Here is a 115,343-nt window from a genome sequence, read left to right on the forward strand (position 1 = left end):
GATACGAACCTTTTTTATTCAGATTTCGGCGGGCAATGTCGTTTCTGACGAGCCATTGACTAATGCCTATTAGTGTGATGGTGAGTACAATGCCGTAGCCTTTGTGGTATAAAAAAATGCTGACCAAAAATCCGCCCAACCACCCAAATAGTTCCCAGCGGTCGCGTTGGGAAACGGGTAAAAAACGTGTGAGATTGAGGCGCTCACCCACAATGGTAAAGACAAAAAAGGCCATCCATGCCGCAAATGCCATGGCAAAGGAGGCGGTAAGATAAAGAGCTAAATGTCCTAAAAACTGAAAAATAGCACCTGCCATTAATAGGGCATCGCCCGTAAAACGATATTGCTGGTAGGTCTGAACTGAAAGTATGAAATAACCGATACTTCCTATAACTAATGCACCATATCCTGCTGAAGGAGATATGTGCAATAATAAAGCTAAACTGCTCACAAAAATGGCTGGAACAATCCACCAAATTTTATTTTTTAACATCGCGACACGTTCGGTGGCAATCAAAGTTCCCAGAAAACTACCCACCATCAGTGCGCCGTGTTGAGCGGTGGCTACAGGTTCAAAAACGGCAAAATTCCATCCTAACCGCAGCCACCCTGCATACACACCCAGCAAAAGTGAGAACATGGCAAAAGGAAGAATGAAATAGATAGGCTTGACTTTCATAAGTAAGGCTTTGTTGTGTTGGCGAGTCTGACCGTAGGTCAGAATTATTTATACTCTTGAAAACTCTAATGTCTTAAAATCTTGCTTGCTTTTACGAGGCTGTGACATCAACTGCGCAATCACGCGGCCGAGTTTGCTTTCCCCCGTTTCAAGTTTGAGTTCGGTGATAGTTTTATAAAATTGTACGCTGCCGTCTTGCAGGTACAGCACATCGGTAGCGAGTTCGTCTAAGTCAGACATCACGTGGGACGTAATCAAAATAAGTTTTCTTTTTTGGTGTTCTTTCTGAATTTTTTCTTTTAGAATTTCACTCGATAGCGGGTCTAAACCAGCCGTAGGTTCGTCCAAAATCAATACAGATGGATTAAACAAAAACGCCAACGCTGCACTCACTTTTTGTTTGGTGCCACCCGATAATGTTCCTAATGGCTTTTCAAAAAATCCTTTTAACTGAAATGTTTCTACCAAATCTTCGTCCAGTTGCGTAGTGGCATTTTTGCGGACATCAATCATCATTTCAAACAACTGCCTGATTTTCAAATTGGCGGGGTAATGCCCAATTTGGGGCATATAACCAATCTGAGAACGATAGGCGTGTTGTTTTTCAATGGGTTGATTATCAAATAATACCGTTCCGCTGTCGGGCACGACCATCCCGAGCAGGGTTTTGATAAAGGTCGTTTTTCCCGAACCATTTGGCCCGATGACCGCTACTACCCGTCCTGTATCGAGCCGCACACTGACCTCGCGGAGTACGTTAAGTTTACCAAAAGATTTTGAAATAGCTTCTGCGCGAATCATGGGTTTGTAGTTTTAATGGTTTCAGCAATGGTTTTTCATCTTTCATTCCCTCGGGAGTGAGGGTAGGAATAATCTTTTCGATGCGGTCGAGGAGTGAAACGGTAAAACTCCTGAGCAACATCATGGCTTGAGGAATGCGCTCAATGACGGTGGCGTACAGGCTTACTGGGCGAAAAGGCACATCGCCAATGCCGTCGCGGTTGAGGTCGTAGCCCTCGTATTTATCCCAATAGTTGTGCGAAACGTGGTTCAAAATAACGTCTCCGTTGGTGGCTACGTCAAAAGTGTTTCCTAGAAAGTTGCTGTATGTGAGCGAATTGTCGTCGCAGTTGGCCTGAACGCGGAGGGCATAACCGTTTTCGGTAAATTGATTTTTAGTAAATACCGATCTACTACACCCTTCCATATATACGCCGACGGTGTTAGTTTTGAAAATATTTTGTTCGATGTGGCTGTCTGAAATGTCTTTGAGCAAAAGCCCGTAGGCTGCTCCCCCCCAATTTTCCTCAAAAACGTTGTGTTTCATGGTCACAAACTTGGTGTACATCACGGCTACTCCTGCGCCGTTTTTGTGAAAATGATTGTAGAAATAGCCGTTGTTGTGCGAAAACATAAAATGAAGCCCATAACGGATATTGCCTTGACTATCATTGTGTTGGATGATAGAGTTGGTCACGAACTCAAAGTAAATGCCATCGCGGTGGCCTTGGGTATGGTTGCGTTGAATAAGTATGCTATCGCATTTCCACGCGTGGATGCCGTTGCCTGTATTTTGTTCTTCTTTGGGGTTACCTTGGATGTCGTTGCCTTGCACCAAACAATGGTCAGAGGCTGATAAATAAATCCCGAAATAACAGTTACGAATACGGTTATTTACAATCTGAACGTTGCTTGATTCCAGCACTTTGATGGCCGCCCAGTCAATCATACTGGTCATACCCACATTTCTAAATTCAATTCCTTGGATGGTAACATCGCTTGATTTGACGGTGAAAATCTCATTTTTAAATTGAATATCCAAAATAGGATAATGCTGCCCAATCAGGGTTAAGGGTTTGTCAATGATGATGTTCCTGACTCGGTATAATCCTTTCTGAATCAGAAGCGTATCGTAGGAATTGGCTTGAATAATGACTTGTTTGAGCGAGTTGTTTGGGCTGATTTCCCACGTTTTAGCCTGCATAGGCAAAGAAAAGACGAAAAAAATGGCCCACAGATGTAACGGATTGAACAGATTAAAAGGGATTAAATCCGTGATTATCTGTTTCATCCGTCCAATCCGTGTTCTATAATTAGCGAAATTGTTCATCTTAAAAGTTGTCAAAAACCTCTTTCCACGTAAGTAATTTTGCTTCTGAAAATGTAGCTTTTACGGCCTCAGCAGATGCTTTGCCTGAGAAAGCCGCTACGTCGCCCCGCATCGGACTGCGCAACTCACGACTGCTGACAAAAATAGCCGTGCGGGCATCAATCAACTCTCCTGGATTATTGAAATCATTGACAACGATAAACGACAAGGATGATTCAGGTAATTTGTTGATTTTTAGGTATTTTACGAGACAACTTAGGTCGTCGAACTTAAATGCTTTGCCTTTGTCTGTCACAATTTCAGCCGCAAATTTTTTGTCCATAATGGTCATTTTACAGAACACACAGGCGTCTTGTCCGTAACGGATGGGCTCGGGCTGTTGGGCGCAGCTTTGGAGGCTTACAATTGTACCCAACAAAAACACCACCAAGGCGGGCGAAACGTTGCTTTTAGGCGTTAAACTGGATTTTGGCTGGCAAAAATAGGTCTCGCAGGCCACCAAAATAATAACGGTAATGCCTACGGCCACAAATACCCAGCCTCCCACATCAGGAATGGAGTACGCCCCAAAATTGAGCAATTCTTTGTAACCCAATAGCGGCGGCTGGTACGACATACCTGGTACTTTAATAGCGGCATCTGGACTCAGATTATGGCCGTATTCGTAGCCCCAGCTCCAAAAATCATATAAGGCAGCGACGCCAGCTAAAATGAGCAGTACCAAGTAACTGATGAGCATTTTGCGGCTTTTAAGAAAGGCGGTTAACAGTCCAAAAACAATATAAAAAGCTACGATGTAAGAAAGAAACTTAAATTCAGGAAACATTTCTTCCTTGATGTGCGCCATGCCAATGTAGTGGTTGAGGCCGTTGATGATTTCGACTTGACCCGAAAGTTTGTCGAGCCAGATTTGCATCGAAAGTCCTTCGGGGTATTGTGGTGCCCACAGGTCAATGCGCCAAAGTGGGAGAAAATAGGTAGCAATGAGCGACAATGACGCCACATACAAACTACCAATGGTAAACGGACGGAGGGGTTTCATAAAAATAGTTTTTGAAAACCGACAGAGGGGAGCAAACGAGGTGCTTGCCCCCTTGTCAGTAGTGGAAACCTTATTTCATTGCCACTTTAGGTGTATTCAATTTGGGTTTTGCACTTGCTGTTTTCTTTTCAGCTTCAGCGGTTGGGGTTTTGCCCGTATGCCAAGTAAGTGGTACGTTACTACCCGCTGGAGATACCCGTACATAGCCTTGCATTTCTTGGTGAAGTGCCGAACAGAAATCGGTGCAATACATTGGAGTCACGCCGACTTTGGTGGGCTTCCAACGAAGGGTAGAAGTTTCGCCTGGCATGATGAGAATTTCGGCATTTTGTGCGCCACGTACCGCAAATCCGTGCGGAACGTCCCAGTCTTGTTCGAGGTTGGTGACGTGGAAGAATACTTCATCACCCATTTTCACTCCTTCAATGTTGTCAGGGGTAAAGTGTGAACGAATCGACGTCATATAGACGTGTACTTCGTTGCCCTTTCGTACTATTTTGGTCTCTTTTTCGCCTTTGGCTACGTAAGGGTGGAAGTTTTCTTCCAATTTGAATATTTTTTTGGTATTTTTTGCAACCAATGACGCTGGAATAGCTTCGGCGTAGTGGGGTTCTCCAATGGTTGGGAAGTCGAGTAAGAGCTTCATTTTATCGCCCGATATGTCGTACAACTGCGCTGATTGAGTCAATTCTGGTCCTGTTGGCAAGTAGCGGTCTTTGGTAATTTTATTGTAAGCAATCACGTATTTGCCATGGGGCTTGGCAGTAGGGCCGCCTGGGATACACAAGTGACCTACCGAATAGTAGGTAGGAACGCGGTCAAGAACTTCCAATTTTTCGATGTTCCATTTGACCAATTCTGAGGATACAAAAAACGAAGTAATGGCATTTCCTTGTCCGTCAAATTCGGTGTGGAGAGGGCCTAAACCTGGTTTTTTTACTTCTCCGTGCAATACTGCGTCGTATTTCAAGACAGGAATGCCGTCAAAATCGCCATCAAAGGCTTTGGCAGCAATCGCTTTTTGCATTTTGTCAAACGAAAATACAGGAATAACCGCCGCCAATTTGCCCGAACCCACAATGTAACTTCCTGTGGGGTCAACGTCGCAGCCGTGGGGTGATTTGGGACAAGGCATAAAGTACAACATATCGGGGCACTCTTTGGGGTCGAGGGTCATCACTTCAGTCAAGATGGTTGAGGTGGCCGAATGTGTTTTTTCGTCATAAATGTTATGAGCATATTTGGCCGCTTCTTTTTTGCCTTTGCCTTGGGCTAAGTACTCCTCAGCTTTTTTCCAATTGACGGCCAAAATAAAGTCTTTGTCCTTTTGAGACGCATTTACTTCCAACAAAGAAGCCGCTTGTTCGGTGTTGTAGCATGAGAAAAAGAACCAACCGTCCGACTTGCCCTTACCAGCCCGTGCCAAGTCAAAACTTACTCCAGGGGTTTTCAATTGAAACTTAACGCCCATGTGGCCTGTGGTTTTGTCGATGCTTACAAAACTGATATACCCTTTGAAGTTTTGTTTAAAACTACTAATGGGTACATCGGCGTTGGCATCGGGTGGTACCGAAAAACGGGTTCCTGCCACGGCATACTCGGTGTTGGCTGTGATAAACGGCGAAGAGTGATTTCCGCCTGAGTTGGGCAATTCTATAATTTCATCGGTGCGGAACGTCGAAAGGCTGACGCGGGCAATACGAGGCGTGTTGTTGCCGTTGATGAACGCCCAACGACCGTCGTGTTCGCCGTTGGTGGTCGAGAGTGCTACGTGGTGAGAGTCATCCCAAGGCACAAAACCGTGCGAGGTGTTGAGCATCGGCTTGGTTTCTTCGCTGTAACCCCAGCCGTTTTCGGCGAATTGTGAAAAGACAGGAATAATCCGAAACACCCTTCCAGAAGGCAAGCCCACGACCGAAAGTTGGCCATTGAACCCTCCCGAAACAATGTTGTAAAATTCGTCATGTTTCCCTGGGGCAACATATACTTTTTGGGCAGCATCTCCTGCGATTTCCGAACCGCCGTTTTTGCCAGCGTTGTCGGGTTTGCAGGCAAAAAAGCCCCCAGCAAGCACCGCGACCACGATGCCGATAATATTGGTTTTCATTGAAATATGGTTTAATGTGATTTGTGTTTATTCATCCCCCTAGGTCTGACTATCGTCTGACCTAGTCGTTATTTCTCACCGTCGTTTTTACGCATAAATTCTAATACGCTGCGGGCTTCTTCGGCGGTGATGTTTTGATTGGGCATTCGGACGAGGCATTGTTCCAGCAGTTTTTGAGCTTCGGCATCTTCGGCGAGCATCATGTCCACGTTGGTAATCATGTTGATAATCCAAGTAGGTTTACGATTTTTGGTCACATCTTTCCAACCTGGCCCAACGAGTTTTTCGTCGGTGAGTTTATGGCACGACATACATTTTAAGTCATAAATGTCACTTCCTTGTTTGACCATTGCTGGGTCGAGTGGGGTTGAGAGTGCCACTTCTTTTACTTCGGTACCGTGGGTTTCGGGCTGTTCCAAAATTTCTTTTGGATCTGTTTCTGGAGCCTCAGCACGTTGTTCTGCTCCTTTGCCAGAACATCCATACCAAAGGAGAGGGGTGAGGATTAATAAATAGAGAAATAAACGTTTCATTAGGAAATTGGTTTTGGTTAACAACAGCACAAACGTACAGCCGCGAATGGCCAAAAACTTATGGTTTGAATCATAAGACTTCCCTAATCTTTGGCAGGATTTGGGAATAGGCAGGGTACAAAAAAAGCCCCTGTTTGGGGCTTTAAATGGCAACAAATATACCTACCATGGTCGCAAAATTTTATGATTATTGAGACTCAAATCGCCTGCATTTGCCAGCTGAATTACTTTTTTAATAACCGTTTCTACGCGTAGTCCCGTCATATCAGCAATGGTTTGACGAGTCAATGGCACTTCAAAACAATCTCCTGTGCGGGGCGATTTTTGTTTGAAAAAATCAATAATGGTCAAAATTCGCTGTTCTGGATTTTGGGTGTTCATGGCGTTGAGTAGCTTGGTTTTATAACAGAGTCGCTTGGCCAATATTTTGGTGAGTTCAAAGTGAATATCTGGGTTTTCACGTAGCAAACGCAGGTATTCGAATTTTTTTAAGACCCAAACCTTTGCATTAGAAACTGCTCGGGTATCGGCAGGATAGGGAAAGTCTCCAATTAATGGCGGCTCTCCGAAACTTTCTCCTTGTGAAAAAATACCTTGGATATAATCATTATTTTCACCTCCATTCAGCATCTTGATAGTTCCCTCTTCTACTTGGAAATAAAAATGCGCTGGCCAGCCTTCGTGAAATATGTATTCACCTTTAACGAAGCGATTGAGCGATGCTCCATATTTTTGTAATAATGCTGACGGAATTCCTGCCATTTGTTTATCGTTTTTGAAAACAATAAACAAATTGAGTATTATTTCTGAGTAATTTTATGACGGATGTCAGGTTTACTCCAACGTTGTCATCACAATTTGTCCGCATTTTTTATCATTTTTTCCAAAGAAAGGATTCCCTTTTTCATCTTGGGTTTCTGAAAACCAGAATCCGCCGATACCGTTGGCAGCTTTGGGACATGAATAATAATACAATGGTTTGTCGTTGGTTTTGAAGGACTTGATAAGTCGAAATAGGTTTTTGCTGAGGTCACCAAAGTGGTCGCGCTGGTGCGCTACCGACTCAGTTTCGGCCACGTGTTCGGTGTCAAACCCAAGGTCTTGATATACTTTTAGGTAAAATGCTTTTTGGATAGGAGCTGCGCTGGAAAGGTCGATGTTTTGGAGCAAATTAAGTAACAACTTGGCCGAGCGCGACGATTCTTTACCATTATCCATCAAAAGTCCTTGTTTGATTCCCCAATAGTAGCTGAGGGCTTTAGCGAGGGTTGTTTTGATGACAGGATTGTCAGTCCGTAAGTCAACTTTTTCCCAATCGGTATTGGCAAATTCGGCGAGTTCGGGGGCTGGCGCTGCATCTGACTCGGAAAATCGGGGGTCTTTTACGAACGATTCGTCGTTGAGGGTTTGGAGAAAAGCAATGATTTTTTGTTTTTCTTCCGACGTCAACGCAATTCCTTTTTGCCCATTTTTTACTAAAACAGGATCCACGGTAGCATTCTTTTCGATGCCTGACGTATAATGTTCAAGCACTTGTTCGAGAGTAGCCAGCCGACCGTCGTGCATGTAGGGTGCCGTAAAAGCTAAATTCCGCAAACTCGGTACTTTAAACTTAAAACGGTCTTCATCGTGCAACGTAATGTCGTAGCGACCTTCGTCGGTATTGACGGCCGTAGGAAGACCATTGTTTCGATACTTGAAATCAGAAAATAAGACACCCGAATGACAAGGTGTGCACTTTTGTTCGACCAGCGCAAGCCCTTCTTGCTCGGTTTCGGTTAATGCGCCGCCTTCGTTCCGCATCCATTTATCGTAGCGCGAATTGGCTGATACCATCGTCAACATAAATTGTGACAAGGCTTTGAGGAAACGTTCGGTGTTGATTTCGTCGGTGCCAAAAGCTTTTTCAAACAGGGCGGGGTAGGTTTTTGAATACCTGAGTTTTTCCAACACATTGGGCAACGACTCGTCCATTTCGGCGGGGTTTTGCAAGGGCGAAATGGCAAACAAATCCAAATGATGTACGCCGCCGTCCCAGCCAAAGTCGGTTGACCACGCCAAATTGAACAACGGCATCGAATTACGTTTGGTCAGTAAATCGTTGATACCGTGGCTCAATGAATGCCCATGTTGGGTAAAACCTGCCGATTGTTGGTGGCAACTGCCACAACTGACGGTGTTGTCTTTGGAGAGCAATGCGTCGTAAAAAAGCGTTTTTCCCAACGCAACTCCCGCAGGCGTCAGCGGGTTTTCCTGAAACTTATAGACGGGCTCAGGAAAGTGACTTGGTTTGGTAAAAAGCTCCTCTTGGCGGTTGCCGCAAAAAGACAACAGCAAAAAGCCAAAAGCTGAGACAACAAGGGTAATTCGGGTGTTCATCTTATTTTTGAATGCCTTCGTATGAAAACATGGAAGCGTAATTGTCCGCAATTTTGGCCGAATAAGGGCCTGCCATCACCGTCGGATTGGCGGCAAAACTTACGTTTGTAGTGCCCGTAAATAGTTTAGAAACATCGGTAGTGATGCCAAGCGCCACGTTTTTGTCGGCTTTGATTTTTACTTTTTCTTTGCCAAAATTCAACGACGCGACTTTGATATTGTTCAACGTTTTCTTGTCGCCCATCCCGCCAAAAAGACCAATGTGGTACAAGAAAATGGGTTCTTTGCGGTTGCCTGTGAGCGGAATTTGGGCGGATGTTCCTTCCATTTTAACAAAAATATAGCCCGAATTCCACGCCCAGTACATGTCTTTGCCATCGCCGCCCACGTCTAAGCAACCTTTGCGTTTGCTTACTTCAGAAGCACTGCGAAGGCTGTCAACGCCAATCACAAAGCTCAGCCCAACGTAGTCACCTTTTGGGACGTTGTTGAGGGTGATTTTCTGTGATTCTGGGTGCTGTTGGCGAATCAAAAAGTAACTTTCGTCTTGGGGAACAACATACGCGCTGCCGTCTTTGCGAAGCAAGCGAAGGTTGCTGACATAGTATTGCAAAAAGGTGATGTTAAACGACTCGCCCAAGGCATTGGTATATTTTTTGTCATTAAGTACGACCTCCTCCGTACCCACTTTATTGTGAAACTGGAGGGTAAGCGAACCTGTTTTTTGGGCAAAAAGTGGAGAACAAATGAAAAGCCCTACCACGAAAAGAATATTTTTCATTGTGCAAAAGTAGTTTGATTGGTCTGTTTATGAACGTTAGTTTTTTTACGATTACGACGCCACCACAGCAGAAAGCCCGTTACTGACAAAACGCCAGGGGTAAGCCCGAGGATGACGTACAAGATTTTGACAAAAATGCCTCCGAAATTACCAACGTGGAGGGGGTGAAAGGTGGCTTCAATTTTTTCCCAAGTCGATAAATCGGCATAACGGGTTATTCCTACAAATTGCCCTGTGTAGGCATCAAAAACAATGGCATTTCGGCTCGAGAAAAGCCTGTTTTCATCGTTGTAATACCCTCTCACGTTGAACTTACGATGAGGTTGGGTGGGCAAATAAACGTAGTTGGGTGTAAAATTTGGCGCTTTTTGGAGCGCTTGTTGGTACAAGTTTTGGAGCGAAACCTTGACCAACGTATTGGCGGGAGTCGGTACGACTTCGTTGTCCCACGTTTTCTTTTCAAAGGCAAAAAGATTCATCCAAAAGCCCGTGAAAAAGACAATAACATTGAGCGCGAGCGACCAAACCCCCACGATACGGTGTACATCGGACGAAAGGGTACGCCAGTTTTTACGGTTTATTTTTACCTTGAAAGTCAGCACTTTCCAAATAAACTTACGATACACGACCAACCCCGTAAGAATAGAAACCAGCATGGTCAAACCAAAAATAGCAGTAAGCGCTGCTCCTGGCATCCCGAGGTGGAATGAAAAATGGAATTGAAAAATCCACTCAATCCAGCCTACTTCGAGGTCGTCGCTGCGGCCTTTGCGAAGAATCTGACCCGTATATTGGTTGATGTTGATGGCACCTAAATCGTAGGAAATCAGGCGGGTATCGTTCATGTACAGCCTAAAATGATACGACTGCTCAGGGGGTGCTTCGGGGTTTAGCCAGGCGATTCCGTCGAGGTTGGGGTATTCGGCCGTGATGATTCGGTACAAACTATCGATCGGCAAAGGCGTACCCGTGGGCTTGACGCTCAGAGAGTGGCGATAAATAATGGGGTCAAGTTCTTCCATGAATACCAAAATAGACCCACTTAACCCGAGCAAGAGTAAAAATACCCCCGTAACAAGGCCAAACCAACTGTGGAGGCGAAAAAGAACGCGACTCAGGTTTCTTGTCATTGCAATTCAAACGTTAGATTGCCCCAGTAACTTTGGTAATTGGCGTCGGGATTATTTTTGACTTCTTCCATGTGGACGGTACTAATCATCCAATAGCCTGCTTTGTCAAGGGGAATTTTCAGCGAACCATCGGCGTCGGTTGAAAGCTTACGGTGCGTTGTTTTTTGGGTGGCCGTTTTGTGCCAAGCTACCACCATTTTATTGCCAAGTGGTTGATTTTTAAATAAAACCTTGACAGTTATTGCTTCCCCAGCCTTCATTTGATAAGGATTGTTGAGGGGAATAATTTCCAGTGGCATCTGCGTGTTTTTCTTGAAGGTATCACTGTATTTGTTCCCCACTTGAATCAATGTTTTGGCACAACGGCGGTACAGTTCTTTGGAAGACTGAGTAAGCTGCCCCTGTTTTTTGCGCAATTCATAGATATTGTCGATGCCATCTTCCTTCAAATAATCGTTGAATTTGTCGGCTTCGAGGGCGATAAATGAATTTTTAGATTCCATCGTGAGCAAATGTGTTCCTTCGCTCTCAAACTTCAATGGAATGGGTAACGAATCGCTTTTGAGGGCAATAGAAGTTAAATCCTTTTTGTCTGTGTCAGAATAATGACTCAACTTCAAAAGTCTTTTCTTGCGATTTGCCCAAATGTCTCCCATAAAATCCTCACCAACAAAGAGTTGTAAGTCGAACAATTCTCCCATTTTAAGCTTGAATTTGCTTGGCATCAACCAAAACTCATGGGCAAACAAACTGGAAGTAATATAAAGCAAGAGCAACGAAAACAGTTTTTTCATTTTGGTATAGTTTGTTAGTGATGGCACTTTTCCATGACCTCGTGGAAACGGTCGTGCAAGGCAAATATCGCCTTTTTAAGCTCATCTTCCGATTTCTTTTTCTTAACCATTTTTGCCAACGCAACCGATTCTTTTTCAAGTGCTTCTACACTTTCTTTGACGCCAGGCTTTTGGTATTTGGCAGGAACGACCGATTTTTTCAAGATGCTCGCTTTGGTGGCCAATTCTTCGGCGTTGGCGTAAAGTGGTTTCAAATTACCTTCTTCGGCAGGGTGGAAGGTTTTGGCCATGACGGCATGATAGTCGTCGAGCTCTGGCCAGCGCCCTTCATCCACTTGCTTTTTACGTGCAGCTTCAGCCCTTTTTGCTTTCTCCTCGGTAAAATAGTCTTTCATGCCCATGTCGTACATTTCGAGCATCATATCGGCCACTATTTCGTCGGTTTTACTAACAGAACCAGCATCATACGGTGGTTTTGGGTCGTATTCCAAATCCAACATAACGCCTTTGGTGTATTTTTCACCCATCAGTTCGTTCATCATTCCCAAAGCCATGTCCATCCCAGCAGTTACGCCTGCGGATGTCCAGTATTTGCCATCGCGTACGTAGCGTTCGGGTTGGTAAGTGGCGCCGTACATTTTCATGATTTCTTCGGCTCTGTACCAGTTACACGACACATTTTTGCCTTCCAACAATCCTGTAGCGCCCAATATCCATCCACCAGTACACACACTGGTAGTATAAACCGACGTTTTGTCAATTTTCTTAATCCAGTCCAACACTTCTTGGTCTTGGGTTTGGAGAAAAGTTTCTTTAGCTCCACCAGGAATGACCAGAATATCAAGCTGTTGTACTTCATCAATGGATTTGGTAACGTTGAATTCTAGCCCACGTTGGTTTTTAATCAACCCTTTCTTCTTGGCCACAAAGAATATATCCACTTTCATCAATTGGGACAGTACTTGATAAGGCCCCACGGCGTCGAGGGTATTGAAACCGTCATACACATACACCCCAATGGTTTTGATGTTTTCTTTGGGTTTGGTCATCAAAATTTTCATCATTTCCATGTGCCGTTTGAGCTTTGAAGGCTCTTTGCTGGTAGTGTCTTGGGCTAAAATAAATCGCCCTGACCCCAAGCATAAAAGAACGATTAGGAGAAATTTGTTTTTTTTCATTTGGTGATTTGGTTATGTGAATGAGAAAGCTTTAGCTAGGCCTTTTTGACGTTAAAATGAACGACAAAAGTATTTTTGGCAGTTTCTTGCAGCTCTAAAACCGACTTCCATTGGATATTGTCGTTGGTCAATTTCCATTGAAGCGGTACTTCGGTAGGTTTCCAGTCCATTGCTTCTTTTAATTGAAATTCAACCAGTGATTGCAACTCCTGTTTTGATAACTGACTGTTGACTTTGAGAGAAACCTGCCATTTTTGTTCGTCACCTTTGTAAGTGGTTAGCTCATAATCAAATGGCGTAAAGACATTTAGCACATCACGGGCGTATTTATCGGCCAACTTACCTCTCACAAAATGTTGCTCATCACTCCAAGCATATTCTAGTTCTACCGCCATTTTTTTGGTTTGGGCTTTGCCTACATAAAGCGATACCAAGTGCAGCGCCGCGTCTATTCCCGATGATAAGCCTGCCGAAGTAATGATGCGCCCATTGTCAACAAAACGGACGCTGTCCAACACAGTCGCACTTGGTACCAATTGGCGCAATTGTTCAACCGCTGGATAATTGGTGGTTGCTTTTTGGTGGTCGAGTAGCCCCGCTGCTGCCAAATAAAACGCCCCCGTACACACCGACATGGTGTATTGAGACTGCTTGCTGGTTTTTAAAATCCAATCTACGGTCGTCAAGTCCGAAATATCAACATTGCCACCTGGCACTAAAACTATGTCGGGAGCAGGGGCGTTTTTGAAGGTAAAATCAGGTTTTATTTTCATCCCCATGCTTGTCTGAACAGGCTGGTCGTTGGCCGCTACAGAATAAACTTCCATCCCAGCGGCTCCGAAAACCTCCCATGGACCCGTAAAATCAATGATTTCAACCCCTGGAAAAATCAAAACGGCCACTTTTTTATTGATGTATTCAGCGTGTTTGCCTTGGGTGTTTTCGTACCCACGATAAGCCGCATACAAGCGCATACCGCAAGTAGAGCAAGCCCCTGCGGCCGCAAAATGAACGGTATCGCAGGGAAGATTACAGGGAGGGCACTGAAAATAAAGCTTTTTCAAGTTTAAAATCGTGCGATCCTGCGCTTGTACAGCGTTGACACTAACAACCAAGCCGAGGAGGATGAAAATAAATACCTTTTTCATAGTCTAGAATTTACCAGTTAAGGTTATTCCCCACATTCTTGGGGTGCCCATCATGTAAGAGCCGTACCCGAACGCCATGTAGCGTACATCATTGAGGTTTCGTGCCCAAATAGCCACATCAAAATGGTTACTGGTCACTCCTGCTCTGGCGTTAATCATGCTGTAAGCATCCTGGTGATAGGCATTCACAAAGTCCAACTGATACTCCCCAATGTAGCGCAACTCTCCGCGGATGAAGGCTTTGAGGTTTTGGGCCGATTTTGATAAGGGCAAGCCATATTGAACTGCCAACATTGATTGCACGGCAGGGTTATTAATCGCTTTGTTGCCTTTGTAGTTGATAACAGCATTTGACCCTGCATCAAAAAGTTCTAGTTTTTTATACTCACTATGCGACGTGCTGGCCGTCCAATCAATCTGTAAGTTTTTGATAGGAAGTGCCGATGCCTCAAGCTCTAACCCGAGATTGTCCATATCTCCAACGTTGAGTGTAGCATAGTTGATACCGTCTTTAGAAGTAGATACCTGTTGGTCTTTCTGCTGAAAGTAAAAGGCCGTAAGGTTGATTTTAAGTCGGTTATTCAGGAATGTATTTTTAACACCCACCTCATAATTATCTGACTTTTCTGGATTGTACGTAGGGTTTGTTGCGCTTCCAAAATTGAAACCTCCCACTCTGAATCCTTTGGCATAAGAACCATAAATCATCGAATTTTCTGTCAACTTCTGGCTCAAAATCACCTTTGGCGTAAAGGCATTGAACGTTCTCTTTGCCGTACTGTCTAAGGTTAAAGGCATGACAACCCCGTCTTTTTCAAACGCCGAATTTTGGGTAAGTTCACGGTGCTCTATGTCGTATCTTGCTCCGACTGTGACATCAAATTTGGGTGTAACTGCATAAGTAGCCTGTCCAAAAAAAGCTACCCCAAAGGCATTTCTTTTTCCGTTACCAATAGAAGAATAGGGGGCGCTAGGGTCAAGCAAGGCGTAGTCTTTGTCGAAGTATGTCGTACTGCTATTCTTGGTTTTTTCGCCAAACAAGAACGAGCCCACCGTCCATTTCAATTTTTCTGCATTGGCTGGAGAAGAAAAACGCAGCTCTTGTGTCCATTGATTTTGCTTTGACCAAGTGGTAAAGCTAATTAACTCAGCAGGACTAAAATCAAAATCAAATCGTCCTGGAAGCCAAATGTGATAATCAACAAAGGACGTAATCGAGGTAAAATTGAATTTATTCCCAAAGTATTTTACGGCAGCCGATGTATTAAAATTGGTTCTTCGTTCGGTATTGTCCCAATTCCCAAAGACTGTGTAAGGAGTAGCTCTTGCGAGACTGTCTGTGACCGCCCAAGGATAAGCCCCTTTGTCTTTATTACTTTCGTATCTTGTATTTAGGTCGATAGTCCATTTGTCAGATACAAGGTATTTTAAGTTCAGGTTGCCGATGTAGGCGTTGTGCTTGTCAAAATCCTTGGTGTTCAAAGTAGGGTTATCATAAATCGCCCCACGACCATTTGACTGGAAGCCACCATTGACAAACAGTTTATCCTTTATCAAAGGTGTATTGAAACCTACACTATACCGCTGTTGGCCGTAATTACCCAAATCTATTTCGGCAAACCCAGTTGTTTTATTATTGGGGCGTTTAGTAATCACATTGAGTACTCCCCCAAAGGCATTTCTGCCGTAGAGCGTGCCTTGAGGCCCTCTCAAAATTTCGACACGTTCGATATTGCTAAAATTGAGTGGGGCTGAGAAATAGTCAAATTGATAAACGCCGTCCACGTAAGTAGCCACGGCTTGGTCATTTGAAAAGCCCATCGAACCTCTGATATTCAGAAAGCTAGACCCTGTACTATTGCCGTGTTCTACGGTGAAGGTACTTGGTGCCAGTGCCGTCAGGTCGTTGATCGTCCAGACCCTGTATTCCTCTAGTTGTTTGGCATTTAAGGAGGTAACGGCCAAAGGCGTTTTTTGCAAATTTGCCTCTATCTTATCTGCGGTTACGACCACTTCGCCCAATGTTTGCGTATTGTCCGATAAAGTTACGTTGACAGTAATGGTATTATTGATTATCGCCACTTGCTGAATTTTAGTAGCATACCCAACCGCACTAAATTGTACTTGGTACTTCCCTGCTTTAAGGTCAAGGGAAAAATGGCCATCTTTATCGGCGATGGTTCCCTGACTACTGTTTAATACGATGACACTAGCCCCTGCAAGCCCTTCATTTGCTTGGTTTTTGATGGTTCCTACCAGGTTTTGAGCATAAAGACTACTCGCAATGAGCAGATTAAGAAGCAATAATTTGAATTTCGTCATTTTAAAAAAATTGTTAGACACTTTGTGTTTGTTTATTAAACAATGCCTCGCCTCAATGAAGCAAGGTTGTTGGGATTAGTTCATCCTTGTCTTGTGCCAGCGGGTGTATTTTTGTTTCGTTGTTCACAATCAGTAAGTTAGAACGTATAGGAGGACGATGGACGGAATGAAAATGATTCCGAGTGCCACGTAAAATCGATTTTGGGGGGCGATGTCACCTAGTGACTGATTGGCGCGGGATACGCCCGTCCCGCGTAGCAATTCGCTAAGTTGGTCGTCGGTCAACATAGTTAATGTGTCAAGAAAAAAATGAAACAATAGGCAACTTTGACCGCTCAAAAAGAGCGACTAACAACGAGTATCCGCAAAAGGAAGAAACTACCCAATAGGGGGCTTAATGGGCACGGGTGTGTGCTTTGGAAGGAGAAAGTGCGAAGGGGCACCTTGGGTAATATTGATACCAATAAAATGAGAAGGTAACTCAACCATAAAGGTGAGTTCTTCAAAGGTATCTTCTACGATTTTTTTGAGAAAAGAAGCGTGCTTTTTAGCTTCTTTGGAGGCGTTATCTTCGGCTACTTTGTGGAGTTGTTTGGCCAAATAACATTTCCCGTCGCAGTGCAACTCAGGCTTGAAGCGGTTTTCGCAAAGTTGCTGAACGATGTAGTCTTTGTGTAGCTCAAAATCCAAATAAACAAACGGGACTAGCAGGGTTTTGATGCTGACCAAAACCAATAAAAATAGCGCTATGTACCGTTTAAAAATCATAGACTCAATGAAATGACGGCGTAAAAGTAATGAAAAAAAGCACACGTCATATTGATAGTCTATGGGTCATTCAAGTGCTCCCTCCAAAAATGTAAGCGATACCATGAAGACAATGCCCAACAGAATGACAAGTCCCTGCCCAATTTGATGGTTGAGGCGGTCGCTTTTGTGCAACTCAGGAATCAAATCAGAAGCGGCAATGTAAATAAAGCCTCCTGCTGCAATGGGCATGAGGTACACCACAGGAAGTGCTAACCAAGAGCCGAGTAGCAGCGTAAGAATGGCCCCCAAGGTACAGGGAAGCGAAAAAAGAAAATTGTACCAAACGGCTTTTCGGGGAGGATAGCCTCCATAAATCAAAGAGCCAGTGTCGCCAATCTCTTGTGGTATTTCGTGGATGATAATAGCGATGGTGGTGGTTAAGCCAACCACGGGGCTTACTAAAAAACTACCTGCAATGAGTGTGCCGTCAATAAAATTATGAATGGCGTCGCCAATAAGGTTCATTTGGGCAATGGGCTTAACGTCGTGAGTGTGTCCAAGGCCACCATAGTTGCGGATGAGTTTTTCGAGTATAAAAAATACTATAATGGTTCCTAATACTATTTTTAGGACAAGGTCGATGTTGCCCGTTTCTTCTACTGCCTCAGGGATGAGGTGAATGAAGGCATCGCCCAAAAATACCCCCACCGAAAGACTAATAAAAAATTGTAGTGACTTCCTGAGTTTTTGTTCATTGATAATGAGGGCAAAATAACCGACGAGGGCTATGATACTTATACTTAAAGAGGCCAGTAGCGTCCAAATCCAGAGCGTAATTGTTTGATTCATCTGTTCTTTTTTTTGGCAAAAGTAAGTTATATTTGCAACATTGTTGCAAATAGGATAAAAAACTTATGATAATTACTGCAAAGTCGTTGGTAGCCATTGGCTTAGTTAGCCTAATGACGTGGCGTGATGCCAATCCCATTTTAATTACGTGGGATACACTCAAAGACGTGAAGTATCGCAAAAAATTTTACATGGAAATAGGGCAATTCTTCTTGTATCCAACCTTTGGAAAGTCGCTGAAAGAACTGAACGGGAAGATTGTGAGTATCAGTGGGTATGTTATTCCTGTCGATACGGAGGGAGATTATTATGTCGTATCAAAGTTTCCAATGGCGCAGTGTTTTTTTTGCGGAGGAGCGGGCCCCGAAACCATCGTAATGCTTAATTTTAAGGCCAAACCACGTCGTATGCGTACCGATGACAAACGGTGTTTTACGGGACGCATACGACTTAATGCAGATCGAATTGATGAGCTCAACTTTATTTTGGACGAAGCGAAACTCTGTGAATAAAGACTTGACTAAACTTTTACATCGGTGGCTTCAAGCATAAAATTGTGCAAGTCAGTGTTTTTTACAAACGGGTTGAGCAACTCGCTGCCTGGCCCAAACATCGACAATTCTACAAACTCCGCCGTGTGATCCATGCCTGCCCATCCTACCGAAGAAAATGGCGTTTGGATTTGGGCTAATTTTTGGAAAGGCAGCTTGCGGGCGTTGTAGATGCCGCCTTCGCCCAACAAATAGTAATTACTCAAAATAGTCAACGCTTCTTCGGGTTTAATGACGATGCCCTGGGCAGCTTCGATGCGCTCAATGATTTGGGACGGTGTGAAATCTTTGTTGATGCCGTTCAAAATCCACTCGTTGCTTTGTTTGTAGGTCGCTATTTTATCAAAATTGGCGTTGGCCTTTGAACCCGACAACAGGGCAGGAGCTGCGTTGCCGTGGTCGGTTGTAAAAATGACCAACGTATTTTTATCTTTTTCGGCAAAATCAATGGCCACCTTCAACGCGTCATCAAACTGAATTTGCTCGCCGATGAGCGCACTGATGTCGTTGGCGTGGGCTGCCCAGTCCACTTTCCCCGATTCAACCTGCAAGACAAACCCGTTCGGGTTTTTTTGCATGATGTCAATTGCCTTCTGGGTCATTTCGGCCAAAGTGGGTACGGATGCTTTGAGCTCTTCACTCTGCGCGCGGTCAACGGCGTAGGGGAGGCCATCGTCGTAAAATACCCCTAAAATGGGTTTCTCAGCCGTAAGCGCCGTCATTTCGTTGCGATTCAGCGCCACTTGGTATCCTGCCGTTCTAAATTCTTGCAACAAATCGCGTTTGTCGCTTCGTCCTTCTTTGGAGAATGTATTGATACCACCGCCCATGAGCACGTCAAACTTGAGGTCTAAGTACTGTACAGCAATGGGCTCCATGCTTCGGCTGTCGGAGTTGACGCAAAAACCTGCGGGCGTGGCGTGGGTGATAGGAACCGTAGTGACGCACCCAACGGCTTTGCGGGCGTCTTTGAATTTGTGCAAAATGGGTTTGTATTTTTCGCCGTTGGCTCCGATGTTGAGAACACCATTTTTGACGCGGACACCACCACCCCAGGACGAACTAGCTGCGGCAGAGTCGGTTATGAGCGAACTTGCCGAAGCGGTATCCATAAACGACCGTTTAATGCGGTTGTCGTGCATCAGCTGAATCCAAAGGCTATGGCGGCCTTGTTGGCGTTGCAGCATGAGGTCGGCCATGTTGAGGGTGCCCGTACTCATGCCATCGCTCACCATAAAGATGATATTTTTAACTTTCCCCCGCTTTTTTTTGAGGGTATCCGCAGGGGTGAAAGGGTTGAAAAGCTGAGTGCCGATAGCTGCCAATGAGCCATTCCTGAAAAAATCTCTTCTTCGCATGGTTAAGATTATTAATGTAAATTATACCAAAGGTAATACGATTAGAATGCTGATTTGAACTATGCTAGGTTAAGAAATTACAAATTTATGACATACAAAGAAAAGAGAGGGGTTAGATAAAATCTCCACAGTTGGGACAAGTTCCTTTGATGCTCAAAATAAAAGTATTTTCTACAAAACCTTGAGGAAGGGGGAAACTAGGTACGAAGGCTTCTATGCCCGATACATTCCCACATTCTTGGCATGTGAAATGAGCGTTGATATGGGTCTGTTTTAGAATAAATCGCTGACCTTTTTCGATAGTAATTCGCTGAATAATACCCACTTCTAAAAAACAAAGGAGCGTACGGTATATAGTTACACGGTCGAATTCGCCCGATAGCTTTCGTTCAAGTTCTTGAAAAGAGAACGCACAAGGAGCTTCTAAAAAATATTCCAATACTCGTTTCCGAGTGGGAGTGATTCGTAAACCTTGTTTTTTTAGTAGGCTATTTACAGTGCTCATTTGGTATGATTCTCTGGAAGGAGCGGGTTATCGGAGTATGTTAAATTAGAGTTTGCAACAATGTTGCAATAGTAATGTTTTTTCGCTTATTTTGCAACAATGTTGCAATTGTGATTCTTGTTTTTAACAAACTTACCTACCTATGATTCGAATTTTTACGCTGCTTTTCATCATAACTGCCAGCTTTGTACAAGCACAAACTATTAAAGGAAATGTCACAGACGCCCAAACCAATGAAAAAATTGTAGGAGCGACCATTAAAATGTTAAACTCTGGAAGGGGTACTACGACTGATGCTGATGGAAATTTTTCTTTGGAAGGAACAGGAGCGATTCAAGTTTCATTTGTAGGATATGAAACTCTTGAAATAAAGGTCGTAGAAGGATTTTTGACCTTGAAATTACAACCTTCAGTGGCTCAGTTACAGACGGTAGAAGTGGTAGGGCGTGCCCAAAAAGACTACACGTCGGACTACAGTTTTTCGGCAACCAAAATTGCTATCAAAAACAAGGAACTGCCGCAGGCGATGAGTACAGTGACCAAAGAACTCATTGCCGACCGTGGCGCGTTTCAGCTAGCCGACGCCGTAAAAATTGCCAGTGGAGTTTCGCCTTCGAGTTTTTATAACCAATACAATATCAGAGGGATTAGTCAAAACGAAGAAGGACAAATTCTGAATGGGATGCGTACGCGTCAGTACTATTTTTTGCAACCACTGACCACCAACATCGAACGGGTGGAAGTGCTCAAAGGCCCTGCGTCCGTTACCTTTAGCAGTGTTGACCCTGGGGGAAGTATCAACATGGTCACCAAAAAGCCATTGGCTGAGAAGCGCCACGAAGTGAGTCTTGCGGCGGGAAGTTTTAGTACTTTACGGGGCGCTTTGGATTTTACAGGGCCCTTGAACGAATCGAAGACCTTGTTGTATCGCCTCAATGGAGCCTACCAAGAAGCCCGTTCGTACCGCGATTTGGTGGGGAATAAATCCATTCTAATTTCTCCGTCATTTACGTATTTGCCAAGTAGCAAAACGGCCATCAATACCGAATTGATTTTCTCAACAATGACGGGCAATCTTGACCGCGGACAGCCAATTTTTGGGGCGGTGGCAGGACAAACCAACCTGAACAGCACACCCATTAGCTTAAATCTTGGGGCACCTAATGATTTTTTTAAGTCGAAAGAATTGCTATTGATGGCCAACCTTTCGCACAAGTTTACTGATAAAATCACGTTTAATGCCTCTTATATGAAGCAAACGTGGACGGAAGATTTACAAGAACATCGTACGACCAATGCGTTCGCAGTTGATATTACAGGAACGCCAGTCACGAGCCTCGTTCAGATGCAGTTGGTGCAGCGTAAGCAATTTTGGAATACCGACAACCTCAATGCTTACTTCAATTTTAACTTCGATTTGGGAAAAACTTCCCACAAACTGCTGGTGGGGTACGACTTGCAAGATTGGCAAAAGTTTAAAGGAGGTGGACAAAACGCTGCTCGCGGTTTTTTGCTGAAAGATGGCTCGGTAGCAAGCAGTTTTACCTTGGCTAATGCTGCAAACTACCAAACAGTAACCATTGGTGGGAAAGTTTTGCCTCGCCCCAATGTCAATTATTTTGACCTGAACTCGCCTTCTTATACCGTCAGAAACCTAAACGATTATGTCATGAATAGCCGCACAGCTATTCCGTCGGCGTTGACAACCACCAACGCGGTTTATGTTCAGGAACAAATCAAAATCGGGAAATTCTCCGCTTTGTTGAGCTTGCGGAATGAATGGTTTGAAGATATAACCAATTACAATGCCCCTAATGAAGGCTCGTTCAAAAATTCGGCATTGATTCCACGCATTGGGCTTACCTACGAACTCAATAAAAACATCAACCTATACGGTACTTACCTCGAAGGCTATCAGCCGCAGTCCAATACCGTTACATTGATGCCGAGTACGGGAGGGTTTTTCTGGACGGCCACTTCTGCGGCTCAATTTAAGCCATTGATTAGCGATTTGAAAGAATTGGGTATGAAGGCTGATTTGGCGGGAAAACGATTTTCTCTCAACCTTGCTTTTTACGAAATCAACCAAAAAAATATCCTGATGAATGCCAACAATCCCGCACAACCTGACTTGTTGGTACAACGCGGAGCAGACCGCAGTCGTGGCTTCGAGACCGATTTGGCTGGTTACATTTTGCCAAACTGGCAAATCAATGCTTCGTACAGTTTTATTGATGCCAAAATAATGGCCGATGCCAATGAGGCTTTGGTAGGACAGCGTAAAGAAAATACGCCAAAGCACAGTGGGAATATCTGGACGCGTTACAACTTTGAACCTGCCTCGCACTTCAAAGATTTGGGCGTTGGATTGGGTATGAATGCTCAGGGGAGTCGTATTCCTTGGTTTAGCCGTGCTTTTGAGGTGCCTGCCTATGCTACGTTCGATGCAGCGATTTACTACAAGCCTAGTAAAAGTAGCGTACAAATGGCGCTGAATATCAATAATATTTTTGATAAAACGTATTGGGTTGGTGCTCAAAACTACACCCGTCTGTTTCCAGGAGCACCAAGAAATTTCATGCTGACGGCTACGTATAAATTTTAAATTAGAAAATGCGGATTACCATTCTGAAGTTACTTTCAAGACAGGTTTGGAACAGTAAGACCAAGAACACCAGTACCAAATGGCTGATTGGGGTGTTTAATGTGATGTTACTTTTTGCGTTGATTGCGGGGTACCAAAACATGAGGCTCCAGCAAGAAACCGCAGAACACTACAGCCATGAGGTTCGGGAGCGATGGGAAAGCCGCCCCGACAAACACCCGCACCGCATGGCCCATTATGGCTACGTGGCTTTCCGACAGCATTTTCCGCTGAGCTTTTTTGATTTTGGCATGGACAGCTACCTCGGCAATGCTGTTTTTCTGGAAGCCCACCGACAAAATACTGTCAATTTTTCTGAAGCAAGTTTATCAAATGGTTTGTTGCGTTTTGGTGAGATTTCGGCAGGGATGATTCTGCAATTGCTCTTACCTCTGCTGATTTTCTTTTGGGGGTTTGATTTGGTAGCTCGTGAACGCGAACATGGAACCCTGCGTATTTTGCTGACGCAAGGGGTAAGCTGGCCAGAACTCCTCTTAGGCAAGTCGCTCGGGTTGTTTTATTTGGCACTCAGTATTTTTATTCCATCGGTGATTGTAGGATTTATTTTGCTGGTGATAAATACTTTAGCCTTAGAAAATACCCAGGTTTTTGTGCGATTTTTTCTGCTGGTAAGTAGCTATTTGGGGTATTTTTTCATTGTATCTATCATTGCTATTTGGGTATCAGCCAGTACAAAATCACCCAAATCCGCCCTTATTCAGCTCATTGGTTGTTGGCTTTTTTTTACGCTGATGCTGCCCAAGTTGTCGCAAGTGGTAGGTCAGACGATGTTTCCGTCGCCCTCAAAAATTGAATTTGATACTACGGTAGAACACGAACTCATTCAACAAGGAGATAGCCATAACCCCAACGATCCGCATTTTAAAGCGTTAAAAGACTCATTATTAACTGCTTATAAAGTGGATTCTACCCATAAACTTCCCTTCAACTACAGTGGATATGTAATGCGTGAAGGAGAAAAACTCAGTGCCAAAACGTACCAAAAACACCAAGCTCACTTGGTAGAAACCTACCAAAAACAGCAGAATGTCGTACGTTTTACCGCTTTTTTTAACCCCTATATGGCCATCAAAAACTTGTCGATGGCACTGGCAGGTACCGACTATTCTGCTTATCAAAATTTTCAGTCTCAGACAGAGGATTTTCGCTATTTATTAGCCCAGGCGTTGAACGAATTGCAGATGAAGTACATCAGCAACAAAGTAAAAAGCTCTGCCGACAAAAATGCGGTTGTCAATAAAAAGTTTTGGTCGCAATTGCCTGACTTTCAATATCATTTTTTGAAGTTAAACACGGTGGTACAGCGTGAGGCTGTCTCGATTTTTTCCTTGGTTTTGTGGGGAATAGGCTTATTTTTTTTGATTCGATATAGGACTCACCGCTTGAAAGCCTTTTGATATGAAATTACTATTAGTAAAAAACTTCCTTCGTTCTAAGGGCTTAATGATAGGTCTTTTGTTGTTGCTGATTGCGGGGCTAGTTAGCTTGCATATTGGTCAACATTTTCTTGAAAAAAATCGGGAAATTATTAAACGAACGGCACATTATCAGCAGGAAAGTATCGCTCGAAATGTAAAGTTTCATCCCGCAGAAATAGGATTGCTGCTATACTACGTACGTTTTGGGTTGGTCAATGAGCTGCCTGCTTTGGCTGGGTTGTCGATTGGTCAACGAGACATTCACCCGTCGCTTCAAAGTGTGACCATTCGCAATTTAGAAGAACAAAAATACGCCACCGATTTGAGGAACCCCATGTATCAGATGCTTGGTAACATGGATTTCAGCTTTGTGCTGATTTACTTTTTTCCGCTCATCATCATTGCGTTTGGTTTCAACCTGATTTCGGAAGAAAAAGAAGAAGGAACGTGGAGTTTGGTGCTGAGTCAGTCGGGTAATCCATTGAAAATGTTGCGATTAAAAATGCTGGTTCGTTACATGAGTGTTTTGGCCGTACTGCTTCTTCTATTGCTGGCTGCTAAGTTTTACTTGATGATTCCTTTCGACGCAGCATTTATGGCTTTCATCCTAACGAGTATTCTTTACGTCAGTTTTTGGTTCTCATTGGCGTGGTTGGTGGTGAGTTTTCAGAAAAATTCGAGCCAAAACGCCTTGATTTTGTTGCTTTCGTGGGTGAAGCTCACCATCGTGTTGCCTGCTGGAATCAATGCGCTTACCGTTAATTTATATCCTGTTCCAGAAGCATTCAGCACTGTTTTGGAAAGTCGGGATGGGTACCACAACAAATGGGACGAACCCAAAGAACCGACCGTAGCAAAGTTTCATCAGCATTACCCACAATTCAGCCAATACAAGCATCCCGAAGGCAAAGATTATAGCTGGCTATGGTACTATGCTATGCAGCAAATGGGCGATGATGAAGCCGCCGCCGCTGCTCAATCATTCAAGGAAAAACTCAAAAAACGCAATGCGTTCAGCAGTGCAGTGGGGTTGTTTTTTCCGACCATACATACCCAATTAAGCTTCAATGCTTTGAGTCTTTCGGACATGGATAATTACCTGCATTTTCTCGAAAAACTCGAAGATTTTCACGAGCAAAAACGACTGCATTTTTACCCAAAAATTTTTACGAACGCGGCCGTTTCAAGCGAAGATTGGAACGCGTTTGGATTGGCCTATTTTAAAGAAAAAGCGAGCGTTCATTGGCTAAGAATACTTTTGCCATTATTGATAATCAGTGGATTGTGTGTGGTTTTGGCAAAGATAAATTTTAAGAGGAATCAAATGGCAGGTTGACTCATCGGATGTTAATCGGTGCCAACTGGTGTCATTGGCGTACTATAAACTGATAAATGCAAAAAGATATGTTACAGGCAACAAACCTTTCCAAAACCTACGGAGAGCAAACCGCTCTCAACAACCTGAATTTGACCATCAATGAAGGCGAAATATTTGCCTTGTTGGGACAAAACGGTGCGGGCAAAACCACGACTATCAACTGCTTTTTGGGTTTTATTGAGCCTTCGAGCGGTAGCGCTAGCATCAATGGCGTATCAGTAGCCGACCATGCCCTCGAAACCAAAAAATACTTGGCCTACATCCCCGAAACGGTCATGCTTTACGCCAACCTGACGGGGATTGAAAACCTGGAATTTTTCTCTTCATTAGCAGGCTTTTCTTACGGAAAAGAACAACTGAGTGGCTTTCTGAGTAAAGCAGGTTTACAAACGGCCGCTCATAACCAACGCGTAGGCGGCTACTCTAAAGGTATGCGTCAGAAAGTGGGCATCGCCATTGCCATTGCCAAAAAAGCAAAAGCTCTTCTGCTCGATGAACCAACGAGCGGCCTTGATCCCAAAGCCAGCAATGAGTTCTCGGAGATTCTAAAAGAGCTTTCGACCAATGGAACGGCTATCTTGATGGCCACGCACGATATTTTCAGGGCGAAAGAAGTAGCTAACCGCATTGGCATTATGAAAGAAGGCAACTTGGTTTCGGTGATAGACGCCAAAGATATTTCGGCCAACGAATTGGAAAAATTGTACTTACAAACGGTATGAAATCATGAAAAAACTCATCGCCAACAAAGAATTTACCCAAACCCTGCGCGACAGGCGGTTTTGGGTAGCGGGCATTTTTCTGTTCTGATTAGCTTGGGTAAAATTAAGGTAAGTGATTCACCGCGCTAATTGTAACCCAACAATTTTTAAAACTTAAATCCTGCTGAAACGTAGAACGTACGGCCATCGGCAGGCATCAGACCTGGGCCTGGGTATCCACCCGCACGGCGTGTGAAATAGCGTTCATCGGTTAGGTTATTTACCCCTGCTTTTACATTGTAGTGTTTCAAGAATTTGAAACTTGCCGAAAGGTCTTGCACAGTATAGGCAGGAATCACGCCCGTTGTGGCGGCGGCATTAGCCGTTTCGGTATTTGAGGCATCGGCATAAGCTTTGCCAATATCGCTCAATTGCCATGTTGCTGAAAACCCTTTTTTGTTGTACGTAACCCCAAAACGGTTGATTTTACGTGGCGCATTTTCAACTCTTTTGCCCGAAAGATTACCTTCTACAACTTGCCCGTTTACTACCGAAGTAGTCTTAAAATCACGGTATGTGGCATCAATGTATGCTATCGAAGCAAATACACTCAAATACCCAATTTTAGATTTTTTGAAGAAAGCTGTCACGGGGTCAAATTCTACATATCCCTCGAAACCTTGACTTACCGAACGTCCTAAATTGGTACGAAACTGATAACGTTGATTGGCGGCATCGGTCTGTGTGATTGTACCGATTCGGTTGTTATAATTTACGTAAAAATAATCAACATCGAAGTTTAAATAATTTCCTACTTTTCCACGGTATCCAAAATCAAAATTGTATCCACGGGCATCTTGCAGGTTTTCGTCAATCACGTCAGTCGTAGCGGGCGGCGTAAGGTCAGAAATCAAAACGGGGCGGTATGCCTGCGAAATATTGCTGTAAAACTCAGATTGTGGCGTAATATGATATTCCATTCCTCCTCCAAAAATCATAAAACTACGGTTTCGAGTGATGTTATTCAACACAACAGGGTTTCCGTTGGTAATGCCAAACTGCCCTGCCATGACCGAGCTAATATTTTCAATTCTTGCACCAGCCGTTACCAAAAACTTTTTGTTGAATCTAAAAATATTCTCAACAAACGCCGCTTGGTTGGTATTGGTAAAGTCTAAATCTCTTGGATATACGCCATCCGAAAGGTCGAAGTCCATTTCTGTTCCGCTTGTGCCACGTCCTTGTTGCTTGCGGTCAATGTGGCCACGGAAATAGCGTAGGCCTGCTGCCAAGGTATTTTCCTTTCCAAGTAACTTATAATCAGTTAAAAATCTAAGTTCTGTGCCGAAAGTTGTGTAAAAATCTCTGTCCACCTGACGTACCGAGGTCAAATTATCGGCCTCGGTTATGGGTCTTACATTTCCTACGCTATTACGCTCCGCAATCGTAGAAAATGCCTTAAAGTTCAATTTAGTTTTTGGACTAAAAATATATTCAGCGTTTACACTCCGTATCAACCACGGCGTACTGAACCAGTTTCTCGAACGCAAACTTTGGCGAGCATCTTGGGCAAATTGAGCATCGGTCAAACCGCCCGCTTGCTGAATTTCGGTCATCATGTAGGTTGTCTCAAAACCTATTTTTAATTTATTGGATACTGCGTAGCTTAATTCTATGTGAGCGTGGTCGGTATTAAAACGGCTATTGTCGCGCCAGCCATTACCTAAGCGTTTTTGATAATATGCCGTATAACTCAAACGTCCCTCTGTACCACCAATGTAGTTGAACGTACTGAAAAGGCCATTACTTCCCGTGGTGTTTTGCGATTCGGCCGTAAAACGGGTAGAAATATCGGGTTTGCGAAGCACGAAATTCATCAAACCCCCAAATTGCGAACCATATTGTAGCGAAGAAGCACCACGTACAATTTCGATGCGGTCAACTACTTCCATCGGTGGCGTATAATAAGCTTCGGGGTAGCCCATTGGGTCGGGCGTAATGTCGTAGCCGTTCATGCGGGTATTAAACTCCCACGAGCGATTGGGACTCAACCCCCGCGATGCCACGCCGAGTTGCACACCCGAACCATCGTTTTCCCAAACCGAAATACCTGGCGTACGCCCAAAAATCTGACGGCTGTTGTTCATCGCCAAATTGGCATTGAGATTCCCGATAACAATCAATTCGTTTTTCTTGGTAGCATTGATCGAATACCCATCTACCTCGGCCAAATGCTCGTTTCCTCTTACGCCACGGCTTGCTACTACCTGTATGTTTTTGAGGGTATAGGTTTCTTCTTCTAATTCAAAATTGATGGTTTTTGATTCATTTTCTTGGAGTGAAGCCGCGATTTCCTGATTTTTCAAGCCTACATTTGAGACCACTACTACGTAATTGCCCGCTTTTAATCCTTTGATAACATACTCGCCATTGGGGTTTGTTTGCACTCCTCTGACCGTTCCTTTCAACGTAACGTTGGCGCCCACAATCGCTTGTTGGGAATTGTCTGTTACCTTTCCAATGATCATCGCTTTTTGCCCAAAAGCAGTAATACCAACCAGAAGGGCAAGCAAAATGGTATTAATCAAAGACTTCATTTTTTTATTTTTATTTGCGCTTAGACTTATTCTAAATTGATGCGTAAAAGTAAGTGCCAAATTTTATCCTACAAAGTTTATTTAGAACAATTTTAAACATAAAGTGATTGTTGAAGAGCACAAAAAAACCTTGTTTTGTAACTAAAACCAATGGTACTTTTTTGGCCATTTGTTGGGTACTTTGCCGCTTTGTGGTTAAAATTGCCCAATAAACGCCGCCCGCACACACGACGCATGAACAAACACGACCTCATACAAAAAGTAAAAGCCCTCGAAGGCATCAGCCAAGACGAACGCGCCTACCTCATTGACCTTATCAATACCAAGAAAAAATACGGCCTCGTCTGGGAAGACAAACCCGAAGACGTAGAAGAAACCCTCCGCACCCACCTGCCCGTGCGGGCAGAAAGTATAAGAAAATGATGGTGAGGCATTTGATATAAATAAAATCAATTTTGAATGACACAGCGGCGCAGAAGTACTTTGTGGCAAACTTGGTAGGGGCAGCAATGAATCAAATTGTTGCTATTTCCCCTCCTCCAACAACGTCTTCATATCCCGTATCATCAGCTGTACCTCTTTTTCGTTGGTACCATCGTACATGCCGCGAATGTGTTTTTGCTTGTCGATTAGCACAAAGGCGCCGCTGTGGATATAGCCTCCAGGTTCTTTGTCGTCGGCGTGGGCGGTTACTAAGTAATGCTTTTCGCCAATGTCGTAGATTTTTTCTCGGTTTCCCGTCACAAAAAGCCACGTTCGGCCTTTGATACCCAAATCATCGGCGTAGGTTTTCAAAACTTCTACGCTGTCGTGGGCAGGGTCAATGGTATGCGAGAGAATCCCGACGTTGGGGTTATCCTGATAGGCTTCATAGACCTTTTTCATATTTTTCTTCATCACGGGGCAAATCGTGGGGCAAGTCACGAAGAAAAAGTCGGCGACGTAGATTTTGTCTTTGAAGTTGTTGGCCGTGATGGTATCGCCGTATTGACTCCTAAACGCAAAATCGGGAATGGTCGGATAGATTTTTTCTTCAATGGTTTTTCCATTTACCACTTTCGTGATGATTTCGGCCTCGCCTAAGATGGGGAGGGGCTTGGAGTTGAGGTTACAACTGAGGCAGCCCAACAACAACAGCGCCGTTATTGGGGCAGTGAGTGATTTCTTTTTCATTTCTTGGCTTTTTTCATCTCTTTTTGAAACAACGGATACAGCCCCATGTCGTACATTTGGGTCATCATGTCCACTACTATCTCATCGGTATTGGTCACTGAGCCCGCAGGGTAGGGGGGCTTAGGGTCATATTCCAAATCCAGCATGACACCTTTGGTGTATTTTTCGCCCATCAGCTCGTTGATGATGCCCAAAGCCATGTCCATCCCTGCCGTAACCCCCGCCGAAGTCCAGTATTTGCCGTCGCGTACGTAGCGTTCTTGTTTAAAATTGGCCCCGTACATCCCCATGATTTCTTTGGCGCGGTACCAGTTGCAGCTTACGTTTTTGCCTTTCAGGAGACCTGAAGCGCCCAAAATCCATGCGCCGGTACAGACACTTGCGGTATAAGTGGTGGTTTGGTCAACCTTCCGAATCCAGTTGAGTACTGTGGTGTCTTGGGTTTGTTGGAAGGTTTCCTGCGCCCCGCCTGGAATGATGAGGATGTCTAATTTTTGTACGTCGGCAAAAGATTTGTCCACCTGCACTTTCAGGCCGCGTTGGTTTTTGACCAAGCCGCGTTCTTTGGCTACGAAAAAAATATCCACGCCCATTAGTTCAGACAGCACCTGATAAGGCCCGATGGCATCGAGGGTATTGTAGCCGTCATAGACATACACCCCGATGGTTTTGATGGGCACTTTGGGTTTGGTCATGATGATTTGCATCAACTCATCGTGACGTTTGGCGATAGAATCGGCCTGGGAGGTTTGGGCCGTTGCACTTGTGAAAGCAACGTACATCAATGAGAGAATAATCAGTAAGTGTTTCATCTGGAGAAAGTTGGTATAAATGTGAAGAAATTATTCCCAATAGACTTTCCAAGTTTTTACAAGCGGTCTATAAAAACTTGGGAAATCTCTATTGATAAGTAAGCGTAAATCATTATTTGATAGTATGTTTTTAAACACGGAGTATCACAAAGTTTATAAATCCACCGAGTTTCACTGAGTTTTAGATGATACTTTGTGTTACTCTGTGCTTAACTCGGTGACACTCCGTGTTAAAATATTATCAATTAAATAGTTCTTATTACTTACTTTAAAAACCATAATTAAGCGTAACGCCCAACGTGCGCGGAGAAGCCATCCGAACGCTGCGCCCAAAGCTGGTATCGCCCGAACCATAAATCAAATAGCGCGTGTTGCCCAAGTTCTGAACCCAGAAAGCTACGTTGAATGTGGCCACCTGGAGGTTTACTCGGGTGTTGATGAGGCTATATGTAGGTTGTTTCAGCGTATTTTGCAAGTCGGTGTAAAACTGCCCCACCGAACGGTATTCCCCGCGCAGGCTTAATTTGGCCATTGAAGCCAGCGGAATGCCGTATTGAGCGGCCAAGTAGAAAGTGTGACTTGGAGCATTGGCCAGTTTTTTGCCCGTTACGTCTATTTTGGTTTCGGCCATCGTAGCAAAATTAACCCGTGTGAGTTTAAAATCTTCGTATTTGCCATTGTTGAGGCCAAGGCTTGCGTCCAACTCAAGGTTTTTGACTGGTATCATGGTGGCATCAAACTCAAGACCTCTGGTTTGGACATCCCCCAAGTTTTCGCGGGCATAAGTGAATGGTGCAACCAAATTATAGGTTTGGAGGTCTTTCCACTTGATCAAGAACGCCGTAAGTCCCACCCGTAGTTTATTTTCCATGCCTGTGGCTTTCAAACCCACTTCAAAATTGTCCGAAAATTCGGGTTTAAAGGTCTGCGAAATGCCCTTGGGTAAACGTTGTGAATTAACACCACCTGCTCTGAAACCTCGCGTGTAGCTCACATAAATACTTGATTTTGAATTGATAGTGTAGTTAAGAGCTACCTTAGGTGAAACAGCATTGTATTTGCCCGTAACGGTTGTGTCGGGTTTGACAAAGGTTAAAGTCCCCATGGTAAAAATGGCATCGCCGAAACCGTTGAAGATGGCTTTACGGTTTTCGTTGTCGTAACGCAACCCAGCAGTAAGTTCGAGTTCTTTGGTGAGTTTGTAACCGATTTGGCCAAACACCGCCAAACCGTTGTTGACTGATTTATTACGGAAGGCTGCATACATATCAGGGCCTAATTCAAAGGCCAGATTGGTGGTGGGTTCATAGCCCGTTTGATTGAAGTAGAAAACCCCTGCTGAATAATTGAGCTTTGAGTCAACCGCGTTTGAGTTGATTCTAAATTCTTGGGTAAATACCTTTTGCGGAGGTAGCATTTCTCCGATTTCCTTTTCTCTGAATGAGTGATAAAAGCCTGGGAAATCAACGTCTTTGTAAGCCATGCCAATGGATTGGGTGGCCGAAACCGAAGTGAGCGTATAGCCTGAACCGTAGTATTTTAGATTCAGCGACGTGTTGATGATGTTGCGCTGGTGAGTACCGATACGCTTGAGGTAAATCTTGTCGGGATTGGCAAAAGCTAACTTTTCATCGGCTACACTCAGCATAAAACCCGTGGCGTCAGACTTATCAGTTTGGGCTTTTAGGTTGAACGTTGCGCTGAATTTACTGCTCGGAAACCACCGCACATAGGCGTTGCCGTAGAGGTTTTCTTCATCACCCACCCGTGCACCCTGAATATTCTTCTCAGTTTTGCCGAGTCCAGTGGTGTCGTTTTTTAGGAAACCATTGCGTTTGTTATACACCCCGTTGATACCAAAAAACAATTTGTCTTTGATAAGCGGTGTTTTGAAACCAACATTGTAGCGTTGAAGCCCTAAGTTTCCTACGCTCACTTCGGCAAATCCGTTGGTACGGTTGGTTGGTTTTTTGGTGATGATATTGACCACACCACCCATGGCATTCCTGCCAAAAAGCGTTCCCTGTGGCCCACGAAGTACTTCAACGCGCTCGATGTCAGCCATTTGAAAGCCGCCACCGATGATGTCTAAGGCGTTTACATCGTCAATGTACGTAGCCACGGCAGGGTTTTCGCTGAATACCTGCACGCCTCTGATGGACTGAATTTGCTGAAACGCTACGCCCAATTCTGAGTAGAGGTAATTGGGCACAATGGCGGTCAGGTTGGCCAACTCCCACACACGGGCATCTTCTACTTTTTTGGCCGATAGCGATGTAACCGCCACTGGAATGTTCAGTAGATTTTGCTCGGTCTTTTGGGCCGTCACAACCACCTCGCCTAAGTCCTGCGTACTTGGGTTGAGGCTGAAATTTAGTACCGTATTTTTATCGGCCATGGTTACTTGCTGAATTTGGGTTGCGTAGCCGACGGCACTGACCGAAACTTCATATTTGCCACGCGGCAGAGTGAGTTGGTAACTGCCCGATTTATCGGCTACGGTTCCTTTAGGACTGTTGAGCAGTGTGATGTTGGCAAAAGAAATGTTTTCGCCTGTGCTGCTTTTTATGCTTCCTGTTAGCGTCTGTGCACTTGCATAAAGACTGAAAATGCAAAAAAGTAGGACTTGTAAGGTTGATTTCATAGGGAAAATGTGTTGAATTTTGGTTGAAATAATAGATACCAATGCGTATCTATTTGGTTGTTAAGTGTTTGAAAGTAAAGTGTTTATTTTGCTATTGCATTGAAATAGCTACTACGGTAAAAAAGAAAATAAAAACGAACACGATCCAAATCAGTCCAAATTTGAATAGACGGAGAACCCAGTCGTCATCTTGCTCTGATTGAGAGCGATATGGCTCTTGATTGGGTTCAATAGAGGCGATGTTTGGTGATTTTTTCATTGAATTTTTAAACAATGCCTCGCCTCAAAGAAGCGAGGCTGTTGGTATTAGTTCATCTTGATTAATAACCTCCCTTTAGGTGTGCAAAACAAGCCCTATCAGGAGGACTACTGCCGTTAAAATAACTCCTACTAATGCGGCAATAATGCTGTAAGCGACCAACCGAATTATCCGTTTGTGATTGGCTTGTGGAATAGTGGAAAATTTTATGTTGTTCATAATCAAAAAGTTAAGAAGTTTAAAGGCCGACACCCATTTGCTAAGTTGCTTGTTGGGCAACCTAGAAAAAGGGGCTTAGAATGAAAAAAGGGACAATAAATAATTGTTCTGCTCAGAGGGTTGAGAGAACCAAATCAAAAACACAAAAGAGTGACTTAACCGATGGGCGGTTTGATAGGTACTTGGGCGTGTTTTGGAAGAAGAAAGTAGGCTGGAACACTACAAATGATAGAAACAAACGTAGTATAGCAAGGGAGGCTAAAGTCAAAAATTAGTTCTTCAAATAAGTCTTCTACGATTTTTTTGAGCTGAGCTGCGTGTTTTTGGGTTTCTTTGGTAGCGTTGTCTTCGGCTAATTTATGAAGGCGTTTAGCCAAATAACACTTGCCATCGCAGTGAAGCTCAGGTTTGAAGCGGTTTTGGCAAAGCTGTTGAACGATGTAGTCTTTGCGTAGTTCAAAGTCCAAATAAACAACAGGTACAAGTAAGGTTTTTATGCTTACCAATACCATTAATAGGAGTGCTATGTGTTGTTTTTTGAACATAGGAATGAAAACCGACTCTCAAAGGTAAATAATCGAACTGAATGATGACAAAATTATGAATGAATACTTGAAAACTAGCCCTTTATGCTTGTGTCACAGGTTAAACTTATTAAAAAAATAGCCTCAGATGTAGCTCTTATGGAGTAATCAATAGCCGCTCTATATTGTAATGCGTTTAACCTGCTTGCGTCAATACAAGTATCATACTAAGTAGCAATAAAAGTAGAAGCACCAACGCACTCCATTGTTTCCATTGGAGGGCGTTGGTGGTACTTAGTTTGGATTTAGTTTGCTTTTTAGCCATAAAAACATCTTTTTTTCTTTTTCCCAAAAAAATGAAAACTGCCCCAATAGACTTCCGTACAGCAGTAATAAAGTTTGATACGTTGGAAAAATAAAGAGCAGATATGTAATGGTTTTGAGCCAAAAGGGCGTATTGGCATCGTAGCCAAGGAGCCAAAAAAGACCTTTGCGAAGCCATACGACCGAGGAGCCTGCCAAGGTAAACGTCAGTAAGACGGCGATAACTTGCAAGGTGTTTTCAAGCCCCCATTTGTGCTGAAGGCGCGTCGTCCAAGGTGTTTTTGAGGTTGTTTGCATGGGTTGTATTAGTAAAGAGGCTGTCCAAAAAGTCTGGTATCACCAAATTATCTTCGGTTTCTGTTCAACCTCACGGCAGCGGCCGACCGTCCCCTAAATCCCCCTCACGGTACGCCGTCGCGGCCTTTCAGTAGAGGGGGACTTTTAGAGCCCTTCTCCAGAAAGGACAGGGCCGCCTGAGCGGAAGGGTTGGGATGAGGTTGAATCCAAAGAATATTTTGTGACCTGTTACTTTTTAGACAACCTCGCGTTCATGTTACTTCTTTTTGTTTAAAGAGACAATCCAAGTAGCTATTTTCAGTGCTTCACTACGAGGTACGTTAGGAAGAGCTGCCATTGGAGGATACCCAGGCCAGTTGGAGGGTTTTGGTTTGTAAATCAACTCTACAATTTGCTCCTTTGAATAGTTGCGTTTGGCAACATCCTTGTAGGCTGGCCCTACTACTTTTTTGTCTGCATTGTGGCACGCCAAGCAGGTGTTTTTCTGTAACAATTTTTCCACATCCGCAGGAATTTTTGTCTGAGCGTTTGCTACTCCGTAGCCCAACAATCCAAAGATGATTACGAACTTTTTCATTGATTGACTTGATTAAAGTGAATAATTATAAACTACTGCCTACTTATTCAGTGTCAGAATCCACTCGGCTACTTGTTTGATTTTGTCATCGCCCAAATGCGCTTGGGTAGGCATGGCGGGGCCTTCTCGCTTTTTGCCAGGCTGTTTAATCCAGCCTATCAATCCCGCAATGTTGCCTTTGTAAATTCCTGCGGCTTCTACCATACTTGGCCCAACAAGCTTATCGTTGACCTGATGGCACGCCACGCAGTTCATTTGGAAAATGGCCTCACCTGGGTGAGTGGCGGCGGCGGTTTCGGTCGTTTTGGGCTTGAGCGCCTCCACTTGGGCTTCTTTGACCAGTTTTTCGTACTCGGCCGTTTTTTGGGCTACCAATTTACGGTGCGGGTCAATGACATTGGAGCGGTACAACTGCCTTCCTGAGCCCATAAAGAGTACCACAACCCCCATCGTGAGGGCAATTTTGGTAAAATGACGGCCAAATTGCGCCGCTGGCCCCGTGATTTCTTTCCAAAGCCATACCATAGCCACGATGGCAATCGAAGCCCCCGTAAAGATGACAAGCAGGACGTTCCAACTCAACCCTTGAGACGGAAGCGTAATAAGGACAATCGGTCCTACCAAAAACTGCACCACTGAGCCGTAAAACGTGACAGTATAGAGATTTTTGCGCACGTCGTACCGACTCAACGTGGGGAATTTACCCTCAAAATCGAAGTCCTTGCGGCCAAAATACCAAACCAACAACAAACCCGAAGCGGCCATACAGGCGTTCATAAAATGGAGGTAACGCGGAAATACGTTGGGCAATACCAACGCTGATAAGAAGCCTTCCACGACCGACCATTTGTCGGGAAACATCATGAGGTTGACGTTGGTCAAAAAAATCAGGGGAACGAACAAAAAGATAGCAACCGAGGTAGCTAACATACTGATGTGCAAAAACTTATTGTTGTCGAGCTTATGCCACAAAAACTTGTGGGCGTAGAGCAACAAAAAGGCAATCGTGACCAACGGAATAATCAAAATCCACATCAAACCCGTGAGGGCATTGGCCGTGTAGAAGTACGTGGTATAGAGCGTATTGATGGCCAACAAGGGCGCAATCCCCATCACAACTGCCATGGATTTATTGACCGTAATGGTCTGGGCTACTTCGTAGGCAAGTTTGTCGTAGTCAGGCTTACGAAGACCAAGTAATTGATACATCAACGTCAAAATGGAACCACCAACCATGAAGTTGATAAATAAAATATGAACCAAAAACATGGATACCAATACCACAACCAGCACCCACTCGGGCACGGGTAAGGGGAGGGGAATATCTTTTTGGACGATGGTTTGGGTTTGCAAAAGAATGTTTAAAAACATGATAAAAGTCGTTAGAATGGAAGGTTTATTAACGGATTGCTACGGGACGGCTGGCTTTAGGTTTGTTGAACCCTAGTCCATCTTGTGCCCCCGAAACAGGCTGTGGATTGACCTGCAATTCTTTGATGTAAGCACAGAGTGCATCCAACTCGCGGTCGTTGCCAGGGAAAGGAGGCATAAAATACCGCGCCGAGTGCATGTTTTTGATGTAGCCTTTGAGCTGGGCTGTTTCCCACGGTTTCGTGCCAAACATGTCCGTAAATTTCCCTTTGAGCGGGTTTACAGCTCCGTTGGTGGTGTGACAACGACTGCAAGTAAGAATGAACACATCGCGCCCCGCTTCAAGCATATTGTCGTCGGTGACTTCTTTGGTCGCTACGAAGTTGGCGTGTTTTAGCACCCCATCACGTTGCAAAAGAGGATAGTCTTCCACGCGGAGGCCGTTGGAGTACATGTATTCACCAATGACGTAGGGTTTACGGATAAACTCCCGCAAACGCTCAAAGTGACCCATCAAGCCCACAATGAGCAAAATACTCACCCCTGCCAACCAAGCAGGCGCTGACTGTGGACGGAAATAGGACCAGTTGGCCATGGCGATTACTAACCCAATGGCCACGGCTACAATGACTACAATTTGACTGTACCAGTTTTGAAACTCAAGCGTTCCCATCGCCACGGGTAGGTTGCCCACCAAACTTGTGGGAATAACGTAGTAGTACAACATCGCTCCTGCGGCTGCCAATGGCCCCCAAATCAAGACCCACTTACTGATAGAACGCAGGGCAACTTTCCGAAAATCGAGGTCTTTGCGGGTGTAAATGAGGGTTAAAAACATAGCAATCATCCCGCCCATGGTCATGGCAAGTGGCGTGCGGAAGAACAGTTGAGGCAAATACACAGGGTTGATAAAACCGTAGAGAAACGTACGGTCGTTGTTCCAGTTGCCCGTATCCATCATAAATGACAAAATGGACACGATAATCGCCATCGTAATCCACGAAAAGAAACTCAAAAACAGCCCGTATTTAACGTGTTTGAATTTTTGTACGATGTTGAGTTTCAGTTTTTTCCAAGTGAGGAAATAGAACAAGATGAGGACAACTTCGGTCACAAATACGAGCCATTCGACAAACCACGCACCAAAAAACACGCGAATCAAACTGGCAATGGAGGCAGGGTTGACCAGTGAGGCCGAAAACCAAATACCAACGCCCGTCATAGCACCAATGGTGGTTGTAATCAGAAAGGCCACAAACAGAATCCGATAGGCGAGCGCGTCCCATTTTTCGGCGAGCTCAGGATTGGTTTTTAGGAGTCTAAAACCTTTGATTTCGAGCATGGCCACTACGGGCATAAGTCCTACCGCCAAGGCATGATTGATGACGGCATGAAGGACGGCAATCATGGCAATCAAGGCTCGATTGCCAATAAAATCGAGGTGAAAAATTGGAAAATCCACGAGAATAAAGTGTTTAATGAAACCATAGGGATACAGCGCTTCTTCCCTGCTGAAATACGGCAGAGAGAAACGTTGAAGCGCTACACCGAACGACGGAGCAGCGGATCAAATGGACATTAAACGGTACGCGGAGGGTGCGGGATTTTTTGGTGAAACAATAGCCCTTTTCCCGCCAAATAGGCAAAATCAGCGTTGGAAGTAACGTCTGTTGGCAAGCAGGGGGGCACCTCAATACCAACTTCTTCTACAAAAAGATTAAAAACGTAGAGGTTCAACGACGCTTGTTTTTTCTTGGTGGGTTCTTGCCCAAAATCCAACAGCGACAAGAGCTGTTGCTTGGCGCGTTTGTGGGATTGGCTTACTGTTTGCTCTGATTTGCTGTAGGATTCTTGAAACGTAAGCGGATTGTCAATCGAAAAAACGAGTAGTGCCGTCAGGACACTTTGCATAAACATGACCCCCACTATGGCTACAATCAGCCATCCGCGCAGACGACGAATCTGACGTTGTGTTAGTTGGGCAATATCTATTCGCAAGCCGAACAGCATAAAAGCGTGTGAGAATTTCGTTACAAAAATACAACAATTGAACGGGAATAAAATGTAACAAACGTTACATTTTAGTACATCGAAGTGCTATTATTTTGGTACTGGTCCTGAATGTCATTGTATTCGGCATCTTTTTGTTCTATGAAGAACCAGCCTAATTTTAGGCAGCCAGCAACACCTATTCCTAAAAAAACAAATAAGAAAAGGTAGGTTCGTAATTCGAGTGACGTGGGAGGGATAGTGCGGTGGTAATAAAGTCCTCCAAAAACGATATATAATTGAACCAAAAAGAAAGAGATTGCTAGGAAACTTACAATAGGTGGGAGTTCGCGAAACAGTAGAGTAAACTGCTTAATTTTTTTCTCGGAAGCTGTTTCGTATAAAAAAAGTTGACCGTTTTCGTCGATGTATGAGCTTGATAGCGCCTTCTTCTCGCGGGAAGGCGTGAGTTTTGAAGATTGATACATGAAAATGACTATGTTTTGATGAAAAAAAACAGAGATGTCTTCGCGGCCCTCGCTGGGGCGCAAACACAGAGCCTAGAAATCAAAACATAGCCGATCGGGGTGGCTGAAATATACCAGCTAAATAATGAGAAAAGAAAGGAGGAACGCTATAAATGCTTTTGGTGAAAGAAAGAAGCTTCCAAAAAGGGGCTTCGAGTTGGAGAGATTCAACGGGCGTTGAAATGAACCAAAAAAATATTTTTTCAGTAGTGTTACTCGATGAAGAACGCTTGTCGGTTTCTTTTTCGAGGCTTTTGAGCTGCTTTTCAATGTAACAATTCCCATAGCACATCGGGATATTGTCGCTGGTACAATATTTGGCGGCTATTTCGTCTTGGTTCATTTTTAAAGATACATACACCATCGTACCTCTCATGCTTTGCACAAGAATGAGTAGAGAAAAAACGACGGTGAAGACTCTTTTTAGCATTCTCAAATATAACGTTTCAAAGAAACCGACTTTATGACATTCATCAAAGTATTAAACAAAAAAAAATGATTTTTGTTAGCTTACCAGCCCACATACCCTTCGGGAACGATGTTTTTTAAGCGCAAATATACAATGACTTGACCACGGTGGTGAATAATGTGGTTTTCGACGGCATAGATGAGGCGCCACATCGGAATTTCGCCGTTGGTGAAGCCTGTTTTTTCGTACAGTTTGGCTTCGGGTAGTTCGTTGACGGTTTTTCTGATAAAAGCATACATGGCTTTTACTTCGCTCATTACCTGCTCTTTGTTCATTACTTTGGGTAATTTACGCTCTTTGAGAGGGTTTACCACGCCCGTGCGCCCTGCAATTTGATTGATTGAAAAAATAACGCAATGGCGCCACTGCTCAGCAAAGGTCATCACTGAATCTGTAGCCCTAAATTGGTAAAATTCGGCAGGCATTTGGTCGCAGATTTTTAGGCTGTATTTTTCCGACATGTCAAAGGCATCAATGAGTTCTTTACGAAGTTCGGCCGTACGATTTTGGGCATTGGCCAGCACCGAAGTGCACAGAAAAAATAGTAATAGATAACGTTTCATTGGAAAAAGATATTTAAAACATAAACGTAAAATGGGTACTAACGGTGTTTTTTAACTTCAAATCACCGTCCGAAAGGTGTTGATACAGTGGGGTTTGGTACGTAAACCCCGTCGAAATGCGTTTGTAATAAAGCTCCATACCCACATTGGCCGTGCTCAGTGTGCCGCCCGTAAACGTATTTTTAGCGCCGTTTTTGGTGTCGTATCCAAAGTGCTCCATGTACGCCCCTACGTTGGGCATGACCGTAAGCGACGAGAGGCTGAGGGTACGAAATACCGAAACCGAACCACTGAGGCGGTTGGCAAAACGATATTGATTAGGGTTGGTCGTATTGATTTTGTACGAAATATCCATGTTGGCACCCCATTTTTGGTACCGAACGTTGTAGATGGCATTGGCTACAAAATCGAGACTACCCGTTCCGAGTTGGAAGTTTGCATTGGCAACTTCAGTCCCGTCGTCCACGTACTTAAAGCGGCCCGTGGGTGCCTTTATGCCCCCACCTATCAACAGCGTTTGGTCGATGGTGTGGGTCGTAGAGTCCCAAAACGTATTGACAATGTTGTAATGAAACAAGGCAGATACGTCGCCCAAGCCGCTGATTTTCTGGGGTGTTTCGGTGCGGTAAAGCGTTTGGGTATTCCAGTTGTAGGGAACAAAAACCATTAACTGTGTCCGTTTGAATGGGTAAAAACGAGCCCAGAGTTCGGTCGTTTGAAAGTTTTCTCTGGCGCGAAAAAAGGTACTATTCAGGTGTGATTCGTAATTTTTAACGCGGTAGCGTATCCCCGCAAAACGCAGGTGAGATTGGGGTAAAATGCCAAAAAAAGAGCCGCCGTTTCCACAACCGCAAATATCGCAGGCGTAGCTGGGTAATACATACCCTAAAATAACAAGAAATAGAACAATGCTTTTGGTTTTCATGGCGCAGCAAAACGGGGGTTCTTGAGAAACTCTTGGTCGGTGAGTGTTTTCAGAAAAGCAATGATTTTTTGCTGCTCTTCTTTGGTCATGGCGATGCCGAGGCGACCGTTTTGTTTGAGCAGTGGGTCAAGACTGCCCGTTTCTTTTACGCCATCGGCGTAGTGCTGAAGCACCCCCTCTAAGTTCAGAAAACGTCCGTCGTGCATGTACGGATAGGTTACTTCGATGTTGCGAAGTGTGGGCACTTTGAATTTATTTTTATCCGCAGGGTTTTCGGTAATGCGGTAGCGGCCCAAATCGCCTGTGTATTCGGGGAGCAGGCCGTTGCTGCGGAAACTATGGTCAGTAAAAAGCACACCGCTGTGGCAAGTAGCGCATCCTTTGTCTTTAAAGAGCTGCAAGCCAGCGGTTTCATCGGCGGTAAGTTGGGCTTTTCCTGCCAAAAATTGGTCGTATTTTGAATTGGCCGAAACCAGCGTCAGCATGAACTGAGAGAGGGCTTTTAGAAAACGCTCGGTCGTAATTTCTTCCGAACCGTAGGCTTTTTTGAAGAGCTTGGGGTATTCGTTGGACTTACGGAGTTTTTGTAAAACATTCCCAATTTTTTCATCCATTTCGAGTGGATTTTCAATGGGAGCAATCGAAAATAAGTCCAAATCGAATACACCGCCATCCCAAAAGAAAGAATCTTGCCAGGCCAAATTGACCAGTGGTTGTGCATTTCGAGTTCCTTCTTGGTTGTCGATGCCGTGGCTAAAACCGTGCCCATGGTGGGTAAAAGCATGACTTTGGTTGTGGCATTCGCCGCAAGAAATACTGCCGTCGCGCGAGAGGATGCCGTCGTAAAACAATTGTTTTCCAAGGGCAACGCCATCGCTCGTAATTGGATTTTTGGAAAGATTGTAAGTAGGTTGCGGAAAGCCCGTTGGAACCGAAAAAAGCGTTTCTGGACTTGCATCCCGCCCCAAAATGGAGCAGGACACAAGCCAAACCATGAAACTCAGAAACAAAGCGGCAGTCCGCCAATGTGTCATTTTCATGGGTTACATTTTGTCGTTATGAATATGTTCGACCTTAAACATTTTTGTATAGCCATCAACAATAGGCTTTGAAATGGCAGGGTTCATTACAACGCTGCTTTTGGCAATACTTACGCCTTGGCTGAATGTTTGGAGAACGTCAGTTACCACATGAACGGTTGGAGAAATATCCTTACGAACCTGTGCTACATCACTGCCAAAAGAAGCTGTCACCGTACGAAGATTATTAGCTGTTACTGAAGTGCGTCCGCCAAAACCGCCAATGTGGAATTGGAATTTTTTAGTAGGCGTGGTTGCCACAGAAGAATTTCCTTCCAATTTGAAGAAAATGTAACCTGAGTTCCACGACCAGTACATATTGTCAGTTCCGTACGAAGCGGGGTCAAGCACACCTGTACGCTGAGCTACGTCGGAGATGCTTTTGAGGCTATCAACCCCAATCATATAGCTCATCGAAACATAATCTGCAGCAGGTACGTCAGGTAAGCTGATGGTCAGTGTCTTTGTATCAGCTTGACGAATCAGAAAGTACTTATCAGGAAATTTGACTTCGGTACCATCGGCTTTTTTGAGCGCAATATTGCTCACAAAATAGTTAAGCGTCGTAATCGTAAAATCTTCATTGGCAGCGTTTTTATAGGATTTTGTTTCTAAAACCAATTTTTCGTTACCCACGTAGTTGTCAAATTCGATGCTAAGTGCGTTTTTATCGTTTGGTCCGATTTCTTCTTCTTTGGTACAAGAAACAATCGTAAAAGAAAATGCCAACGCCGTAAGCGCTGAAAATAGGAATGACTTTTTCATTGGAAATTAATGATTTGTTTTGGGAAATGTTGAATGAAAATGAAACGGGAGCATAGATAGCCCCGAATGACACTAGGTCAATAATTCAGCAATTAAGACAAAACAAATGCAGGTGGGCGCAGCAGCAAGGTGACGAATTCGGAGGAAGTAGGGGGGAGGTAGTGCGTAAAAAATAAGCGTTCAGCAAACGTAATCTGAACGGTAAAAAATGTTAAATGAAGTTCATCAAATACCTCTTGGGTGATTTTTTTGAAGGCATCCTGCTGCTTTTGGGCTTCTTCGCGGGCGTGGCCTTCGGCTACTTTGTGGAGCTGTTTGGCTAGGTAGCACTTCCCATCGCAATGCAGCTCAGGTTTGAAGCGGTTTTCGCAAAGGTTTTTGATAATGAACTCTTTACGTAGCTCAAAGTCAAGATATACCAACGGCACTATCAGCATTTTGATGCTAATAAGAGCGAATAAAAAGTAGGTTATTATCCTCTTGCCGTTCATGAATTGATGTTGAAAACGGCACAAAGGTAAAGACAAGATTATTTAAGTTGTATGATAAATGTCACATTAAAAATAAAACACTCGAAAGCTGGGCTGATAAAAAATAATGCAAAAATGGGTTTTGAAGGTGGGGAATGTTAATGTGATTTGAAGTTTTTATTTTTGGTAAACGACTCATCATCAAGGGTTTTTAGAAACATCAACAAATCACCTTTTTCCTGATTACTCAATGTCAAATTACGAAGAGATTTATCAAGAGAAGGAGATACCTTAATGCCCGAAGCGTAGTGATTCAAAACCTCTTCAAGCGTCTTAAAACGTCCGTCGTGCATGTAAGGAGCCGTAAACGCAAGATTACGTAAGGTTGGTGTTTTGTATTTTCCTAAGTCTTCGTCTTTAAATGTAATTCGATACCGCCCTTGCGCTGCCCGTTCGTGTGAGATGTCAGTAAACTCACTATCGAGGCCATTGTTGTGAAAAACATTATCCGTAAACAGATGCTGCGTCCGCTGATGACAAGTGGCACATTTTGCATCAAATACCGCCATTCCACGCTGTTCTGCCTCAGTTAGCTGGGCTGTTTTTTGAATAAATTGGTCGTATTTAGCATTCCCTGAATTGAGCGTTCGCATGTATTGGGCCAATGCTTTTAACACTTTTGGGGTAGTAATGCCTGTCGCTTTTTCGTCGGGGAAAGCAGCGTCAAAAAGTTGGGCATAATTCTCCTTGGCGGCAAGTTCAGTAGGCAATTCCAGCACATTTTGCGCCATTTCATCCAAATGAGTGATAGGACCAATAGACAGTGATTCTAAATTGGTAGCCCCGCCGTCCCAAAACAGACCATTGGTAGCCCAAGCTAAGTTGGTAAGTCCAGGGGTATTACGAAACAAAAGTGCTCCAGATTGGCCTTTGGCGGTGAGCGCTACTCCGTCAGTGAATGCTTTTTCTTGCAAATGGCAGGTGGCACAACTGATCTGATTGTTTCCTGATAAGCTCGTTTCAAAAAATAATTTTCTGCCCAAACGAATTCCATCTACGGTTTGCCGATTGTAAGAGACATCGGGTAGCACGGGGAAGTGAGCAGGAACTTTCATCAATTCTGTTACCCCGTCGTTGATAGTGGGATCAATATCTTCCGTTGGTTGACAAGCTCCCATAACTAATGCCAAGCCCAGTAAAAGTGAGGGGGCGATGTTGAGATAATTGTTGCGAAAGGTGTTGATTACGAAAGACATTTTGACGAAAATTAGGAATAATGAGAAAAAAGCTGGTGGCTTTTTTAGGCCACCAGCGTAAGGAGATTGCTTAGTTAGCTGCTGCCTTCACGAACGAAGTTTTCGCGTTGTCAGCCAACTTCACCATGTCGTCTAATGAACCAGCGTTCAAAAACTTATCGTATTTTGTCAAGTTTGGATCTGCTGCCCAGCCCGCAGGTTTTGTTCCTTTGAACGCAGCAACGTTTAAGCCAGTAAACAAGTTGGCAAGCTCAGAAGACAATGCCAAGTTTGAGACTTGCCCCGCCTTTGAAATAACTGGAGTAGAGAGGGTAAACTCAACGGTGCGGTAGCTGTCGTTTCCGCCAGTTTCTGCCACAAAACGTACGCTTCCTGAGAGTGCATCAGCCCCTTTTGCCAAGAAAATCCCTTTGGTACGAAGGAAAATATAGCTGGTTTGCCACGCCCATGAAGCTACTTGTGCCATTTGGTTAACATCCAATTCGCCCGCGCTCAATGCAAAGTTGTTGTTGTAAGTAGGGTCAACACCAATCGCAAAGCGAACTTTGGTATATTCACCAGCTGGTACATTTCCAACCAAAACTTCCGTACGTTTTTTAGGCGCGGAGAAGTTACGTGTCGAATTGGCTGCCGTTGTTCCGTAGTAGAATAAAGTATCACGGTCTTCAACCAAGTAATAACTATTGGGGATTTTAGTTGCTTCGCCGTTGGCTTTTACAAACTCAACGTTGCTCAACCAATAACGAACTTCGTCGAAACGGAACGTATTTCCAGCTACATCCGTAAAGTTTTTACGGATTTCAAAAGGCTGACCGTTGAAAGTGTGGTTAATGTTCAGCTTTACTACCCCTTTGGTAGCGTCAAAGTCTTGGTTTACAAAGACAGTTTTTTCTACGATTTTCTCAACTTCTTTGGTACAACTTGCCAAAGTGAATGCCAATGCCGCAGAGGCAGCAACTACGAGTGATGAAACTTTTTTCATGGTAATTCTTAAAAATTAAAATAGGTTTTTGTGAAATGATTTTTTTGGCTTTGTGCCTGATTGGATCAAACAAATTGCGCTTCGGGTGGGTCTAAAAAATCATACACATCTTGGAAACTGTAGTTGAAGAAAAGGGCTTGGGGAGGAATAAGTATCAGCCAGCACCAAATAGGCTTAGGAAGCCATTCGTGTTGATTTTCTTGGACGTAAAGAATCGCCTCAGCTAGTTTCAGCAGCAGCGGGATTTGTTTTTCACGCTCGTCGGCTTGATGAAGACGCTTGCATAAATAGCAATGGCCTTGGCAATCGTTTTCGGGGGTGTCTCGTTGTTCGCACAGGGTAGCAGCAATGAAATCTCGATTGATTTCAAACGCCACGACAATCCACAACCGATAGAATGGTTGTAGCAAAATTGCCAAAATGAGCCCTATGGAAATAATTTTTTTCAAACGATGGGGATAGGTTTATGGATTTTTGATATTATCCAATGAAATAGCTTGCTCGATATTGGCCATGATTTCGACGGAATAGGGGTCAAACATCACAACTGAATTTTTAGCAATGCGTAGCTGATTTTTCCCGTTGAATACTTTCAACAAGTCTGTTTTAAAGCCAATCTCAGGAGTGCTCGTTGCCGAAACCACAGCCTTGGTAGAGAGCGAATAGGTCTTTTTTCGGATGTTATTAATGGCACCACTGTATCCGCCAATGTGATACATAAAGTCTTCGCCGTCTTGGTGGTTGCCTTTGAGTAACGATGAAGTCCCCTCAAACATGAAGAAAATATAACCCGTATTCCAGCTCCAGTACATTCCCTGATTTACGCCCGAGAGAAGACCTTTGGGAGGGTTTGTTAAGCCTGCGGCACTACGGGTGCTGTCTATCCCAATGGTAAAAGTGATTTCAGAATACGAACCAAAAGGTACATTGGGGATTTTGATATTTTGGGATTCTTCCGAACCTTCACTGACCAAAAAATAGCTTTCATCTTGCGGAACTGCGTATTCTTTGCCTTCCGTGGTTTTAAGTTTTACATTGCTGATAAAGTAGTTGCACAAATACACTTGGAAATCTTCGTTTGTGACGGGATTGATGTAAGTGAAATTGCGTTTGAGGTCTTGATTCCCAACGATATTGTCAAACTTTAGGAGTAGAGTGCCTGTGGTTGTCGTTGGGCTTGGTGTTGGGTTGGTGGGAGTTGGGGTTTCACCCGACTCTTCGCATGACATAAACACCACGGTGATAAACAGGGTGATTGCAACAATGATGGTTTTTTTCATGGTCTAAAACATAAAAGTGATATGAGTAGTAAGACGGGCACTGGCACGGATTTCGCCGATGGCCAAATGCTGGGCAATGGGGTGTTGATACAAAGCACCTATTGAAAAACGCTTCAGAAAAACATCGACTCCCGCATTAGCCGTAGTAATATGCCCACCCGTTCGTTCCAGTTTTTCTTTTCGATTGTAATCTTTTTCTGCTACTTCAGTATAGAGTCCCAGGCTGGGCATGAGGGTTAGCTTTTCTAACTCTTTGCTATAAAACAAAAGGGTGTTGGCGGTGATACGATTACCAAAACGATAACGGCTGGCATTGATGCCATTGTACCGATAGGTAACGTCGCTATTCCAGCCCCATTCGCCTATGCGCATCGAATAAAGCGCACTGAGCATCCAATCTGTACTGCCTGTACCAGGCTGAAAGTTAGGATTGGCGACGTCGGTAAGCCCTGCAATATCGTATTCATAACGCCCCGTGCGGAGCTTTACGCCTCCACCCAAAAGAAGGCTATGTTGAGTAGTACCGTGGTAAGTGCTGTCCCAAAAGGTGTTGAAAAGGGTGTAGTTGGCCATGAGAGACGCGTCTCCTAAAGCATTGCGACGACGATTTACTCCCGTTTTAACTTCCACTTGATGATTGAAAAAATAAGGCACTGAAGCCAGCACTTGGACTCGCTTGAAAGGATAAAAACGTCCCCATATCTCAGTACTTTGAAATTCCTCCCGCGTTTGGAGCATTGGATTACTCAAATGGGAGTCAAACGAGGCCGTTCGGTAGCGTATCCCAACAAATGAGCGACCTACTTGCGGCATGATACCAAAATACGAACCCGCATTGGCACAGCCACACACCTCGCAGGCGGTAGCCGAGAGGGTGGTGAAAAGCAAAAAACTGCTAACGAAAAGACGAATACTGGAAACGCTCATTGTTCCGAAAATTTAGGGTCCAACAATAGATTACGGTCAGTGAGGGTATGCAAAAAGGCGATGATTTTCATCTTTTCGTCGTGAGAGAGTTTCAAACCCGCCTTACCATCCGTTTTCAAAACATCATCGACAATCCCATTGTCAGTCATCCGTTCTGCGTAGTGGTCGAGTACATCTTCCAGAATCCAAAAACGGCCATCGTGCATATAGGGGCGAGTCACTCCTACATTGCGCAAACTTGGCACTTTGAATTTGAATCGGTCTTTGTCTTGTTTGGTGACTCGGTAGCGACCTTCATCGTAGAAGCGTTTTGTTTCAATTTTTCCATTCACCACGACTTCACGGGTGACATCAATTGCTAATCCATTGTTGCGGTAACTTTGATCGGTAAACAATTCTCCCGCATGGCAACTTTGACATTTTTGTTTAAATAATTCAAAACCAGCGGCTTCATCGGCGGTGAAGGTGGCTCCTTCGTTGCGCATCACTTTGTCATACTTAGAGTTGCTTGAAGTGAGGGTCAGTACAAACTGAGACAACGCGTTCAGAAAACGCTCTTGGGTAATTTCTTTACTGCCGTAAGCTTTCTCAAAGAGAGGCGGATATTTATCTATTTTACGCAGTTTTTCGAGGACGTTACCCATCTTTTCACCCATTTCAATGGGGCTTTCGATGGCAGTAATTGGTACTAAGTCAAGGCTTTGAACGCTGCCATCCCAGAAAAACTCCTTCCGCCACGCCATGTTTTGAACAGACGGCGCATTTCGTTCGCCCAACTGATTATCAATCCCGTGGCTTACGTCGTGCTGGTGGTGGGTAAAGGCGTATTCCTGGCGGTGGCATTCGCCGCAGGAAATAGTGCCATCGCGCGAGAGCCTGCCATCATAAAACAACGAGCGTCCCAAAAGAAAGCCTGCTTCGGTCACAGGTGACTTATCGGCCTCATAAACAGGGGCAGGAAAGTTACTCGGTACGTTAAACAGCTTTTTGTCAGTTGGATTGGTGGGCGCTGGCTCTTCTTCGGTTGAATTGGAAGTACAAGCGGCACAAAACAACAACAGGGAATAAATTACTTTTTTCATCCTCCTCAATCGTAAACAGTTACTCAAAATTTAGTGGCCATTATGGACGTGATCAACAGTGAACATATTCACTGAATTATCGGCCGCCGCGACGCCAGCGCCTGGGCTATGGACAGAATTGGTAGTGACAAAACTGATTTGGGATTTGCCCTCAAAAAGTTTGAGTACATCGGCAAACAAATGGATGGTGGCAGTATTGCTTTTTCGTACTTGCGCTGTGGTAGGGAGCGAAAGCGTTATTGTTCTCAAATTATTAACTGTACGGCCTGTGTAGCCACCATAACCTCCGATGTGAACTTCCACCTTTCTCTCACCGCTGGTTCGTAGGGGAGCAACTGGGGAAAGCCCTTCAAATTTGAGAAAAATATAGCCCGAATTCCACGACCAGTACATGGCGTCGTCGCCATAGGAAGCGACATCCAAAACACCTTTTCGCTGGGCAATATCAGCCGTAGAGCGTAGGCTATCAATTCCGATGGTAAAACTCAACGCAGTATAATCGGCCGCAGGAACGTCTTTGAGCGAAACCAACAACGTTTTGGCGTCTTCTTCACGCGTTAGGAAATACTGTTCTGGGAATTTGACCTCTGTTCCGTCGGCTTTTTTGAGTTTGAGGTTACTTACAAAGTAGTTCAGCTTTGTGACCGTAAATTCCTCGCCGAGTGCGTTTTTATAGGTCTTGTTTTTTAATTCTAAGTCTTGATTCCCTACTCGGTTATCAAACTCTAGGATTAGGTCATTGGTGTCATTGGGGCCGATTTCATCATGATTATGACAAGAAAGTAATGCACTTGTCAAACCCAGTGATACCAGACATGCGAAAACGTACGTCTTTTTCATTGGACAAATGGTTGGAAAATAAGAAAATAAGAAGGGGTTTTGCCGATACGAGAGAGCACCAAATCCTAAACAGTGGCATTTGGGTCAGTGAGGTATCGCAAAGAAAGGACTACACCGTAAAGGTGGGAGGCTGAAACAGCACTGAGCTGAAATCAGAAAGGTAAAAATTGGGACTAAAAACGCTCGTAAAAGAAGTGAGGCGTTTTGGAAAAGCGGGACTAATTAGTTCAGAAGTGGAGTCATCAAAAACTTCTTCGAGTACTTTTTTAATATTTTCTCCTTGTTTTTGAGCTTCGTTGGCGGCGTTATCTTCGGCTACTTTGTGAAGTTGTTTGGCTAAGTAGCATTTGCCATCGCAATGAAGCTGTGGCTTGAAGCGATTTTCGCAAAGGTTTTTGATAATGAACTCTTTACGTAGCTCAAAGTCAAGATATACCAACGGCCCGACCAGCATTTTAAAGCTGATAAGTGTCAACAAAAAGTACGCTATGACTCTTTTACCGTTCATGGTTGGAATAACTAATCAGCCGCAAAGATAGGACGAAATCAATTGCACTCGTAAAATAAATTAAATTTTGTGTGATAAAAGTCACGTAGAAATTGAAAAAAAGTAGCCTATATCCCAATCAAAGCAGTAATTTGGTAGTCGATTTAATCCCACTATTCTATGAAATATAAAAAACGCGCAGCGGTAGGTTTGCTGCTGCTGTTGAGCATGATGAGCTTGGTGGTCTGTGCCCACGGGGTGGACGATAAAACCAAGTCGTTTTTGCTGGCCAACGAAGGCGTTGCTTTTGGCCCTTTTCTTTACATTGGTGCCAAACACATGCTCACAGGCTATGATCACCTGCTTTTTCTGCTGGGCGTGATTTTTTTTCTTTACCGCACCAAAGACATTTTGGTATATGTTAGCTTTTTTACACTCGGCCATAGCTTTACGTTGTTGTTAGGGGTGCTGACCAACATGTCAATCAATGCGCATTTGGTGGATGCCGTCATTGGGTTTTCTGTGGTTTACAAAGGCTTTGACAATTTGGGCGGTTTTCAAACTTTATTTGGCGTTCAGCCCGATACCAAAATAGCGGTATTGGTTTTCGGTTTATTTCATGGTTTTGGGTTGGCAGCCAAGCTTCAAGAGTTTAACATGGGGAAAGATGGGCTTTTGACCAACCTGATTGGTTTCAATTTAGGGGTGGAAATTGGCCAATTTTTAGCCCTTATTTTTGTCCTTCTCCTCTTGCGTATCTGGAGAAATTACGAAAGCTTTCAGCGTTTTGCTACGGTGACAAACACACTCCTCATGGCCGCAGGGTTTGTCTTGATTGCTTATCAGCTTACTGGGTATTTTTTACAATAAACAACCTTAAAAAACATCATTGACATGACTCCCTCTCGTTTGGATACAAAACAACTTGGTACCGCTACCCTCATAGCAGTGCTTATTGGCGCAGTCGTTTTTACGGGGGCGGTATTGCCCGCCGAATACGGTAAAGACCCGCTTGGTACAGGGAAATTGCTCGGACTTACTGGCCTTTATCAATCAGAAGGCCATTCTCATCACCATGTTCATACCGTAGAAACTCAGCCTGCCTATCCAATTTTAACAATGGCCGATGCGGGTTCTGACCCCTCTATTCCGATGCCGAAGGAGGCCAATAATCCAGCGCCTGCAAAACAATACGACGAACGTGAAGATAGCGTGACGGTTCGGGTTCCTGCAGGAAAAGGGATTGAATTTAAGATGAATGTATTGAAATACGGCAAGGTAAAGTACGAGTGGGTTACTGACCACGGCGTGTTGTTTACCGATTTTCACGGGGAAGTCAAAGAAGAACATCCTGACCCGAATAAGGACGAATTTTTTGAAAGCTATACGGAGGCTTATTCCAATAACATCATTGGTACGTTTTGGGCACCTTATGAAGGGCGGCACGGCTGGTATTTTAAAAATAAAAGTGCCAAAGATATTGTGGTTAGCATCCGACTAAAAGGGCAATATACCCTCTAACCCTACCCGTCGGCGCCCGTATAAGGCTACAAATTCAGCTTGAGGGCTTTCGATTACTTTGTTGAGGATAGTTTGTTCGATTTCTCTGCCAATAATTTTATTCATAGTAAGTATAATGAGCTAAAACTAGGTAAAAATAATAAGATTTAGCCAATTATAGTATTATACTGAGCTAAATCTTATCTAAAACACCTAGATATAGCCCAGTATAGCCGAAAAGCCTTCCCAAATTAAATTTGTCCCCCTACACCTTTAAACTTCTCAATAAAGGCAGTGATCTTTTGAAAAATACGCTGTTTTTTGGTCAAATACTGTGGGTTCAGCGGGCTCATCTTGGGCAAAAGAGCGTTCAGTTCAGTCCCGTTTTCAGTAGCATATTCACGTTTCAACGAAGTGGTAATATATCGTTTTGCTTCTTCTACATTCAAGTTTTCTTCTGTAATAAGTTCCGAAGCTTCCACTTTCTGTTTGCCTTGGGCGTAGGCAAAAAAAGCATCGATAATGTTTGCTTTGTCTTGAATGGTGTCGAGCTCTGTTTCATTGATAAAATCAATCACCAAGCTTTCTTTTGCTCTATTACCTATACTAGCGCGGATGACCCTACGAATTTCTTCGACGAGCTCAACTTTATTTTTGGTCTTTTTGTTGTGTTCAAAAATTAACTCAAGAATATAGTCTAAATTGATTTCTTGTGATTTAAGTAGGTCAACTTCAAACACTACATCATCCCAATCTATTTTTGACGCTTCGGATACAGCCCCACTTTTCTCTCGTCTGAGCCAGTCACGAATGTCGTTATAAGTGGAGCGATAATCTTGAACCGTTCTTTCTGCCAATAAGTCCACCGTTTGCATAGCAGCGATGTCATCATCTGTTACAAAATGAGCTTCTTTGAATGCTTCTATCGCTTGAGCATCATTGAGGTCTATACCTTGAAGCGCTTTTAGATGGGTAAATTCATCGTAATTCTGTAGGATGTTTTCTACACGCAAATACTCTCCAAATAGCTTTGAGAACTCTTTTTTATCTTTCTCAGTAACAATTTTATCAGGCTCTGGAAACCGTTCATTCAGTTCGTTGACCACTTCCCTAAAACCTCGGCGGGCTTCTCCTGTGGCAACGTCTGTGAAGCCTTCCAAATACTCTTTGTAACTCTTCTCCAGAACAACGTTTTTGGTGCTGCTATCTCCAAAAAGGGTAATAGCATCAATGGTCGCTTTTTCTAAGTCTCTGAAAGTGATGATATTACCAAAGGTCTTGGTGGCATCATAAATACGGTTCGTTCTCGAAAAAGCTTGCATTAAACCATGATAACGTAGGTTTTTATCAACAAACAGGGTATTAAGGGTGGGGGCATCAAAACCCGTAAGGAACATCCCAACGACAATGATAAGGTCTATATCTTTACTCTTTACCCGTTTGGCAAGGTCGCGATAATAATCTTGAAACCCTTTACTATCAATGCCATAGTTCATTTTAAACATGGTGTTATAGTCATGGATGGCTTTGGTCAAAAACTCTTTGGCGCTGCTATCCATTGCCGAAGGTTCAAAACTTTCATCCACTATTTCGCCTACGGCACTTTGTTCTTCATTGGCGGCAAAAGAAAAAATGGTGGCTATCTTTAAAGGCTTGCTGCTATCTTTTTGTAAGTTGTTTAATTCCTCATAATAACATTTGGCGGCATCAACACTACTTACCGCAAACATGGCATTAAAACCTTTATTACTTCCTTGGTTTCTGTGGGTTTTTATCCTAAAATTCTGTAAAATATAGTTTGATATTTCTTTAATACGCGCAGGATGTAATAAGGCTGTTTTGTTTTCGGCGGCACTTAATTTTTTCTCGTCAATCTCTGTTTCAATCCCTTTGAACATGGGCCGAACATCGTTGTAGTCAACTTTGAATTTCAGTACTTTTTCATCTCGAATGGCATCCGTAATGACATACGCGTGCAATTCTCGCCCAAATACACTGGCGGTAGTTTCTGCTCCAAGGGCATTTTCTGGAAAAATAGGCGTACCTGTAAAGCCAAATTGATAGAATTTCTTGAATTTTTTGTGTAGATTCTTTTGGGCTTCGCCAAATTGTGAACGATGGGCTTCATCAAAAATGAACACGACTTGCTTTTGATAAATAGCTAAATCGCTCTCCGTTTTCATGAGGTTATTGAGCTTCTGAATGGTGGTGACGATGATTTTATTATCGTCTTTCTCAATATTTCTCTTTAAACCTGCGGTGTTCTCCGAGCCATTGACACTATCGGGCGAAAAGCGCTGGTATTCTTTCATCGTTTGAAAGTCCAAATCTTTACGGTCAACGACAAAGAATACTTTATCAATAAAATCAAGTTGTGTAGCTAATCGTGCCGCTTTAAAACTGGTAAGGGTTTTGCCTGAGCCTGTTGTGTGCCAAATGTACCCGCCACTTTCGGCCTTAGACCATTTTTTGGCTTGATACGAACTGGCTATTTTCCACAGGATTCGTTCGGTGGCTGCAATCTGATACGGCCGCATGATGAGTAGCGTATCGCTCGTATCAAAAACCGAATAGGTGAGCAAGACATTTAACAGCGTTTGTTTCTGAAAAAAAGTGGCTGTAAAGTCTTTCAGGTCTTTTATTAACGTATTGTCTGCTTTTGCCCAGTTCATCGTAAAGTCAAAACTGTTTTTGTTTCGCTCTACGGTGTTGGCAAAATAACGGCTGTCTGTGCCGTTGGAAATAACAAAAATTTGTAAGTATTTGAAAAGAGAATTTTTACTGTTGAAGCTCTCTTTTGTATAGCGATGCACTTGATTAAAAGCTTCACGGATAGCGACCCCACGTTTTTTTAGTTCTACTTGTACCAAGGGCAAACCGTTGATTAATATCGTAACATCATACCGATTGGCGTGCGTACCTTTCTGTTCAAATTGGGAGATAATTTGTACTTTATTACGGGCAATATTCTTTTTATCGACTAAATAAATATTTTGGATATGTCCGTCGTCAAACACAAAATCGTAGATATAATTGTCGTGTATTTTTCGTGTTTTTTCGATGAGGTTATCGCTTGGCTTGTCTAAGTATTCCTCTGTAAAACGCCTCCATTCACTATCCAAAAAGCTCATGTTGTTGAGCGTTTGAAGTTGCACCCGCACATTGGCAAACATAGCTTCCATTGTGTTGAGATCCGAGCGGTACTCGTAGCCTTGATTGACTAAATCTTGGATAAACTCTTTCTCCAGCGCCGCCTCAGTTTGATAGGCCACAGGCGCCTCATTTACTTCTGAGTACTTGGTGTAGGTATCAAGGACAATGAAATTGTTTGTTTCTGCGATGGTGTTATAGGTGGTCATAATTGTTAATTAAGTAGCATTAATTCTCTTCATAATAGTAGGAATAATCTATGCCTTTCATGTACATAGCCCTACTGCTAATGTCATCGGTTAAGGCTTCTTTGAGTAGTTTTTTTATTTCGTCACTATTAACAACGCTTTTTACCATCGCAGCATGATAAGCATTTTTAGCTATTTTACTCCAATCGACACATAGATTTAATTTCATTTTTAGCATTAAATCCAGCCAAATTCGGGTACTTCTACCATTACCTTCCATAAAAGGATGTGCAACGTTCATTTCGACATACACATCAGCGATTTCATCAAAGGTATTTTTTGGCATCTTCTCTATTTGTTTTAGAGTTTCGGGTAAAAACTGAGCCATTGCAAATTGAAAACCTCCTTTTGAAATATTTTTATTCCGTATTTGCCCAGCAAAATCATACAACCCTCCAAACAAATAGGCATGAATTTGTTGTAAGCCTTTTATAGTGCCTATTTCTATGCTTTCTAAAAATGAACTTTCAAACAGGGCATAGGCTTTGGTTTTACTTTTTCCATCAATCGTTTCATCGCTGTAGGTAAACCATTCTATAAACCGATTGGCTTTTGTACTGGGAAAAGTTTTACCTAATGCAATAATGCCTTCATAGTCTAACACATCCGTTTTATATTGTTTCCCATCAGCAGCCATTAATTTCAGTTGGGTAGTGGCACTAACCAACTGATGATTTTCCTTTTTGAGTTTGGCTTTTAAATACTTCCAATAGTTGCGGGTTTTATTATAATCGTCTTGGTTGGTAAGCACTGCTACAATATCTAACACCGAAAACCACCATTTGCTGTTGTTTTCATCCCAAATAGCACGTACTTCTCTATCATCAAAAAAACGGATGGAAACTTTGTTCATACTTATTAACCATTAAACGTTAACAACAAATCCCGATAATACTCATACTGCTGCTTCCGTAAGGCAATCTCCTTTGGCAATCCTTCACTGATTGAGTTGGTTAGCGTATCGAATTTGTCGAGAATGGAAACGATAAGTTCTTTTTCTTCACGAGATGGATTTGGTATTTTAATGCTATTTAAATTTTTCTGGTTTAATTTTGGTTGTGCTGCACCTGAGATATATGGCGTTAAGTCAATACTGTTTAAATAATACTCAACAAATCTTCTTTCTGCATAGGTATTAAATTTCAACACATGAGCATGATTATTTACCCAACTTTTTCCACTGATACTGAATGCTATTGGTGTATTTCTCGCTATTAAATTTGCCCCATCTTCTGAAATCAATAAGAAATCACCATCGAAAATATAATCTTTAACGTAATCTACAATACCAGAAGCTCCATAATAAGGAATATTACCTGCCTCTCTTAGCCCACTTGTTACGGGTTTTCGCATTGAGTCCAAATTTTCAGCTAAACTTTCCAACATCTTCCACTCCACGTCTCCCTCTTCAAAGCTTAACAATTGCTCACGATAATACTCATACTGCTTTTTACGAGCTGTTAGCTCCGCCGTAAGCTCTGCTGTAAGCTCCGTAAAGCTGTCGAGAATACGAACGATTTCGGCCTGGGCAGAAAGGGGCGGGAGGGGGATGAGAATCTTTGCCATGTCATTTGCAGAAACATCAATAACCTTTGTCCCTTTTGCATATTTCCTTTTCTGGCTTGCAAACATTTCTGTTTGGGTAAAATATGCGAAATACTTACCTATAATATGTTTTGATGGTTTAAAGATAGTAGCATGCCCACCTGTTACGGCTTGCTCTTTTCCTAGATAAACAACAGCTTTTCCAACATCTTCTAAATTCTCACTGGTATTTGTTATTACAACATCGCCATGATTTACTTTACGCAACTTACTTGCTGTTTCTTTGGATACAAAAGAAATAGTGTTTTCCGTGAAAGTCCCATAATATGTATAAATCTGGCCGTAGTGAATAGCTGGTACACCTGTTTCCGTAAAATCTGTTTTAGGCAACCCATTACCCCTAACTAATTCTCCAACCTCCCCCAAAGTCTTCCACTTTACCTCAACTCCTTCTAATAATGTATCTAAATAGCTCATGCTTTTATTATTGTAATAATTAGTTGTTATAGGCTTTTATTTCATTTACCAACAAGTCTTGCAATTGGTCTTTTGGTAATAAAAGCTGATATTCTGCCACTCCAATGGGTTTATTGATGTCTTGGAGGGCAATTTCTACATCTACATGGTCTTTGTCGGCACAAAGAATAATTCCGATAGAATTATTTTCGGTTTCACCCTTCTCCAATTTATCAAGCAATGACAGGTATAAATTCATTTTGCCTACATACTCGGCTTTAAAACTGCCAATTTTTAATTCAACAGCCACCAAACTTCGCAAACCACGATGAAAAAAAAGCATATCCACAAAATACTCTTTGTTATTGTATTCTAAACGGTATTGGTTGCCAATAAATGTAAAGCCTTTGCCTAATTCCAAAACAAAGTTTTTGATTTTTTCTACCAATCGTTTTTCCAGATCCGTTTCTTTTGCTTTTTCGGTAATGCCCAAAAAGCCAAGATTATAACGGTCTTTAAACACTTCATTGGCATAATCTGCATCAATGGCGGAAAGTGTTTCGTTAAAATTGTGCGATTTAATTTGTGTTTGATGATGGCTGAAACTATCCATTTTGATGGCATTGAGCAACCAATCTCTGCTCCAGCCTTTGGTTATGGCTTCGTTGGCGTAAAAAAGTACCGCTTCGAGCGACTGAACCTTATTGATTAACAACAAATTATGTCCCCACGGCAAAACTGCTACAGCCTGTAGCAGTTTTGGGTCTGCTTGATAGTAACGCTCATAAAACAGTTTCATGTTCCACAAATTGCGGGGCGATAAGCCCATATCGGGAAATTCTTTTTTGAGGTCAACCGATAGTTGATTGACCACGGCACTACCGTAGCCTTCGGCCAATTGTTTTTCAAAAATCAACCTACCAAGATTCCAATAAATAGAGTGTGCGGCACTGTTTACTTGTTTGGCAACAATTATTCTGGTTGTACGAATTTGCTCAACCGCTTGTTTCAAAATACTTTCGTATTCTTCTTTTTGTAGGCTTATTTCTTTACTCATTGTCTAACCTTCTATTTCTTCTATGATGGCATCAATACTACTACGTAGGCTATTTATTTTCTCTACGGTGATAGCAATCTCAGCATTTAGTTGTGCAATATCTACCTTCTCACGGGTATCTCTAGCCTTTACATAAGAACTTACCGAAAGGTTATAATCATTTGCTTCAATGATGGTATTGTCGATAGATTTAGCTATGTGTTCAACATCTTCTTTGCTATCAAACATTTCCATAATTCTTTCGATATGTTCATCCATCAGTACATTGTTGTTAGTAGCTTTCTTGAAGAACTCATCTCCACTTACATCAATAAACTGCGTCTTGGTATCAGACTTATGTTTTGACAGTACCAAAATAGTAACAGCGATAGAAGTACCAAAGAAAAGGTTGGGTGCTAAAGAGATAACCGTTTCTACAAAGTTGTTATCAACCAGATACTTTCTAATCTTCTGTTCTGCCCCACCACGGTAAAAGATACCAGGGAAACAAACCAAAGCAGCTCTACCTCTACCAGAAAGGTAACTAAGGGCATGAAGCACAAAAGCAAAATCGGCTTTGGATTTAGGAGCAAGCACGCCAGCAGGAGCAAAACGGTCGTCGTTGATGAGCGTCGGGTCATCGGCACCAATCCACGGAATAGAATAAGGCGGATTAGAAACAATGGCATCAAAAGGTTTATCATCGTCAAAATGTGGATCAGTAAGCGTATTACCCAAAGCGATATTAAACTTGTCATAATTGACATTGTGCAAAAACATATTCATACGAGCCAAGTTATAGGTCGTATGGTTGATTTCTTGCCCAAAGAAACCTTCTTCAATAATGTGGTTATCAAAATGTTTTTTGGCTTGCAACAACAAAGAACCCGAACCAGCCGCAGGGTCGTATATTTTATTGACGGTAGTCTGCTTGTGCATAGCCAATTGAGCAATCAGCTTAGATACACTTTGAGGTGTAAAAAATTCCCCGCCCGATTTACCTGCATTAGCGGCGTAATTAGAAATCAGAAACTCATAGGCATCACCAAAAAGGTCGATTTCACTATCTTCAAAATTTCCAAAATTCAGTTCAGCAACTCCCTTAATAACCGCAGCCAAACGGCTGTTTTTGTTTTCAACAGTATTGCCAAGACGTGTGCTGGTTGTATCAAAATCGGCAAATAATCCTTTAATATCTTCTTCTGAGGGATACCCATTGGCGGAACTTTCGATGGCATCAAAAATGGCCTTTAAGTCAGTATTCAGATTGGTATTAGTATTGGCATTTTTGGCGATATTAACAAAAAGTTGGCTTGGATAGATAAAATATCCTTTGGTTTTGATGGCATCATCTTTTATTTCAGGCGAAATTACATCATCGGATAAGCTGGCGTAGTTGATACTTTCATCGCCCCCTTCAATATAATTGGTAAAATTTTCGCTGATAAAGCGATAGAACAGTGTGCCGAGTACAAACTGTTTAAAATCCCATCCATCGACTGAGCCACGTACATCGTTGGCAATTTTCCATATTTTAGCTTGTAATTCAGCTCTTTGCGTAGTGCTTGTCATTTTTTGTTTTTTGATTTTACTCCGAGTCCCATAGCCATACCATGCTGCCTATTTTGGGCATAGCGGTCTAAATTAGCGGCGCTAAGTTAGTTTAAACTTTACTACCATTAAAACGCCTTCCCAAAGCCAGGGTCGGCAAAGCGGTAGTCTTTTACAAATTGTTCGTCGGAGAGAGTTTTGAGGAAAGCAATGATTTTGACCTTTTCGTCGTCGGTCATCGAAATGCCGAGTTGGCCGTTGGTTTGCAGCCCGGGGTCTAGGGTAGCAGTTTTCTGGATGTTGGTGGCGTAGTGGTTTAGCACTTGTTCGAGGGTGCTAAAACGGCCGTCGTGCATGTAAGGAGAGGTGTAGCCGATGTTGCGCAGGCTAGGAACTTTAAATTTGTAGAGATCTTCGGGGTTTTGAGTGATGCGAAAACGCCCTTGGTCGCTGCTACGGCTGTTGTCGAGGCCATTGTTCCGAAACGATTGGTCGGTAAATAACTCACCCGCGTGGCAGGTGGCACATTTTTGTTTAAACAGCGCAAGTCCTTCTTTTTCAGTGGCGTTGAGCGCGTTGGTGGTACCGCGTAGGTAAATGTCGTAGCGGGAGTTGTTGGAAACCAAAAACACCATAAACTGCGACAAAGCTTTGGTGAACCGCTCGGTGGTGATGTCGGTTGTGCCAAAGGCTTTTTTAAATAACTCTGGGTAATTGGGGTTTTTACTATCGCGAAGCTTCTGGAGGACGTTGGGTAATTTTTCGTCCATTTCGACGGGGTTTTCAATGGGCGCAATCGGAAGCAGGTCAAGCTGATGCACGCCTCCGTCCCAAAAAAACTCCTTCGACCACGCCATGTTTTGAATGGGAGGGGCATTGCGCATCCCAATTTTATCGTCAATCCCGTGGCTTAAATCGTGTCCGTGGTGGGTAAAAGCAACGGCCTGTTGGTGGCAGGTTCCGCAAGCTATCGTCCCGTTTCTTGACAAAATCCCGTCGTAAAACAACGAGCGACCGAGTTGAAATCCGTCGTACGTCAGCGGGTTGGATTTGAGGTCATACACCACCGAAGGGAAATAACTCGGCTGGGGCATTTCTAGCGTTTCGGTCGTGGGCAGGGTAGGGTCAGGCGGCGGGGTAGATTTGCTACACGCAGCCCATCCAAACAAAGCCATAGAACCGATAACAAGAAACGACTTATTCATACCTCACTTAATCTTTGACTCCTCCAATGCTAAACATCGCGGCGTAGTTGTTGGCAACTGTACTCGAATAATCGGCAAACATCACCGTCGGGTATTGCGCAAGGCTTACTTTTTGAGTCCCGTTAAAAATCTTTGATATGTCGCTTACGACCTCAATCACAGGCTGTTGGTCGGGGCCAACGGTGGCGGCAGTGCCTCCCAAAGGTAACTTAACCGTGCGAAGATTGTTGAAGGTTTTGGCATTATACCCCCCAAACCCTCCGATGTGGTAGCGGAACTTACGGTTGCCAGCGGCATCGGCGGCTACTTGCGGCGAAGTACCTTCTATCTTTAAGAAAATATAGCCCGAGTTCCACGACCAGTACATGCCGTCGCCGTCGTGGGTGGCATCACCTGGGTCAAGCACGCCCGTACGGCGACTGATGTCCATGGTATTGCGGAGGCTATCAACCCCAATCATAAAACTGAGTTCTGTATAATTACCCGCTGGAATCCCGCGCAAGGTGACTTTTTTGGAAGCAAGATTGGTTTCTTTAATCAAAAAATAGCTTGAATCTTGCGGAACGGTGTAAATTGTTCCGTCCGATTTTTTAAGCGAAATATTACTGATGAAATAATTGTAGGTAGTGACTCCGTAGGTTTCGCCCACAGCATTTTGGTACGATTCTTTCCCCAAAACTACCTCTTGGGTGCCTACCTTATTGGAAAAAGAGAGCGTAAGCGTATTTTTTTCGTTGGGGTCTGGGTCAGTTTTGCAGGATTGGAGTGCCGCTGCGATAAACAAAAGCCCGAAGAATAGCTTTTTCATTGTGCCAAGAGTTTCGTTTGCGTAAAGATAATTTTCTTTTAGTAGTAACGCGCTAACTTAGCAAAATGATGCGAGAAAAATAAAATTGTTGTTTGGGGAGGAAAGATTTCTACGCATTCGTTTTTAAACACATAGGGCACAATAGAATAAACACATAGAAAACAGAAGTAAACTATGTGTTTATCTTTTGGGTGAAAGCCTTGTTATCGGCTTTTGCGTTTGGCTAAATATTGTTCTAACTCCGCCAATGATAACGCATTGAAGGTCATATCTTTGGTTAGTCCGCCTTTGCGTCCCACGGCTACGCCGTAGTGCATGTCGTAGTAGCCATTTTTTTCGTGGGCATCGGGATTGATGGAAAGCATAACACCTTTTTCCATGCAGTACCGAATCCAGCGCCAGTCCAAATCCAAGCGCCAAGGACTCGCGTTTATTTCGATGACTACGCCGTTTTGGGCGCAAGCGTCGATGATGGTTTTGTGGTCGATAGGGTAGCCCGAACGCGCCAACAAAAGCCTTCCCGTAGGGTGCCCCAAAATCGTCGTATAGGGGTTTTCGATGGCGCGAAGAAGACGCGAGGTGGCTTTTTCTAGGTTCATGTTGAGGTTGCTGTGAACTGAGGCCACAATAAAATCAAACGACTTGAGAATGCTTTCGGGGTAGTCGAGCGAGCCATCGCCCAAAATATCGGATTCGATGCCTTTCAGGATTTTAAAAGGACTTGTAAACTCTTGGGCAAACACCTGATTCAGGCGGTCGATTTCGGCGTGTTGTTGTTCCACGCGTTCTTCATTGAGCCCTTGAGCATAGGAAGCGGTTTGGGAGTGGTCGGCGATGCCAAGGTATTCAAAACCAAGCTCTTGGCAAAAACGAGCCATTTGTTCGAGGCTGTGTTTTCCGTCTGAATAAGTGCTGTGGTTGTGCAATATACCGCGCAGGTTTTTCCATTCGATGAGGTCTTCGTTGGCATGGGTGGTTTTCCAGTCAAATTCCCCCAAGCCTTCGCGCATTTCGGGAACGATGTACGAAAGCCCTGCACTTTGATAAATTTCTTCGGCTGATACAAACGATTGGGCGGTGTTGGCCAACGACAGCAAGGTATGTCCAGAAGGGGTTTTGGCAAACAGGTGAGCGTAGGCGCTGTCCGAAATAAAACGTTCGTTTTCAAAACGTTCGGGTTGAACGAAGAGAATTTCGACATTTACTTCCAGCGTTTTTTTGACTTCAATTTCTTCTCCTTGGGGCGGGAGGTCGGTCGCTTGGCTGCGGTCCTGAATTTTTCCTCGCCAAATAAACGGCGAAGATTCTTTAGGGTTTTGTACCAACCAGCCAACGTTGGCGATGCTTCGGGCCGCCGCTACGGGCGACTCCGTCCCAACGATGAGTTGGATGGTTTCTACAATCTCGCACTTGCGCGCTACCTCACCCGTAATGGCTATTTGAGAAAAATAAGGTTGCAATTCTTCCAGAATGATGGTGGCAAGTGCTTCTCCTTTGTCCATGCGAAGTTTGCCCACTTGGCTGCGGAGAAAAGCCATCGAATCCAAAATTTTCTGCTGCGTGCCTTCACCAAAACCTTTCAATTTGGCAATTTGGCCACTTTCGCAGGCTGCCTGCAAAGCTTCGAGGGTTTCGATGCCTAAGTCGCGCCAAATTGTGCCAATTTTCTTAGGGCCAATGCCTTTGATTTTGAACATTTCCAGAACGCCAACGGGGGTTTGGGACAACAACTCGTCGAGTTCGGCTAAGTGACCCGTGGCAATAAGCTGCACGAGTTTCCCCGCCATGTTTTTACTAACTCCCTGAATTTTTGTGAGTTCATCGGCCGAAAGACTGGCAAGTTCGGCATCTTTGAAGCGGTCGAGGTTAAAGGCGGCAGAACCAAATGCCCGCGTTTTGAACGCATCGGCATTGTGAAGTTCCATTAGCTTGACGGTAAGTTCAAGTACTTCAACAATTTCTTCGTTTGACATGGCAGGGGTTTGTTCGGTTTTTTTATCTTTTTGAGTTAGGATTGTTTATTAAAGTCAGCGACTTTAGGCCATATCCGCCCCGACTTTTAAGTCTGGGCGAGCAAGTTTGTTTATTAAAGTCAGAGACTTTAGGCCGTGTCCGCCCCGACTTTTAAGTCTGGGCGAGCAAGTTTGTTTATTAAAGTCAGAGACTTTAAACCATATCCGCCCCGACTTCAAGTCGGGGCGAGCGGGCTTCGTTAATATACGACAAAATACCTTCAAAATCGGCTGCGTGGAACCACCGAAAATTGCCTTGGTGCTTGAACCACGTTACTTGGCGTTTGGCATAGCGGCGGGTATTTCGTTTTAGTAATCGTACCATTTCAGGGTGGTCGTAAGCTCCGTCAAAATAATCGTAAATTTCTTTATAACCAACAGTTTGGAGGGCATTATGCTCGCGAAAAGCAATGACTGAGCGCGCTTCTTCGACCAGCCCAGCAGCCAGCATTTGGTCCATGCGGGTGTCGATGCGGTGATACAATTCGTCGCGGTCTCGTTCCAGCGCAATTTGGATAATTTGAAAAGGGCGTTGGGCTACCTGCTTTTCCCGAAACGATGAATAAGGCTTGCCCGTGAGCAAACACACTTCCAGTGCTCTAACGACCCGTTGGGTGTTTTGGAGGTCGTTGGTAGCGCAGTAAACGGGGTCAAGTTGTTGGAGTTCCGCTTGCAACATGGCCAATCCCTCCGTTTCAAGGCGATTCATAAGCGACGTTCGTAATTCGGGAGGTGTTTCGGGTAAATTGTCCAACCCTTCACAAACGGCTTTGATGTACAAGCCCGAGCCCCCTGTCATCAGAACAACATCTTTGGTTTGAAACAATTGCTCCAAGAGTGCTAAAGCATCGCGTTCAAACGAGCCTGCACTGTACAAGGTTTCAATGGAATGAGAATCAATAAAGTGATGCGGAACACCCTTCAATTCTTCCAGTGAAGGTTTGGCCGTGCCGATGGAAAGTTCACGGTAAAACTGCCGTGAGTCGGCCGAAATGACTTCTGTTTCGAGCGTTTGGGCAAGTCGAACGCATAAGTCAGTCTTTCCCACTGCCGTGGGGCCAGCAATGACGATAAGAAGTTTTTGCAAGAATTAATTAGGCTTAAAGGTCATTTCTAAGGTTTCTCCAAACACGTTGGTGTACGACAATTGAAGGGTATTTTCGGTGAGTTTGACGAGGGTATATTTCGTCTCGTTGTTCAAGATAACTTCGGTTTCGGCGGTGTTGAAAGCCCACGTTCCTTTTTCGTAAACTTGGTCGTCTTGCGTACGGCATTTAGTTGCACCTTCGTTCCACTCGTAGTTTTTATCGGTACGAAACACCATGTTGTTGTCACGCACACAGGCAACTGTCTGATTGAAAACGTCATTTCCGTTGATTTTAGAAACTGTCAACACCCAAGCTTTTGAGGATTTGCCTGCCAAAAGCTCCGTTTTAGTAATGTTAGGGTCGGGAGTTGGATCACCGCCGCCAGTGTTAGTAACGTTGCACTGACTGAGTCCTAACACGGTCATCACTAAAAATATCCACAAACGAACAAGTTTCATAGCCAAAAAAGTTAAGAATGGTCAAAGTTAATGCTTTTATTTTTGGGAATAATAAGACGTAGGTCGGTTTATAGATTTTGTCGTGCAAAAATATTGCCGAAGTTTGTCAGGAATTGTGTGAAAGCGCAGTAGTATAAAAGGTGATTGAAATGATTTTAAGAAAAATGAGTACGAAAAAGCGAATTGTGTCTTTTTGACATAAACCCAAAAATAAACCTATCATTTATCAAGAACCCGTTCTTACAATCTGACTTTTTATGACGCTAGGACTAGAAACCCTTGACTACGTAATTTTCCTCATTTATTTCGTCATTGTATCCAGCTACGGCTATTGGGTATATAAACACAAAGGCAAGCAAACCGCTGATTCCAAGGACTTTTTCTTGGCGGAAGGTTCACTTACATGGTGGGCGATTGGGGCTTCTATCATTGCTTCCAACATTTCGGCGGAGCAGTTTATCGGAATGAGCGGACAGGCTTTTCAGCTTGGGATTGCGATTTCTGTCTATGAGTTGTTGGGGGGAGTGGCGCTCATTATTGTGGCGGTGTATTTCTTGCCCATGTATCTCAACAACAAAATTTATACCATGCCGCAGTTTTTGTCGAAACGCTATAATGAGCGCTTGGCTACGATTATGGCGGTATTCTGGTTGTTCCTCTACATTTTTGTGAACCTCACGTCCATTATTTATTTGGGGGCATTGAGCTTAGAAAAAATGACAGGCTTTTCATTCATGCCTTGCGCCATTTTCTTGACCACTTTTGCGGTGATTATCACTTTGGGAGGGATGAAAGTGATTGGCTACACGGACGTGATTCAGGTTGTTTGTTTGATTTTTGGTGGATTGGCCACCACCTACTTGGCCTTAGATTTGCTTTCGGTCAAGGTGGGAACGGGTGCGGGTATTATGGAAGGGCTTGGCCTCATTCGTGAGAAAGCAGATAGCCACTTGCACATGATTTTTACCCCAGGTCAATACCAAGTTCACGACGGGCGTGGTGGGTTTATTGATGCGTACAATCAGCTTCCAGGTATTATGATGTTTATCATTGGTGGTCAGTGGGTAAACAACCTTAATTATTTTGGCTGTAACCAATACATGACGCAGCGCGCCCTCGGGGCCGACCTGAACACGGCACGTAGCGGCGTGTTGTTTGCAGCTTTCTTAAAAATGATGATGCCTTTTATTGTGGTATTGCCAGGACTTGCAGCTTATGTATTATTCCAAGAAAATGCCGATACATCGATTGTAAACGGAATTACCCAAAACGGTATCGTCAAACCCGATAATGCGTACCCAGTGTTGCTAAATTTATTGCCAGTAGGCTTGAAAGGACTTGCTTTTGCAGCCCTGACGGCGGCGATTGTGGCAAGTTTGGCAGGGAAAGCCAACAGTATTTCAACCATTTATGTGTTAGACATCCACCAGAAGTTTTTCAATAAAAACTTAACTGAAAAACAAACCGTGTGGACGGGGCGAGTGGCAATTGTGATTGCCTTTATCATTGCCTTGATAGTCAGTCCATTGTTGGCTAATTTTGGTCAAGCTTTTGAATACATTCAGGTTTATACGGGCTATATTTCACCAGGTATTTTGAGTATTTTCTTGCTCGGATTTTTCTGGAAAAAAGCCACTGCCAATGGTGCTTTGGCAGCAGCGGTGTTGAGTATTGCATTGTCGGCCGTGATCGAAAATCTTTATCCTGCCTTCCCATTCCTTAATCGTATGGGCGTGGTATTCTGGATTTGTTCGGCGGTTCACGTAGCGATTAGCCTTGCCCAATCAAAAGGCCAAAACCAAGAAAATGCGTTTGAAGTACGCACCGAATGGTTCCGCGTAACACCATCGTTCCGCATGGGAGCCATTGCGGTTATTGTGACTTTTAGTTTGATTTACTGGATTTTCTGGTAAGCCCTTTTGGTTAGCTGTAATGGCCAACGCCGTTGAGGTGAGTGGCCATTACAGCACCATTTTGCTGTTCCCATAAGCGACGATAAGTGCCTACTGGACTCTGCAATAGCGCTTGGTGGGTGCCTTCTTCTACCAACTTCCCTTCGTGTAATACCACAATTTTATCGGCATTTTTGATGGTGCTCATGCGGTGGGCAATCAAAATAACCGTAATTCCTTCTTGACGCAACAGCTGAATAGTACGCTGCACATACTGTTCTGAAACCGAATCTAGGGCAGAGGTTGCTTCGTCCAAAATCAGGATATGTGGATTTCGGTATAGCGCACGGGCAATGGCCAACCGTTGCCGCTGTCCACCCGATAAGTTAGCTCCGCGTTCGCCTAATGTCGTCTGAAAACCATTGGGAAGTCGTTCAATAAAATCGGTGATTCCTAAGAGATTACAGTAAAAAATGAGCTTTTTCATGTCTGGCTCAAATTCGCCTACGGCAATATTTTCGACAACTGTACCTGCAAACAAATCAATCTGTTGGGGAACGACGCTTACCATTTGTCGTAAACTGCTGTTGTCGAGGTGCTTGATGTCATAATTTCCAATGTAAATATTTCCAGCTTGCAGTGGGTACAAGTTTTGTAAAAGCGACAACAGCGTCGATTTGCCACTGCCACTTTCACCCACTACGGCCGTAATTTTTCCTTTGGGAATAAGCAGGTTTAATTTTTCAAAAATCGTTGTTCTCGAACCATACCGAAAAGTCACTTCTTTAAAACGAATGTCGCCGAGCATGTCAATCGTCAACGGAACTTTATTTTCTGTGGTTTCTCGCTCTAAATCCATGATTTCAAACAACCGGTCGGCGGCGATGAGGGCTTCTTGGAGCGTTTTGTTCATCCCAATAAGTCCTGCGGCAGGGCCCGTAAAATAACCAACAAGTGCATAAAATGAGAGTAGTTCGCCAGGCGTAAGTTGGCGGTCGAGCACGAGTCCTGACCCGACCCACAGGAGCAAAATGGTGAAAATGTTGGTAATCAACGCCGCTGCATTGCCAAGGTAGAGTGTACGAGTAGAAGTATGATATACCGATCGGAGTAAAGTCACAAATCGGTTTTCGGTTTTTAGATTGGCGTATTCTTCCAACCCAAAACGTTTGATGGTGGCCACGTTGTTGAGCGATTCGACAAGCTGCGCTTCCAAATCGGCGCTGTTTTCCATGAGTTTTCGCTGGGTAGTTCGGTTGATTCGGTTGGCAATCCAGTACGTAAGGGCGTACAATGGAATGATACCCGCCATCATCAACGCCAATTTGGCATCGTAAGTAAACATTAACCCAAAGGAAAAAAAGACGATGAAAATATCGACAATCAGATTGAGTGCAACATCATTGATAAAGGCTCGGATTTTGACGGCATCGTTGACGCGTGAAATGATTTCGCCCACCCGCATTGTATCAAAAAACGTTTGAGGAAGTTTTAGTAGGTGTTTGTAATAGCCCAAAATCAACTGGGCGTCAATCTGTTGGCCTGTTTTTAGGGCAAAAATTGTTTTGGTTGAACCAATAAAAAGTTGGAGTACCATGAGTAAAAGCATACCGATGCTCATCAAGTTGAGTAAGTTACGATTGCCTTCCACGAGCACGTTATCCACAATTTTTTGGACGTAAATCGACGTACCTAACCCTAAAATGGTGTAAATAATGGCGCCAAAAAGCGCTTCAATCATCACGGTTCGGTGCGGACGAATCAGTTGCCAAAAGCGGGTCGTGATGGTCACCGATTCGTTGCCTTGTTGAAACTGTTCGTTGGGCAACAAAAGCACCAATACGCCCGTCCACATCGACACAAATTCGTTCAGCGATTTTTTGACCATTTTCCCCACCGCAGGGTCCATGTAAGTGACTTTTTTGTCGGTTACTTCATAAATGACCACGTAGTGCAATCCCCTTACTTCTTCACGGCCAGCGTCGCTGTCAGAAACCAACGGAACGCTTACGTGAGCAATCGACGGTTTGGGGATTTTGGAGAGACTTTCGGGCGAGCCTTTTACCCCTTTGGCCTGAAAACCAAGGCGGTTGGCGGCTTCAATCATCCCCACCACATTGGTGCCACGGGTGTCGGTATGGGCAAACTGACGAATGCGCGCAATCGGCATTCGTAATTTATAATACGCTGCCGCTGAGGCAAGGCAAGCCGCGCCGCAGTCGGTGGTATCGTGCTGTTTTATTTCAATCCCTTTTCGCATTCGGATTTAGCCAATCTTCCATTTTATCAAATACCAATTGGGCGAGTGTACGCTGTACAATCACAAAGCGGGCTTGGAGCGTCATTCCTTTTTGAAGACGCGCTTCATAACCATTTTGTAATTTTAAGGAGGGTGTATCGAGACGGCATTTTACTTTGAAAACGGGTTGGTTATTGATCAAAGTAAAATCGCGTGCAATGTCAATGACACTACCACGGGCAAGCCCCCATTCGCGGTAGTTGAGGGCGTCCAACTGAAGAAGTACGGTTTGTTTGAGTTTTAAAAGTCCCATGTCAGATGCTTTGACGTAACATTCGACAAGCAAGCTTGAGTCGGGAGAGATAATGCCCAACGTTTCGCCCGACTGCACAACGCTGCCTTCGTATTTGCCTGCCCACTGTTGTACTGTGCCAGCCACAGCTGCTTTGATGGTATATAATTGGCGCTCTTTGGCCAGCTGACCTTCTTCGGATTTAAGTTGCGCCGATAGTAGTTTGGCCGTGTTTAGTTCGGCTTCCCATTGGCTTACTTGGCGTTCAATTAAGAGGCGGTATTCTTCGTAAAGTTGGTCATATTCAGCCTGTTTTGCATCTAAATCGCGGGTGGCCAGAACTTTTTCGCTGTGCAAATATTTATCAGCTTTGAGCTCTTTTTCTACTTTGTTGCGTCGGACTTCGTTTTCTTTTAACTGGGCTTGGAGCTGATTGTACTGCTGGGCATACAGCGATGTTTTAAACGTTCTATTGCCTAGGGCTTCTGTTAGGTCGTACTTCGGACTGGTGAGGAAGATTAAGTCATTGATAAGTTGTTGTTGCTCAGATTGTTGAAAGTGGCTGAGTCGCAATTTTTCTTCAAGGGCGTCGGGTGCAAGGGTCAGTAGAACATCACCGACTTTTACCAATTGATTTTCACGAACGTGGGCTGTTAGTACGCGACCACTGACGAGTGAGCGCACTTCCGTCTTTTCGGCTACCGACCGAATGGTGCCGCTGGATGTGAACGAAACGTCGATTTTAATAAAAAACGCGGCAACACCAAGTACTATAACTGCGCCAAGAACAAGGGCATACAGCACCATCGACCTTGCTTTTACTTTGGGTAAATACAAGTGCGTTGTGTTGTCAATAAAGCTATCGGGTAGGAGTTGAGCCATGGGTATAAAAGAGGAATTCCTCTTTAGCAAACCAAGGGTAAGTCAAAGAGGAATTCGCTCAAAAGTTAAATATTAGCAGCCGCAACCACCAAGGAGATTACCAACCTTGCCAAGAAGAGAGCCTTTTACACCACCAACGATGCCAGTGACTTTGGCTGTAACGCCTACTGCCACGCCAAGAGCGACACCAACTGTTGCGCCAGGATTTACGCATGTAGGTACAGGAAGGCAAGTTTCTCCGTCGGTGTTTACCATTTCGAAATTGTTCATTTCAGATACGCCGTACGAGTTTAAGTCTAACGTTTTCATTTTGAATTGAATTTATGGGTTGTTATTTGATTTATTTACCAATGCTTTTACGAATTCGGCCGATATTCGGAGGAAGAATTGGTAGGACAAATATGGGAGGGCTTGTGTATCAATTCAAATTTCAGGAGTTTTACTTTAGTCGTTTGACGACTATTTTACGATTCATTTAGGGTATAATCGTTTTTCTTTTGGCTGCCTTATAGTACTAATTGTTTGACTTACAGTGACTTTAGATTGATTGATATACAGGTGTTATAAAAAAATGGGAAATGCCAAATAAGGGCCACTATCAGGACAGAATGTGCTTTTTTTTGTATTTTATTGTTTTTTTTTGATAGGAAAATCTAATCTTATTCTCTATTCGTATATCCCTATGGTATATTATCCTAATCCAAAAATGACATCGTTAAATAATCATCCAAACGTACCACACATGAAATGGGTAGGTACGAAAATTCGTAAAATTCGCGAACTACGCGATTTTACCCAAGAATTTATGGCCTCTCAACTTGGGCGTTCGCAGACGTCATACAGCAAGATTGAGCGTGGGGAGGTCGATATCTCGTTTTCAAACCTGAATAAAATTGCCGAAGTGCTCAACGTGGAAGTTATGCAGCTTTTGGCTTTTGATGGGAATGCCTTTGCACCAGTCAAACCAGCAATTGTTTCTACCACAACCAAAGAAGGCAGTAATGTGCTGTTTCAAGTGGGACTTTCGGAACGAGAAAGAGAATTGTATGAGCGCAAAATTCAGGCTATGCAAGAAGAAATATTGTTTTTGAGAAGCCTTGTTCGCGATAAAAGTTGTTGAAATAATATGCCTCTTATCGTTTTTTACTAAATACTTGGTGGAGTTCCCATATTTGCGGGAGCAGAAGCTGACTTTCATCGTTTTTGACAACATAGTCGGCTAATTTAAGTCGCTCATCGTCAGAGATTTGTCGAGCAATAATATCTCTTATTTCGGCTTCAGAACGCTGAGAGTCGCGCTGTAAAACCCGAGCGACGCGAAGCTCAACAGGGGCTTCAACAACGATAATTTTGTCGAGTGAATTGTTTTGGCCTGCGCGGGCCATGATGGCTGCTTCTTTGACCAGATAGGGCGCTTTTTTATGCTTTTTTACCCAAGCTTCGGTATCTTCTCCCACCCTTGGATGCACGACGGCATTGAGTTGCTGAAGCAGGGCAGGTTTTGAAAAAACTTCTTGCGCTACCCACCTGCGGTTGTAACTCCCGTCCGCTAGGTAGGCGTCTTTACCCAACAGTGCTTCTACCGTTTTTTTGAGCTTATCGTCGTGATTGAGAAGCCATTTGGCGCGTTCATCGGCCGAATAAAATGGAACCCCGAGTGCCTCAAATATGCGGCAAACCACACTTTTTCCTGAGCCGATGCCTCCTGTAATTCCGATTTGTAAAGCCATGATAAATGCCGAAGTACGAATGACAACAATTTTTCAATTATTTCTTTTTCTTTCCTTTGCTAGCTTTGGCCTTTTTGACGGGTTCTGGCGCTTTGGGCTGAGGAGCAGGGGGAGGTGTGCCCAAAAATTCGGCTACTTCAAAACTGACAAATACCCGCTCAGCACTGGTTTTTAGCAAGGGCGACTGTGGATAGCGAATGGGAAGCTCTTCGTCGTAATTTCCTCTGATTTTTTGGGCAGGCACTTTCACAATTAACGTATCTGCAATATCGTTCACCAACGAAGCGGGGCCGTCAAATGTCACTGTCGCGGGGCGAAGATTAATAAAGCTTGACACCACAAACTTGGGAAAGAGGTTGAGCCCCAAGCTATCCACTTTGAGAATAGATGTTTTGACGACGCGTTCTTCAAAATCAACCCGATTTTTGTCGAGTTCTACGTGTGTAATGTCCACATCCTTTACTTGCTCATTCATGGCAGCTGCTAATGCACTGGTATTGATTGAGTTGGTAGCCAACGGGTTTTCAATGACGTACGTAACTGGCGGAACAGTGAAGGCGATGGATTTACGCAGGAGTGTCCAGCCACTACCTTTAATGATGGCGTTGGCACTTTGGGGAAGTGGGTGAATGGGAATGTACAACGAGTCGTTGTAAGAAATTTTGACAGGATACGGAACCCGCAGCGTATAGCCGTCTTTGTTGAGTTCGTTGAAAAGCCAAATAATCGTAGCCGCAACCAGACTAAGGATCAGGGTGCGGCTACGAGCAGGCTTTGAAGAGACAGGTAATTGTGCCACGATTAAGCAGTTGTTCCAGCTTTGCGCGAAATAGAAGATTTCTCGAATTTCATTTTAGTGCCTTTGCCGTCCACGTCAAGGGTAACGGTTGTTTCATATACTGAAATGACCGTTGCGTGCAAACCGCCAATGGTAACTACTTCGTCGCCTTTTTTAAGTTCTTCCAAAAATTTCTTTTGATCTTTTTGCTTTTTTTGTTGCGGACGAATCATGAAGAAATAAAATACTCCAATGATACCTGCCCACATCACAAGCTGATAAATCATGCTAGTTTGGCCAGATGCGGCTTGTAAAAAAATACTATTCATTCTCGTAGGTGATATGTTAGAAGTTAAGTCTAAGAAGTTTTTCGTCTTACTTTGTGGCCGTTGAGTCCGCCGTTGGAGCGGGAGTTACGTCTGCTTTAAACTGAATATCGTTGGTAGCAGGATTGGTATTGGCAAAAATAGTCACAGTTTTAAACTGAGGGCCTTGCTTACCTTTGCTATTAAAACGTACCAAGATTGTCCCTTCTTCGTCGGGGCCGATGGGGTCGCGGGGCCATTCGGGAATGGTACAACCACAAGAAGCACTCACGTTATTGATAATCAAAGGAAAGTCACCTGTGTTTTTAAACTTGAATTTACGCTCTACTTGCTGGCCTTCGGCAATGGTACCAAAATCAACGTTTTTAATATCGTCGGCAAATTCAATTTTCGGAAGTTTATCGTCGAGGCTACTTGAGGCCGATTGGTCTTGGGTACTGCCGCAGCTCCATAAACCCCAAAGCGTCAAAACAATAAAAAGTGAACGTCTCATGGATTTGTGAATAATGAGATAAATTTAAGACGCTTGTCCTTTGATTTGCGCCATCAAACGATCGACATCTTCGAGTAAGCGTTCTGCTTTTTCGCGGGTGTCGGCCACTACTTTTTGACCTTCTGCTTTGGCCAAACTTTCAGGTAAGTCTTTGCCTTCGAGCAAGTCAGTGATAAGTCCTTGAAGTTGCTCACGGTATTTTGAAAGACGGAACGAAAGTTTGTCACGGGTTACTTGCCCTTCGGCAGGTGCGTACAAGATTCCGATGGTTGCTCCAGTAGCTACTCCCGCTAAGAAGGCAATTAATGTTTTTGTTGAATTATTCATGGTAGTTGTACTTACTTGTTGTCTAAAAGTCCTCTTCCGCTCTTACGGATTTTACCTTCTTTGATCAGGTTTTTTGAGAGGGTATCTAAAATTCCATTGACAAATTTACCACTTTTTGGCGTACTATAATCTTTTGCAATTTCAATGGCCTCGTTGATGGATACTTTCACTGGAATGCCAGGGAAGGTAATCATTTCTGACACGCTCATTTTCAGAATCAAGTAATCCATGGCCGAAAGACGTTCTAAGTCCCAATTTTTGAGTGGCTCGGCGATAATCGCTTCAAACTCATCATTACGGTTAACGGTTTCGTCAAACAATTCTTGCATGAAAGAGCGGTCTTCTTCCCAGTCGTCGGTGAGAGGGACAATCTGCACGCCACCTTCTGTTGCCGACTTGAGGGTTTTATTGGTCATTTTACGGGCCAAATCACCGTTTTCTCCCCAATAAAGGTCTCTCAATTCAAAGAAATTGATAACGTCTTCGTTTTTGAGAATCACCTCTTTCAACGCATACAGCACCAGTTGTTGGTCTTCTTCGGGGGTATGGGTTTTTTGGGCGCAATAGGCGCGGTAGGTTTCGTCTTGACGAAAAACTTCACGGAACATCTTCCGAATCAAGCCCGTTACTTCTTCTCCCCAAGAAATACCATGACGAATAAATTCGCTTTCGAGCTTTTTACTTTCCGACAAAGCAATCACGACTTGATTGGTATCAAACCCTGACAATTTTGCAATCGGATTGCTATCTGGGTCATCGTATTGGCGCTCACGCTCGCTTTGTGAAAGAAAACCTAACTCAACAAATAGCTGTAAAAGAAGTAAATAGGCCGAATAAATGGCCTCAACTTCGGGCGTAAGTTGACGAGAAAGGCGTTGTTTGTCTTTTTTGTACAAATCCTCGTAATACTTGAGGGCATTCCGCGCCGTCACAACAGCCGTTGCAGGCGTATCGTCGTCGTCAGGGATGGTGCCTTTGCGGTAATTTTCTTCGAGTAAGAGCGTGGTTATTTTTCGCATTCCCTCTAGTTTGACGGGGTCTTGAGGGGTCATGGAGTTGAGATCAGGCTTAAACGACTCCGTGATGAAATCTATGGCCAATTGGTAGTCTGCCTCGCGAGCAGCCTGAAGAGCATAGAGGCTTTGCAAAACCTTTATGCGTAGATGTCTTCGACTTAACATTCAGTCCTGAGAGTTTGTGCAAATAAGCAGCAAGGAAAAGAACTTGCTTGTGTTTCCAGCCGCAAAGGTACTTAAAAATCTGTTGCTTTCTGCCAAACTTGGCGAAGAAAATAGAAAGTAAGTAGTACAATTCCTAGTTGGAGGGTATAGTCGAGTATATAGATAGGCTGTGCGAAAACCTCCGAAATAGTGTGATAATAAGGGCTTTTTAGCCGCCACCACAGCGAAGGGTGAATCACACACAGGCAGTTAAAAAGTAGGAATAAACCTACTTCCTTTCGGTCAGAGAAGTTGAGCCATTGAAAAACGTAGGGTAAAAGGAACAGAAAGATATAATTGCTGTAGGCACTCTGTTGCGCAATCATCATGGTGCCGTAAGTAACAATATATACTGCCGAGAAAGCACGGGGAAAAGGCTGCTGTCTGAGTCGGTAGGCCAAGATTGTGCCAAGCCCTGTGGTCAGCAAAAGTCCTACCCAATTCCAGCGTTTGGCCCCTGCTCCCAGTACATCAAACGTGAGCGGATTGGCCACCGACAGCCAGTTGGGGGCACGCAAGGTTGCGGCTTCGTTCATGGGTTGTTCGAGCCAGAGCCACTCGGTGGTATGGTATAAAACGGCCAGGGAAATAACACCTGCAACTGCCGCTGCTGAAATCCAACGAATGGGCTTAGGAACAAGAAATAACAACGCTGGCCCTACCAAAATAAAAACGGCTTTGGTAAATAAAAATCCAACGACTAGCCCAACGCCCAACCATTCGACGCGCTGGGTGCGTTGCCAAACAAGGTACGCGCCGATAAACATGAGCCACATCCAGACGTCTTCTTGTCCTCCCAAAACGCATAAAACCAATGACCCTGGCAATAAAAGGTACAAAAGGCTTCGGAAAAGCCGTTCGGGAGGTGAAATGGTATCGGCGAAAAAACGATTGGTCGTCCAAAGGGCGCCGCCTTCCATGAGAATCATCACCAAAATAATGGCTTTTTTGTCTAGCCAAAACCACAAACCAAGGGCATTGACGTAGGGAAAAAAGGGCGAATACATGCAATAAAAATCGCGGTAAACGAGCTTTAGCTGAACGGCTTCGCGGGCTTGCCCAAAAAAACCATCGAGGTCAGAAAAGGGTGTTTGATTAAACACCAAAAAAATAAGGACAAAAGGAACCAGACGTGTCAGCACCCAAGCGAGGAGCAGTACAAGTCGATCGTCGTAGTTTTGGAGGTGTTTTTCTATTTTTGCACGAAACGCAATAAGCCCACCCGCAAGTCCTGCGCATAACAATGAAATGATGGTTTTTCCGACAATGATAAACATGTTAGGCGAGTTGGGGAGACGATAGGTTTTTACGATACACTTGCCACAAATACCAAACAAAACAAGCAACATTGAGTACTTGAAGGGTGTATTCGAGGACAAAAAGTGGTTGAGAAAATACCGTTAGGTCGTCGTAAGTTGGACTATTGATGTGGGTAAAAATAAAGGGTTGTACCACAAGCAACAAGTTTAAAAATAGCAAAACGACAACATCGCGTTGTTTTTTCCAGTCCACTAGCTCCATCATCAACGGAAGTAAGTACGCAAAAGCGTAGTAACCCACCGATGTAGGCTGAAAAATACTCATGGCCAAATAAGTCGCCAAATAGGCCAAGGGAAGGGTATATTCGAGCGCTAAATTTCGGAAACGATACATTACCAATACTGATACAGACAAGGTAATAACCATACCTGCCCAGCTAAAAACGGTGAGGGTAGGGAGGCTTCCAAATAAATACGTCAGCCACGGCCGAGAGATAGTAAATAGGTTGGGAGTGAGTAAGTTGGTGGTGCCCATTTGTACGGGCATCAAAAAATCAAGCTGCATAACGGCATAAAGCACCGCCAACGATGGGACTCCTACGGCAATCATGCCGAGTAGAAAACCCCAACGTTTTTTGAGCAAAAACCACAACGGAAAAAACCAAAAAACAAAGGTAGCTTTGATGACAATCAGCCCCGTCGAAAACCGCACACCTAGCCCGAAACCGTCGTTGCGACTCCGCAAATAAGACAACATCATCCACGCCGCAACTCCCCACATCCAAATATCCTCTTGTCCGCCCAGCAGTACCATAATCATGGGCCCCGAAAGCAAAATATAAAGCAAGGTGGACTTCAAGGCATCGGGTTGCGAGCGGCGTTGGTAGGCGAGGTAAGTCAGCCAAATGATGAGCGCTTCGATAAGTACCATTAACAGCACGATGGCCTTGGAACTATACCAAAGGAAAAGAGGAAAAGTAATGATGTAGGCAAAAACAGGCGCGTGAAATGAAATAAAATCGCGGTAAACCAGCTTCCACTGATAAGCTTGGGTGGCTTTTCCCCAAAAAAAAGGCACATCGCCACGGGGAGATTGGTCAAGAAATACGTAAATGATGACAAACGGAAGAAGACGAAAAGCCAAAAGACCAATCAGTATAGCCCGATTATCTTGGCGTTTTTGTTGGATTTTTTGCCAAAAAGTGTCGTTTTTAGCTCCTAACCAAATAACTATTGAGGATACTACGACGAGTACTAATTTGACATAAAATACCGTGAGAGTTGACATCATATATACTGCTGAATCGTGTCAAGGAGTTGTCGAATGTGGGTGTTATCGCCATGAAGGATAAAATCGGCCTGTGAATAAAAACCAAGGCGTGATTCGTATTTTTCACGTAGGTTGTTGAGCAACTGACCATCATTTTTCTGATACAATGGACGGTCATCGGTCGAGTGGCGTAAAATTCGTTCGACGATTTGTTCGGGGCTTACGTCCAAAAATACACTTAGGCCGTTGGCTTTGATGTAGTCCATGTTATCATGAAAACAGGGCATTCCACCGCCTGTTGCAATTACTAATTTGGAGTCTGGCCGAATCGCGCGCAAAATGCGGGCCTCGGCTTCTCGAAAATACAGTTCGCCTTTTTGGGCAAAAATATCGGGAATAGGCATTCCTTCTTCCTTGACAATGAGTACATCCGTATCAACAAAACGATAACGCACGTGGCGAGCTAGTTGCTTGCCGAGCGTCGTTTTTCCCGAAGAAGGCAGACCTATCAAAAAAATATTTTTCATCTATCGAAGTTCAGTAACCTCTCGAAAGTTTCAAACCTCCCGAAAGTTCAAAACTTTCGGGAGGTTATGGAAGCTGTTATAATTTACCCAACACTTCTTCTTTATCAGGCGTGGTGTTGTAGTGCCATTTGCCTTTGACAGTACCGTCTTTCATAAGCCAAATGCCTGGATTGGAGCGCGAAATAGTTTTTAAAACGGTGCCATCGGCCGAGTAATAAGGGATATCAAGGGCATAGGCTTTCCGAATCTCTTGAATTTCGGCATCGCTATTTGAAGTTAAAATCAAGGATTCAACCCCCGTACCTTTCAACGAATTAATCAACGAACGGATTTCGGCCAAACTTGCGACGTTCAAGTCGGGGCCGTTTTTGATGATGATGATGAGTTTTTTACCCGTGAACGTTTCTTGCGTAAAATCACCTTCGTTGTTCCAAACCTTGTAGTCGGTAATTTTTGGTTTGGCGCTTTCGTTGATAAGTACCATTTCTTTGTACTTATAAGTGGTGTCAGTCGGGAATTTCTCAAACTCTTCGGTTTTACCATCTTTTTCCATGATGTATTTATAGCGGAGAGGTTCCGAAGGTTGCATTAATTGAGGAATGTTGTTGCCAATTTTGTATGGCAAAAAGTCAACAGGAGGGAGGTAGCGAATGGCGTAAATGGCCAAAGCAATGGAAAAAATAGCCGAAAAGGCCACCAATGAACCCGTAGGAAGGCTGCGGAATACCTTGCTTTGCCAGATAAGGAATATGATTAAAACCAATAAGACAATGTCTTTGGTAAAGGAAGTCCAAGGCTTGAGCTTTAAGAAATCACCGAAGCAACCGCAGTCGGTTACTTTGTTGAAATAAGCCGAATAGAACGTTAAGAAAGTAAAGAAGACAATGAGGGCAAGCAGGATCCAATTGACTTGCTTCAAACGCCAAGAGGCAATGAGGGCTACGCCTAAAATCACTTCGGCAGCACACATCAATACCGAAAAATAGAGTGCAAGCGGAACCAAGGCCATCCAAAAATCGTGCATGAATGGCATATCAGTAGCAAATACCTCGAAGTATTCTTCCAGCTTGATTTGAGTACCGACTGGGTCGTTGAGCTTAACTAAACCCGAAAAAATAAAGATTCCTCCAACTAAAAAGCGGACAATGTGAGCTAAAATTTTCATTCGTTATCGTTAGATTCGTTTGGGTTGCATTGTACTAAAAAATGGAACACAGAATAAACGGATTAAAGAGGACTGAATCAGTGTAAATCAGTTCAATCCGTGTCATCTGTGTGCTATAAATTGACTACAAATTTCAAAAATTAAGCCAAAAGTAACTGTTAATGAAAGGTTAATGTGCTTGTCCAAGTTTAATAAGACAAAACACCGAATAGTTGATAATGTCTTGATAACCAGATTTTACTCCTTCCGAAATAATCGTTTTTCCTTCGTTATCTTCAATTTGTTTGATGCGAAATAGCTTCATCAAAATAATATCCGTCATGCTACTAACCCGCATATCGCGCCATGCTTCGCCGTAGTCATGGTTCTTGTTGAACAACAATTCATATACTTCGTTCATTTGGGTGTCGTACAGTTCGGTGAGCTGGGTGGCCGTAAAATCCATTCCTTTGTTGTCACCTAATTGTATCTGAATCAGGGCCATTACACAGTAGTTGATGATACCAATAAACTCAGGCACTTCGCCTTCATCCACTTTAGAAAAACCGTTTTCTTGGAGCGTGCGGATGCGTTGGGCTTTGATAAAAATTTGATCCGTAATGGAAGGAAGACGCAGAATTCGCCACGAGGGGCCGTAATCTTGGTTCTTTTTGGTAAAAATGTCTTTGCAGCGAGTGATAACACTCCGATATTCGCGCTCAGTTTGTTGCATAAAACAATTAACAGTTAACATGGCACAGTGTGCGCCGCGAAATTATGAAAAAAACGCTGAATATCGCTGGAAAGTTGCTCGACTTGTCAACTCCGCAGGTAATGGGGATTCTCAACGTTACCCCAGATTCCTTTTTCTCAGGGAGTCGGGTGTTGCAAATTGAAGATGCCTATAAAAAAGCCGATAAAATGCTTTCGGAAGGGGCTTCGATGCTCGATATTGGTGGGCACTCGACCCGCCCAGGTGCCGATGCCGTCAGTGAAGAAGAAGAGCTTAACCGCGTGCTGCCCGTGGTCGAGATGCTGCGCAAGCGTTTCCCTGAGGCCATTATATCAATAGATAGCTTTCGGGCGTCGGTGGCGCGCAAATCCATTGAAGCAGGCGCACATATTATCAACGACATTGCGGGAGGAAACCTTGACCCGTTGATGTTTGAAACCGTGGTGGAGCTGAACGTACCGTACATTCTTATGCACAGCCGTGGCACTCCCCAAACGATGAAAGAACTCAACCAATACGATGATTTGGTGACGGACGTACTGCGGGAATTGCAAGCTAAAATTTACCAACTTCGTCAGTTGGGGGTGAAAGACATTGTGGCGGATATGGGCTTTGGTTTTGCTAAAAATGCGGACCAAAATTACGTCCTTTTGCGTGAATTACAGGCATTTGAAGCATTGGGCGTGCCGCTGTTGGTGGGCGTTTCGCGGAAATCAATGATTTGGCGAAAACTAGATATTACTCCTGACCAATCGCTCAATGGCACCACCGCCCTCAATACGGTGGCCATTCTCAATGGCGCCAATATCCTTCGCGTCCATGACGTGAAAGAGGCAATCGAAGTAGTTAAGTTGGTTCGATTGCTTCAAGGATAGAGCGCTGACAAAAGATTTTTGATGAAAACAACTATGGAAGAGGACAGCTTAATCAGTTATTTCAACACATTTATTCCGCTTACGGAAGATGAAATAACCAGTATTAAAAGCCGAGTAACCCAACGAACCATCAAACGCCGACAGATGATATTACAGGAAGGATTTCTTTGTAAACATTATTCGTTTGTGGTGGAGGGCTGTTTTAAAATGTACGGAGTGGATGATAGAGGCAACGAACACAACATTCAATTTGCGGCCGAAAACGACTGGATTATGGACATTGGAAGTTTTCACTCCAAAAAACCAAGCCAATTGTTTATAGAAGCCATTGAGCCGTCGGTAGTGTTGCAAATCGAACAGCACGATTTGTATTTTTTGTATATCAATATTCCTAAGCTCGACCGTATCTTTAAAGTAATTGTTGAAAACAAATTTGTAGAACTGCAAAATCGGGTTTTGCAAACCTTCAGTTCTACTGCCGAAACAAGGTATCTGAGTTTTTTAGAGCAATATCCTAAGCTAGCTTCAAGACTTCCAAACACCCAAATTGCGTCCTATCTGGGCATTACGCCTGAGTTTTTGAGTAAAATTCGAAAAGATGTAAGCCGAAAACTTTGACAAAGTTCTATGACCTTGTCAAAGTGGCTTAATCTAGGTTAAGGGTATTTCCTACGATAGATTAAGGGCGTGGAACTTCCCACTGCCCTACTTTTGCATTGTATATCAAGCAAAATTTTTATCGATCCCTTCTATGTCAAAAATTATCAACTTGGTTCTCCACTTTTGGGTGGTGGTTGCCTCCTTCGGTCAAACAGTAAAATTTGGGAAACAGACATTTGAATTGCACAATGTGACGGGTTCGGTTATCGATTTTCAGGGGAAAAAGGCACTGAAATTAGAACGCGATTTAAAAGCTTTTCCTTTTGTTGAAAAAAAATTAGAAGCAACTGTGGACGACCGTCATTACGCTCGACTTCTTGATTTGAATGATTTTGAGAATGGTACTATTGAAGTTAAAATGTACAGTCAGTTACAAAATCCAGCGCCTTATTCAGGTATTGCAGGGTTTATTGGTGTCTATTTTAGAATAAAGGAAGATGATTCTGAGTGGGAGTCCATCTATCTACGTCCCAAAGTAGGGAGGTCTGATAATCAATTACATAGAAATCACACTGTTCAATATTTTTCTTATCCTAATTTTAAATTTGACACCTTGAGAAAAATTGCTCCTTTCAGATACGAAGGTGCTGCTCCCGTGGCATTGAATGAGTGGATTACGATGAGGGTCGAAGTCAATGGAGAATCGGCAGATATGTTTGTTAACAATCTCAAATACTCTTCTTTTGTAGTGGACAAAATGTTAGGTAAAACCAAGAAAGGCTTTGTTGGCCTGTACGTTGATATTGGTACAATTGGCTATTTCAAGGATTTGAAAGTTACCAAAATGGCTTTGAAGCCAAGGACAAGAAGTGAAAAAGTAAACGATATTTAACCTAATTTTCGGATGAAAAAGCTGCGATTATTAATTCTTCTATTGGTCGTTTTTGAAAGCGTTTTGGCGCAAACTATTCCGTTGGAAACCAAGGGTATATTGCCAAATAAAGTTTATGTGTCTTTGGAAAAGCTGGAAGGAAAGGCGGTTTTGAAAGTAAACAAAGACTCTACTGTAAAAGAGGTAGATGAACCTACCTTTGTCCGTCTCAAAGACGTTGATTTCAAAGATGGAATAATCGAGGTAATGGTGTTGAGTCGATTAGAAAAAAATGCATCGTCAACAGCTCGTGGTTTTATTGGAGTAGCGTATCGAATCAAAAAAGACAATTCGCAATTTGAGTGTATGTACATCCGTCCAACCAATGGCCGAGCCGACGACCAAGTTCGTAGAAATCACTCTATCCAATATTTCGCTTATCCCGATTTTAAATTTGACCGCCTACGAAAGGAGTCGCCTGAAAAGTATGAATCTTACGCAGATATGGGCCTGAATGAATGGATAAAAATCAAAATTGAGGTAAAAGAGAAACAGGCAAAACTGTTTTTGAATGATAACAAGTACCCGTCTTTGATTGTGAATGATTTAAAGCTTGGGGAAAACAATGCAGGTGGTATCGGCTTGTTTGTGGATGTAGGTACTGAGGGGTATTTTAGGGATTTAAAGGTCGTTAATAATTAAAATAACGTTGAAATACTTGGTCGGGCTATGCGTAGCCCGACCAAATACTTTATTTTTTCTGAAAAAACGCTGTATCCAACGAATACTTACCAGCACCTGTCAGTAACAACGCTAACGAAGGGACTAAGTACAAAAGAGCGTGCTCTTTGTCGCCCAATGGATCACTGCCGTGAATGACAAAAGCAATGACCAAGAAAAGCCCGATCTCTACCACGGCTGCTATTCGCGTAAATAACCCGAAAATGAGCAGCAACGGAATGAATACTTCGCCCAAAATGGTCATAAAATGCGAAAGCCGAACTCCCACGTGCAACGGGTCTGGGAAGTCGTTGGCGCCGTCGAGGAAGCTAAGTAGTTTGTCGTAACCGTGAGGAATGAGTAAAACAAAAACGAAAATACGGAGTACCAAAAGCCCTAAATCAGTGTAAGTTTGTTGAGACGATGGTTTAAAAAATGCTAACATGGTTGAAATTTGGTTGACTAAAAACGATACTTAAATTTTGCTAACTTTCGCAAAATTCAACTTTTTATGGGACTTTCTACACTTTTGTTTTTTGTAATTACCCTACTTTTAGGCGGGGCGGTGGGATATGGCCTGTTTTACGTCGCCAATCGAAAAAATGCCCAATTGGGCCAAGCCACCCAATCGTCCACCATTTTGCTGGAGCGGATTGAAAAGGTGTTTAAAGTCGTAATGGCCGAAGGATATTTTACGGAAATATTTGATTATAAGGACGATAAAAAGTTTTTGTATTTGTTCAAAAACTCCAAAAAAGCCTTGGTGATTGCCAAAGCAAAGGTGTTGGTTGGGTTCGATTTTGCCAAAATGCGTTTTCGTCTTGATGAAACCACCAACCAAATGGTCATTGAGTATTTTCCTGAGCCTGAGGTACTTTCTATTGATACCGATTATAAGTTTTATGACATCGAAAATGGCATCTGGAATCGCTTTAGCCACGAAGATTATACCAACTTGCTGGTGGATGCCAAACAAGCCATGAACGAAAAAGCATTGGAGGGTGATTTGCCCCGCATTGCCAATAATCAAGTTCAGTTTATGATGTACCAATTGGCCGCTTCGATGAACTGGAAGATAAATATGCAGCTCCCCGAAGCCAATCAAAAACGGTTGGAAGACTTTAGCAACTATGAAGAAATAAATGCCGAACCCAAGCTTTTGCCTAAAGACGAAGCGTGATGGGCAACGGGCTGTGCAGCGTGTTTCTTATTTGTGCAGCGGGTTTCTCATTTGTGCGGCGGGTTTCTCAAAACCCGCCGCTATTCAATGGGTTGTAAGCAACCCTTTTCGCGGTTGTGAGCAACCGCGACACACCATCGCGAGTAACCACCACACCGCGAACACGCTACACATCAATTTAATGCAAAATAGTAAACACAAGCTCTTGCATAATGGCTTGTTCGTCTTTAGAACCTGACTCAATCCCTTTAGAAGCATTATCGGCTTGGCGCAAGGCCCTGATGGCTTTGGCCACGTGCCCCAACGAATACTGCCGCGCCGCTGATAGGTAATCTTTGACAAAAAAAGGACTAACGCCTAATACCGAAGCAAGGTGTCCTTCCGATTTGTCTTGCGTCCCGTGAACGACGAGCACCTTACTAAAAAAGTTATACAAAATAATAAGCACCTGTGGTAATGGGTTTTCTTTTGTGTTGGCTGCGAGGTAATTAGCTATTTTGTTAGACTTAATCACGTCGCGTTGAATCAACGCTTTTTGCAATTCAAACACATTATATTCTTTGCTAATTCCCACGTATTTTTCCACCACGGCCGCCGTTATTTCTTCACTAGCGGTGAGATTGAGCAAGATTTTGTCGATTTCGCTGGTGATGCGTTTGAGGTCATTCCCAATGTTTTCGACCAACATCTGAATCGCTTTGATGCTGATTTTGGCGCCTAAGCTACGTACGTGTTCGCCCACCCAATCAGGAAGTTTGTTGTCGTACATTTTTTTGCACTGTACCAGTACACCGTGTTTTTCAAAAGTTTTGGGCAAGGCTTTCCGCATGTCAAAATTCCCCTGAAAACACAAAGCCAATACCGTGGATGACAACGGACGAGTGGCGTAGTCGTCCAAAAGGGCCGATTTGTCTTTGTTATCAAGGCCGTTGGATTGTTGGGCCTCTTTGACCAACACCAGTTGCCGTTCCGACATAAACGGAAAGCGACGTGCGTAGTTGAGAATCGTACCTACATCGGCATCTTTTCCAAAAAGTACAAACTGATTAAACCCTTTTTCTGATTCAGGAACTACTGCTTTTTCAAGAGCATCGGCCAATAAATCAATGTAATAAGGTTCGTCGCCGTGAATAAAATACAGCGGTTGAATTTTCTTTTGGCGTATTTCTTTGAGCGCCTGTTCGGGGGAGAGAACCATTTTTTTGAATGTCAAAATGGAGTGTCGAATGCAGAGTGCAGAGTGTCGAATTTGAGTAACAATATTCGACATTCTGCACTCGACATTCGATACTCTCTAATATCCTTTTGATAAATTTATTTGATTGTATGGAGGTCGTCCTTCAATAAAGCGTCGGAAATTATCGGCAAAAATAGTAACTTTTCCTTCCTGTTCGTTGGCCTGTCCGCCGCCCGTGTGCTGGGTTAAAATCACGTTTGACATGCTCCAAAACGGGTGAGTACTTGGCAAAGGTTCTTCTTCTGTCACGTCGAGTACCGCTCCCGCAAGACGCTGTTCTTGTAAGGCTTTTATCAACGCTGGTTCATCGACGGTAGAACCACGGCCAATGTTGGCAAATACAGCACTCGGAGGCATTTCATTAATCATATCTTCCGTAAAAAATCCTCTGGCTGCTCCTGGCAAGCAGTTGATTACTAGGTCGGTTTGGGGAAGAATGGCAAGGAGCGCTTCGGGGGTGTGAATGGTGGCATCGGGGTGTGACCGTGCGACCATTTGAATGTTACAATCAAAGCCCGAGAGCATTTTTTTGACGGTTTGGCCAATACTGCCTGCGCCCAAAATCACTACTCGCTTGCCCGTGAGTAATCCCAAACGGTAGCGAATTGGCGAGCCCACCCAGCGTTTTTCGGTTTTTAACAAGGTAAGTTCTTCTAACCCCCGATAAAAAGCGAGAATACCTGCGATAATGGTTTCGGCACAGGGTACGGAGAAATAATCGGCAAGGTTACAAATAGTCACGTTGGGAAGGTATAAGTGCTTGTATCCATCAAATCCCGCCGATTCGAGTTGCCAAAATTTCAATTGAGCAGGGGCTTCCGTAAACCACGCCGCAGGTGGGTTGCCCAAAATGGCATCGGCCCGACGAAAAGCGTCATGATGTTCATCCTGAGGAATTTCTATTTTAAATACCAACTGATGTCCCGCAGGAAACGCTTCGCGCAAGGTGTGGCGGAGGGCTTCGTTGAAGGGCGTATTTACAAAAATTTGCATTAGATTTGTGAGCTAAGTATCCTCTTTCTCGACAACCTGCTGGTTGCTCGCCCCAAAATTAACTCATTAATGCTATGCTAAATAAATGGTTGGATAAATTAAATCGCCACGACTATCCTTTTATCGATTTGTTTTACTACCTCATCGTGATCGTGGTGTTCTTTCTGTTGGTCATTATTTCAAATCTATTTTTTGATTAACAGAGGGGGGCTGTGCTGAGGGTTTCCTGTTTGTGTTGAGGGTTTCCTGTTTGTGCTGAGGGTTTCTCAAAACCCGTCGAGTTCGGGTTTTGAGAAACCCTCAGCACGAGAATTGGGTTTTGAGAAACCCTCAACATCCTAGTACGTAAGCGCTTAATTCTCTCCGCCTTTTTTGTCGTCGTTGCTGATGCTTTTTTTACTGCGCTGAGGTTGGCTGCTCATTTTCCCAAATTCATAAGAAAAACTCACGCGCCAGCCACGGTTGAAGTATTTGCTGCTCCCTTCTTGCGTAAAGGTGGGAGAGGCAAACGTAATTTTCTGTTCTAAGAACGGAGCAAAAATATTGTCAACTCCCAGCCCAATTGTTCCTTTCTTCTTCAAAACTTCCTTTTGTAAGGCTAGGTTATAATAGGCATAGCCACTGACTTTGCCTTGTAACATGACGCGAGGGGAGTTGAAGAAGCCAAAAAACTGCGCTTTCAAACCTTTACCAAAATCGTAGGTACCGTTTAAGTTGATACGATACATCCAGTTTTCGTTTTTGGCTTGTAATACTGGACTGTTCAGGATGTTATAATAAAGGTTGAGGGATGTATTGGCCGAAAATTTCTTGATTTTTGTACTTCCGCTCAAGGTCAGTCCGTATGAAATATTTTGAGAGATGTTCTGGAATGTCAAGTGGGTTGAACCGTCTTCGTTGACCGTCCGAATGCGCTCGATGGCATTGTTGGTTTGACGCATAAACAACACCGCATTGACCGACGATTCTTTGATGTAAACATTATAACTCGCTTCGGCGCTGTGGGTCAGCTCGGGTTTCAGGAAAGGATTGCCCGAATAAGTAGCTTTGGGTTCGCTGGCGTTGACGTAAGGGTTCAAAAACCAAAGCATTGGCCGCTGAATTCGTTGCGAATAACTCAATTTTAGCTTCTGATTTTTAGGGAGATTTCGCGACAAACTAAGGTTAGGGATGATGTTGCCATAGCTGCTTGAAAACGGAACCGTTCCTGCCAAAAACGCCGCTTGGATAAACGTGTGTTCGTAGCGAGCACCTGCGTTGATACCCCATTTGTTTTTAGAAACGCGCGAGTAGGCGACGTAGCCCGAAGCGACTTGTTGGTTATAATCAAAGATGTTGGCCAAGGCTGGAACGTCCTGAAAATCGCTAGAACCGTCTAAGGCAGTAGCGACGCGGTAATCGCTTTTAACGTTTCTCAAGATGGCTTTTGCTCCGATTTCTAGGGTGCTTACGCTATCCAACGGATTGGTAAAATCAATTTGAATCGTTCCTTCGTGATTTCGGCTTGCGTTGGGGCTTTTTTCGCGGTAATAAATGGCATTTTCAGCGTTGAGCTGGTCGAGGTTGTAGTAGCTGTCATCGACCTCTTTAGAAAGCATGGTTAAGATGTTAAACTCTTTTTTGGGCTTTTTAAATGACTTGTTGTAGTCGAAGTTCAGGGTTCCACCGTTCCAATCATAAATCCGATAAAGCTTTCTGGTAAACAACGAACGAGGCTCGCTAGGGGCTGTAAAGTCGTTGACGTAATCAAAATTCATGGCATTTTTGCCGTCATAAAAATTTAACCCTGCACTAAGCCGATTGAGCGAATCAATGTCCCATTCAGCCGAAAGGTTGCCGTACATATTTTCTCCAGTGCCTTTGAACGACGTTGTCTGGAGAAGTTGGGTTTGGTAATTTTCAAGGGTAGTGATGCGTGTCACGGAGTTTTCGCCCAAATTGCGCCATTTGTTAAACCCACCACGGGCTGCCAGCCCTACGCTTTTTTTACGGTAATTTAGGTTGCCATTGTAGCTGTCATTCCAGCGCCCAATGGAGGTATTGGCTTTGCCATTGACACCTTGAAGGGTGTTCCGTTTCGTAATAATGTTGATAATTCCTGCCGTACCTTCCGCGTCGTATTTGGCTGAGGGGGAAGTGATGACCTCAATTTGTTTGATGTCATCGGCAGGAATTAATTTGAGCACCTCCGCTACACTTTTGGCCATTAAGTTGGAGGGCTTGTTATTAATTAATACTTTGATATTTGAGCTACCTCGGAGTTCTACGTTGCCATCCAAATCCACTGCCACCGCTGGAATTTTACGAAGTACATCGCCCGCGTTTCCCCCTTTGATGGTAATGTCTTTTTCGGCATTATAAACCAAACGGTCGGGTTTGTCTTCAAACAAAGCTTTTTGCTCAACGACCTGCACTTCTTGGAGTTGCTGGGCAGCTTGTGCAAACGAAATTACCCCTAGGTCGAGGTCATTTCCTTCGGTTACTACTACGTTATTGATGATTTTGTCGCGGTAGCCCACAAAGGTGATTTTGAGTTGGTAAGTGCCACCACTCACCTTGCTAAAGTTAAATTTACCAGTGACTTCGGTGGTGGTTCCTTCCAAAATTTTGCTGTCTTTCAACAAGGCTACGGTTGCAAACTCAACGGCTTGTTTGGAAGTGGAATCAAGCAAAAAGCCTGAGATTTTTGATTTTTGGGCAAACGAAGTCCCGATACCCCCTAGCAAGAGGGCTACTAAGAATAACTGTTTCATGATGTTAACCAGAGGTGGCTGTTAAATGGGTGTTGGCTGTATTCTTTGTGTGGTAGTTAGTGAATGAATTTTAATGTGGATACTGTCCCTTTTTTAAATGGTTACAGCAAAGAGAAATGTTTTTGTAGAAAGTTGCACGAAAGGAAATTTTTTTGTGAAAGACCTTCCAAGTTTGTTTTTTGAGGTACTGGTAAAACTTGGAAGGTCTATAAGGGTAAAAAAAAGACCTTCCAAGTTTGTTTTTTGAGGTACAATGAAACTTGGAAGGTCTATAAGAGTAAAAAAAGACCTTCCAAGTTTGTTTAAATTGGGTTTTGAGAAACCCTTTTGTGTCAGATTTGAGAATCTGACACCACCTCGCGTGGAGTTGGTTTCTCATTGCATGTGGAGTTGGTTTCTCAAAACCAACTGCCGAGGTTTCTCAAAACCTCAATTATCAGAATGCCTTGGTAAAGCGTTTGGTTAAATATCTGACAAGGGATGTTTATTTTGATGCACTCAATGGCTTTTTTTCGATACGATTCAACGTGTAGCTAAATAGCTCATTGCCCACCAAAAGGCTTCGGTCATGGTTTAACATAAAAAGTAGATTGTCATCAGCCTTGAGAAGCCGTAAGGTAGCGTTATCCATTTCTAGTTCGTAAACAGTGGCTTCTGGGTCGTTCTTTATTCCTTTACTAATTTTCCAAACGCCGTTTTGGTCTTTTTTGCGAAATGCCGTTCCTATCAACTGATAAGTGGTCGGCTGATGCGTTTTGGGGTCATGGAAGAGGGTTATTTCCCACTTACTTTTAAAACATTCGCTGGAAACGGTTGCTTTTAACAAGGCAGCGATTTGCTGACAAGGACAACGCCCTGCAAAAATTCCAAGCACTTCAGGGCCAGATGGGATAGGGCGGGAGGTAGGTACGATGGGCGGCGTATTTTGAGCGATAAGGGCAGCCGAAAATAGAAGGAAAAAGGTAAAATGAAGAAGCGTTTTCATGGCAAAGTTTTGTTAAAGGTATAGCTATGGCTAGGTGTCCCAATCATCAAACTTTTATCTCCGTAAAGGAGGTGTAAAAGATTGTCGTCCATTTTTACAAACGAGAGCGTTTTGTCGGGCTGGTCGGACAGAAGGCGATAGACGAGGGTATTGGGATTGTTTTTTGTCCCTTGTGTTGTATCCCATTTTCCAGTAACCGTTACGGGAGTGCCGCCTCCTGTAAAAAGATTGGTATTGGGCTGATATACCCCGTACGTAGCCTGTAGCTGAAAAGTTGTGGGGGCCTGTGTCTGGGGGCATCTCGTTGGAAGATAATTTCCCACTTGATAAAATCACAAGCAGCGGATGGTGGCATAGCAAGCAGCGGCTGAAAGATACTTCCGCAAGGGGTACTTCCTATAAATCGTTCAGAAACAGCGGAGGTTTGGGAAAAAGCTGGAAGAACCGATGAAAGCCACACACAGATCAGTAGAGTGCTTTTGAAGATAGGTAGCATGGTCTTGGAAAAGTTAAATTGTTTGTTACTTTATCCATAGAAACAAAAAGACTTCCCACGTTGCATCTTGTGGAAAGTCTTTAGAAAAAGACCTGCCAAGTTTGTTTGGTTAATCAGGTTAATAGCCAAAACTTGGAAGGTCTATCAAGGGTAAAAAAAGACCTTCCAAGGTTGTTTATTGATGGGGCGGGGTGTGAGCACCCCGCAGCACTGCTAGCACTGCTAATGTCCTTTTGAAAATGTAGGCAATTCCCAGTCACAAGCAGGAGCTAACCAGTCGTATCCTGATTCGATAGGTTGGCCTTCTGGCGGAGTCATTGGGGTAGTGGTCGTTACATCAGAGGGGCGATTTTTAGCCGTTTCGATTTGGTGGATAGCGAATAGATTATGCGCTTTTTGTTTGGCGTCCGAAATACCACGATTTTGTAGCCAGAAGTTTAAGTCTCTCAATTTGAGCATGATAACAGCTCGTACTTGAGGAGTTACTTCTTTATTGTTCGATAATTCAATTAGTTTTTCGAGCGCCATTTTATCTACCAAACGTGCTATTTCGCCTTCGTAACCCGCCCGCGACGCGTTTGATTTCCAAGTGGCACCGATGAGTTTATCAAGGGTTTCTTCCAAACTCAACAACGACGGATGGAACGACGACTGAATCACCAAACGACTCAAACGCTCTGGGTTAAGCAACATCCGTAACGTCAAGCCCGCCGAGGCTTCGGGTGGGCCTAGTGGGTCAAAAACCAGTCCTGTACGGCGTTTGAAGGTTTCGCGGGGATTGGCGTCGTAGCCGAAGGCGCGCGGAGGTGTGAGTTTCAATACCGTTTCGGGTACTTTCAAGAAATCAGGCTGAAGTGTTTGGAGGAGGGTTTCCAAGGCTTCGCGTTGCTCAAGTCCGTTGACAGGCGTGGTGGTAAGGTCTTTGTCGCCTTTTACGGTAAACTTATAATTGACGCCGCCTATAACTTTAGCTGTAGCTTCTACCTGAAAACGGTGGAACATATACATGGGTACAAACACTTCTTCCAACGAACTCATCGGAGTACCTGTGCGTAGTTTGCGTTCGTCAAAATTACTCAATGTCACTTTCCGAACTTCAGAAATGCGCTTCAATTCGGCCGTAGCGTTTGCGCCATTGTCCCACAAGTGAGTATGAGGATGGGCACTTCCTTCGGGGCGAGCGTCTTGGTCGGTCAAGAAATACAAGCCTTTGCCGTACATTTGGTCCACGATGGTATTGAGGGCTTTTTTCTCATCTGTTCCTTTTGGAAAATCTTGGTAGCCCCAGATGATAGACCATTTGTCGTAATCGCCAATTTTTTTGTCATAGGCATTGGATAAATCCACTTTCCCGTTTTTCAATTCGACCAACATGTGCGGATAATCCATGACCGAAGCGCGGTTGTGAATGCTTGCTACGTAGTTGTGAGGAAGCCCCAGCGTATGCCCAATTTCGTGCGCCGAAAGCTGTTTTAAGCGCTCAATCGACATGCCCAACATATCTTCTACGTTGCTGGTATCGGTTTGGAAATTACCCACCAAACCCTGCGCAATCAAATAATCTTGACGTACCCGTAGCGAACCTAACGTCACTTTTCCTTTCAAAATTTCGCCCGTGCGAGGATCCACAATACTAGCCCCGTACGACCATCCGCGCGTAGAACGGTGCACCCACTGAACGAGGTTATAACGAACGTCCATCGGGTCGGCGTCGGCAGGGAGCAATTTTACCTGAAAAGCATCTTTGTAACCCGCTGCTTCAAACGCCTGATTCCACCATTTGGCACCTTCAACCAAGGCCGAACGAATGGGTTCTGGAGCACCTGGGTCGATGTAATACACAATCGGCTTCACGGGCTCACTGAGGGCCGCGCTAGGGTCTTTTTTCTTCAAACGGTGACGAACGATGTAGCGCTTTTCAATCGGCTCACTGATGGGCGTGGCATAGTCATAATAAGACGTAGAAATGTACCCAATGCGAGGGTCGAAGGCGCGCGGTTGGTAGTCATTGTCAGGAAGTTGGACAAAAGAATGGTGCTGACGCATGGTCACGATGGAGGCGGTAGGAACCACTTCTCGCAAGTAAGCACCAGGGGAATCGCCCGTGAGGGTAATAGTTACTTCAAACTCCGTGTTTTGAGGAAAGTTTTTGGTGTTGGGCAAATACATGGCCGAACGAGAAGCATCCAGTCGAAACGAACCTTGGCGTGTGCGCGAAATGCCTTGACTGGCTCCTACGGCGTCTTGCATCAAAAAAGGTGTAAGGTCCACGAGGGCTGTGCCTGCGTTTTCGGCCAAAACCTCAAATCCCCAGTGCACTGATTGCGCAAAAGATTCTTCTACCGCACGGCGTTCTAGCGGGTCCTTGCTAACGGCACGGTAGGCGTAATTGGGTTCCAGCATTAAAATCTTGTTGCCCGTACGCTGAAATTTAACCACGTGCTCTTGCCCTAAGCGACCACGGTCAAGGCCAATGTCATTGGAACCGATGCCTTGCGAAAGGGTAGGGTAGTAGAGGAGTTCGGTGTCGAACTGCTTAATTTCAAGATAGACTTTGCCTTTTTTAGCATCCCAGTAGTACGGTAAAAAACCGTCTTTCTTCTCCATGTCTTTGGTGAAGGTTTCAATGGGATTTTGGGCGTAGAGGGAGGTCGAAAACAACGCCAGTAATAGGAGTTTTTTCATAAATAATTGGGTAGATTAGGTTGTTGATTGGTTAGACTACTCCCCACGAAGGGGGTTCTACAAAGAAACCTAATTTTTAGGAAAAAGGAGGTATCCGCACCCACAGAAATCGACTTATACGGTTTTTTTTGCGGCAGCTACACCCGCGTTAGTGCGCTCTTGAACGCTTTTCCAATGGGAAGCGCTTGCCCTTGAACGATGACTTCTTCTTTGGTATAAATTTCAATTTTGTCAATGGCAACAATAAACGAGCGATGAATCCGAACAAACTGGCTGGAGGGGAGGAGTGCTTCGATTTCGTGCGTGCTCATTTTTGATTTAAACTCACCTTGCGTCGTCATTACTCGAATGTATTCACGGGCACTTTCGACATACAACACCGTGTCAAACACAATACGTACTTTCTTTCGGTCGATGCTCAAAAAGCAAGAAAGATCTTTGGTTGGAGTTTCTTTTTCAATGAGTGGCTGGGTACCAATGGCCTTGATGACCTTATTGGTTGCGGTCACAAAGCGTTCAAATGAAAACGGTTTGAGTAAATAATCAACGACGTTTAGTTCAAACCCCTCGACGGCGTATTGGTGGTAAGCCGTGGTAACGATGACGGCGGGCGGGTGCATCAAGGTTCGTAAAAACGCCAAGCCTTTTAATTTGGGCAAATGAATATCCAAAAAGATAAGGTCAACGGCCGTAGATTGGAGAAAAAGCCCCGCATTGATGGCGTCTCGGAAAGTAGCGATGAGTTCGAGTTGGGGTAAAGATTCGCAATAATCTTTCAGGATTTTGACGGCCAAAGGTTCATCTTCGACAATGATGCACTTAATTTTTTGCATAGCTGTTGAGGTCAATGGTGAGTTGGGTAAAAAACGTTTGTCCCCGATTTTCGAGTTGAAGCTGGTAGGAATGAAATAACAGCTCTAACTGCCGACGAATATTCCGAATCCCGATTCCTTCTTGGGAGGTTGTTGCTTCTTGGTTTTCTTCCTTTGAATTTTCAATTTCTAAACGTAACTCCTGCTGGCGAACTGCAAGCCGAATGTGGACAAATGCTTGCTGGAGTGTTTCTGAAACCCCGTGTTTGAAGGCGTTTTCGACCAAAGGAATCATCAACAACGGTGGAATCAACGTTTGAGACTCCTCCAGCTGCACCTTAAATTGGATATTGAGCGTCTCGTCATAGCGCATTCGCTCAAGCTCCAAGTAATCTTCGATGATTTTAATTTCTTTATCGGCACTTACGAGCCCGCCGCCCGTTTCATAGAGCATGTACCGCAGCATTTCCGATAATCGTAACACGTTGTGAGGGGCTTGGTCGGATTTTTCTCTGGCCAAAGCGTAAATGTTGTTGAGGGTATTGAAAAGAAAGTGTGGGTTGATTTGCGACTTTAAAAAGCTCAATTCAGACTGTTGTTTTTCAATGACTAAGCGTTGGTTTTTAAGCCTCAGTTCGTACGAATCTACAATCAGTTTAATCAACGTAAAATACAAGATACCAACGACTTGGAAAAAGAAGCGGGTGGATAGCCCTTTCAACGTAAAGGGCATGTCGTTGAGTGGGTCAAGCCCAAAAATGTAGGCCGCAAATTTGCACCAACCTGCAAACCCGAACGTAAGCATGAACAGCATTGCTGCCACTAGTAATGTGACCCAGCGCCATTGTTTGGATTGCTTACGAATAAACGGAATGGCTTGATGAAATAAGAACAAATTTAAAAAAGAAACAAAGCCGATTGCCAAAGAGAAAATGGCCACTGCGGTAAAAAAACAGCTCCATTCGCCGTTGCACTCGAAGGCCATCGCCACGTACCAAATGGCAAAATAAGACAACAAAATCCAACAGCTTGTCTTGAAAGGTTTACTCATCATTCCGCTGATAATCAATAGTGACCGTTTGTAAAATTAAGCAAAGAGAGCAAAGAATGCGGCGAGAGTCAACACTATTTCCACGAACGTCAACCAACGGACGATTAACGTCAACAAAAAGAGTTGGAAGGTAAAATCGGTCGTCATAAAATGGCTGGTCGTACGCCAAACAGCCACCAACTTTGTAAAAAAAACACGCCTTTTATCAACATGAAAACAAAAGAACTACCTTCATTACAACTTTCAAATAGCCCAAGAGTTGGGAAAAATTACCTCGACCTAAGCGTCAAAAGTTGGTTTGTCGCTGCCACCTTGGGCCAGTGGATTTTTGGGCTATACATTGCGCTGTTTTATGGCAAATCGACCTTGTCAGGTGAATGGGAGAAGTGGAATAAAGTGTTACCCCACGGCTATGTAAAGGACGATTTGACGGGAAACTTAATTGTAGCTGCCCACGTATTTTTTGCGCTTATAATGGTGGTAGGCGGGCCTTTGCAACTGATTCCTCGGCTAAGAAATCGCTTCAAAACCGTTCACCGTTGGCTTGGAAGAACGTATATCCTAACGGCGATTCTGATAGCTCTTGATGGACTCATTATGGTATGGACGCGTGGGGCGGTGGGAGAGCTTTTGCAGCACATTGCCATTTCGATTCAGGCCGTTTATATGGTTGTTTTTGCACTTCTTGCATTTCATTATGCCCGTCAACGCGATTTTGTGAAACACCGTCAGTGGGCTATTCGGCTCTACTTGGTGTCGAATGGCGTATGGTTTTTTCGGGTGAGCTTGATGGCTTGGTTGATGCTCAACGGTGGCCCCGCAGGGTTTGACCCAAAAACATTTGACGGGCCATTTTTGTGGTTTCTAGCCATTGCCATTTATGCCCTTCCTGTGGCTTTGATGGTATTTGAACTGTATCTCTATGCCCAGAAAAACCCATCAAAGCCCTTACTTCAACGAGCTACCGCTTCATTGCTTTTTTTGCTTACGGGATTAATGTTGGTGGGGATTGTAGCCGCTACAATGGGATTGTGGATACCTAGAATGTGAAATATGACGGTTGCTAAGTAGCTCGAAATACCCAATCAGGGGCTTGGTTAATCTCTTGACGCAGGAGTTGGTTAAGTTGTGCCGCATGGTGCTGGACGTGCCTCATGTTGTACAGCAGTATTTCTACCATCGAATAATTCATGGTTTCTGACTGATTGACCCAACGTGCTTCGGCGGTTTCAGATGTTAACTGGCTGACAAACGTTTGGCCTTTTTCCCTACAATAGCGTAGATACCCAAGTAATTCGTCGGGAGAATAAACCCTTTCGGGGAGGGTGTCTTCAAATTCGGAGAAGGTAAAAGGCGGCGGCGGCGTAAACGTTTTGGGTGAAGTGGTCAAGTAATAATCAAGAAAAAAGAGTGTATGAAAAGCTTGGTACCAAAACTTACGCTCAGTATCCCACACTTCATCGGGGCAACAACGAATGGCATTTTCGAGCATGTCAATACTCGCTCCCAATTGATTCCAAATACTTTTTTTCACCGTAACCAACATAACACAATAAACGTTGTTTTACCCTTTGCTTTACTTCTCCAATGCTGCTACTTCTTTCAACGACACGCCCAAGAACCGTTTGGCGATGGGTTCGAGTTGTGACTCTAATCCCTCAAAATGGAAGGTACGACTGCGGTGACCGAGAATTTGGCCTTTTTTGAGCTCACGAGCAGGTGACGACGATTCCAATTCATAGAACGGACCCATTTGGGTACCATCGGCCACTGGACCATCGTTGTACGAATTGGCTGCGTCGCCTTTGTAGGGCTCTTTTTGAAGTTCCCAGAGTGAATTTACGTAATCGCCACTAGGGTCAAGGTCGTAAGTAACGATGGTGAGCACGCCTTTTTCGGAATCGTAGCTGCCCATGACGGGCTCCGCAATGCTCGGAGGGAGACCGATTTTGCTACGGTGTTTGCCGTCAGCAGCAAAATACAAAACATTGTCCTTGATGATGAGTCGTTCGGCAGGTACTTTGCCAAAATAGCTATCGTTGATTAAGCTTTTGGCGTTGGGGGTATTTTTGAAAGGAACAATGACCGTGGTTTTGGGCGTGGGATTAAACATGCCCAAAATCCAAATGGAAAGTAGCCCTGTTTCTTTTTTCCAATCAGCGCCTTGGTTAATCACCTGGTTCATGGTCTCGTACGCGACCACTTTGACGTCTTTGAGGGGAAGTTGTAGGATGGTTTCGACCGAAAGTTTGCTCATTACTTCTACACTACGCAGAATCTCAATGTCAAAAGTCGTTCCTGAGTAGTTGGTAAGTTTGGCTTTTTTGCGGAACGAGGCTTTGGCTTTTTCGGATGAAACCAAATCGAACGGCTCAGAGTCTATCAAGGCGGGTACTTGCCAATTATCGAAAACAAAGTCTTTGTCTTTTTCAAAATAAACAGAGAATTGTCCGCCTTCAGGCCCTAGCCAAAAGCGTTCTTCGCCACCAAAAGCACTCATGTGGGGCGTAAATTTGCCCGATTCGAGTAGTTTATAATTAAGCCAGCCGTAGCTGTTGCCCGTAGAACCACCCGCAGTAGATGTCATCACCCGACCTTGTAGCGCTGCCACAACGGCAACCTGCGCCGAGTCATCATCGGGCGAAGAGAGAACGAGTGGCGGCTGGTGTTTCTTTAAAAAAGCTAAATCTGTACCAAAGGTATGAAAACGAGCGGACATGGTGTCTTGAGGGGAGGTTGAACAACTAAACTCTACCGTCCCTAGCCCAAAAATGACTACTGCGGTGCGCAAAAAGTAGGCGATTTTGTTTGAACTCATTGGATGAGAGTGTATTAGCGATTTGGGTAGTTGAACGTATAATTTATCCCAAAAGTGTATGATTGGCAAAACATACTCAAAACCGATGGACAAAGTGACTTGTGAGGCATACGGAGTGAAATAAATATCGCCCATGGTGGTTGAAATTCGCGAAAATTTTGTATAATTTTGCAAAATTTTTCTTCAAAACCAATCCAATCAAGCTTCACCAAAGCCTATGAGTAAACTACGGATTTTGTATGTAGCCAGTGAGATAAATCCTTTTCTCCAAATTACCGAGGTAGCAGAATACGTACGAAAACTGCCCCAAGCAATGCAGGAGCGCGGCATGGAAATTCGCATTTTAGTGCCCCGCTTTGGACTTATCAACGAACGTAAAAACCGTCTTCACGAAGTAGTTCGTCTTTCTGGTATTAATATTTCGGTCGGTGACGATGAGAAACCCCTAGTAATCAAGGTGGCATCGATACCGAGCGCTAAACTACAAGTTTATTTTATAGACAACGAAGACTATTTTCATCGTAAGTCCGTTTTCTTAGATAAAGACAACAATTTTTTTGACGACAACGATGAACGTGCTATCTTTTTCTGTAAAGGCGTACTCGAAACCGTCAAAAAGTTAGGCTGGGCGCCTGACGTTGTACACTGTAACGATTGGATGACTTCTCTCATCCCATTGTACTTAAAGACGACCTATAAAAATGATCCGATGTTTAAGGATACCAAGTGCGTTTTTACGGTGTATAACAATGCCTTCAACTATAAGTTTGAAGACGCCATTTTAGAAAAAGCCAAAGCCATGGACGTTAGCGACGAGGCACTGGCGCATCTACGTTCGGCTGATTTTGAGGGATTTGTCAAAATTGGATGTGCGTATGCAGATGCCGTAGTAAAAGCTGACGATGATTTTAGTGAAAGTTTAAACCAAATTTTTGATGAATTGCCCGAACGCAAGTTGGAACTGGTCGAAGAAGACGAAAACTTTACCGAGACGTATTACAACCTTTACAACGAATTGGCTGGCTAAACTTAGCCTAAGCACCCTCACCTTATTGGTTTTGGCCTTGATGTCGTGCGAAGCTCCTAAAGAAATTGGACTTCCGCCCGAAGTAATTGCCGATGTTAAGTTTGTCGATACCCTGACAGTACGTACAAGTACTGTGCTATTGGACTCGGTGCGCACCTCAAACGCCCAACGAATATTGGTGGGTGCTTACAATGACCCCATCTTTGGAAAGGTGAAAGCACAGTCATTTGTGGAGTTTACAAGTACACTTAATTTGAACTTGAACGCGGATGGAACGACCAATACCAACGTGTATGCCTTTGACTCGGTGTCTATTAGCTTGTCTTACAATTATTATTATGGGGATACGCTGAAGCCGTTTCAGATGGCAGTTCACCGTTTGACAGACACGCTCCTGACGGGTAAGATGTACTACAACAACAGTACAGTACCTTATTCGTCAACACCGCTGGCAAGTCATACGTTTTATCCAACCCCAAGAACGTCGTCGTTGGTGACAATGAGGCTCCCAGATGCATTTGGACAAGAAATCTTTGCTTTGAACGGTAAGCCAGAGGCTAGTACCATCGCAAAGTTTACCCAGACAATCAAAGGGTTGACGTTTGTTCCTGCTGCTACCAATGCTTCTGTGATTGGAATTTCTCCCCAATCAACTGGCATTACGCTGAACTTGTTTTATCACAACACTGCTGATACAATTGCCCTGGTGAAAACGTTTTTTATCAATAAGCGTTTTAATCACGTAGAGGCTGATCGCCAAGGTACGGCACTGAGCAAAATTCAACCTCTCAAACCTCTCGCTGCCAGCGAAACAGGTGGGTTGAACTACATTCAAGATGCCCTTGGGATTGTGACGAAACTTGAGATTCCTTACTTGCAAGAATTGTTCAAACAAAAGGGGATTGCCATTAACCGCGCCGAGCTATTGATTACCCCCACTTGGCCTGAGGGAACGAACTCCATTTATACTTTGCCAATAGGATTGGCATTGGCAGAAACGGATGCTTCTAACCGCTTGTTGAGAACCAAAGGTGATACGGAGCTTTTGGTGCCTAATGATGCCACTACTTTCCAGAGCTATATTTTGCCACAAGTGGTAGTTTACTCTACCAAAACGCGCAATTATAACTTCATCTTGACCACTTATTTGCAAGCATTGGCCGTCGGGTTTAAGAAAAATCCAGGTTTATTATTGATGCCAATAAGTGGAGCACCAGAAGTACAGTCGTACTCAACCAGTGGGCAACCCTTGAGTAGTTACTATCCGTTTATGAACAATAAACTGGATCGCTTGACGATTACGCCGAACAAAGAAAACATAAAATTGATGTTGTTTTACACAACGGCTCAGTAAGAATAAAGCAAAATACAGCATAGGCAAAACGCGCAAAGGAAATTCTCCTTTGCGCGTTTTGTTTTTGTAATATTTCTTGACTTTTAAGGTTTTTTGTTAACTTTGATAGGATAAAACCAAGTTTTTTAAAAAAGTTTTTAGCTATAAAACGTTTGATAATTTTTTTTAAAAACTTTCCCAAAGTTCAACTCACCTTAAACATCAATCTGTATGTGTGGAATCGTAGCATACGTCGGACATCAAGAAGCCTGTCCCATCATTATTAAAGGCTTAAAACGACTGGAATACCGTGGGTACGACAGTGCAGGAATCGCGCTTTTGAACAAAGACGGTTTGAATATTTATAAAAAGAAAGGCAAGGTCGTTGCGCTGGAAGAGGAGTTAAAATCAAAAGATACGACGGCTTGCATTGGCATTGGGCATACACGCTGGGCCACGCACGGCGAACCTAACGACCGAAACGCGCACCCGCATTATTCGAACCACAAAAAATTGGCGATTATCCACAACGGAATCATTGAAAACTACGCCACCATTAAACAAAAATTGCTGCAAAAAGGGCACGAGTTTCGCTCCGAAACCGATTCGGAGGTGCTGATTCATTTTATAGAAGATATTCAGTCAGAAGTAAATTGCACGCTCCTAGAGGCCGTACGCTTGGCCTTGCAAGAAGTGGTAGGAGCTTATGCCATTGTGGTGATGACGGAAGACGAGCCCACTCAACTGATTGCTGCGCGTAAAAGTAGTCCTTTGGTGATTGGGGTAGGAGAGGACGAGTTTTTCTTTGCCTCAGACGCGACGCCCATCATTGAATATACCAAAGACGTCGTGTACTTGGACGATAACCAAATTGCGTTGGTGCGCAATAATGAGCTAAAAATTGTCAATCTCGAAAACGAACGACAACTGCCTTATGTCCAGAAACTTGAGATGGAACTAGAAGCCATTGAAAAGGGCGGCTATGACCACTTTATGTTGAAAGAAATTTTTGAGCAACCGCGTTCGATTGCGGACAGTATGCGCGGACGCGTAAACAGCGAAGAAGGTAGCTTACAACTGGGCGGTTTGAGCGAGTACATGGGAAAATTGGCCGACGCCAAGCGAATCATCATCGTAGGCTGCGGTACATCGTGGCACGCGGGGCTGGTGGCCGAATATATTTTTGAAGAACTGGCCCGCATTCCCGTAGAAGTAGAATATGCGTCGGAGTTTCGGTACCGAAACCCAATTATTCGCGAGAAAGACTTTGTCATTGCGATTTCACAGTCGGGAGAAACGGCCGATACGCTGGCGGCGATTCAGTTGGCCAAATCCAAGGGAGCCACTATTTTTGGGGTGTGCAACGTCGTCGGTTCGTCGATTGCGCGCGAAACCCATGCGGGGGCTTATACCCACGCAGGGCCTGAAATTGGGGTGGCAAGTACCAAGGCATTTACGGCCCAAGTAACGGTACTTACGCAAATGGCGATTGCGGTGGCCAAAAAAAGAGGTACAATTTCGGAGGGGCTGTATCGTCAGTTGTTGATTGAACTGGAAAACATTCCGCGTAAGGTAGAGCAAGTGCTGAAGGCCGCCGACAAAATCAAGGAGATAGCTTTTATCTTTACCTACGCCCGCAATTTTATTTATTTAGGACGCGGCCTAAACTTTCCTGTGGCGCTGGAAGGAGCGTTGAAACTCAAAGAAATCTCGTACATCCATGCGGAAGGCTACCCCGCAGCCGAAATGAAACACGGCCCGATTGCGCTCATCGACGAAGACATGCCTGTGGTATTTATTGCTACCAAAGACAGCTCGTACGAAAAAGTGGTGTCGAACATTCAGGAAGTAAAAGCGCGGAAAGGTCGCGTCATTGCGATTGTGACCGAAGGAGATTCGTTGATTCATAACATGGTGGATTTTGTGATTGAAATCCCCAAAACGCACGAAATATTGATGCCACTTTTGTCCTCGATTCCGTTGCAATTACTGTCGTATTACATCGCTGTCATGCGCGGACGCAACGTGGACCAACCTCGAAACTTGGCTAAATCGGTGACGGTGGAGTAAAAAACTATTAATTGGTTAGGGCTCTCATAGGAAAGCCCTAACCTGTTATACACTCTTCAGCAATTTCATGCCAAAACCTGGCGCTTTGGGAGGGATAAATTCGCTGTTGACAATTTTATAAAGGCTAAAATCAACGTCCTCGCAGGTACACGGAACTCCCTCAATGGTGACGGTATTTCCTAACGCCCCCGTTAAGTGAGCCGTATAAAATGACTTTAGCTGTTCGCCAAACGCATGAGGTGAAGCTAAAATACCCAATTTTTGAAGCTCAGGCATGATTTTGCGCCAAGGCGTAAAGCCGTAGCCCATGATGTCGGTGATGTGAACATCAATCAGTTTTTGTTCTTCAAGTTCGCGCAGAAGTTGCTGATTTGGATTGGCTTCGCCATCGGCCAAAAGTGTTTTAACGTTGCTGGCTTTCAACCAGTCTTTTAACTTTCGGTAATCTGCCACGGTTTCGGCAAAGGGTTCTTCAAACCAAAACAGCGGAATCCCATCAATGCCTTTTAGATATGCGATGGCCATGTCGGCCGTGTAACCATCGTTGGCATCGACCAAAATATCACAATCGGGAAATGTTTTGTGAACAAGCTTCGTCACTTCGATGTCGCGTTGAAGCCCTTCTTGTTTGGGCATCCAAATATTGCCGCGCCCAATTTTTAGTTTGAACTGCCGATAGCCCAATTTATAATCTGCATTGCAATTGGCGATGATGTTGTCGAGTCCGTTGGGCAAGGTGGTGACTGGCCCCTCTTTGGGTTCTAGTTCATCAAAATAAATCATGCCGCTATAACACTTCGTCGTAATGGGCTTTTTGCGTCCCATCAATTCATACACAGGTTTGTTGAGGATGACCCCTGCCAAATCGTGCAGTGGCACATCAAAAGGTAAGGCTTGAGGGTCGGTAACGCCCAATTTTGGTTCAAAAACCTCCGAAACACGTTTCCCTTTTAAATACGCAATGGTTTCTTCGCTTCGACGACCGTGCATTCCCCAACCTTTGGCTCCTTGGTCGGTGGTAAGTACACAGACATTCACTTTGGGGCCGTATCCGTGAATATCGCGTCGGGCGTTTTTGCCTACAAAACGAGGCCATTTTAGCTGTACTTGGGTATAGGCAATGTCCGCAATTTTGTGCGAGGCTAAATCGCTGGCTTGTGAGTCGTGGTGAAACCATTCAGCGGCCTGAGCGCTCAATGTAGTACCGATAGCCACTGTGGCGCTAGTACGTAAAAAGTTTCTGCGTTCCATCGGAGTAAATGTAAAAAAGGGTGAATAGGTACTACCTAAATTCACCCTTTTGGTTAATCTACTCTAATGCTAAACTTTAGTCCCGAGCCGAGATAACACCTCCTAGATTGCTATTTCTACCGAAATTCGGACAAGAAATAGCTTTTGGTTACATCCACGCTCTGGGCTAGATTACTATTATTTTGATGTTCCCTACAAATGCTTCCCGAGATTTAGTTCCGCATCACCGTTTTGTTGAAGTCCTTTGGCAAAAAGATTTTTCATTCTGTTGGCCGCTTCTGGTTGGGCTAAGGCTTCAAAAAATCGAGTTTGGGTATCCATAATGTGTTCATTTTTAGGATTTACCGCTCTTTTATTGATAATCGATTTAATTTCTGAAATTACTTTCTTATCAAATGAGGCAATGCGTTGGGCAAGGTTTTCCACAAAATCATCTAATTCTTCGTCGGCAATCGCACGGTTTATCCAGCCATAAGCGGCGGCCGTTTCAGCGTCAAAATCACTGCCACTCAAAATAATTTCCAATGCTTTTGCTTTGCCTGTAAGCAGATGTAATCGTTCCATACCACCACCGCCAGGGAAGATACTGAATCCAATTTCGGGTTGACCAAAAATCGCTTTTTCTTTGCTCGCAAATCGCATATCCATTGCCTGCGCAAATTCGCTACCCAATCCTCTGGCACGTCCTCTGATAGAGGCAATACTGACAAATGGAGCCTGTTCAAAACGTTTGGCAACATCTGGCCAAGATTTTGAAAGCCCTGTTTTTCCAACACCTTTCGGGAAGCCCGTAGCTTTCAGTACATCTAAGTGGGCAATGAAAAAGTCAGGGTTTGCACTTTCAAATACCACCACTTTTAGGTTTTCGGCTGCTTCAAATTCGTCTATCAATACTATCAATTCTTCTGACATTTCTGGGCCAAACAAGTTAATTGGCGGGTTGTCAATAATTACTTTCCAATAACTATCGCTTATTTTTTGCGTCTTTAAAATCATGATGTTACGTTTTTTATTGCAAAGCAAAATCCATTACTTTACTTTTGCAAGTAGTTACTTTATTGTGAAGTAATAACAAAAAGTAAATCAATGTTGACCGTCAGATTATTATGGCTAAAAAAAAATGTAACTTTTCTGAATGTCCCATCACAAGAACAGCCGATGTGATAGGCGGGAAGTGGACGCTACCTATTATTTTCTCGTTGATTTATGAAACCAAGCGTTTCAAAGAGCTGGAAAGAAGTATCGAAGGTATCAATACTCGTATGCTCGTGAAAGAACTTAAGCAATTAGAAGACAATGGCCTTGTCGTTAGAAAAGTCTATGCGGAAGTTCCTCCACGGGTCGAGTACTCATTGACGGATAAAGGTAGAGCTCTGAAAAATGTGCTTATCGAAATGCGAGAATGGGGAAATCAGTACCTATTGTAGATACATTTTGTACCAATTGTTCGGGTTTAGCCTAGCGGTCACGTTCATGATTGCTGGAGGAATAAATTGATATAAGCACTCACCAACGTTGGATACTGATGTTGTGGCCCATGCCCAGTTTCGTGCAAAATAAGATGCTGGATGGTTGGCGCATTTTTCAATAACGGAAACCAGTTTTCAACGGCAAAACTTATATCATTATCACCCGAAACTACAAAGACGGGTGTTTGTAAGGTTCTATAACGCTCTCTCAAATTGAGCTTATCTTCTCTAAAAGCTATCGAACCCGCAAAATATCGCTGCAGAATATCCTGAGTGGCAGGAATAAGACTGCGATCTAAACGTTGAGCAATACGTTCGTGCGAAGCCTTGGCCAATTGTTTGCTTTTTTCAGAAGATGGTTCAAAGAACAATACATATTCGTCCTCTAAATCGTTGGTAGGCTTCAAGGCTTTTTCAAAAAAGATAGGCTGAATCGGAATTTCAGTGTTTCCTGGAGGATTTGTTCCTACCAAAACCGTTTTTAACACTCGGTCGGGATACTGAAACATAAGACTTTGAGTAACCAAACCTCCATACGACCAACCCAATACATTAAACTGTTTAATGTTTAAATAATCAAGGAGTTGAATAATTTCTTTGGCTACGTCAATGGTATTTAAAGGAAGTTCACCTTCGGAAAGACCAATACCCGAATAGTCGAAAATCGTAACCGTATTTTGGGCGGCTAATCCGTCTAAAAAAAGTGGGTCCCAAGTGTCTAAAACACCTCTGAATCGATTCACTAAAACAAGGTGTTCACCAGTACCAAACTGACGGTAGGCTCTTTTTTTACCATCAATTAGGGCGAATTGCGTTTCTGCGGTTAATGCAAACGATTTTTGGCCGAGTAATTCTTGTACATTTTTCATGGTAGTATTTTTTAATTGTTAAATGATTGGGCAGGTAAAATGAATCAATGTCCGTGAGCGGCAATACTTACCTCTTTCCATGCTTCAATTTCTTCAAGGCGATTTTTATATACTTGATTCACAACATGGTATGCGATTTTTCCTAATAATAGTCTTTGTGGTGGATTTTCGCTGTTGACTACCTTCAAAATGGCTTCTACAGTAGCTTCTGGTTTTCCCCAAGTCGCTGGATTTTCACCAGAAGCTGCAAAGGCTGCACGTACTGGTGCATAATCTGCAATGCTGTCGGTGGTTTGAATAGCCGAAGCGCCTGCCCATTCTGTGGCAAAACCGTTGGGTTCAATGAGTGTAAATTTGATTCCTAAATGAGCTACTTCCGAAGCAATGGTTTCACTAAGTCCTTCTACGGCAAATTTTGAAGCATTGTACAAACCTAACATAGGCAAAGTAGTAAGTCCCAAAAAACTTGATACTTGAATAATATGCCCACTTTTTTGTTGACGCATAATGGGCAAAACTGCTTGTGTCACCCACAAAAGTCCAAAGAAATTAGTTTCCATTTGGTCTCTGGCTTGTTGCTCGGTCGTTTCTTCTACCGTTCCGAAAAGACCATAACCAGCATTGTTAATTAAAATATCAATGCTTCCAAAATGGGTAGCTACTTGATTCACAGCATTGATAACTTCTTGACGATTGTTTACATCTAATTGTACGGGTAAAATATTATCGCCATAGGTACTTACAAGGTCGCCTAAAGCAGCGATGTTACGGGCTGTTGCGGCTACTTTGTCGCCACGTTTCAAAAATGCTTCTGCCCAAAGTTTTCCAAATCCTCTTGATGCTCCTGTGATAAAAATTGTCTTGCTCATGATGTCGTTCGTGTTTTGTTTTTTTTGATGTGACAAAGGTACTTCAGCCCCTTGGCGAACGACTAACCCATTTCAGCGGAAGAATAGCACAGAAATACGAAAGAGGGAGATTTGTGGTAGAACCGTTGATTTGTGCTACAAAAAACTTGACACCTGAGCTTTTCAACAAAGTTACATTGAGCTTTCTAACAAAGAAGTCCCGTGATTTTAGAGAGAACTTTGCAGAAACAAAATTCAAGAAAAATGACAAAGGTTTGGTTTATTACAGGTAGCTCAAAAGGTTTAGGCAAAAGCCTTGCTTTAGAAGCACTAACAAACGGTGATAACGTGGTTGCCACCGCAAGAAATGTTTCACAATTAAATGATTTGGTAGTGCAATTCCCGAATCAAGTATTGGCACTTCCGCTGGATGTAAGCAGTAAGGCTCAGATTGATACTGCTGTTGCCGAAGCAGTATCGCATTTTGGTAGAATTGACGTTTTGGTCAATAATGCAGGATTTGGTATTACGGGTGCAGCCGAGGCATTTACTGATGAACAAGTTCGTAGCCAGTTAGAAGTAAACTTATACGCTCCTATCGAAATCACTCGTGTTGTTTTACCCATTATGCGTAAACAACGCTCTGGACGCATCCTTCAAATTAGTTCTATTGGTGGGCGTGTCGGAAACCCTGGATTGACCATGTATCAAGCAGCCAAATTTGGTTTAGCGGGTTTTACCGAAGCACTAAGCAAAGAGGTAGCACCTCTGGGCATTAAAGTAACGTCTATTGAACCGGGCGGATTTCGTACCGATTGGGCTGGTGCATCTATGAGCTTTGCCGAAGATATAGAGGGGTATGAAAATACTGTTGGTGGTATGAAAGCCTATATTTTCTCAGGAAAATATGTACCTGTGGGAGACCCAGCCAAAGCCGCTAAAGTAATGTTTGAACTGGCATCACACCCAGAGCCTCCTGTGCATTTGGTATTGGGAAGCGAGGCAACGGCTATTTTGAGAAGTGCTGATGAAAACCGAAAAGCAGAGTTTGAAAAATGGCTTGCTGTAAGTAACTCTACCGACCACGACGAAGCTGAAAATATCTTTGAAACAGAAGAAGGTAAAAAGTTTTTGAGCAGTAAAGGGATTATTTAAAAAGCATAATTTCCTGTATTACAATTAACGAGCGAATCAATTCGCTCGTTAATTGTAAACTCAAGGCTTATGAAAATTGTATTGATACTGGAAAATAAATTAATTTGAGCCTGATATGAAAGCTGAAAACGAAAATAAAAAACGTGCGAATATTACCTATTCTTGCTACTACAAACAAAGCAGAGAAGGTGAGCAATTTGTGGCTGACCATGTATTAAATTATCAAATTACAGGCACTTCGATTCTCAGCGACGGCAATAGTCAATATGAATCGAGGGAAGGAACTTTTCGTTTTATCAGACGTAATCAACTCCTAAAATTCAGCAAACATCCTCCTGCTAATGGCGAGTACCAATCACTAAGTATTTTGTTTACACAAGAAACTTTAAAAAGTTTTAGTTTAGCCTACGAAGTACTCTCTGAACAAAAGCCACACGAGCAGTTTATATTTACCCTACAAACCAATTCGCTACTCGAAAGCTATGTCAATTCTTTACTGACCTATCGCCAAAGTAGTATTTTGGAAAATGCCCAAATGGTTGATATAAAACTAAATGAAGGGATTTTGCTACTATTACAAACCAATCCAGCCTTAAAGGACATTTTGTTTGATTTTAATGACCCACACAAAATTGATTTGGAGTCATTCATGAATAAAAACTATCATTTCAATGTTCACTTAGAACGTTTTGCCTATCTTACAGGCAGAAGTTTGGCGACTTTTAAAAGAGATTTTGAGAAAATATTTGGTGTTTCTCCGAGACATTGGTTACAACAAAAACGCCTTAAAGAAGCCTACTATCTTATCCATGAAAAAGGCAAGATAGCCTCCGACATTTACCTCGATTTAGGCTTTGAAGACTTATCCCATTTCTCTTTTGCCTTTAAAAATGCGTTTGGTGTTGCACCAACTAAAATAGTATCCATTCAATCCAACAACCTTCACTCCCCGAACTGATAACAGTTTAGGAGTGAAGGCTATTGGATTACTATGCAATTGATTCAATCGCAGGGAAATCCACTGGAATTTTCGTATTGGCATATACGTAATTAGTAAATGTTCTTAAAGTAATCAATCCCATAAGCTCAATGAGGGCTTTTTCGTCGTAGCCTACTTCAAAAAATTGCTCCAAAGCTTCTTCGCTGGCGCTTCCTTTGTTATTGGCAATAGATGCGGCTAAAGAAATGATAGCACTTAGTTTTGAGTCACTTACTGCACCTTTTCTGATAGCAAGGGTATCTTCTTTGCTAAAGCCTTTCAACTGAGCCAACATCGTATGTGCGGCTAAACAGTAATCACAATTGTTTACTTGCGACACAATCAGATTGATGGCTTCTTTTTCTTTACCCGTAAAAGAGGAATCCTGAGAAAGTGTAGCTTCAAAATCAAGCATTCCTTTGAGAGCCTGACCCGAATACCCGATGGTTGCATATAAATTGGGTACTTTACCCATTTTTTTCTGTACCTGTGCTAAAATTGATTGAGATAAGGTACTTAATGCCTCTGTGGCAGGAACTTGAATCGTTTTCATGTTGATAAAATTTAAAAATGATGTCGTTTGTTTTTTGTTTATTTTGATGTGACAAAGGTACTTCAGCCCCTTGGCGAACGACTAACCCATTTCAGCGGAAGAATAGCACAGAAATACGAAGGTGAAAGAATGGCTTAAAAAGCCGTGCTTAACGATAATTTAGTACCTTGTGGTGTTGATTTACTGATTCCAACAGACAATGGACAAAATAGTACATTATAAAAGCATTGCAGAGTTACACCAAAAAAGTGGCTATCCGCTTCCTGCCAACCCTTTAATCAGCTTGATGACTTGTAAAGAGCTCATGAGCTATTCTCTAGGGCAATCAAGATTTACAGGAGATTTCTACATGATTGCCTTGAAAAAAATAAAATCAGGCTATGTCTTGTACGGAAAAACCAAGTACGACTACGAGAATGGCTCGATGGTTTTTATGAAACCACGGCAGATTATCGAAGTAAGTAATGTACAATTTGCCGAAAAAGGCTTTGTCATGTTTGTGCATGAGGATTACTTAACAGGCCATAACCTGCACAGCCAGATCAAAAAGTATGGCTATTTTGAATACGAAATCAATGAAGCCTTGCATATTTCGCCTACCGAAGAAAAGATCATGTGGGAGCTTTATGATAAAATCAGAATAGAATACGACCAAAATCAGGATGAGTTTAGCCAAGAAATCATTCTTTCGCACATTGATGCGATGTTGAAATACTCGGATAGATTTTATAAAAGACAGTTTATCGACCGTAGTAGTAATATATCGAGCACTACCGTAAAGAAGTTCCAACATGTATTGACTCACTATTTTGAGCAAGGCTTTCAAAAAACACAAGGTTTGCCCACTGTCCATTACTTAGCAGGTGAATTGTCGCTCTCAACCCGTTACTTGAGCGATGTGTTAAAACAAGAAACGGGCAAAGCGGCTTTAGACCACGTACATTTATACCTTGTTACAGAAGCCAAAAACCAGCTATTAGGCACAGGCGATAATGTTTCGGAAATAGCCTATCAATTAGGCTTTGAAAGTCCATCTTATTTCACCCGGTTATTTAAAAAAGTCGTCGGGGTCACCCCTGTACAGTACAAAGAAAAAAATATAACAATACATGGTTAAATGGTAAAGTACAACGAACGACGCCTTTTGCTGTTTACGAAGGCTGAAGCAGCTTTGTCCTAAAAGCCAAAAGAATGTGTAATTTTGCCCATGAATAGTTGTCCATTGCATGAAGTTTCCCCAAAAACACATAGCCATTCTTGGCTCAACGGGTTCGATTGGAACCCAAGCACTCGACGTGATAGCGGCTCATCCAGAGTCGTTTACGGTCGAAATCCTTACCGCTCAAAACAACGCTGAACTGCTGATTGAGCAAGCCGCAACGTTTCATCCCAATGTGGTTGTCATTGCCAATGAGTCGTTGTACGACAAGGTCTTTGACGCCCTCGACCCCCTCGGGATTCAGGTATATGCAGGAGCGAAGGCGATTGCCGATGTGGTTCAAATGGACTCCATCGACACGGTTTTGACCTCTATGGTGGGCTATTCGGGACTGATTCCGACGGTAAAAGCCATTGAGGCAGGTAAACAAATTGCCTTAGCCAACAAAGAAACTTTGGTAGTGGCAGGTGAGCTGGTAACGGCTCTGGCCCGCGAAAAAGGCGTTAATATTTATCCTGTCGATTCGGAGCACTCGGCCATATTTCAGTGTATTGTGGGTGAGTTTCATAATCCCATCGAAAAAATATTGCTCACCGCTTCGGGTGGGCCATTTCGAGGCAAAACCCGCGATGAGCTTTTACACGTAACCAAAGCGCAAGCCCTGAAACACCCCAACTGGAGCATGGGGGCTAAAATTACCATTGATTCGGCTTCGTTGATGAACAAAGGCTTGGAAGTCATTGAAGCAAAATGGCTTTTTGGACTAGATGCATCGCAAATCGAGGTGGTAGTGCATCCCCAAAGTATTATCCATTCAATGGTGCAATTTGAAGATGGAAGCATCAAAGCCCAAATGGGATTACCTGATATGCGCCTCCCGATTCAGTTTGCCCTCACCTACCCGCACCGCTTGAAGGCCGATTTTCCTCGCTTCAACTTTGCTCAGTATCCGTCTCTCACATTTGAGCAACCCGACTTAAAAACTTTTCGTAATTTGCAATTCGCTTTCGATGCCCTCGAACGTGGTGGAAACATGGCCTGCATTGTGAATGCAGCCAATGAAGTGGCAGTAGCGGCGTTTTTACAAGATAAAGTAGGTTTTCTGCAAATGTCAGACCTTATCGAAACTTGTATGAACACCGTAGCGTTTATTCAACAACCAACCCTCGACGATTATATCGAAACCGACACCGAAACACGCCGTGTAGCCGAAAGTTTACTGTCAAAATAGCGACCATGTCCCAAGTACTGAACATACCCACCATGGATACCATGAACGACGACGAGTTCTTCGCTTTTTGCGAGGCAAATCGTCGCAATGGAATGCACTTTGAGCGGGACAAATACGGAAGAATCATTTTTATGTCACCTACTGGAAGCGTTGGAGGCCACAACGATGGCGAAATTTTTGTTGAAATCAAACTTTGGAATAGAGGTACGAACCAAGGTTTTGTATTTCCTTCATCAACGGGTTTTACCCTGCCTGACAAATCCATCAAGTCGCCTGACGTCGCTTGGATACGCCGCGAGCGATGGGAACAAATTCCTTCGGCTTTACGAAAAAAATTTGCCCCTATTTGCCCTGATTTTGTGGTAGAAGTAATTTCAGAATCAGATACTTGGTCGGAGCATGTTGATAAAATGAAGGAGTGGGTCGCCAATGGTTGCCAATTGGGTTGGTTGATTGACCCCAACGAGAAAACATACATGATTTTTAGCCCTCAAAATAACAATCCCGAAAAACAACCGTTTGGTGTTATCGACGGGGGAAAGGTCTTAGAAGGATTAGAGATCGACCTAACAACGGTTTTTCAAGATATTGATTAATGACTAACTAAACGTGTGCAAGCACACATAAACTCAAAGAATGGAAATTTTAGTAATGGTGGGACAGTTGATTTTAGGACTGTCGATTTTAGTAGGATTACACGAATGGGGGCATCTTATCACAGCCAAGATGTTCGGAATGCGAGTAGAAAAGTATTTCATTGGGTTTCCGCCCAAAATATGGTCGATTCAACGCGGTGAGACGGAATATGGTTTTGGAGCAGTGCCACTAGGCGGTTTTGTGAAAATATCGGGAATGGTCGATGAGTCGTTGGATACCAAAAATTTGACGGCAGAACCCGAGCCTTGGGAATTTCGCGCCAAACCCGCTTGGCAGCGTTTGATTGTGATGCTGGGTGGAATCATCGTCAATGTGATTACGGGTATTATCATTTTTGTGGCCATTACTTATTCAGAAGGATATGACTACATCGCGACCAAAGATGTGAAATACGGGATTGTGGCTCACAAACTTGGCCAAGAAATTGGGTTGCGTACGGGAGACCAAATCGTGGCCATCAATGGAAAACCGTTTGACGATTTTGCCGAAGTGCGTAAAGTGTTTTTGGAGTCAAACAGCTACTATACGGTAGAGCGTAATGGCGAAAAATTGGATATTTATGTACCGAATAATTTCATCGAGAAGATTTCGGACAAGAAAAATGCGGGTGAGTTTATTGATCCCATTTATCCTTTCTCAATTAGAGAAGTGACGCCTGGGATGCCTGCGTCTAAATCAGGATTATTAGCAGGTGATAAAATTGTCAAGGTAAATAACCAGCCTATTCAGTTTTACCACGAAATCAGAGACGCATTGTCCAATCTAAAAAACAAAAAGGCAGTGTTGGAAATCGACCGTAAAGGAAAAATCGTAACCCTTAACGTGGATGTACCCGAAGACGGTAAAATAGGTTTTTATCCAGAGTTAGGTCTTACAACCACGCACATTGATTATTCTTTCGGGGAGTCAATAGCGATTGGAACTCAAAAGGCATTTAGCGTAGTGACTGACAATATTCGTGGTTTTGGCAAAATTTTCCGTGGTGAAGTATCTGCCTCTAAGGCATTGAGTGGACCGATTGGTATCGCCCAAATGTTCGGTGGAATTTGGGATTGGGGACGTTTTTGGTTCCTCACGGGCTTGTTGTCGATGGTATTGGCATTTATGAACATTCTGCCGATTCCAGCCCTTGATGGTGGCCACTCGGTTTTGTTGATTTACGAAATGGTAACAGGCCACAAGCCGTCGGATAAGTTCTTGGAAGCCGCCCAAAAAGTGGGAATGGTAATTCTCCTTGGGTTGATGGTGTTCGCCTTTGGAAACGATATTTTTAAACTCTTCCGTTAGTATGAGTTTAGTAACTAATCCACGCAAAGGTGCGAAGGCGGAAACGTTCTTTGCGCCTTTGCGTCTTTGTTTAATTCTCCTTTTGTGCCTTAGCGCTTTCGGTTTTTCAAAGCACGATTTCCATACCAGCATTACCCGAATGGACTATAACGCCAAAGAAAAATCGTTTGAGGTGAGTATTCGGGTATTTACCGACGATTTGGAGAGCGTGCTGTCCAAAGAAAATGGCGGGCAAAAGTTTTCGGTACTCAACAATGATAAAAATGACCCCTATGTCGAAAAATACATTCGGAAACATTTTGCGATTGTGACTACCACTAAACAAAAAAAACCGTATTCGTACATCGGAAAAGAACAAGAGGCGGACGCTACTTGGATTTATGTGGAAGTTCCT

112 protein-coding genes (2 of these 112 running past the window's edge) are annotated in these 115,343 nt (G+C 43.6%); 27 read left to right on the plus strand and 85 right to left on the minus strand.

What is annotated here, in order from left to right; genetic code table 11:
* From AC23P2_RS17935 to AC23P2_RS18015, 17 genes are all read right to left on the minus strand, one after another.
* Positions 1 to 679, minus strand: partial view of a hypothetical protein gene (locus AC23P2_RS17935; RefSeq protein ID WP_487774467.1) — the 5' portion only. It extends 389 nt beyond the left edge of the window; only the first 679 of its 1,068 coding nucleotides appear in the window; it begins with the start codon at positions 677 to 679; the stop codon falls past the left edge of the window.
* Positions 680 to 727: 48 nt separating this feature from the next.
* Positions 728 to 1,480 (minus strand): ABC transporter ATP-binding protein, encoded by a 753-nt coding sequence (locus AC23P2_RS17940; RefSeq protein ID WP_487774468.1) that lies wholly within the window; start codon positions 1,478 to 1,480, stop codon positions 728 to 730.
* Positions 1,443 to 2,750: a nitrous oxide reductase family maturation protein NosD gene (locus tag AC23P2_RS17945; protein WP_487774469.1), complete on the minus strand. Its 1,308-nt coding sequence runs from the start codon at positions 2,748 to 2,750 to the stop codon at positions 1,443 to 1,445. Before AC23P2_RS17945 ends, AC23P2_RS17940 begins: the two co-directional genes overlap by 38 nt.
* Before the next feature lie 40 nt (positions 2,751 to 2,790).
* Positions 2,791 to 3,831 (minus strand): nitrous oxide reductase accessory protein NosL, encoded by a 1,041-nt coding sequence (locus AC23P2_RS17950; RefSeq protein ID WP_487774470.1) that lies wholly within the window; start codon positions 3,829 to 3,831, stop codon positions 2,791 to 2,793.
* Positions 3,832 to 3,901: 70 nt separating this feature from the next.
* Positions 3,902 to 5,938: a Sec-dependent nitrous-oxide reductase gene (gene nosZ / locus AC23P2_RS17955; RefSeq protein ID WP_487774471.1), complete on the minus strand. Its 2,037-nt coding sequence runs from the start codon at positions 5,936 to 5,938 to the stop codon at positions 3,902 to 3,904.
* A 68-nt stretch (positions 5,939 to 6,006) separates the two neighbouring features.
* Positions 6,007 to 6,471 (minus strand): c-type cytochrome, encoded by a 465-nt coding sequence (locus AC23P2_RS17960; RefSeq protein ID WP_487774472.1) that lies wholly within the window; start codon positions 6,469 to 6,471, stop codon positions 6,007 to 6,009.
* Positions 6,472 to 6,633: 162 nt separating this feature from the next.
* A complete protein-coding gene (locus AC23P2_RS17965; RefSeq protein WP_487774473.1) occupies positions 6,634 to 7,233 on the minus strand; it encodes a Crp/Fnr family transcriptional regulator in 600 nt (199 codons plus the stop codon).
* 72 nt (positions 7,234 to 7,305) lie between these two features.
* Positions 7,306 to 8,850, minus strand: a complete 1,545-nt coding sequence (locus AC23P2_RS17970) for a cytochrome c peroxidase (protein ID WP_487774474.1) — start codon at positions 8,848 to 8,850, stop codon at positions 7,306 to 7,308.
* A gap of 1 nt (position 8,851) precedes the next feature.
* Positions 8,852 to 9,631 carry an MbnP family protein gene (locus AC23P2_RS17975; RefSeq protein ID WP_487774475.1) on the minus strand — a complete coding sequence of 260 codons (780 nt, stop codon included), beginning with the start codon at positions 9,629 to 9,631 and terminating at the stop codon, positions 8,852 to 8,854.
* A complete protein-coding gene (locus tag AC23P2_RS17980) occupies positions 9,628 to 10,761 on the minus strand; it encodes a PepSY-associated TM helix domain-containing protein (protein WP_487774476.1) in 1,134 nt (377 codons plus the stop codon). The genes AC23P2_RS17975 and AC23P2_RS17980 overlap by 4 nt, the downstream gene beginning before the upstream one ends.
* The gene (locus AC23P2_RS17985; RefSeq protein WP_487774477.1) at positions 10,758 to 11,555 is read right to left on the minus strand and encodes a DUF4198 domain-containing protein; all 798 of its coding nucleotides are present in this window, start codon (positions 11,553 to 11,555) and stop codon (positions 10,758 to 10,760) included. Before AC23P2_RS17985 ends, AC23P2_RS17980 begins: the two co-directional genes overlap by 4 nt.
* 14 nt (positions 11,556 to 11,569) lie before the next feature.
* Positions 11,570 to 12,733: a DJ-1/PfpI family protein gene (locus tag AC23P2_RS17990; protein WP_487774478.1), complete on the minus strand. Its 1,164-nt coding sequence runs from the start codon at positions 12,731 to 12,733 to the stop codon at positions 11,570 to 11,572.
* A gap of 35 nt (positions 12,734 to 12,768) precedes the next feature.
* The gene (locus tag AC23P2_RS17995; protein ID WP_487774479.1) at positions 12,769 to 13,881 is read right to left on the minus strand and encodes a DJ-1/PfpI family protein; all 1,113 of its coding nucleotides are present in this window, start codon (positions 13,879 to 13,881) and stop codon (positions 12,769 to 12,771) included.
* A gap of 3 nt (positions 13,882 to 13,884) precedes the next feature.
* The gene (locus AC23P2_RS18000; RefSeq protein WP_487774480.1) at positions 13,885 to 16,203 is read right to left on the minus strand and encodes a TonB-dependent receptor; all 2,319 of its coding nucleotides are present in this window, start codon (positions 16,201 to 16,203) and stop codon (positions 13,885 to 13,887) included.
* 129 nt (positions 16,204 to 16,332) lie between these two features.
* Positions 16,333 to 16,491, minus strand: a complete 159-nt coding sequence (locus tag AC23P2_RS18005) for a hypothetical protein (RefSeq protein WP_487774481.1) — start codon at positions 16,489 to 16,491, stop codon at positions 16,333 to 16,335.
* A gap of 90 nt (positions 16,492 to 16,581) precedes the next feature.
* Positions 16,582 to 16,971, minus strand: coding sequence for a hypothetical protein (locus AC23P2_RS18010; protein ID WP_487774482.1), 390 nt, complete (start codon positions 16,969 to 16,971; stop codon positions 16,582 to 16,584).
* Between the two features lie 66 nt (positions 16,972 to 17,037).
* A complete protein-coding gene (locus AC23P2_RS18015) occupies positions 17,038 to 17,802 on the minus strand; it encodes a ZIP family metal transporter (protein WP_487774483.1) in 765 nt (254 codons plus the stop codon).
* 65 nt (positions 17,803 to 17,867) lie between these two features.
* Between AC23P2_RS18015 and AC23P2_RS18020 the strand changes: the two genes are divergently transcribed.
* Positions 17,868 to 18,314 carry a DUF3299 domain-containing protein gene (locus AC23P2_RS18020; RefSeq protein WP_487774484.1) on the plus strand — a complete coding sequence of 149 codons (447 nt, stop codon included), beginning with the start codon at positions 17,868 to 17,870 and terminating at the stop codon, positions 18,312 to 18,314.
* A gap of 8 nt (positions 18,315 to 18,322) precedes the next feature.
* On the opposite strand, the gene AC23P2_RS18025 is transcribed toward AC23P2_RS18020, so the two are convergent.
* Together AC23P2_RS18025 and AC23P2_RS18030 are read right to left on the minus strand one after the other, a co-directional pair.
* Positions 18,323 to 19,711, minus strand: coding sequence for an alkaline phosphatase (locus AC23P2_RS18025; RefSeq protein WP_487774485.1), 1,389 nt, complete (start codon positions 19,709 to 19,711; stop codon positions 18,323 to 18,325).
* A 112-nt stretch (positions 19,712 to 19,823) separates the two neighbouring features.
* Complete coding sequence (locus tag AC23P2_RS18030; RefSeq protein ID WP_487774486.1) at positions 19,824 to 20,216, minus strand: Fur family transcriptional regulator; 393 nt, start codon at positions 20,214 to 20,216, stop codon at positions 19,824 to 19,826.
* A 142-nt stretch (positions 20,217 to 20,358) separates the two neighbouring features.
* On the opposite strand from AC23P2_RS18030, the gene AC23P2_RS18035 reads away from it, so the two are divergent.
* The 4 genes from AC23P2_RS18035 to AC23P2_RS18050 all read left to right on the plus strand — a co-directional run bounded on the left by AC23P2_RS18035 (position 20,359) and on the right by AC23P2_RS18050 (position 26,399).
* The gene (locus tag AC23P2_RS18035) at positions 20,359 to 22,821 is read left to right on the plus strand and encodes a TonB-dependent siderophore receptor (RefSeq protein WP_487774487.1); all 2,463 of its coding nucleotides are present in this window, start codon (positions 20,359 to 20,361) and stop codon (positions 22,819 to 22,821) included.
* Positions 22,822 to 22,829: 8 nt separating this feature from the next.
* Complete coding sequence (locus tag AC23P2_RS18040) at positions 22,830 to 24,278, plus strand: ABC transporter permease (protein ID WP_487774488.1); 1,449 nt, start codon at positions 22,830 to 22,832, stop codon at positions 24,276 to 24,278.
* Between the two features lies 1 nt (position 24,279).
* Positions 24,280 to 25,635, plus strand: coding sequence for a DUF3526 domain-containing protein (locus AC23P2_RS18045; protein ID WP_487774489.1), 1,356 nt, complete (start codon positions 24,280 to 24,282; stop codon positions 25,633 to 25,635).
* Between the two features lie 68 nt (positions 25,636 to 25,703).
* The gene (locus AC23P2_RS18050) at positions 25,704 to 26,399 is read left to right on the plus strand and encodes an ABC transporter ATP-binding protein (protein ID WP_487774490.1); all 696 of its coding nucleotides are present in this window, start codon (positions 25,704 to 25,706) and stop codon (positions 26,397 to 26,399) included.
* Positions 26,400 to 26,545: 146 nt separating this feature from the next.
* On the opposite strand, the gene AC23P2_RS18055 is transcribed toward AC23P2_RS18050, so the two are convergent.
* Entirely contained in the window at positions 26,546 to 28,975 is a 2,430-nt protein-coding gene (locus AC23P2_RS18055) for a TonB-dependent receptor domain-containing protein (protein WP_487774491.1), read from the minus strand.
* 150 nt (positions 28,976 to 29,125) lie between these two features.
* On the opposite strand from AC23P2_RS18055, the gene AC23P2_RS18060 reads away from it, so the two are divergent.
* A complete protein-coding gene (locus AC23P2_RS18060) occupies positions 29,126 to 29,398 on the plus strand; it encodes a hypothetical protein (protein WP_487774492.1) in 273 nt (90 codons plus the stop codon).
* 102 nt (positions 29,399 to 29,500) lie between these two features.
* Here the strand turns inward: AC23P2_RS18060 and AC23P2_RS18065 are convergent, their stop codons facing one another.
* The 25 genes from AC23P2_RS18065 to AC23P2_RS18185 form a co-directional block, all read right to left on the minus strand.
* Positions 29,501 to 30,148, minus strand: a complete 648-nt coding sequence (locus tag AC23P2_RS18065) for an SCO family protein (protein WP_487774493.1) — start codon at positions 30,146 to 30,148, stop codon at positions 29,501 to 29,503.
* Complete coding sequence (locus tag AC23P2_RS18070; RefSeq protein WP_487774494.1) at positions 30,145 to 30,960, minus strand: DJ-1/PfpI family protein; 816 nt, start codon at positions 30,958 to 30,960, stop codon at positions 30,145 to 30,147. The genes AC23P2_RS18065 and AC23P2_RS18070 overlap by 4 nt, the downstream gene beginning before the upstream one ends.
* A 268-nt stretch (positions 30,961 to 31,228) precedes the next feature.
* Positions 31,229 to 33,604, minus strand: a complete 2,376-nt coding sequence (locus AC23P2_RS18075) for a TonB-dependent receptor (RefSeq protein WP_487774495.1) — start codon at positions 33,602 to 33,604, stop codon at positions 31,229 to 31,231.
* Between the two features lie 334 nt (positions 33,605 to 33,938).
* Complete coding sequence (locus tag AC23P2_RS18080) at positions 33,939 to 34,082, minus strand: hypothetical protein (RefSeq protein WP_487774496.1); 144 nt, start codon at positions 34,080 to 34,082, stop codon at positions 33,939 to 33,941.
* A gap of 155 nt (positions 34,083 to 34,237) precedes the next feature.
* The gene (locus tag AC23P2_RS18085) at positions 34,238 to 34,627 is read right to left on the minus strand and encodes a hypothetical protein (RefSeq protein ID WP_487774497.1); all 390 of its coding nucleotides are present in this window, start codon (positions 34,625 to 34,627) and stop codon (positions 34,238 to 34,240) included.
* A 273-nt stretch (positions 34,628 to 34,900) separates the two neighbouring features.
* Complete coding sequence (locus tag AC23P2_RS18090) at positions 34,901 to 35,227, minus strand: DUF6787 family protein (protein ID WP_487774498.1); 327 nt, start codon at positions 35,225 to 35,227, stop codon at positions 34,901 to 34,903.
* Positions 35,228 to 35,483: 256 nt separating this feature from the next.
* A complete protein-coding gene (locus AC23P2_RS18095; protein WP_472493362.1) occupies positions 35,484 to 35,804 on the minus strand; it encodes a c-type cytochrome in 321 nt (106 codons plus the stop codon).
* Between the two features lie 39 nt (positions 35,805 to 35,843).
* On the minus strand, positions 35,844 to 37,175 hold the full coding sequence (locus AC23P2_RS18100; protein ID WP_487774499.1) for a c-type cytochrome: 1,332 nt from the start codon (positions 37,173 to 37,175) through the stop codon (positions 35,844 to 35,846).
* Positions 37,176 to 37,203: 28 nt separating this feature from the next.
* Complete coding sequence (locus AC23P2_RS18105) at positions 37,204 to 38,637, minus strand: cytochrome c (protein ID WP_487774500.1); 1,434 nt, start codon at positions 38,635 to 38,637, stop codon at positions 37,204 to 37,206.
* 116 nt (positions 38,638 to 38,753) lie between these two features.
* On the minus strand, positions 38,754 to 39,185 hold the full coding sequence (locus AC23P2_RS18110) for a hypothetical protein (protein WP_487774501.1): 432 nt from the start codon (positions 39,183 to 39,185) through the stop codon (positions 38,754 to 38,756).
* A 71-nt stretch (positions 39,186 to 39,256) separates the two neighbouring features.
* Positions 39,257 to 39,652 carry a hypothetical protein gene (locus AC23P2_RS18115; protein ID WP_487774502.1) on the minus strand — a complete coding sequence of 132 codons (396 nt, stop codon included), beginning with the start codon at positions 39,650 to 39,652 and terminating at the stop codon, positions 39,257 to 39,259.
* A 79-nt stretch (positions 39,653 to 39,731) separates the two neighbouring features.
* On the minus strand, positions 39,732 to 40,121 hold the full coding sequence (locus AC23P2_RS18120) for a hypothetical protein (protein ID WP_487774503.1): 390 nt from the start codon (positions 40,119 to 40,121) through the stop codon (positions 39,732 to 39,734).
* 80 nt (positions 40,122 to 40,201) lie between these two features.
* On the minus strand, positions 40,202 to 40,723 hold the full coding sequence (locus AC23P2_RS18125) for a DinB family protein (RefSeq protein ID WP_487774504.1): 522 nt from the start codon (positions 40,721 to 40,723) through the stop codon (positions 40,202 to 40,204).
* Positions 40,724 to 40,736: 13 nt separating this feature from the next.
* Entirely contained in the window at positions 40,737 to 41,648 is a 912-nt protein-coding gene (locus AC23P2_RS18130) for a hypothetical protein (RefSeq protein WP_487774505.1), read from the minus strand.
* Positions 41,645 to 42,688, minus strand: coding sequence for a cytochrome-c peroxidase (locus AC23P2_RS18135; protein ID WP_487774506.1), 1,044 nt, complete (start codon positions 42,686 to 42,688; stop codon positions 41,645 to 41,647). The genes AC23P2_RS18130 and AC23P2_RS18135 overlap by 4 nt, the downstream gene beginning before the upstream one ends.
* Positions 42,689 to 42,691: 3 nt before the next feature.
* The gene (locus AC23P2_RS18140; RefSeq protein ID WP_487774507.1) at positions 42,692 to 43,492 is read right to left on the minus strand and encodes an MbnP family protein; all 801 of its coding nucleotides are present in this window, start codon (positions 43,490 to 43,492) and stop codon (positions 42,692 to 42,694) included.
* Between the two features lie 92 nt (positions 43,493 to 43,584).
* Complete coding sequence (locus AC23P2_RS18145) at positions 43,585 to 43,983, minus strand: hypothetical protein (protein WP_487774508.1); 399 nt, start codon at positions 43,981 to 43,983, stop codon at positions 43,585 to 43,587.
* Between the two features lie 137 nt (positions 43,984 to 44,120).
* Entirely contained in the window at positions 44,121 to 45,218 is a 1,098-nt protein-coding gene (locus AC23P2_RS18150; RefSeq protein WP_487774509.1) for a cytochrome-c peroxidase, read from the minus strand.
* Positions 45,219 to 45,288: 70 nt separating this feature from the next.
* Positions 45,289 to 46,200, minus strand: coding sequence for an MbnP family protein (locus tag AC23P2_RS18155; protein ID WP_487774510.1), 912 nt, complete (start codon positions 46,198 to 46,200; stop codon positions 45,289 to 45,291).
* A gap of 65 nt (positions 46,201 to 46,265) precedes the next feature.
* A complete protein-coding gene (locus AC23P2_RS18160; protein WP_487774511.1) occupies positions 46,266 to 46,649 on the minus strand; it encodes a hypothetical protein in 384 nt (127 codons plus the stop codon).
* Positions 46,650 to 46,664: 15 nt separating this feature from the next.
* Positions 46,665 to 47,480, minus strand: coding sequence for an MbnP family protein (locus AC23P2_RS18165; protein ID WP_487774512.1), 816 nt, complete (start codon positions 47,478 to 47,480; stop codon positions 46,665 to 46,667).
* A 3-nt stretch (positions 47,481 to 47,483) separates the two neighbouring features.
* Complete coding sequence (locus AC23P2_RS18170) at positions 47,484 to 48,407, minus strand: hypothetical protein (protein ID WP_487774513.1); 924 nt, start codon at positions 48,405 to 48,407, stop codon at positions 47,484 to 47,486.
* Positions 48,404 to 49,489, minus strand: coding sequence for a cytochrome-c peroxidase (locus AC23P2_RS18175; protein WP_487774514.1), 1,086 nt, complete (start codon positions 49,487 to 49,489; stop codon positions 48,404 to 48,406). Before AC23P2_RS18175 ends, AC23P2_RS18170 begins: the two co-directional genes overlap by 4 nt.
* 30 nt (positions 49,490 to 49,519) lie before the next feature.
* Positions 49,520 to 50,329 carry an MbnP family protein gene (locus AC23P2_RS18180; protein ID WP_487774515.1) on the minus strand — a complete coding sequence of 270 codons (810 nt, stop codon included), beginning with the start codon at positions 50,327 to 50,329 and terminating at the stop codon, positions 49,520 to 49,522.
* 109 nt (positions 50,330 to 50,438) lie between these two features.
* Positions 50,439 to 50,837: a hypothetical protein gene (locus AC23P2_RS18185; RefSeq protein ID WP_487774516.1), complete on the minus strand. Its 399-nt coding sequence runs from the start codon at positions 50,835 to 50,837 to the stop codon at positions 50,439 to 50,441.
* Between the two features lie 159 nt (positions 50,838 to 50,996).
* On the opposite strand from AC23P2_RS18185, the gene AC23P2_RS18190 reads away from it, so the two are divergent.
* Positions 50,997 to 51,686, plus strand: a complete 690-nt coding sequence (locus AC23P2_RS18190) for a HupE/UreJ family protein (protein WP_487774517.1) — start codon at positions 50,997 to 50,999, stop codon at positions 51,684 to 51,686.
* Positions 51,687 to 51,710: 24 nt separating this feature from the next.
* Positions 51,711 to 52,337 (plus strand): hypothetical protein, encoded by a 627-nt coding sequence (locus tag AC23P2_RS18195; protein ID WP_487774518.1) that lies wholly within the window; start codon positions 51,711 to 51,713, stop codon positions 52,335 to 52,337.
* Positions 52,338 to 52,567: 230 nt separating this feature from the next.
* On the opposite strand, the gene AC23P2_RS18200 is transcribed toward AC23P2_RS18195, so the two are convergent.
* The 10 genes from AC23P2_RS18200 to AC23P2_RS18245 all read right to left on the minus strand — a co-directional run bounded on the left by AC23P2_RS18200 (position 52,568) and on the right by AC23P2_RS18245 (position 65,873).
* Positions 52,568 to 55,675, minus strand: a complete 3,108-nt coding sequence (locus AC23P2_RS18200) for an HsdR family type I site-specific deoxyribonuclease (RefSeq protein WP_487774519.1) — start codon at positions 55,673 to 55,675, stop codon at positions 52,568 to 52,570.
* Between the two features lie 19 nt (positions 55,676 to 55,694).
* Entirely contained in the window at positions 55,695 to 56,567 is an 873-nt protein-coding gene (fic, locus tag AC23P2_RS18205; protein WP_487774520.1) for a protein adenylyltransferase Fic, read from the minus strand.
* A gap of 5 nt (positions 56,568 to 56,572) precedes the next feature.
* Positions 56,573 to 57,736, minus strand: a complete 1,164-nt coding sequence (locus tag AC23P2_RS18210) for a restriction endonuclease subunit S (protein ID WP_487774521.1) — start codon at positions 57,734 to 57,736, stop codon at positions 56,573 to 56,575.
* 19 nt (positions 57,737 to 57,755) lie between these two features.
* The gene (locus AC23P2_RS18215; protein ID WP_487774522.1) at positions 57,756 to 58,772 is read right to left on the minus strand and encodes a PDDEXK nuclease domain-containing protein; all 1,017 of its coding nucleotides are present in this window, start codon (positions 58,770 to 58,772) and stop codon (positions 57,756 to 57,758) included.
* A 3-nt stretch (positions 58,773 to 58,775) separates the two neighbouring features.
* Positions 58,776 to 60,323 (minus strand): type I restriction-modification system subunit M, encoded by a 1,548-nt coding sequence (locus AC23P2_RS18220; RefSeq protein ID WP_487774523.1) that lies wholly within the window; start codon positions 60,321 to 60,323, stop codon positions 58,776 to 58,778.
* 107 nt (positions 60,324 to 60,430) lie between these two features.
* Positions 60,431 to 61,507, minus strand: coding sequence for a cytochrome-c peroxidase (locus AC23P2_RS18225; protein ID WP_487774524.1), 1,077 nt, complete (start codon positions 61,505 to 61,507; stop codon positions 60,431 to 60,433).
* 7 nt (positions 61,508 to 61,514) lie between these two features.
* Positions 61,515 to 62,315: an MbnP family protein gene (locus AC23P2_RS18230; protein ID WP_487774525.1), complete on the minus strand. Its 801-nt coding sequence runs from the start codon at positions 62,313 to 62,315 to the stop codon at positions 61,515 to 61,517.
* Positions 62,316 to 62,518: 203 nt separating this feature from the next.
* Positions 62,519 to 64,288: a helix-hairpin-helix domain-containing protein gene (locus tag AC23P2_RS18235; RefSeq protein WP_487774526.1), complete on the minus strand. Its 1,770-nt coding sequence runs from the start codon at positions 64,286 to 64,288 to the stop codon at positions 62,519 to 62,521.
* A gap of 193 nt (positions 64,289 to 64,481) precedes the next feature.
* Positions 64,482 to 65,414, minus strand: coding sequence for a tRNA (adenosine(37)-N6)-dimethylallyltransferase MiaA (gene miaA / locus AC23P2_RS18240; RefSeq protein WP_487774527.1), 933 nt, complete (start codon positions 65,412 to 65,414; stop codon positions 64,482 to 64,484).
* Positions 65,415 to 65,417: 3 nt separating this feature from the next.
* Positions 65,418 to 65,873, minus strand: coding sequence for a DUF5004 domain-containing protein (locus AC23P2_RS18245; RefSeq protein WP_487774528.1), 456 nt, complete (start codon positions 65,871 to 65,873; stop codon positions 65,418 to 65,420).
* Between the two features lie 257 nt (positions 65,874 to 66,130).
* Between AC23P2_RS18245 and AC23P2_RS18250 the strand changes: the two genes are divergently transcribed.
* Entirely contained in the window at positions 66,131 to 67,786 is a 1,656-nt protein-coding gene (locus AC23P2_RS18250) for a sodium/sugar symporter (RefSeq protein ID WP_183979066.1), read from the plus strand.
* A gap of 10 nt (positions 67,787 to 67,796) precedes the next feature.
* Here the strand turns inward: AC23P2_RS18250 and AC23P2_RS18255 are convergent, their stop codons facing one another.
* The 3 genes from AC23P2_RS18255 to AC23P2_RS18265 form a co-directional block, all read right to left on the minus strand.
* The gene (locus AC23P2_RS18255; protein WP_487774529.1) at positions 67,797 to 70,025 is read right to left on the minus strand and encodes a peptidase domain-containing ABC transporter; all 2,229 of its coding nucleotides are present in this window, start codon (positions 70,023 to 70,025) and stop codon (positions 67,797 to 67,799) included.
* Complete coding sequence (locus AC23P2_RS18260) at positions 70,009 to 71,178, minus strand: HlyD family secretion protein (protein ID WP_487774530.1); 1,170 nt, start codon at positions 71,176 to 71,178, stop codon at positions 70,009 to 70,011. Before AC23P2_RS18260 ends, AC23P2_RS18255 begins: the two co-directional genes overlap by 17 nt.
* A 72-nt stretch (positions 71,179 to 71,250) precedes the next feature.
* A complete protein-coding gene (locus tag AC23P2_RS18265) occupies positions 71,251 to 71,487 on the minus strand; it encodes a hypothetical protein (protein ID WP_487774531.1) in 237 nt (78 codons plus the stop codon).
* A 397-nt stretch (positions 71,488 to 71,884) separates the two neighbouring features.
* Between AC23P2_RS18265 and AC23P2_RS18270 the strand changes: the two genes are divergently transcribed.
* A complete protein-coding gene (locus AC23P2_RS18270; protein ID WP_487774532.1) occupies positions 71,885 to 72,298 on the plus strand; it encodes a helix-turn-helix domain-containing protein in 414 nt (137 codons plus the stop codon).
* A gap of 13 nt (positions 72,299 to 72,311) precedes the next feature.
* Here AC23P2_RS18270 and coaE read toward each other — a convergent pair whose 3' ends face one another.
* From coaE to AC23P2_RS18325, 11 genes are all read right to left on the minus strand, one after another.
* Entirely contained in the window at positions 72,312 to 72,908 is a 597-nt protein-coding gene (gene coaE / locus AC23P2_RS18275) for a dephospho-CoA kinase (RefSeq protein WP_487774533.1), read from the minus strand.
* 37 nt (positions 72,909 to 72,945) lie between these two features.
* Positions 72,946 to 73,707 carry a YbbR-like domain-containing protein gene (locus tag AC23P2_RS18280; protein ID WP_487774534.1) on the minus strand — a complete coding sequence of 254 codons (762 nt, stop codon included), beginning with the start codon at positions 73,705 to 73,707 and terminating at the stop codon, positions 72,946 to 72,948.
* 2 nt (positions 73,708 to 73,709) lie between these two features.
* Positions 73,710 to 74,015, minus strand: coding sequence for a preprotein translocase subunit YajC (yajC, locus tag AC23P2_RS18285; protein ID WP_183979058.1), 306 nt, complete (start codon positions 74,013 to 74,015; stop codon positions 73,710 to 73,712).
* 46 nt (positions 74,016 to 74,061) lie between these two features.
* A complete protein-coding gene (locus AC23P2_RS18290; protein WP_472490282.1) occupies positions 74,062 to 74,505 on the minus strand; it encodes a DUF1573 domain-containing protein in 444 nt (147 codons plus the stop codon).
* A gap of 24 nt (positions 74,506 to 74,529) precedes the next feature.
* Positions 74,530 to 74,832, minus strand: coding sequence for a YtxH domain-containing protein (locus tag AC23P2_RS18295; protein ID WP_028526765.1), 303 nt, complete (start codon positions 74,830 to 74,832; stop codon positions 74,530 to 74,532).
* Positions 74,833 to 74,843: 11 nt separating this feature from the next.
* Positions 74,844 to 76,013 (minus strand): transcription antitermination factor NusB, encoded by a 1,170-nt coding sequence (nusB, locus tag AC23P2_RS18300; RefSeq protein ID WP_472490283.1) that lies wholly within the window; start codon positions 76,011 to 76,013, stop codon positions 74,844 to 74,846.
* A gap of 71 nt (positions 76,014 to 76,084) precedes the next feature.
* Positions 76,085 to 77,329 carry a hypothetical protein gene (locus AC23P2_RS18305; RefSeq protein WP_487774535.1) on the minus strand — a complete coding sequence of 415 codons (1,245 nt, stop codon included), beginning with the start codon at positions 77,327 to 77,329 and terminating at the stop codon, positions 76,085 to 76,087.
* 1 nt (position 77,330) lies between these two features.
* Entirely contained in the window at positions 77,331 to 78,602 is a 1,272-nt protein-coding gene (locus AC23P2_RS18310) for a hypothetical protein (protein ID WP_487774536.1), read from the minus strand.
* Positions 78,599 to 79,108: a shikimate kinase gene (locus tag AC23P2_RS18315; protein ID WP_487774537.1), complete on the minus strand. Its 510-nt coding sequence runs from the start codon at positions 79,106 to 79,108 to the stop codon at positions 78,599 to 78,601. Before AC23P2_RS18315 ends, AC23P2_RS18310 begins: the two co-directional genes overlap by 4 nt.
* A 76-nt stretch (positions 79,109 to 79,184) precedes the next feature.
* On the minus strand, positions 79,185 to 80,273 hold the full coding sequence (locus AC23P2_RS18320) for a BT_3928 family protein (RefSeq protein WP_487774538.1): 1,089 nt from the start codon (positions 80,271 to 80,273) through the stop codon (positions 79,185 to 79,187).
* 169 nt (positions 80,274 to 80,442) lie between these two features.
* Positions 80,443 to 80,985: a DUF1599 domain-containing protein gene (locus AC23P2_RS18325; protein WP_487774539.1), complete on the minus strand. Its 543-nt coding sequence runs from the start codon at positions 80,983 to 80,985 to the stop codon at positions 80,443 to 80,445.
* Between the two features lie 44 nt (positions 80,986 to 81,029).
* On the opposite strand from AC23P2_RS18325, the gene folP reads away from it, so the two are divergent.
* The 4 genes from folP (at position 81,030) to AC23P2_RS18345 (ending at position 84,033) form a co-directional block, all read left to right on the plus strand.
* Complete coding sequence (gene folP, locus AC23P2_RS18330) at positions 81,030 to 81,860, plus strand: dihydropteroate synthase (RefSeq protein ID WP_487774540.1); 831 nt, start codon at positions 81,030 to 81,032, stop codon at positions 81,858 to 81,860.
* 21 nt (positions 81,861 to 81,881) lie between these two features.
* Positions 81,882 to 82,478 carry a Crp/Fnr family transcriptional regulator gene (locus tag AC23P2_RS18335; protein ID WP_487774541.1) on the plus strand — a complete coding sequence of 199 codons (597 nt, stop codon included), beginning with the start codon at positions 81,882 to 81,884 and terminating at the stop codon, positions 82,476 to 82,478.
* A gap of 133 nt (positions 82,479 to 82,611) precedes the next feature.
* On the plus strand, positions 82,612 to 83,352 hold the full coding sequence (locus AC23P2_RS18340; RefSeq protein ID WP_487774542.1) for a hypothetical protein: 741 nt from the start codon (positions 82,612 to 82,614) through the stop codon (positions 83,350 to 83,352).
* A 12-nt stretch (positions 83,353 to 83,364) separates the two neighbouring features.
* Positions 83,365 to 84,033, plus strand: a complete 669-nt coding sequence (locus AC23P2_RS18345) for a 3-keto-alpha-glucoside-1,2-lyase-like domain-containing protein (protein WP_487774543.1) — start codon at positions 83,365 to 83,367, stop codon at positions 84,031 to 84,033.
* A gap of 49 nt (positions 84,034 to 84,082) precedes the next feature.
* Here AC23P2_RS18345 and AC23P2_RS18350 read toward each other — a convergent pair whose 3' ends face one another.
* A complete protein-coding gene (locus AC23P2_RS18350; RefSeq protein ID WP_487774544.1) occupies positions 84,083 to 84,496 on the minus strand; it encodes a DoxX family protein in 414 nt (137 codons plus the stop codon).
* A 66-nt stretch (positions 84,497 to 84,562) separates the two neighbouring features.
* On the opposite strand from AC23P2_RS18350, the gene AC23P2_RS18355 reads away from it, so the two are divergent.
* On the plus strand, positions 84,563 to 85,231 hold the full coding sequence (locus tag AC23P2_RS18355; RefSeq protein ID WP_487774545.1) for a DUF4230 domain-containing protein: 669 nt from the start codon (positions 84,563 to 84,565) through the stop codon (positions 85,229 to 85,231).
* Positions 85,232 to 85,409: 178 nt separating this feature from the next.
* Here the strand turns inward: AC23P2_RS18355 and holA are convergent, their stop codons facing one another.
* The 8 genes from holA to AC23P2_RS18395 form a co-directional block, all read right to left on the minus strand.
* Positions 85,410 to 86,429, minus strand: a complete 1,020-nt coding sequence (gene holA, locus AC23P2_RS18360; RefSeq protein ID WP_487774546.1) for a DNA polymerase III subunit delta — start codon at positions 86,427 to 86,429, stop codon at positions 85,410 to 85,412.
* A 96-nt stretch (positions 86,430 to 86,525) separates the two neighbouring features.
* Positions 86,526 to 87,461 (minus strand): D-2-hydroxyacid dehydrogenase, encoded by a 936-nt coding sequence (locus AC23P2_RS18365; RefSeq protein ID WP_487774547.1) that lies wholly within the window; start codon positions 87,459 to 87,461, stop codon positions 86,526 to 86,528.
* Positions 87,462 to 87,814: 353 nt separating this feature from the next.
* Positions 87,815 to 90,214 carry a TonB-dependent receptor gene (locus AC23P2_RS18370; RefSeq protein WP_487774548.1) on the minus strand — a complete coding sequence of 800 codons (2,400 nt, stop codon included), beginning with the start codon at positions 90,212 to 90,214 and terminating at the stop codon, positions 87,815 to 87,817.
* A 484-nt stretch (positions 90,215 to 90,698) separates the two neighbouring features.
* Positions 90,699 to 91,199: a hypothetical protein gene (locus AC23P2_RS18375; RefSeq protein ID WP_487774549.1), complete on the minus strand. Its 501-nt coding sequence runs from the start codon at positions 91,197 to 91,199 to the stop codon at positions 90,699 to 90,701.
* A complete protein-coding gene (locus AC23P2_RS18380; RefSeq protein WP_487774550.1) occupies positions 91,196 to 91,522 on the minus strand; it encodes a hypothetical protein in 327 nt (108 codons plus the stop codon). The genes AC23P2_RS18375 and AC23P2_RS18380 overlap by 4 nt, the downstream gene beginning before the upstream one ends.
* A 395-nt stretch (positions 91,523 to 91,917) precedes the next feature.
* Entirely contained in the window at positions 91,918 to 94,380 is a 2,463-nt protein-coding gene (locus AC23P2_RS18385) for a zinc-dependent metalloprotease (RefSeq protein ID WP_487774551.1), read from the minus strand.
* Between the two features lie 137 nt (positions 94,381 to 94,517).
* Positions 94,518 to 95,213 carry a LytR/AlgR family response regulator transcription factor gene (locus AC23P2_RS18390; protein WP_487774552.1) on the minus strand — a complete coding sequence of 232 codons (696 nt, stop codon included), beginning with the start codon at positions 95,211 to 95,213 and terminating at the stop codon, positions 94,518 to 94,520.
* On the minus strand, positions 95,200 to 96,246 hold the full coding sequence (locus AC23P2_RS18395) for a sensor histidine kinase (RefSeq protein WP_487774553.1): 1,047 nt from the start codon (positions 96,244 to 96,246) through the stop codon (positions 95,200 to 95,202). Before AC23P2_RS18395 ends, AC23P2_RS18390 begins: the two co-directional genes overlap by 14 nt.
* A gap of 207 nt (positions 96,247 to 96,453) precedes the next feature.
* On the opposite strand from AC23P2_RS18395, the gene AC23P2_RS18400 reads away from it, so the two are divergent.
* On the plus strand, positions 96,454 to 97,293 hold the full coding sequence (locus AC23P2_RS18400) for a DUF2306 domain-containing protein (protein WP_487774554.1): 840 nt from the start codon (positions 96,454 to 96,456) through the stop codon (positions 97,291 to 97,293).
* A 13-nt stretch (positions 97,294 to 97,306) separates the two neighbouring features.
* On the opposite strand, the gene AC23P2_RS18405 is transcribed toward AC23P2_RS18400, so the two are convergent.
* Together AC23P2_RS18405 and AC23P2_RS18410 are read right to left on the minus strand one after the other, a co-directional pair.
* Positions 97,307 to 97,789, minus strand: coding sequence for a DinB family protein (locus AC23P2_RS18405; RefSeq protein WP_487774555.1), 483 nt, complete (start codon positions 97,787 to 97,789; stop codon positions 97,307 to 97,309).
* 30 nt (positions 97,790 to 97,819) lie between these two features.
* On the minus strand, positions 97,820 to 99,061 hold the full coding sequence (locus AC23P2_RS18410; RefSeq protein WP_487774556.1) for a DUF6786 family protein: 1,242 nt from the start codon (positions 99,059 to 99,061) through the stop codon (positions 97,820 to 97,822).
* Between the two features lie 217 nt (positions 99,062 to 99,278).
* Here AC23P2_RS18410 and AC23P2_RS18415 point away from each other — a divergent pair, with 217 nt between their 5' ends.
* From AC23P2_RS18415 to glmS, 3 genes are all read left to right on the plus strand, one after another.
* A complete protein-coding gene (locus AC23P2_RS18415) occupies positions 99,279 to 100,088 on the plus strand; it encodes a glycogen/starch synthase (protein ID WP_028526746.1) in 810 nt (269 codons plus the stop codon).
* Between the two features lie 40 nt (positions 100,089 to 100,128).
* Positions 100,129 to 101,442 carry a DUF4270 family protein gene (locus AC23P2_RS18420; RefSeq protein ID WP_487774621.1) on the plus strand — a complete coding sequence of 438 codons (1,314 nt, stop codon included), beginning with the start codon at positions 100,129 to 100,131 and terminating at the stop codon, positions 101,440 to 101,442.
* 210 nt (positions 101,443 to 101,652) lie between these two features.
* Positions 101,653 to 103,491 carry a glutamine--fructose-6-phosphate transaminase (isomerizing) gene (gene glmS, locus AC23P2_RS18425; RefSeq protein ID WP_487774557.1) on the plus strand — a complete coding sequence of 613 codons (1,839 nt, stop codon included), beginning with the start codon at positions 101,653 to 101,655 and terminating at the stop codon, positions 103,489 to 103,491.
* Between the two features lie 45 nt (positions 103,492 to 103,536).
* Here the strand turns inward: glmS and AC23P2_RS18430 are convergent, their stop codons facing one another.
* Positions 103,537 to 104,742: an enolase C-terminal domain-like protein gene (locus AC23P2_RS18430; RefSeq protein WP_487774558.1), complete on the minus strand. Its 1,206-nt coding sequence runs from the start codon at positions 104,740 to 104,742 to the stop codon at positions 103,537 to 103,539.
* Positions 104,743 to 104,934: 192 nt separating this feature from the next.
* Entirely contained in the window at positions 104,935 to 105,738 is an 804-nt protein-coding gene (locus tag AC23P2_RS18435) for an enoyl-CoA hydratase/isomerase family protein (RefSeq protein ID WP_487774559.1), read from the minus strand.
* Positions 105,739 to 105,848: 110 nt separating this feature from the next.
* Here AC23P2_RS18435 and AC23P2_RS18440 point away from each other — a divergent pair, with 110 nt between their 5' ends.
* Positions 105,849 to 106,169 carry a winged helix-turn-helix transcriptional regulator gene (locus AC23P2_RS18440; protein WP_487774560.1) on the plus strand — a complete coding sequence of 107 codons (321 nt, stop codon included), beginning with the start codon at positions 105,849 to 105,851 and terminating at the stop codon, positions 106,167 to 106,169.
* A 44-nt stretch (positions 106,170 to 106,213) separates the two neighbouring features.
* On the opposite strand, the gene AC23P2_RS18445 is transcribed toward AC23P2_RS18440, so the two are convergent.
* Together AC23P2_RS18445 and AC23P2_RS18450 are read right to left on the minus strand one after the other, a co-directional pair.
* A complete protein-coding gene (locus AC23P2_RS18445; protein WP_487774561.1) occupies positions 106,214 to 107,080 on the minus strand; it encodes an alpha/beta fold hydrolase in 867 nt (288 codons plus the stop codon).
* A 44-nt stretch (positions 107,081 to 107,124) separates the two neighbouring features.
* On the minus strand, positions 107,125 to 107,949 hold the full coding sequence (locus AC23P2_RS18450) for an oxidoreductase (protein WP_487774562.1): 825 nt from the start codon (positions 107,947 to 107,949) through the stop codon (positions 107,125 to 107,127).
* A 243-nt stretch (positions 107,950 to 108,192) separates the two neighbouring features.
* Here AC23P2_RS18450 and AC23P2_RS18455 point away from each other — a divergent pair, with 243 nt between their 5' ends.
* Entirely contained in the window at positions 108,193 to 109,083 is an 891-nt protein-coding gene (locus AC23P2_RS18455) for an oxidoreductase (protein WP_487774563.1), read from the plus strand.
* 115 nt (positions 109,084 to 109,198) lie between these two features.
* Entirely contained in the window at positions 109,199 to 110,041 is an 843-nt protein-coding gene (locus AC23P2_RS18460) for a helix-turn-helix domain-containing protein (protein ID WP_487774564.1), read from the plus strand.
* 31 nt (positions 110,042 to 110,072) lie between these two features.
* On the opposite strand, the gene AC23P2_RS18465 is transcribed toward AC23P2_RS18460, so the two are convergent.
* The gene (locus AC23P2_RS18465; RefSeq protein WP_487774565.1) at positions 110,073 to 110,615 is read right to left on the minus strand and encodes a carboxymuconolactone decarboxylase family protein; all 543 of its coding nucleotides are present in this window, start codon (positions 110,613 to 110,615) and stop codon (positions 110,073 to 110,075) included.
* A 199-nt stretch (positions 110,616 to 110,814) separates the two neighbouring features.
* On the opposite strand from AC23P2_RS18465, the gene AC23P2_RS18470 reads away from it, so the two are divergent.
* The 5 genes from AC23P2_RS18470 to AC23P2_RS18490 form a co-directional block, all read left to right on the plus strand.
* Entirely contained in the window at positions 110,815 to 111,732 is a 918-nt protein-coding gene (locus AC23P2_RS18470; RefSeq protein ID WP_487774566.1) for a helix-turn-helix domain-containing protein, read from the plus strand.
* Between the two features lie 109 nt (positions 111,733 to 111,841).
* On the plus strand, positions 111,842 to 113,005 hold the full coding sequence (locus tag AC23P2_RS18475; RefSeq protein ID WP_487774567.1) for a 1-deoxy-D-xylulose-5-phosphate reductoisomerase: 1,164 nt from the start codon (positions 111,842 to 111,844) through the stop codon (positions 113,003 to 113,005).
* 5 nt (positions 113,006 to 113,010) lie between these two features.
* On the plus strand, positions 113,011 to 113,601 hold the full coding sequence (locus tag AC23P2_RS18480; protein ID WP_487774568.1) for a Uma2 family endonuclease: 591 nt from the start codon (positions 113,011 to 113,013) through the stop codon (positions 113,599 to 113,601).
* A 40-nt stretch (positions 113,602 to 113,641) separates the two neighbouring features.
* Positions 113,642 to 114,949: an RIP metalloprotease RseP gene (gene rseP / locus AC23P2_RS18485; protein ID WP_487774569.1), complete on the plus strand. Its 1,308-nt coding sequence runs from the start codon at positions 113,642 to 113,644 to the stop codon at positions 114,947 to 114,949.
* 1 nt (position 114,950) lies between these two features.
* A protein-coding gene (locus tag AC23P2_RS18490) for a DUF6702 family protein (protein ID WP_487774570.1) crosses the window boundary here: on the plus strand, positions 114,951 to 115,343 show its 5' portion. 153 nt of this gene lie beyond the right edge of the window; 393 of the gene's 546 nt are visible here — the first part of the coding sequence; the start codon lies at positions 114,951 to 114,953; the stop codon falls past the right edge of the window.

The organism is Runella sp. R0.1_18 (assembly GCF_057652155.1).

Bases quoted from the DNA above. Each gene is read 5' to 3' on its own strand.
- AC23P2_RS17940 (WP_487774468.1), bottom strand. From the start codon at position 1,480: ATGATTCGCGCAGAAGCTATTTCAAAATCTTTTGGTAAACTTAACGTA.
- AC23P2_RS17945 (WP_487774469.1), bottom strand. From the start codon at position 2,750: ATGAAACAGATAATCACGGATTTAATCCCTTTTAATCTGTTCAATCCG.
- AC23P2_RS17950 (WP_487774470.1), bottom strand. From the start codon at position 3,831: ATGAAACCCCTCCGTCCGTTTACCATTGGTAGTTTGTATGTGGCGTCA.
- nosZ (WP_487774471.1), bottom strand. From the start codon at position 5,938: ATGAAAACCAATATTATCGGCATCGTGGTCGCGGTGCTTGCTGGGGGC.
- AC23P2_RS17960 (WP_487774472.1), bottom strand. From the start codon at position 6,471: ATGAAACGTTTATTTCTCTATTTATTAATCCTCACCCCTCTCCTTTGG.
- AC23P2_RS17965 (WP_487774473.1), bottom strand. From the start codon at position 7,233: ATGGCAGGAATTCCGTCAGCATTATTACAAAAATATGGAGCATCGCTC.
- AC23P2_RS17970 (WP_487774474.1), bottom strand. From the start codon at position 8,850: ATGAACACCCGAATTACCCTTGTTGTCTCAGCTTTTGGCTTTTTGCTG.
- AC23P2_RS17975 (WP_487774475.1), bottom strand. From the start codon at position 9,631: ATGAAAAATATTCTTTTCGTGGTAGGGCTTTTCATTTGTTCTCCACTT.
- AC23P2_RS17980 (WP_487774476.1), bottom strand. From the start codon at position 10,761: ATGACAAGAAACCTGAGTCGCGTTCTTTTTCGCCTCCACAGTTGGTTT.
- AC23P2_RS17985 (WP_487774477.1), bottom strand. From the start codon at position 11,555: ATGAAAAAACTGTTTTCGTTGCTCTTGCTTTATATTACTTCCAGTTTG.
- AC23P2_RS17990 (WP_487774478.1), bottom strand. From the start codon at position 12,733: ATGAAAAAAAACAAATTTCTCCTAATCGTTCTTTTATGCTTGGGGTCA.
- AC23P2_RS17995 (WP_487774479.1), bottom strand. From the start codon at position 13,881: ATGAAAAAGGTATTTATTTTCATCCTCCTCGGCTTGGTTGTTAGTGTC.
- AC23P2_RS18000 (WP_487774480.1), bottom strand. From the start codon at position 16,203: ATGACGAAATTCAAATTATTGCTTCTTAATCTGCTCATTGCGAGTAGT.
- AC23P2_RS18005 (WP_487774481.1), bottom strand. From the start codon at position 16,491: ATGTTGACCGACGACCAACTTAGCGAATTGCTACGCGGGACGGGCGTA.
- AC23P2_RS18010 (WP_487774482.1), bottom strand. From the start codon at position 16,971: ATGATTTTTAAACGGTACATAGCGCTATTTTTATTGGTTTTGGTCAGC.
- AC23P2_RS18015 (WP_487774483.1), bottom strand. From the start codon at position 17,802: ATGAATCAAACAATTACGCTCTGGATTTGGACGCTACTGGCCTCTTTA.
- AC23P2_RS18020 (WP_487774484.1), top strand. From the start codon at position 17,868: ATGATAATTACTGCAAAGTCGTTGGTAGCCATTGGCTTAGTTAGCCTA.
- AC23P2_RS18025 (WP_487774485.1), bottom strand. From the start codon at position 19,711: ATGCGAAGAAGAGATTTTTTCAGGAATGGCTCATTGGCAGCTATCGGC.
- AC23P2_RS18030 (WP_487774486.1), bottom strand. From the start codon at position 20,216: ATGAGCACTGTAAATAGCCTACTAAAAAAACAAGGTTTACGAATCACT.
- AC23P2_RS18035 (WP_487774487.1), top strand. From the start codon at position 20,359: ATGATTCGAATTTTTACGCTGCTTTTCATCATAACTGCCAGCTTTGTA.
- AC23P2_RS18040 (WP_487774488.1), top strand. From the start codon at position 22,830: ATGCGGATTACCATTCTGAAGTTACTTTCAAGACAGGTTTGGAACAGT.
- AC23P2_RS18045 (WP_487774489.1), top strand. From the start codon at position 24,280: ATGAAATTACTATTAGTAAAAAACTTCCTTCGTTCTAAGGGCTTAATG.
- AC23P2_RS18050 (WP_487774490.1), top strand. From the start codon at position 25,704: ATGTTACAGGCAACAAACCTTTCCAAAACCTACGGAGAGCAAACCGCT.
- AC23P2_RS18055 (WP_487774491.1), bottom strand. From the start codon at position 28,975: ATGAAGTCTTTGATTAATACCATTTTGCTTGCCCTTCTGGTTGGTATT.
- AC23P2_RS18060 (WP_487774492.1), top strand. From the start codon at position 29,126: ATGGTACTTTTTTGGCCATTTGTTGGGTACTTTGCCGCTTTGTGGTTA.
- AC23P2_RS18065 (WP_487774493.1), bottom strand. From the start codon at position 30,148: ATGAAAAAGAAATCACTCACTGCCCCAATAACGGCGCTGTTGTTGTTG.
- AC23P2_RS18070 (WP_487774494.1), bottom strand. From the start codon at position 30,960: ATGAAACACTTACTGATTATTCTCTCATTGATGTACGTTGCTTTCACA.
- AC23P2_RS18075 (WP_487774495.1), bottom strand. From the start codon at position 33,604: ATGAAATCAACCTTACAAGTCCTACTTTTTTGCATTTTCAGTCTTTAT.
- AC23P2_RS18080 (WP_487774496.1), bottom strand. From the start codon at position 34,082: ATGAACAACATAAAATTTTCCACTATTCCACAAGCCAATCACAAACGG.
- AC23P2_RS18085 (WP_487774497.1), bottom strand. From the start codon at position 34,627: ATGTTCAAAAAACAACACATAGCACTCCTATTAATGGTATTGGTAAGC.
- AC23P2_RS18090 (WP_487774498.1), bottom strand. From the start codon at position 35,227: ATGCAAACAACCTCAAAAACACCTTGGACGACGCGCCTTCAGCACAAA.
- AC23P2_RS18095 (WP_472493362.1), bottom strand. From the start codon at position 35,804: ATGAAAAAGTTCGTAATCATCTTTGGATTGTTGGGCTACGGAGTAGCA.
- AC23P2_RS18100 (WP_487774499.1), bottom strand. From the start codon at position 37,175: ATGTTTTTAAACATTCTTTTGCAAACCCAAACCATCGTCCAAAAAGAT.
- AC23P2_RS18110 (WP_487774501.1), bottom strand. From the start codon at position 39,185: ATGCTGTTCGGCTTGCGAATAGATATTGCCCAACTAACACAACGTCAG.
- AC23P2_RS18115 (WP_487774502.1), bottom strand. From the start codon at position 39,652: ATGTATCAATCTTCAAAACTCACGCCTTCCCGCGAGAAGAAGGCGCTA.
- AC23P2_RS18120 (WP_487774503.1), bottom strand. From the start codon at position 40,121: ATGCTAAAAAGAGTCTTCACCGTCGTTTTTTCTCTACTCATTCTTGTG.
- AC23P2_RS18125 (WP_487774504.1), bottom strand. From the start codon at position 40,723: ATGAAACGTTATCTATTACTATTTTTTCTGTGCACTTCGGTGCTGGCC.
- AC23P2_RS18130 (WP_487774505.1), bottom strand. From the start codon at position 41,648: ATGAAAACCAAAAGCATTGTTCTATTTCTTGTTATTTTAGGGTATGTA.
- AC23P2_RS18135 (WP_487774506.1), bottom strand. From the start codon at position 42,688: ATGAAAATGACACATTGGCGGACTGCCGCTTTGTTTCTGAGTTTCATG.
- AC23P2_RS18140 (WP_487774507.1), bottom strand. From the start codon at position 43,492: ATGAAAAAGTCATTCCTATTTTCAGCGCTTACGGCGTTGGCATTTTCT.
- AC23P2_RS18145 (WP_487774508.1), bottom strand. From the start codon at position 43,983: ATGAACGGCAAGAGGATAATAACCTACTTTTTATTCGCTCTTATTAGC.
- AC23P2_RS18150 (WP_487774509.1), bottom strand. From the start codon at position 45,218: ATGTCTTTCGTAATCAACACCTTTCGCAACAATTATCTCAACATCGCC.
- AC23P2_RS18155 (WP_487774510.1), bottom strand. From the start codon at position 46,200: ATGAAAAAAGTTTCATCACTCGTAGTTGCTGCCTCTGCGGCATTGGCA.
- AC23P2_RS18165 (WP_487774512.1), bottom strand. From the start codon at position 47,480: ATGAAAAAAACCATCATTGTTGCAATCACCCTGTTTATCACCGTGGTG.
- AC23P2_RS18170 (WP_487774513.1), bottom strand. From the start codon at position 48,407: ATGAGCGTTTCCAGTATTCGTCTTTTCGTTAGCAGTTTTTTGCTTTTC.
- AC23P2_RS18175 (WP_487774514.1), bottom strand. From the start codon at position 49,489: ATGAAAAAAGTAATTTATTCCCTGTTGTTGTTTTGTGCCGCTTGTACT.
- AC23P2_RS18180 (WP_487774515.1), bottom strand. From the start codon at position 50,329: ATGAAAAAGACGTACGTTTTCGCATGTCTGGTATCACTGGGTTTGACA.
- AC23P2_RS18185 (WP_487774516.1), bottom strand. From the start codon at position 50,837: ATGAACGGTAAAAGAGTCATAGCGTACTTTTTGTTGACACTTATCAGC.
- AC23P2_RS18190 (WP_487774517.1), top strand. From the start codon at position 50,997: ATGAAATATAAAAAACGCGCAGCGGTAGGTTTGCTGCTGCTGTTGAGC.
- AC23P2_RS18195 (WP_487774518.1), top strand. From the start codon at position 51,711: ATGACTCCCTCTCGTTTGGATACAAAACAACTTGGTACCGCTACCCTC.
- AC23P2_RS18200 (WP_487774519.1), bottom strand. From the start codon at position 55,675: ATGACCACCTATAACACCATCGCAGAAACAAACAATTTCATTGTCCTT.
- fic (WP_487774520.1), bottom strand. From the start codon at position 56,567: ATGAACAAAGTTTCCATCCGTTTTTTTGATGATAGAGAAGTACGTGCT.
- AC23P2_RS18210 (WP_487774521.1), bottom strand. From the start codon at position 57,736: ATGAGCTATTTAGATACATTATTAGAAGGAGTTGAGGTAAAGTGGAAG.
- AC23P2_RS18215 (WP_487774522.1), bottom strand. From the start codon at position 58,772: ATGAGTAAAGAAATAAGCCTACAAAAAGAAGAATACGAAAGTATTTTG.
- AC23P2_RS18220 (WP_487774523.1), bottom strand. From the start codon at position 60,323: ATGACAAGCACTACGCAAAGAGCTGAATTACAAGCTAAAATATGGAAA.
- AC23P2_RS18225 (WP_487774524.1), bottom strand. From the start codon at position 61,507: ATGAATAAGTCGTTTCTTGTTATCGGTTCTATGGCTTTGTTTGGATGG.
- AC23P2_RS18230 (WP_487774525.1), bottom strand. From the start codon at position 62,315: ATGAAAAAGCTATTCTTCGGGCTTTTGTTTATCGCAGCGGCACTCCAA.
- AC23P2_RS18235 (WP_487774526.1), bottom strand. From the start codon at position 64,288: ATGTCAAACGAAGAAATTGTTGAAGTACTTGAACTTACCGTCAAGCTA.
- AC23P2_RS18245 (WP_487774528.1), bottom strand. From the start codon at position 65,873: ATGAAACTTGTTCGTTTGTGGATATTTTTAGTGATGACCGTGTTAGGA.
- AC23P2_RS18250 (WP_183979066.1), top strand. From the start codon at position 66,131: ATGACGCTAGGACTAGAAACCCTTGACTACGTAATTTTCCTCATTTAT.
- AC23P2_RS18255 (WP_487774529.1), bottom strand. From the start codon at position 70,025: ATGCGAAAAGGGATTGAAATAAAACAGCACGATACCACCGACTGCGGC.
- AC23P2_RS18260 (WP_487774530.1), bottom strand. From the start codon at position 71,178: ATGGCTCAACTCCTACCCGATAGCTTTATTGACAACACAACGCACTTG.
- AC23P2_RS18265 (WP_487774531.1), bottom strand. From the start codon at position 71,487: ATGAAAACGTTAGACTTAAACTCGTACGGCGTATCTGAAATGAACAAT.
- AC23P2_RS18270 (WP_487774532.1), top strand. From the start codon at position 71,885: ATGACATCGTTAAATAATCATCCAAACGTACCACACATGAAATGGGTA.
- coaE (WP_487774533.1), bottom strand. From the start codon at position 72,908: ATGGCTTTACAAATCGGAATTACAGGAGGCATCGGCTCAGGAAAAAGT.
- yajC (WP_183979058.1), bottom strand. From the start codon at position 74,015: ATGAATAGTATTTTTTTACAAGCCGCATCTGGCCAAACTAGCATGATT.
- AC23P2_RS18290 (WP_472490282.1), bottom strand. From the start codon at position 74,505: ATGAGACGTTCACTTTTTATTGTTTTGACGCTTTGGGGTTTATGGAGC.
- AC23P2_RS18295 (WP_028526765.1), bottom strand. From the start codon at position 74,832: ATGAATAATTCAACAAAAACATTAATTGCCTTCTTAGCGGGAGTAGCT.
- nusB (WP_472490283.1), bottom strand. From the start codon at position 76,013: ATGTTAAGTCGAAGACATCTACGCATAAAGGTTTTGCAAAGCCTCTAT.
- AC23P2_RS18305 (WP_487774535.1), bottom strand. From the start codon at position 77,329: ATGTTTATCATTGTCGGAAAAACCATCATTTCATTGTTATGCGCAGGA.
- AC23P2_RS18310 (WP_487774536.1), bottom strand. From the start codon at position 78,602: ATGATGTCAACTCTCACGGTATTTTATGTCAAATTAGTACTCGTCGTA.
- AC23P2_RS18315 (WP_487774537.1), bottom strand. From the start codon at position 79,108: ATGAAAAATATTTTTTTGATAGGTCTGCCTTCTTCGGGAAAAACGACG.
- AC23P2_RS18320 (WP_487774538.1), bottom strand. From the start codon at position 80,273: ATGAAAATTTTAGCTCACATTGTCCGCTTTTTAGTTGGAGGAATCTTT.
- AC23P2_RS18325 (WP_487774539.1), bottom strand. From the start codon at position 80,985: ATGCAACAAACTGAGCGCGAATATCGGAGTGTTATCACTCGCTGCAAA.
- folP (WP_487774540.1), top strand. From the start codon at position 81,030: ATGAAAAAAACGCTGAATATCGCTGGAAAGTTGCTCGACTTGTCAACT.
- AC23P2_RS18335 (WP_487774541.1), top strand. From the start codon at position 81,882: ATGAAAACAACTATGGAAGAGGACAGCTTAATCAGTTATTTCAACACA.
- AC23P2_RS18340 (WP_487774542.1), top strand. From the start codon at position 82,612: ATGTCAAAAATTATCAACTTGGTTCTCCACTTTTGGGTGGTGGTTGCC.
- AC23P2_RS18345 (WP_487774543.1), top strand. From the start codon at position 83,365: ATGAAAAAGCTGCGATTATTAATTCTTCTATTGGTCGTTTTTGAAAGC.
- AC23P2_RS18350 (WP_487774544.1), bottom strand. From the start codon at position 84,496: ATGTTAGCATTTTTTAAACCATCGTCTCAACAAACTTACACTGATTTA.
- AC23P2_RS18355 (WP_487774545.1), top strand. From the start codon at position 84,563: ATGGGACTTTCTACACTTTTGTTTTTTGTAATTACCCTACTTTTAGGC.
- holA (WP_487774546.1), bottom strand. From the start codon at position 86,429: ATGGTTCTCTCCCCCGAACAGGCGCTCAAAGAAATACGCCAAAAGAAA.
- AC23P2_RS18365 (WP_487774547.1), bottom strand. From the start codon at position 87,461: ATGCAAATTTTTGTAAATACGCCCTTCAACGAAGCCCTCCGCCACACC.
- AC23P2_RS18370 (WP_487774548.1), bottom strand. From the start codon at position 90,214: ATGAAACAGTTATTCTTAGTAGCCCTCTTGCTAGGGGGTATCGGGACT.
- AC23P2_RS18375 (WP_487774549.1), bottom strand. From the start codon at position 91,199: ATGAAAACGCTTCTTCATTTTACCTTTTTCCTTCTATTTTCGGCTGCC.
- AC23P2_RS18385 (WP_487774551.1), bottom strand. From the start codon at position 94,380: ATGAAAAAACTCCTATTACTGGCGTTGTTTTCGACCTCCCTCTACGCC.
- AC23P2_RS18390 (WP_487774552.1), bottom strand. From the start codon at position 95,213: ATGCAAAAAATTAAGTGCATCATTGTCGAAGATGAACCTTTGGCCGTC.
- AC23P2_RS18395 (WP_487774553.1), bottom strand. From the start codon at position 96,246: ATGATGAGTAAACCTTTCAAGACAAGCTGTTGGATTTTGTTGTCTTAT.
- AC23P2_RS18400 (WP_487774554.1), top strand. From the start codon at position 96,454: ATGAAAACAAAAGAACTACCTTCATTACAACTTTCAAATAGCCCAAGA.
- AC23P2_RS18405 (WP_487774555.1), bottom strand. From the start codon at position 97,789: ATGTTGGTTACGGTGAAAAAAAGTATTTGGAATCAATTGGGAGCGAGT.
- AC23P2_RS18410 (WP_487774556.1), bottom strand. From the start codon at position 99,061: ATGAGTTCAAACAAAATCGCCTACTTTTTGCGCACCGCAGTAGTCATT.
- AC23P2_RS18415 (WP_028526746.1), top strand. From the start codon at position 99,279: ATGAGTAAACTACGGATTTTGTATGTAGCCAGTGAGATAAATCCTTTT.
- AC23P2_RS18420 (WP_487774621.1), top strand. From the start codon at position 100,129: ATGTCGTGCGAAGCTCCTAAAGAAATTGGACTTCCGCCCGAAGTAATT.
- glmS (WP_487774557.1), top strand. From the start codon at position 101,653: ATGTGTGGAATCGTAGCATACGTCGGACATCAAGAAGCCTGTCCCATC.
- AC23P2_RS18430 (WP_487774558.1), bottom strand. From the start codon at position 104,742: ATGGAACGCAGAAACTTTTTACGTACTAGCGCCACAGTGGCTATCGGT.
- AC23P2_RS18435 (WP_487774559.1), bottom strand. From the start codon at position 105,738: ATGATTTTAAAGACGCAAAAAATAAGCGATAGTTATTGGAAAGTAATT.
- AC23P2_RS18440 (WP_487774560.1), top strand. From the start codon at position 105,849: ATGGCTAAAAAAAAATGTAACTTTTCTGAATGTCCCATCACAAGAACA.
- AC23P2_RS18445 (WP_487774561.1), bottom strand. From the start codon at position 107,080: ATGAAAAATGTACAAGAATTACTCGGCCAAAAATCGTTTGCATTAACC.
- AC23P2_RS18450 (WP_487774562.1), bottom strand. From the start codon at position 107,949: ATGAGCAAGACAATTTTTATCACAGGAGCATCAAGAGGATTTGGAAAA.
- AC23P2_RS18455 (WP_487774563.1), top strand. From the start codon at position 108,193: ATGACAAAGGTTTGGTTTATTACAGGTAGCTCAAAAGGTTTAGGCAAA.
- AC23P2_RS18460 (WP_487774564.1), top strand. From the start codon at position 109,199: ATGAAAGCTGAAAACGAAAATAAAAAACGTGCGAATATTACCTATTCT.
- AC23P2_RS18465 (WP_487774565.1), bottom strand. From the start codon at position 110,615: ATGAAAACGATTCAAGTTCCTGCCACAGAGGCATTAAGTACCTTATCT.
- AC23P2_RS18470 (WP_487774566.1), top strand. From the start codon at position 110,815: ATGGACAAAATAGTACATTATAAAAGCATTGCAGAGTTACACCAAAAA.
- AC23P2_RS18475 (WP_487774567.1), top strand. From the start codon at position 111,842: ATGAAGTTTCCCCAAAAACACATAGCCATTCTTGGCTCAACGGGTTCG.
- AC23P2_RS18480 (WP_487774568.1), top strand. From the start codon at position 113,011: ATGTCCCAAGTACTGAACATACCCACCATGGATACCATGAACGACGAC.
- rseP (WP_487774569.1), top strand. From the start codon at position 113,642: ATGGAAATTTTAGTAATGGTGGGACAGTTGATTTTAGGACTGTCGATT.